Origin of the sequence: Variovorax paradoxus, from assembly GCF_009498455.1 — a bacterium.
Lineage (GTDB): Bacteria > Pseudomonadota > Gammaproteobacteria > Burkholderiales > Burkholderiaceae_C > Variovorax > Variovorax paradoxus_H.
Genome location: NZ_CP045644.1, coordinates 624,598 through 737,154 on the forward strand (window position 1 = coordinate 624,598; position 112,557 = coordinate 737,154).

103 protein-coding genes, 2 pseudogenes and 2 riboswitches (2 of these 107 cut by a window edge) are annotated in these 112,557 nt (G+C 66.4%); of the genes and pseudogenes, 58 read left to right on the plus strand and 47 right to left on the minus strand.

The features are described from left to right. From GFK26_RS02810 to GFK26_RS02820, 3 genes are all read left to right on the plus strand, one after another. Positions 1–560 carry the 3' end of a TRAP transporter large permease gene (locus GFK26_RS02810; protein WP_153280747.1) on the plus strand. 838 nt of this gene lie to the left of the window's left edge, so the window shows 560 of its 1,398 coding nt (coding positions 839–1,398); its start codon lies off the left edge, out of view; the stop codon is at positions 558–560. A 2-nt stretch (positions 561–562) separates the two neighbouring features. Further along, the gene (locus tag GFK26_RS02815) at positions 563–2,089 is read left to right on the plus strand and encodes a UxaA family hydrolase (RefSeq protein WP_153280748.1); all 1,527 of its coding nucleotides are present in this window, start codon (positions 563–565) and stop codon (positions 2,087–2,089) included. A gap of 72 nt (positions 2,090–2,161) precedes the next feature. Next, on the plus strand, positions 2,162–3,220 hold the full coding sequence (locus GFK26_RS02820) for a malate/lactate/ureidoglycolate dehydrogenase (RefSeq protein WP_153280749.1): 1,059 nt from the start codon (positions 2,162–2,164) through the stop codon (positions 3,218–3,220). Here the strand turns inward: GFK26_RS02820 and GFK26_RS02825 are convergent. From GFK26_RS02825 to GFK26_RS02840, 4 genes are all read right to left on the minus strand, one after another. Then, positions 3,217–4,104, minus strand: coding sequence for a DMT family transporter (locus tag GFK26_RS02825; RefSeq protein WP_153280750.1), 888 nt, complete (start codon positions 4,102–4,104; stop codon positions 3,217–3,219). The genes GFK26_RS02820 and GFK26_RS02825 overlap by 4 nt on opposite strands. A 206-nt stretch (positions 4,105–4,310) precedes the next feature. Further along, positions 4,311–4,961: a nucleoid occlusion factor SlmA gene (slmA, locus tag GFK26_RS02830; RefSeq protein ID WP_153280751.1), complete on the minus strand. Its 651-nt coding sequence runs from the start codon at positions 4,959–4,961 to the stop codon at positions 4,311–4,313. A gap of 97 nt (positions 4,962–5,058) precedes the next feature. Then, positions 5,059–5,952: an acetylglutamate kinase gene (gene argB / locus GFK26_RS02835; RefSeq protein ID WP_062471140.1), complete on the minus strand. Its 894-nt coding sequence runs from the start codon at positions 5,950–5,952 to the stop codon at positions 5,059–5,061. A gap of 67 nt (positions 5,953–6,019) precedes the next feature. After that, a complete protein-coding gene (locus tag GFK26_RS02840; protein WP_153280752.1) occupies positions 6,020–7,111 on the minus strand; it encodes a glycosyltransferase family 4 protein in 1,092 nt (363 codons plus the stop codon). 45 nt (positions 7,112–7,156) lie between these two features. Here GFK26_RS02840 and GFK26_RS02845 point away from each other — a divergent pair, with 45 nt between their 5' ends. Further along, positions 7,157–7,906 carry a glycosyltransferase family 2 protein gene (locus GFK26_RS02845; RefSeq protein WP_153280753.1) on the plus strand — a complete coding sequence of 250 codons (750 nt, stop codon included), beginning with the start codon at positions 7,157–7,159 and terminating at the stop codon, positions 7,904–7,906. Here GFK26_RS02845 and GFK26_RS02850 read toward each other — a convergent pair. Both GFK26_RS02850 and GFK26_RS02855 read right to left on the minus strand, forming a co-directional pair. Continuing rightward, positions 7,903–8,886, minus strand: coding sequence for a glycosyltransferase family 2 protein (locus GFK26_RS02850; protein ID WP_153280754.1), 984 nt, complete (start codon positions 8,884–8,886; stop codon positions 7,903–7,905). The genes GFK26_RS02845 and GFK26_RS02850 overlap by 4 nt on opposite strands. Positions 8,887–8,890: 4 nt before the next feature. Continuing rightward, entirely contained in the window at positions 8,891–10,525 is a 1,635-nt protein-coding gene (locus tag GFK26_RS02855) for a glycosyltransferase (protein WP_228122044.1), read from the minus strand. Positions 10,526–11,087: 562 nt separating this feature from the next. Between GFK26_RS02855 and GFK26_RS02860 the strand changes: the two genes are divergently transcribed. Together GFK26_RS02860 and GFK26_RS02865 are read left to right on the plus strand one after the other, a co-directional pair. Next, positions 11,088–11,891 (plus strand): ABC transporter permease, encoded by an 804-nt coding sequence (locus GFK26_RS02860; RefSeq protein ID WP_153280755.1) that lies wholly within the window; start codon positions 11,088–11,090, stop codon positions 11,889–11,891. A 6-nt stretch (positions 11,892–11,897) separates the two neighbouring features. Continuing rightward, positions 11,898–12,599, plus strand: coding sequence for an ABC transporter ATP-binding protein (locus GFK26_RS02865; protein ID WP_153280756.1), 702 nt, complete (start codon positions 11,898–11,900; stop codon positions 12,597–12,599). A gap of 48 nt (positions 12,600–12,647) precedes the next feature. Here the strand turns inward: GFK26_RS02865 and GFK26_RS02870 are convergent, their stop codons facing one another. From GFK26_RS02870 to rfbB, 12 genes are all read right to left on the minus strand, one after another. Beyond that, positions 12,648–13,823: a glycosyltransferase gene (locus tag GFK26_RS02870; protein WP_153280757.1), complete on the minus strand. Its 1,176-nt coding sequence runs from the start codon at positions 13,821–13,823 to the stop codon at positions 12,648–12,650. After that, the gene (locus GFK26_RS02875) at positions 13,823–15,154 is read right to left on the minus strand and encodes a hypothetical protein (protein ID WP_153280758.1); all 1,332 of its coding nucleotides are present in this window, start codon (positions 15,152–15,154) and stop codon (positions 13,823–13,825) included. The genes GFK26_RS02870 and GFK26_RS02875 overlap by 1 nt, the downstream gene beginning before the upstream one ends. Positions 15,155–15,670: 516 nt before the next feature. After that, positions 15,671–17,677 carry a rhamnan synthesis F family protein gene (locus tag GFK26_RS02880; protein ID WP_153280759.1) on the minus strand — a complete coding sequence of 669 codons (2,007 nt, stop codon included), beginning with the start codon at positions 17,675–17,677 and terminating at the stop codon, positions 15,671–15,673. Then, on the minus strand, positions 17,674–19,494 hold the full coding sequence (locus tag GFK26_RS02885) for a glycosyltransferase family 2 protein (protein ID WP_416222537.1): 1,821 nt from the start codon (positions 19,492–19,494) through the stop codon (positions 17,674–17,676). The genes GFK26_RS02880 and GFK26_RS02885 overlap by 4 nt, the downstream gene beginning before the upstream one ends. A gap of 142 nt (positions 19,495–19,636) precedes the next feature. After that, the gene (locus GFK26_RS02890) at positions 19,637–20,626 is read right to left on the minus strand and encodes a GHMP kinase (RefSeq protein ID WP_153280761.1); all 990 of its coding nucleotides are present in this window, start codon (positions 20,624–20,626) and stop codon (positions 19,637–19,639) included. After that, positions 20,623–22,536, minus strand: a complete 1,914-nt coding sequence (locus tag GFK26_RS02895; RefSeq protein WP_153280762.1) for an HAD-IIIA family hydrolase — start codon at positions 22,534–22,536, stop codon at positions 20,623–20,625. Before GFK26_RS02895 ends, GFK26_RS02890 begins: the two co-directional genes overlap by 4 nt. Next, positions 22,533–23,492, minus strand: coding sequence for an NAD-dependent epimerase/dehydratase family protein (locus tag GFK26_RS02900; protein ID WP_153280763.1), 960 nt, complete (start codon positions 23,490–23,492; stop codon positions 22,533–22,535). The genes GFK26_RS02895 and GFK26_RS02900 overlap by 4 nt, the downstream gene beginning before the upstream one ends. An 82-nt stretch (positions 23,493–23,574) precedes the next feature. Beyond that, positions 23,575–24,204 carry a D-sedoheptulose-7-phosphate isomerase gene (locus tag GFK26_RS02905; RefSeq protein ID WP_153280764.1) on the minus strand — a complete coding sequence of 210 codons (630 nt, stop codon included), beginning with the start codon at positions 24,202–24,204 and terminating at the stop codon, positions 23,575–23,577. Positions 24,205–24,311: 107 nt separating this feature from the next. Beyond that, a complete protein-coding gene (rfbC, locus tag GFK26_RS02910; protein ID WP_153280765.1) occupies positions 24,312–24,860 on the minus strand; it encodes a dTDP-4-dehydrorhamnose 3,5-epimerase in 549 nt (182 codons plus the stop codon). Then, positions 24,857–25,744, minus strand: coding sequence for a glucose-1-phosphate thymidylyltransferase RfbA (gene rfbA / locus GFK26_RS02915; protein WP_153280766.1), 888 nt, complete (start codon positions 25,742–25,744; stop codon positions 24,857–24,859). Before rfbA ends, rfbC begins: the two co-directional genes overlap by 4 nt. Positions 25,745–25,786: 42 nt before the next feature. After that, on the minus strand, positions 25,787–26,677 hold the full coding sequence (rfbD, locus tag GFK26_RS02920; protein ID WP_153280767.1) for a dTDP-4-dehydrorhamnose reductase: 891 nt from the start codon (positions 26,675–26,677) through the stop codon (positions 25,787–25,789). Next, positions 26,674–27,753: a dTDP-glucose 4,6-dehydratase gene (gene rfbB, locus GFK26_RS02925; RefSeq protein WP_153280768.1), complete on the minus strand. Its 1,080-nt coding sequence runs from the start codon at positions 27,751–27,753 to the stop codon at positions 26,674–26,676. Before rfbB ends, rfbD begins: the two co-directional genes overlap by 4 nt. 118 nt (positions 27,754–27,871) lie before the next feature. After that, positions 27,872–27,961, plus strand: a riboswitch (glycine riboswitch). 44 nt (positions 27,962–28,005) lie between these two features. Continuing rightward, positions 28,006–28,112: riboswitch (glycine riboswitch) on the plus strand. A gap of 91 nt (positions 28,113–28,203) precedes the next feature. Here rfbB and GFK26_RS02930 point away from each other — a divergent pair. Beyond that, entirely contained in the window at positions 28,204–29,505 is a 1,302-nt protein-coding gene (locus tag GFK26_RS02930) for a D-amino acid dehydrogenase (RefSeq protein ID WP_153280769.1), read from the plus strand. A gap of 19 nt (positions 29,506–29,524) precedes the next feature. Here the strand turns inward: GFK26_RS02930 and GFK26_RS02935 are convergent, their stop codons facing one another. The 3 genes from GFK26_RS02935 to GFK26_RS02945 form a co-directional block, all read right to left on the minus strand. Further along, complete coding sequence (locus GFK26_RS02935) at positions 29,525–30,805, minus strand: FIST signal transduction protein (RefSeq protein WP_101488545.1); 1,281 nt, start codon at positions 30,803–30,805, stop codon at positions 29,525–29,527. A gap of 49 nt (positions 30,806–30,854) precedes the next feature. Continuing rightward, positions 30,855–31,637, minus strand: coding sequence for a PhaM family polyhydroxyalkanoate granule multifunctional regulatory protein (locus GFK26_RS02940; RefSeq protein WP_153280770.1), 783 nt, complete (start codon positions 31,635–31,637; stop codon positions 30,855–30,857). Positions 31,638–31,701: 64 nt separating this feature from the next. Continuing rightward, positions 31,702–33,123 carry a PLP-dependent aminotransferase family protein gene (locus GFK26_RS02945; protein ID WP_153280771.1) on the minus strand — a complete coding sequence of 474 codons (1,422 nt, stop codon included), beginning with the start codon at positions 33,121–33,123 and terminating at the stop codon, positions 31,702–31,704. Between the two features lie 121 nt (positions 33,124–33,244). Here GFK26_RS02945 and GFK26_RS02950 point away from each other — a divergent pair, with 121 nt between their 5' ends. Genes GFK26_RS02950 through GFK26_RS03005 form a run of 12 tightly spaced genes read left to right on the plus strand, consistent with a single transcriptional unit; the run spans position 33,245 to position 42,552 of the window. Next, positions 33,245–33,844: a LysE family translocator gene (locus GFK26_RS02950; protein ID WP_101488543.1), complete on the plus strand. Its 600-nt coding sequence runs from the start codon at positions 33,245–33,247 to the stop codon at positions 33,842–33,844. Continuing rightward, a complete protein-coding gene (locus GFK26_RS02955) occupies positions 33,841–34,791 on the plus strand; it encodes a DMT family transporter (protein WP_153280772.1) in 951 nt (316 codons plus the stop codon). The genes GFK26_RS02950 and GFK26_RS02955 overlap by 4 nt, the downstream gene beginning before the upstream one ends. Positions 34,792–34,802: 11 nt before the next feature. Next, a complete protein-coding gene (locus GFK26_RS02960) occupies positions 34,803–35,210 on the plus strand; it encodes a VOC family protein (RefSeq protein WP_153285837.1) in 408 nt (135 codons plus the stop codon). 54 nt (positions 35,211–35,264) lie between these two features. Then, positions 35,265–36,458, plus strand: coding sequence for a PLP-dependent aminotransferase family protein (locus tag GFK26_RS02965; protein ID WP_153280773.1), 1,194 nt, complete (start codon positions 35,265–35,267; stop codon positions 36,456–36,458). Between the two features lie 14 nt (positions 36,459–36,472). Further along, entirely contained in the window at positions 36,473–37,096 is a 624-nt protein-coding gene (locus GFK26_RS02970; RefSeq protein ID WP_153280774.1) for a DJ-1/PfpI family protein, read from the plus strand. A gap of 25 nt (positions 37,097–37,121) precedes the next feature. Continuing rightward, a complete protein-coding gene (locus GFK26_RS02975) occupies positions 37,122–37,763 on the plus strand; it encodes a LysE family translocator (RefSeq protein ID WP_153280775.1) in 642 nt (213 codons plus the stop codon). Between the two features lie 14 nt (positions 37,764–37,777). Then, complete coding sequence (locus GFK26_RS02980; protein WP_153280776.1) at positions 37,778–38,611, plus strand: PhzF family phenazine biosynthesis protein; 834 nt, start codon at positions 37,778–37,780, stop codon at positions 38,609–38,611. Between the two features lie 35 nt (positions 38,612–38,646). Beyond that, the gene (locus GFK26_RS02985) at positions 38,647–39,288 is read left to right on the plus strand and encodes a glutathione S-transferase family protein (protein WP_153280777.1); all 642 of its coding nucleotides are present in this window, start codon (positions 38,647–38,649) and stop codon (positions 39,286–39,288) included. Positions 39,289–39,293: 5 nt separating this feature from the next. Then, positions 39,294–40,217, plus strand: coding sequence for a PhzF family phenazine biosynthesis protein (locus GFK26_RS02990; protein WP_194274011.1), 924 nt, complete (start codon positions 39,294–39,296; stop codon positions 40,215–40,217). A gap of 13 nt (positions 40,218–40,230) precedes the next feature. Further along, positions 40,231–40,926 carry a VOC family protein gene (locus tag GFK26_RS02995; protein ID WP_153280779.1) on the plus strand — a complete coding sequence of 232 codons (696 nt, stop codon included), beginning with the start codon at positions 40,231–40,233 and terminating at the stop codon, positions 40,924–40,926. A gap of 1 nt (position 40,927) precedes the next feature. Next, the gene (locus tag GFK26_RS03000) at positions 40,928–41,560 is read left to right on the plus strand and encodes a LysE family translocator (RefSeq protein WP_153280780.1); all 633 of its coding nucleotides are present in this window, start codon (positions 40,928–40,930) and stop codon (positions 41,558–41,560) included. Positions 41,561–41,580: 20 nt separating this feature from the next. Then, positions 41,581–42,552 carry a threonine dehydratase gene (locus GFK26_RS03005; RefSeq protein ID WP_153280781.1) on the plus strand — a complete coding sequence of 324 codons (972 nt, stop codon included), beginning with the start codon at positions 41,581–41,583 and terminating at the stop codon, positions 42,550–42,552. Positions 42,553–42,833: 281 nt separating this feature from the next. Here the strand turns inward: GFK26_RS03005 and GFK26_RS03010 are convergent, their stop codons facing one another. Further along, positions 42,834–43,661 (minus strand): creatininase family protein, encoded by an 828-nt coding sequence (locus GFK26_RS03010; RefSeq protein ID WP_153280782.1) that lies wholly within the window; start codon positions 43,659–43,661, stop codon positions 42,834–42,836. Between the two features lie 229 nt (positions 43,662–43,890). Between GFK26_RS03010 and pgaA the strand changes: the two genes are divergently transcribed. The 5 genes from pgaA to GFK26_RS03035 all read left to right on the plus strand — a co-directional run bounded on the left by pgaA (position 43,891) and on the right by GFK26_RS03035 (position 51,369). Further along, complete coding sequence (gene pgaA / locus GFK26_RS03015) at positions 43,891–46,527, plus strand: poly-beta-1,6 N-acetyl-D-glucosamine export porin PgaA (RefSeq protein ID WP_153280783.1); 2,637 nt, start codon at positions 43,891–43,893, stop codon at positions 46,525–46,527. Between the two features lie 8 nt (positions 46,528–46,535). Beyond that, positions 46,536–48,599, plus strand: coding sequence for a poly-beta-1,6-N-acetyl-D-glucosamine N-deacetylase PgaB (gene pgaB, locus GFK26_RS03020; RefSeq protein WP_153280784.1), 2,064 nt, complete (start codon positions 46,536–46,538; stop codon positions 48,597–48,599). Continuing rightward, positions 48,596–49,876 carry a poly-beta-1,6-N-acetyl-D-glucosamine synthase gene (gene pgaC / locus GFK26_RS03025; RefSeq protein ID WP_153280785.1) on the plus strand — a complete coding sequence of 427 codons (1,281 nt, stop codon included), beginning with the start codon at positions 48,596–48,598 and terminating at the stop codon, positions 49,874–49,876. The genes pgaB and pgaC overlap by 4 nt, the downstream gene beginning before the upstream one ends. A 70-nt stretch (positions 49,877–49,946) precedes the next feature. Continuing rightward, the gene (pgaD, locus tag GFK26_RS03030; RefSeq protein ID WP_228121881.1) at positions 49,947–50,438 is read left to right on the plus strand and encodes a poly-beta-1,6-N-acetyl-D-glucosamine biosynthesis protein PgaD; all 492 of its coding nucleotides are present in this window, start codon (positions 49,947–49,949) and stop codon (positions 50,436–50,438) included. A gap of 133 nt (positions 50,439–50,571) precedes the next feature. Beyond that, complete coding sequence (locus GFK26_RS03035; protein ID WP_153280787.1) at positions 50,572–51,369, plus strand: SDR family oxidoreductase; 798 nt, start codon at positions 50,572–50,574, stop codon at positions 51,367–51,369. 432 nt (positions 51,370–51,801) lie between these two features. On the opposite strand, the gene GFK26_RS03040 is transcribed toward GFK26_RS03035, so the two are convergent. Further along, a complete protein-coding gene (locus tag GFK26_RS03040; RefSeq protein ID WP_153280788.1) occupies positions 51,802–52,710 on the minus strand; it encodes a LysR family transcriptional regulator in 909 nt (302 codons plus the stop codon). An 85-nt stretch (positions 52,711–52,795) separates the two neighbouring features. On the opposite strand from GFK26_RS03040, the gene GFK26_RS03045 reads away from it, so the two are divergent. Together GFK26_RS03045 and GFK26_RS03050 are read left to right on the plus strand one after the other, a co-directional pair. Beyond that, positions 52,796–53,806 carry a zinc-binding alcohol dehydrogenase family protein gene (locus GFK26_RS03045; protein ID WP_153280789.1) on the plus strand — a complete coding sequence of 337 codons (1,011 nt, stop codon included), beginning with the start codon at positions 52,796–52,798 and terminating at the stop codon, positions 53,804–53,806. A 19-nt stretch (positions 53,807–53,825) separates the two neighbouring features. Beyond that, positions 53,826–54,425 (plus strand): GNAT family N-acetyltransferase, encoded by a 600-nt coding sequence (locus GFK26_RS03050; RefSeq protein ID WP_153280790.1) that lies wholly within the window; start codon positions 53,826–53,828, stop codon positions 54,423–54,425. Here the strand turns inward: GFK26_RS03050 and GFK26_RS03055 are convergent. From GFK26_RS03055 to GFK26_RS03065, 3 genes are read right to left on the minus strand one after another with little or no spacing between them, the layout of a single operon-like run. Then, a complete protein-coding gene (locus GFK26_RS03055) occupies positions 54,417–55,130 on the minus strand; it encodes a sulfite exporter TauE/SafE family protein (protein WP_099794898.1) in 714 nt (237 codons plus the stop codon). The two genes, GFK26_RS03050 and GFK26_RS03055, sit on opposite strands and share 9 nt — an antisense overlap. Further along, positions 55,127–56,539 carry an amidohydrolase family protein gene (locus GFK26_RS03060; RefSeq protein WP_153280791.1) on the minus strand — a complete coding sequence of 471 codons (1,413 nt, stop codon included), beginning with the start codon at positions 56,537–56,539 and terminating at the stop codon, positions 55,127–55,129. Before GFK26_RS03060 ends, GFK26_RS03055 begins: the two co-directional genes overlap by 4 nt. Positions 56,540–56,584: 45 nt before the next feature. Beyond that, positions 56,585–57,880: a uracil-xanthine permease family protein gene (locus tag GFK26_RS03065; protein ID WP_153285838.1), complete on the minus strand. Its 1,296-nt coding sequence runs from the start codon at positions 57,878–57,880 to the stop codon at positions 56,585–56,587. A 240-nt stretch (positions 57,881–58,120) separates the two neighbouring features. Between GFK26_RS03065 and GFK26_RS03070 the strand changes: the two genes are divergently transcribed. Then, on the plus strand, positions 58,121–59,161 hold the full coding sequence (locus tag GFK26_RS03070; RefSeq protein ID WP_153280792.1) for a LacI family DNA-binding transcriptional regulator: 1,041 nt from the start codon (positions 58,121–58,123) through the stop codon (positions 59,159–59,161). 7 nt (positions 59,162–59,168) lie between these two features. On the opposite strand, the gene GFK26_RS03075 is transcribed toward GFK26_RS03070, so the two are convergent. Further along, positions 59,169–60,527, minus strand: a complete 1,359-nt coding sequence (locus GFK26_RS03075) for a PQQ-dependent sugar dehydrogenase (protein WP_153280793.1) — start codon at positions 60,525–60,527, stop codon at positions 59,169–59,171. Positions 60,528–60,657: 130 nt separating this feature from the next. Between GFK26_RS03075 and GFK26_RS03080 the strand changes: the two genes are divergently transcribed. From GFK26_RS03080 to priA, 7 genes are all read left to right on the plus strand, one after another. Then, positions 60,658–61,434 carry an alanyl-tRNA editing protein gene (locus GFK26_RS03080; protein WP_153280794.1) on the plus strand — a complete coding sequence of 259 codons (777 nt, stop codon included), beginning with the start codon at positions 60,658–60,660 and terminating at the stop codon, positions 61,432–61,434. 62 nt (positions 61,435–61,496) lie between these two features. Then, on the plus strand, positions 61,497–63,716 hold the full coding sequence (locus tag GFK26_RS03085) for a thioredoxin family protein (protein WP_194274013.1): 2,220 nt from the start codon (positions 61,497–61,499) through the stop codon (positions 63,714–63,716). A 125-nt stretch (positions 63,717–63,841) separates the two neighbouring features. Further along, positions 63,842–64,534 (plus strand): thioredoxin family protein, encoded by a 693-nt coding sequence (locus GFK26_RS03090; RefSeq protein ID WP_180838825.1) that lies wholly within the window; start codon positions 63,842–63,844, stop codon positions 64,532–64,534. Between the two features lie 282 nt (positions 64,535–64,816). Further along, the gene (locus GFK26_RS03095) at positions 64,817–67,774 is read left to right on the plus strand and encodes a transglycosylase domain-containing protein (RefSeq protein ID WP_228121882.1); all 2,958 of its coding nucleotides are present in this window, start codon (positions 64,817–64,819) and stop codon (positions 67,772–67,774) included. Positions 67,775–67,871: 97 nt separating this feature from the next. Further along, complete coding sequence (locus tag GFK26_RS03100) at positions 67,872–69,179, plus strand: MFS transporter (protein ID WP_153280797.1); 1,308 nt, start codon at positions 67,872–67,874, stop codon at positions 69,177–69,179. Positions 69,180–69,221: 42 nt separating this feature from the next. Next, complete coding sequence (hemE, locus tag GFK26_RS03105; RefSeq protein ID WP_153280798.1) at positions 69,222–70,331, plus strand: uroporphyrinogen decarboxylase; 1,110 nt, start codon at positions 69,222–69,224, stop codon at positions 70,329–70,331. A gap of 475 nt (positions 70,332–70,806) precedes the next feature. Further along, a complete protein-coding gene (gene priA, locus GFK26_RS03110; RefSeq protein ID WP_153280799.1) occupies positions 70,807–72,882 on the plus strand; it encodes a replication restart helicase PriA in 2,076 nt (691 codons plus the stop codon). Positions 72,883–72,900: 18 nt separating this feature from the next. Here the strand turns inward: priA and GFK26_RS03115 are convergent, their stop codons facing one another. Both GFK26_RS03115 and GFK26_RS03120 read right to left on the minus strand, forming a co-directional pair. After that, positions 72,901–74,547 carry a S41 family peptidase gene (locus GFK26_RS03115; RefSeq protein WP_153280800.1) on the minus strand — a complete coding sequence of 549 codons (1,647 nt, stop codon included), beginning with the start codon at positions 74,545–74,547 and terminating at the stop codon, positions 72,901–72,903. 106 nt (positions 74,548–74,653) lie between these two features. Further along, complete coding sequence (locus tag GFK26_RS03120) at positions 74,654–74,863, minus strand: hypothetical protein (protein WP_153280801.1); 210 nt, start codon at positions 74,861–74,863, stop codon at positions 74,654–74,656. A gap of 256 nt (positions 74,864–75,119) precedes the next feature. Between GFK26_RS03120 and GFK26_RS03125 the strand changes: the two genes are divergently transcribed. After that, positions 75,120–75,797, plus strand: a complete 678-nt coding sequence (locus tag GFK26_RS03125; RefSeq protein ID WP_228121883.1) for a hypothetical protein — start codon at positions 75,120–75,122, stop codon at positions 75,795–75,797. Here the strand turns inward: GFK26_RS03125 and GFK26_RS03130 are convergent, their stop codons facing one another. Beyond that, entirely contained in the window at positions 75,798–76,817 is a 1,020-nt protein-coding gene (locus tag GFK26_RS03130) for an AEC family transporter (protein ID WP_153280802.1), read from the minus strand. It abuts the gene before it with no gap. Positions 76,818–76,965: 148 nt separating this feature from the next. Between GFK26_RS03130 and GFK26_RS03135 the strand changes: the two genes are divergently transcribed. The 7 genes from GFK26_RS03135 (at position 76,966) to GFK26_RS03165 (ending at position 86,423) form a co-directional block, all read left to right on the plus strand. Further along, the gene (locus GFK26_RS03135) at positions 76,966–79,062 is read left to right on the plus strand and encodes an ATP-dependent helicase (protein WP_153280803.1); all 2,097 of its coding nucleotides are present in this window, start codon (positions 76,966–76,968) and stop codon (positions 79,060–79,062) included. Then, positions 79,059–79,520 (plus strand): hypothetical protein, encoded by a 462-nt coding sequence (locus tag GFK26_RS03140; RefSeq protein ID WP_153280804.1) that lies wholly within the window; start codon positions 79,059–79,061, stop codon positions 79,518–79,520. The genes GFK26_RS03135 and GFK26_RS03140 overlap by 4 nt, the downstream gene beginning before the upstream one ends. Further along, positions 79,517–80,698 carry a phospholipase A gene (locus GFK26_RS03145; RefSeq protein ID WP_153280805.1) on the plus strand — a complete coding sequence of 394 codons (1,182 nt, stop codon included), beginning with the start codon at positions 79,517–79,519 and terminating at the stop codon, positions 80,696–80,698. The genes GFK26_RS03140 and GFK26_RS03145 overlap by 4 nt, the downstream gene beginning before the upstream one ends. A 26-nt stretch (positions 80,699–80,724) precedes the next feature. Continuing rightward, positions 80,725–81,570 (plus strand): ammonia-dependent NAD(+) synthetase, encoded by an 846-nt coding sequence (gene nadE / locus GFK26_RS03150; RefSeq protein ID WP_153280806.1) that lies wholly within the window; start codon positions 80,725–80,727, stop codon positions 81,568–81,570. Positions 81,571–81,735: 165 nt separating this feature from the next. Next, positions 81,736–82,473 (plus strand): response regulator, encoded by a 738-nt coding sequence (locus GFK26_RS03155; protein ID WP_153280807.1) that lies wholly within the window; start codon positions 81,736–81,738, stop codon positions 82,471–82,473. 25 nt (positions 82,474–82,498) lie between these two features. Continuing rightward, positions 82,499–85,114 (plus strand): ATP-binding protein, encoded by a 2,616-nt coding sequence (locus GFK26_RS03160; RefSeq protein ID WP_153280808.1) that lies wholly within the window; start codon positions 82,499–82,501, stop codon positions 85,112–85,114. Positions 85,115–85,385: 271 nt separating this feature from the next. Then, entirely contained in the window at positions 85,386–86,423 is a 1,038-nt protein-coding gene (locus GFK26_RS03165) for a helix-turn-helix domain-containing protein (RefSeq protein WP_228121884.1), read from the plus strand. Here the strand turns inward: GFK26_RS03165 and GFK26_RS03170 are convergent. Further along, entirely contained in the window at positions 86,414–86,626 is a 213-nt protein-coding gene (locus tag GFK26_RS03170; protein WP_153280809.1) for a hypothetical protein, read from the minus strand. The genes GFK26_RS03165 and GFK26_RS03170 overlap by 10 nt on opposite strands. A gap of 338 nt (positions 86,627–86,964) precedes the next feature. Here GFK26_RS03170 and GFK26_RS03175 point away from each other — a divergent pair, with 338 nt between their 5' ends. The 5 genes from GFK26_RS03175 (at position 86,965) to GFK26_RS03195 (ending at position 93,179) form a co-directional block, all read left to right on the plus strand. Further along, a complete protein-coding gene (locus tag GFK26_RS03175; protein ID WP_153280810.1) occupies positions 86,965–87,522 on the plus strand; it encodes a fimbrial protein in 558 nt (185 codons plus the stop codon). A gap of 214 nt (positions 87,523–87,736) precedes the next feature. Further along, on the plus strand, positions 87,737–88,534 hold the full coding sequence (locus GFK26_RS03180) for a molecular chaperone (protein WP_153280811.1): 798 nt from the start codon (positions 87,737–87,739) through the stop codon (positions 88,532–88,534). A gap of 23 nt (positions 88,535–88,557) precedes the next feature. After that, complete coding sequence (locus GFK26_RS03185) at positions 88,558–91,215, plus strand: fimbria/pilus outer membrane usher protein (RefSeq protein WP_153280812.1); 2,658 nt, start codon at positions 88,558–88,560, stop codon at positions 91,213–91,215. Continuing rightward, a complete protein-coding gene (locus GFK26_RS03190; RefSeq protein ID WP_153280813.1) occupies positions 91,212–92,207 on the plus strand; it encodes a fimbrial protein in 996 nt (331 codons plus the stop codon). Before GFK26_RS03185 ends, GFK26_RS03190 begins: the two co-directional genes overlap by 4 nt. Before the next feature lie 222 nt (positions 92,208–92,429). Then, positions 92,430–93,179: a winged helix-turn-helix domain-containing protein gene (locus tag GFK26_RS03195; RefSeq protein WP_194274014.1), complete on the plus strand. Its 750-nt coding sequence runs from the start codon at positions 92,430–92,432 to the stop codon at positions 93,177–93,179. A 112-nt stretch (positions 93,180–93,291) separates the two neighbouring features. Here the strand turns inward: GFK26_RS03195 and GFK26_RS03200 are convergent, their stop codons facing one another. Continuing rightward, positions 93,292–93,540, minus strand: a complete 249-nt coding sequence (locus GFK26_RS03200) for a hypothetical protein (protein WP_153280815.1) — start codon at positions 93,538–93,540, stop codon at positions 93,292–93,294. A 252-nt stretch (positions 93,541–93,792) separates the two neighbouring features. On the opposite strand from GFK26_RS03200, the gene GFK26_RS03205 reads away from it, so the two are divergent. Further along, positions 93,793–96,045: a hypothetical protein gene (locus GFK26_RS03205; protein ID WP_194274015.1), complete on the plus strand. Its 2,253-nt coding sequence runs from the start codon at positions 93,793–93,795 to the stop codon at positions 96,043–96,045. A gap of 8 nt (positions 96,046–96,053) precedes the next feature. Beyond that, positions 96,054–96,479 (plus strand): DUF1810 domain-containing protein, encoded by a 426-nt coding sequence (locus tag GFK26_RS03210; protein ID WP_153280816.1) that lies wholly within the window; start codon positions 96,054–96,056, stop codon positions 96,477–96,479. A 21-nt stretch (positions 96,480–96,500) separates the two neighbouring features. Here GFK26_RS03210 and GFK26_RS03215 read toward each other — a convergent pair whose 3' ends face one another. Together GFK26_RS03215 and GFK26_RS03220 are read right to left on the minus strand one after the other, a co-directional pair. Next, on the minus strand, positions 96,501–96,827 hold the full coding sequence (locus tag GFK26_RS03215; protein ID WP_228121885.1) for a hypothetical protein: 327 nt from the start codon (positions 96,825–96,827) through the stop codon (positions 96,501–96,503). 31 nt (positions 96,828–96,858) lie between these two features. After that, on the minus strand, positions 96,859–97,350 hold the full coding sequence (locus GFK26_RS03220; protein WP_153280817.1) for a ferritin-like domain-containing protein: 492 nt from the start codon (positions 97,348–97,350) through the stop codon (positions 96,859–96,861). A gap of 261 nt (positions 97,351–97,611) precedes the next feature. Between GFK26_RS03220 and GFK26_RS03225 the strand changes: the two genes are divergently transcribed. The 3 genes from GFK26_RS03225 (at position 97,612) to GFK26_RS03235 (ending at position 100,898) form a co-directional block, all read left to right on the plus strand. Continuing rightward, the gene (locus GFK26_RS03225; protein ID WP_153280818.1) at positions 97,612–98,040 is read left to right on the plus strand and encodes a low affinity iron permease family protein; all 429 of its coding nucleotides are present in this window, start codon (positions 97,612–97,614) and stop codon (positions 98,038–98,040) included. 302 nt (positions 98,041–98,342) lie between these two features. Then, entirely contained in the window at positions 98,343–99,701 is a 1,359-nt protein-coding gene (locus GFK26_RS03230; protein ID WP_093299162.1) for a tyrosine-type recombinase/integrase, read from the plus strand. A gap of 360 nt (positions 99,702–100,061) precedes the next feature. After that, on the plus strand, positions 100,062–100,898 hold the full coding sequence (locus GFK26_RS03235) for a hypothetical protein (RefSeq protein ID WP_093299160.1): 837 nt from the start codon (positions 100,062–100,064) through the stop codon (positions 100,896–100,898). A 317-nt stretch (positions 100,899–101,215) separates the two neighbouring features. On the opposite strand, the pseudogene GFK26_RS03240 reads toward GFK26_RS03235, so the two are convergent. Both GFK26_RS03240 and GFK26_RS03245 read right to left on the minus strand, forming a co-directional pair. After that, positions 101,216–101,329: pseudogene (locus tag GFK26_RS03240) on the minus strand (transposase domain-containing protein); the annotation flags it as partial. A gap of 80 nt (positions 101,330–101,409) precedes the next feature. Then, positions 101,410–101,962, minus strand: a pseudogene (locus tag GFK26_RS03245) (ATP-binding protein); the annotation flags it as partial. Between the two features lie 225 nt (positions 101,963–102,187). Between GFK26_RS03245 and GFK26_RS03250 the strand changes: the two are divergent. The 5 genes from GFK26_RS03250 (at position 102,188) to GFK26_RS03270 (ending at position 107,028) form a co-directional block, all read left to right on the plus strand. Beyond that, complete coding sequence (locus tag GFK26_RS03250; RefSeq protein WP_093299157.1) at positions 102,188–102,406, plus strand: DNA-binding protein; 219 nt, start codon at positions 102,188–102,190, stop codon at positions 102,404–102,406. Then, a complete protein-coding gene (locus GFK26_RS03255; protein WP_093299155.1) occupies positions 102,403–102,747 on the plus strand; it encodes a hypothetical protein in 345 nt (114 codons plus the stop codon). The genes GFK26_RS03250 and GFK26_RS03255 overlap by 4 nt, the downstream gene beginning before the upstream one ends. Further along, entirely contained in the window at positions 102,744–104,171 is a 1,428-nt protein-coding gene (locus GFK26_RS03260) for a YfjI family protein (protein ID WP_228121887.1), read from the plus strand. The genes GFK26_RS03255 and GFK26_RS03260 overlap by 4 nt, the downstream gene beginning before the upstream one ends. A gap of 1,023 nt (positions 104,172–105,194) precedes the next feature. Continuing rightward, positions 105,195–106,457 (plus strand): YagK/YfjJ domain-containing protein, encoded by a 1,263-nt coding sequence (locus tag GFK26_RS03265; RefSeq protein ID WP_093299152.1) that lies wholly within the window; start codon positions 105,195–105,197, stop codon positions 106,455–106,457. 133 nt (positions 106,458–106,590) lie between these two features. Next, entirely contained in the window at positions 106,591–107,028 is a 438-nt protein-coding gene (locus tag GFK26_RS03270) for a helix-turn-helix domain-containing protein (RefSeq protein WP_093299904.1), read from the plus strand. A 53-nt stretch (positions 107,029–107,081) separates the two neighbouring features. Here GFK26_RS03270 and GFK26_RS03275 read toward each other — a convergent pair whose 3' ends face one another. The 4 genes from GFK26_RS03275 to GFK26_RS03290 form a co-directional block, all read right to left on the minus strand. Then, positions 107,082–108,197 carry a J domain-containing protein gene (locus GFK26_RS03275; RefSeq protein WP_093299150.1) on the minus strand — a complete coding sequence of 372 codons (1,116 nt, stop codon included), beginning with the start codon at positions 108,195–108,197 and terminating at the stop codon, positions 107,082–107,084. A gap of 101 nt (positions 108,198–108,298) precedes the next feature. Next, the gene (locus tag GFK26_RS03280) at positions 108,299–108,637 is read right to left on the minus strand and encodes a hypothetical protein (RefSeq protein WP_093299148.1); all 339 of its coding nucleotides are present in this window, start codon (positions 108,635–108,637) and stop codon (positions 108,299–108,301) included. Between the two features lie 15 nt (positions 108,638–108,652). Continuing rightward, entirely contained in the window at positions 108,653–108,859 is a 207-nt protein-coding gene (locus tag GFK26_RS03285; RefSeq protein WP_093299146.1) for a hypothetical protein, read from the minus strand. Between the two features lie 61 nt (positions 108,860–108,920). Further along, positions 108,921–109,331, minus strand: a complete 411-nt coding sequence (locus GFK26_RS03290; RefSeq protein ID WP_093429387.1) for a hypothetical protein — start codon at positions 109,329–109,331, stop codon at positions 108,921–108,923. Between the two features lie 207 nt (positions 109,332–109,538). On the opposite strand from GFK26_RS03290, the gene GFK26_RS03295 reads away from it, so the two are divergent. Then, the gene (locus GFK26_RS03295) at positions 109,539–109,820 is read left to right on the plus strand and encodes a helix-turn-helix domain-containing protein (protein WP_093299141.1); all 282 of its coding nucleotides are present in this window, start codon (positions 109,539–109,541) and stop codon (positions 109,818–109,820) included. A 31-nt stretch (positions 109,821–109,851) separates the two neighbouring features. Here GFK26_RS03295 and GFK26_RS33945 read toward each other — a convergent pair whose 3' ends face one another. From GFK26_RS33945 to GFK26_RS03325, 7 genes are all read right to left on the minus strand, one after another. Continuing rightward, a complete protein-coding gene (locus tag GFK26_RS33945) occupies positions 109,852–109,989 on the minus strand; it encodes a hypothetical protein (protein WP_176947366.1) in 138 nt (45 codons plus the stop codon). 142 nt (positions 109,990–110,131) lie between these two features. Then, the gene (locus GFK26_RS03300) at positions 110,132–110,356 is read right to left on the minus strand and encodes a hypothetical protein (RefSeq protein WP_093299138.1); all 225 of its coding nucleotides are present in this window, start codon (positions 110,354–110,356) and stop codon (positions 110,132–110,134) included. Continuing rightward, positions 110,353–111,225 carry a hypothetical protein gene (locus GFK26_RS03305; protein WP_228121889.1) on the minus strand — a complete coding sequence of 291 codons (873 nt, stop codon included), beginning with the start codon at positions 111,223–111,225 and terminating at the stop codon, positions 110,353–110,355. The genes GFK26_RS03300 and GFK26_RS03305 overlap by 4 nt, the downstream gene beginning before the upstream one ends. Positions 111,226–111,359: 134 nt before the next feature. Beyond that, on the minus strand, positions 111,360–111,620 hold the full coding sequence (locus GFK26_RS03310) for a hypothetical protein (protein ID WP_153280819.1): 261 nt from the start codon (positions 111,618–111,620) through the stop codon (positions 111,360–111,362). Beyond that, complete coding sequence (locus GFK26_RS03315; protein WP_093299133.1) at positions 111,601–111,870, minus strand: hypothetical protein; 270 nt, start codon at positions 111,868–111,870, stop codon at positions 111,601–111,603. Before GFK26_RS03315 ends, GFK26_RS03310 begins: the two co-directional genes overlap by 20 nt. Continuing rightward, positions 111,867–112,178 carry a hypothetical protein gene (locus GFK26_RS03320; RefSeq protein WP_093299131.1) on the minus strand — a complete coding sequence of 104 codons (312 nt, stop codon included), beginning with the start codon at positions 112,176–112,178 and terminating at the stop codon, positions 111,867–111,869. Before GFK26_RS03320 ends, GFK26_RS03315 begins: the two co-directional genes overlap by 4 nt. Next, a protein-coding gene (locus GFK26_RS03325) for a hypothetical protein (protein WP_093299129.1) crosses the window boundary here: on the minus strand, positions 112,175–112,557 show its 3' portion. 142 nt of this gene lie beyond the right edge of the window; 383 of the gene's 525 nt are visible here — the last part of the coding sequence; its start codon lies beyond the right edge, outside the window; the stop codon is at positions 112,175–112,177. The genes GFK26_RS03320 and GFK26_RS03325 overlap by 4 nt, the downstream gene beginning before the upstream one ends.

A 112,557-nucleotide genomic window follows, 5' to 3' on the forward strand; every position in this document is an offset into this window, starting at 1 on the left:
GCGCCATTGCGGCCTGCGTGTGGGCCATGATCCTGGGCTTCGCGTGGTACCGCACGCTCTCGTGGAAGATGTTCATCAAGGTCTGCCTGGACACCATCGAGACCACGAGCACGGTGCTGTTCATCGTGGCGGCGGCCTCGATCTTCGGCTGGATGCTCACGGCCACGGGCGTCACCACCGACATCGCCGCGTGGGTGCTGAGCTTCACCAAGGAGGCGTGGGTGTTCCTGCTGCTGGCCAACCTGCTGATGCTGTTCGTGGGCTGTTTCCTGGAACCGACGGCGGCCATCACCATCCTCGTGCCGATCCTGCTGCCCATTGCGACGCAGCTCGGCGTGGACCCGATTCACTTCGGCCTCGTGATGGTGCTCAACCTCATGATCGGCCTGCTGCACCCACCGATGGGCATGGTGCTGTTCGTGCTGGCGCGCGTGGCGGGCCTGAGCTTCGAGCGCACGACGATGGCCATCCTGCCCTGGCTGGTGCCGCTGCTTCTGAGCCTGGGCCTCATCACCTACATGCCCAAGCTCGTGCTGTGGCTGCCCAAGATGTTCTATTGACCATGACCCCCTACATCCGACTCCATCCCGCCGACGACGTCGTCATCGCGCGCTCGCAACTGCTCGGCGGCACGCTCGTCGAGAACGTGGCCGTGCGCGGCCTGATTCCTCCGGGACACAAGGTCGCCATGCGCGCCATTGCGCAAGGCGAACCGGTGCGCCGCTACAACCAGATCATCGGCTTCGCGAGCAAGCCCATCGCCGCCGGCGAGCACGTGCACACGCAGAACCTGGACATGGGCCCGGACAAGGGCGACTTCGAGCGCGACTACGCCTTCGGTGCCGATGTGAAGCCTGCGCCCGCCAAGCGTGAAGCGACGTTCATGGGCATCAAACGCGCCGACGGCCGCGTGGCCACGCGCAACTACATCGGCGTGCTGACCAGCGTGAACTGCTCGGCCACGGCCGCACGCGCCATTGCCGATCACTTCTCGCGCAAGACCAATCCACAGGCGCTCGCGGCGTTCCCGAACGTCGACGGCATCGTCGCGCTGACGCACGGCACGGGCTGCGGCATGGACACGCAGGGCATCGGCATGCAGATCCTGGAGCGCACGCTCACGGGCTACGCCACGCACCCGAACTTCGCGGGCGTGCTCGTGGTCGGGCTCGGCTGCGAAGCCAACCAGATCAACGCGTGGCTCGCAACGGGACACCTGGCCGAAGGCGAGAACTTTCGCACCTTCAACATCCAGGACACGGGCGGCACGCGCAAGACGGTCGAGAAAGGCGTGGCGCTCATCAACGAGATGCTGCCGCGCGCCAACGCAGTGAAGCGCGAGCCGTGCAGCGCCGCGCACATCACCATCGGGCTGCAGTGCGGCGGCTCCGACGGCTATTCGGGCATCAGCGCGAACCCGGCGCTGGGCGCCGCGGTCGACCTGCTGGTGGCCCATGGCGGCACGGCCATCCTCAGCGAGACGCCCGAGGTGTACGGCGCCGAGCACTTGCTCACGCGCCGCGCGGTGAAGCGCGAGGTCGGCCAGAAGCTCGTGGACCGCATCAAGTGGTGGGAGCACTACACCGAGATCAACGAGGGCGAGATGAACAACAACCCCTCGCCGGGCAACAAGGCGGGCGGGCTCACGACCATCCTCGAAAAATCACTGGGCGCGGTCGCCAAGGGCGGCACCAGCAACCTCGAGGCGGTGTACGAGTACGCCGAGCCCGTCACCGCGCACGGCTTCGTCTACATGGACACGCCGGGCTACGACCCGGTGAGCGCCACGGGCCAGGTGGCGGGCGGCGCGAACCTGATCTGCTTCACGACCGGACGCGGTTCGGCCTATGGTTGCGCGCCCTCGCCTTCGCTCAAGCTCGCGACCAACTCGGCGCTGTGGCAGCGGCAGGAAGAAGACATGGACATCAACTGCGGCGAGATCGTGGACGGCACGGCCTCGATTGCGGAGATGGGCCAGCGCATCTTCGAGCTGGTGCTGGCCACCGCGTCGGGCGCGCAGTCGAAGAGCGAGCAGCACGGCTACGGGCAGAACGAGTTCGTGCCGTGGCAGGTCGGCGCGGTGATGTGAGGCCCGCGCAGCCCATGCCCGCCCCGCCCCTTCGGCTACGCCATCCCATTGAACGCACGAGGAGCCTGATCCATGTCCAGAACACTGCCGGCCGACGGCCTGCAAACCAATGTCGCCCGCATCCTCGAAGCGGCGGGCAGCAGCGCCGCCGAGGCACAGCAAGTGGCCGCCAACCTCGTGCTGGCCAACCTGAGCGGCCACGACTCGCACGGCGTGGGCATGCTGCCGCGCTACATCGACGCCGTGGCCGAGGGTGGACTGAAGCCCAACGCCTCAGTGAAGGTCAACCTCAACATCGGCACGCTGATGGGCCTGGACGGCCAGCACGGCTACGGGCAGATCGTCGGCGTGCAGGCGATGGAACTCGGCATTGCGCGCGCGAAGCAGCACGGCAGCTGCATCTTCACGCTCGCGAACGCGCACCACCTGGGGCGCATCGGGCATTTCGCCGAGATGGCGACGGCGCAGGGGCTGGTGGCGATGCACTTCGTCAACGTGCTCTCGCGGCCCGTGGTGGCGCCCTGGGGCGGCGGCGACGGGCGCTTCGGCACCAACCCGTGCTGCATCGGCATTCCGCTCGCGGGCGCCGAGCCCTTCGTGCTCGACTACGCCACCAGCCGCGTGGCGCAGGGCAAGATGCGCGTGGCCCACAACAAGGGCGAGCAGGTGCCCGACGGCTACCTCATCGACAAAAACGGCGCGCCCACCAACGACCCGGGCGTGGTCGTGGTGCCGCAGGGCAACGGCCTGTTCGGCGCGCTCATGACCTTCGGCGAGCACAAGGGCTACGGCATGGCCGTCGCCTGCGAGCTGCTGGGTGGTGCGCTCACGGGCGGCGGCACCTGGCACCGGCCTGCGGACACGGCACGCACGGTGCTCAACGGCATGCTGACGGTGCTGATCGACCCCGTGAAGCTCGGCACGCAGAAGGCTTTCGATGACGAGGCGCGCGAGTTCATCGACTGGCTGCGGCAAAGCCCGCCGGGCCAGGGCTTTGAGGCCGTGCAGATCGCGGGCGAGCCCGAGCGCCAGGCGCGCGCGGCACGCCGGCGCGACGGGGTGTGGATCGATGACGCGACCTGGGGCGAGATCGTCGCCGCCGGTGCGAAGGTGGGCGTGGCCGTCGCCTAAGCTCGCCGCGCGGCGTTGCGCGACTTCTGGCTCAGCACGAGTGCGATGCCGCCGAGGATCGCCACCGATGCAAGCGCCAGCCGCGGCGTGATCGCCTCCGACAGGAACAGCACGCCGCCGAACGCCGCCAGCAGCGGCACCGACAGCTGCACCGTGGCCGCACGCAACGCCGACAGGCGGCCCAGCGCCGCGTACCAGACGACGTAGCCGAGCCCCGACGTCAGCGCGCCGGAGGCCACGGCCAGCGCGATGGCGCGCGCATCGGCATGCGCGCGCGTGGCGAACACCAGGCTCAGTGCAAACGCCATCGGCACCGCGCGCAAAAAGTTGCGCGCGGTTGCGGCCAGCGGGTCGGCCACGCCCCGGCCGCGCAGCGAATACACGCCCCACGCCACGCCCGCCACCGCCATCAGCACGGCGCCCAGCAGCGGCGGCGCGGCAACACCCGGCGACACGAGGTAGACGAGTCCGGCCGCCGCAAGGACAAAGCCGAACCAAGCCAGCACCCCGAAGCGCTCGCCGCCACCCAGGCCCGCGCCCAGCATCGTGAGCTGCACCGCGCCGAAGAGGATCAGCGCGCCCGTGCCCGCGGACAGGCTCAGGTAGGCGAAGGAGAAGAACGCGACGTACGCGAACAGCATGACGGCGGGGAGCCAGCTGGTGCGTCCTAGCGCGGACGGCTGCGCCCGGAAGCGCACGACGAGCGCCAGCGTGATCGCGCCGGACGCGAGCCGGATGCTGCCGAAGCTGGCCGGGTCGATGCCGCCGTGTTGCAGCGCGAGTCGGCACAGCAGCGAGTTGGCCGCGAACGCGACCATGGCGATCGCGGTGAGCGCGACGACGTGCAGAAGAAGGGCCGGGCGGGCAGCGGCGGCGTCAGACATGGCGCGCCCCAGGCGGTCGACGGCCGCGGCTGCGCGGGCTGCGGGAAGGACAAGCGCTCATGCGAACCTCCGATCAGAGGTCATGCGAAACGGGCTTGTCACCGCGGCACCGCGTGGCGGCAAGGCAAGAATTCATCGTACGCGCCGCAAGAGGCTGCGTCGAGTTCGGCATGCGGTGGCGGACCGGCGGGGAGCCGGCCGATCCATCAAACGATCAGGGCGATCGTGGCGTCCAGGTGTTCGGAAGGCGCGCGGCGGAAACCCGAGCGCGCAAAGCGCTGCAGCTGCCCGACCACGAAGGCCGTGAGCGCCGCGGCGCGCACCTGGGCATCGACGCTGGGCGTGGCCGAGCCGTCGGCGGCGGCCGCGCCGCGCAGCACCTGGCGCAGCGTGGCTTCGATCTTGTCGAAGAACTGGTTCATGCGCTGCTGCAGGCGCTCGTTCTCGTAGACCAGCGCGTCGCCGACCATGACGCGCGTCATGCCGGGATTGCGCTCGGCGAACTGCACGAGCAGCGTGAGGATGCGGGCGGCCTGCTGGCCGCCGGTGGCGCCTTCGCGCTCGAGGATCTGGTTAACCAGCGTGAAGACGCTCTGCTCGATGAAATCGATGAGGCCCTCGAACATCTGGGCCTTGCTCGCGAAGTGGCGGTACAGGGCCGCCTCGCTCACCTCGAGCCGCGCGGCGAGCGCGGCGGTGGTGACCCGCTCGGCACCGGGCTGCTCCAGCATGGCGGCCAGCGCCTGCAGGATCTGCACGCGCCGCTCGCCCGGCTTGGGGCGCTTGCGCGTCGGTACGGCGGCGGGCGTTTCGGCCGGGGTCTCTACGCCGGGGGCAGCTGTCTCTTCGTTCTGCATGGGAGCGCGTGCAAAGATGTAATCAATTGATTCTCGCACAGCGCAGTGAGCGCGCGCCTTCGGGTCGCCGAAGGCGCGCGAGGGCGCGTCACGGCGCTCAACGCGCCCGGATCATCGTGCCGTAGGCCTGGTCGGTCAGGATCTCGAGCAGCATCGCGTGGGGCACGCGGCCGTCGATGATGTGCACCGCATTCACACCGCTCTTGGCCGCGTCGAGCGCGCCTTCGATCTTGGGCAGCATGCCGCCCGAGATGGTGCCGTCGGCGAAGAGGTCGTCGATTTCGCGCGCGCTCAGGTTGGTGAGCAGGTTGCCGTTCTTGTCGAGCACGCCGGGCGTGTTGGTGAGCAGCATGAGCTTCTCGGCCTTGAGCACCGTGGCGAGCTTGCCGGCGACGACGTCGGCGTTGATGTTGTAGCTCTCGTTCTCTTCGCCGAAGCCGATCGGGCTGACGACGGGAATGAAGGCGTCGTCCTGCAGCGCCTTGACCACGCTGGGGTCGATGGAAACGATGTCGCCGACCTGGCCCACGTCGTGGTGCACGTTGGGGTCGGTGCGGTCGGCCAGCTTGAGCTTCTGCGCCCGAATGAGGCCGCCGTCGCGCCCCGTGAGGCCCACGGCCTTGCCGCCGGCCTGGTTGATCAGGCCCACGATGTCCTGCTGCACCTCGCCGGCCAGCACCCATTCGACGACTTCCATGGTCTCGGCGTCGGTCACGCGCATGCCCTGCACGAAGCTGCCCTTCTTGCCGAGCTTGTTCAGCGCAGCCTCGATCTGCGGGCCGCCGCCGTGCACCACCACCGGGTTCATGCCGACCAGCTTGAGCAACACGACGTCTTCCGCGAAGTCGGCCTGCAGCGCCGGGTCGGTCATGGCGTTGCCGCCGTACTTGATGACGATGGTCTTGCCGTGGAACTTGCGGATGTACGGCAGCGCCTGGGCCAGGATCTCGGCCTTGTCGCGCGGAGGGATGTTGAGGACGGGATCGGTCATGGACAGTCAGGCTCCGAAGCGGTGGACGAAAGAAAGGATTCTCGCAACAACAAGGGGGCGCCGGCGGTCAGGGCCGCAGCCAGCGCGGGACCTTGAAGCGCACGATCATCAGGTACGCCCCGACATAGGTCGTGACGAACAGAAGGCAGAACAGCATCAGCACGAAGGTGTTGTTCCAGAACAGCACCGCGGGCACCACCGACAGCGCGGCAAACATCCACAGGTAGGGCGAGGTGCGGTTGTTGCGCGCCAGCAGCTGGCGCGCCTCGTCGTCCGCGAAGGCCACGCGCACGATGCGCCGGAAGATCAGCTGGTGAAAGTGCAGCGCGTCGGCCGTGCCCGGCGACTGGCCGCGCGCCAGCTTGCGGTAGATGGAGAACAGCGTCTCCCACACCGGGTAGATCAGGAGCAGCATCGGGAACCACGGCGACACCACGCGGTGGCGCTGCACCAGCGTCACGCAGGCCACGGCGATCACCATGCCCCAGACGTAGGCGCCGCCGTCGCCGGCGAAGATCTTGCCGCGCGGGTAGTTCCAGACCAGGAAACCGAAGGTGGCGCCGACCAGGCAGATCACCATCGCGGCCAGTTGCCGGTCGCCCAGCTGCAGCGCGACGTGCGAGATGGCCAGGCACACGAGCACGGCCACGGTGCCGGCCAGCCCGTTGTAGCCGTCGATGATGTTGAAGGCATGCGGCAGGCCGCCGATGGCCAGGGCCGCGAAGACCAACGAGGCATAGGGCAGCATCGCGAGCCAGCCGTCGAGCGTCTCGAAGCCCGTGCGCGCCACGCCCAGGCCCTGCACCCAGCACACCAGCAACGCCGAGCCGATGGTCAGGCCCAGCCGGTAGCGCACCTTGACCTGCTGGGTCACGTCTTCGACGATGCCGCCGAGCACGGCGGGCAGGATGCACACCAGCGTGAGGACCGAGGACTTGAGCGGCCAGGCAATGTTCAGCGGCTCGATGAGCCCTGCGCCCAGCCAGGCCGCGCTCATGCCGAGCATGATGCCGGCCCCGCCCAGACGCGGCACGTGGCCCTTGTGGAAACGCTGGGGCATGTCAGCGCCGTAGCGGCGCGCGTGTCTGCGCGCGCGGCGCATGAACAGCTGCACCGCGATGGCGGAGACGAAGAAACTGAGAATGATCAGGGCAATCATGAGTGGGGTTGGGGGAACCCTAGAATTCCCGAGCGAAATTAGACCATGCCCACGCCCCCTTCTTCACCCCAAGCCCCGGTCACCCTGTCGATCGTGAGTCACGGCCAGCTCGCGCTGGTGCTGCCGCTGCTCGAGCAGCTCGACCGCCACAGCCGAGGCTCGATTGCCAAGGTCGTGCTCACGCTGAACATTCCCGAGGCCGACCTGAGTGCAGGACGACACTGGGGCTTCGCCATCGAACGGATCGAGAACCCCACGCCCCTGGGCTTCGGCGCCAACCACAACCAGGCCTTCGCGCGCTGCGACACGCCCTGGTTCCTGGTGCTCAACCCCGACATCCGCTTCGACGCCGACGTGCTGGCCCCGATGCTCGCCCAGGCCGCGCCCGACGCCGGCCTCATGACGCCGCGCATCCTGGAGTCGGGCCGGCCCGTGCCCGAGCCGCACCGCGCCCTGCTGACCCCCTTCGAGATCCTGGGCCGCAAGAAGCCCGGCTACCAGCCGCCGGCCGTGCCGGCCTGGATTCCCGGCCTGTTCATGCTGTTCCGCAGCGAGGCCTACCACCAGATCGGCGGCTTCGACGAGCGCTTCTTCATGTACGGGGAAGACTTCGACATCTGCGCGCGCACCCGGCTGGCCGGCTGGAAGCTCCAGGTGACCGAAGACCTGCACGCGCGCCACGACGCCCAGCGCGCCAGCCACCGCAGCAAGAAGTACCTGTACTGGCACGTGACCAGCCTGCTCAAAGTGTGGCTGTCGGGGGCCTTTTGGCGCTACCGGCGGCTGCAGGACTAACCGCGCTCGAAAAGATCCTGCGCGACGGCGTGGCCGCCCCGCCCAAAACGCGCGTAGCGCCCTCGGGCGGCCTCGATGAGGATCGGCACCAGCCGCAGGAACCGCGCCGCCGGCAGCTGCGCCCTGAAGCGCTGGTGCGCCACCTTGGCGCGCTGCGATGCCACGTACCTCGCAGGCACCCGGTCACCGAGCTGCTGCAGTCGCTGCAGCAGCGCCTCTGCCCGGCGCAGGCGCCCCACGTGCTTGTCGCCGCGCTCGGCAAAGGCCTTGGCCATCTTGTCGGACAGCGTGAGACGCCGCGCACCGATCTGGTTGCTGGCGTGCTGCCGGTAGTCGATGGTGGGCTCCGGCAGGGCGTCCACGCGCCCGACGGCGGCGGCAACGGCCCCCAGCCACTCGTCGTGCACCCATTCCGGCGCGAATGGCAGGGCCGCGTCGAGCAGGGTCCTGCGGAACATGGTGGTCGCACCGGTCACCAGGTTGCGCCGCAAGAACACGTCGAAGGCCTCGCCCTGCGCAATGGCCGCCAACTCTCCGGGCTGCACCTCCAGGGCATGAAAGAGGGTCGAACCCAGCGAGGCCAACTGGTCGTCGACCAGGCGGGCGTCGGTGTGCAACAGCAGCAGGTCGGGGCGCGCTTCGAACTGCGCCACCATGCGCGCGAGCCGGCCGGGATGCCAGACATCGTCCTGGTCGCACAGCACGATGAGGTCATGCTGGCAGGCGCCCACGGCCTGTTCGAAATTGCGCGTGACGCCCAGAGCCGGCTTGTTGCTGAACACCCGCAGCGCCACGCGGTCCGCCACCCCGCATGCGGCGAGGGTGTCGCGCACGACCGCCAGCGTGTCGTCGCTGGAGTTGTCGTCGGACAGCACGATCTCCAGCGGCAACGGCACCTGCGTGCAGATGCTGCGGACCTGGTCGGGAAGATAGCGGGCGCCGTTGTAGGTACACAGCGCGACGGAAACACCGGGCGCCATCGCGTCAGGCCGGTGCCACGCGCGGCGGCCAGGCGTAGCTGAAATCTTCGCGTTCCAGCATGAGGTTGGGGCTGTAGGCGGGGTCGTTCTGCAGCCATGCGCCCCATCGGCGCTTCATGTAGGTCACATCGTCCTGGAACGGCCCGCTTGCCGGCTCGGTGCTCTTTCTGGCGCGCGCCGCAGGCTGGTGGTCGAGCAGCTCCGCGTAGGGGGTCCAGAGCGTGCGCAATCCGGCTTCGCCCAGTCTCAGGCAGAGGTCCACATCCGCAAACACCTCCTTCAGATGGGTCCCGTCGAGGCCCCCGACCTGAAGATAGCGGTCTTTGCGGATCACAAGACAGGCCGATGTCACGGCCGACAGCGATTGGATCAGCGCGGCACGGCCGCCATAGCCTTCGCGCCCTGCGGGCATGCCGCGGTGCGAGCAGCCGGCCACGCCATCGGGTCCGAGGCCCAGGATGATGCCGGCGTGCGTCAGGATCCGGCGCCGGTCCATCAGCCTTGCGCCCACCGCGCCGACACCGGGTTGCAGCGCCAGGCTCACCATTTCAGACAGCCATTCTGGCGTGAGGACCTCGAGGCTGTCGTCGAGCAATGCGATCACGTCGCCCGTCGCAGCCTCGACCGCCGCGTTGCGCAGCGCGGCGGCGCCCTGCTTCTGCGGATGACGCAGCACGCGCACGTTCGGGCGCCCGGCCACAGATTCCAGGCAGGCCAGCGCCGCGGCATCGTCCGAGGCGTTGTCGGCCACGATGATTTCGTAGTGCGGGTAGACGGTCTTTGCGACGATCGCGTCCACGCACCGGCGCAGCGACACCGCGGCATTGCGCGTCGAAATGACCAGCGACACCAACGGCGGCGTGTCGGGCAACGCGTAGTGCACCCGGTAGCCGAACCCGATGTGTTCTGCGGTCGCGCGCGTCTGCGTCCGTTCGAAATGCTCGTTGAGCGCGCGCTCGCCGGCCACCACGGCATAGGGCTTGGCGTCCATCGACTTCGCGGTGCTTTCGGCATGCACGCGCCAGTGGTAGAGCACCCGCGGGATGTGGCGCACCTGCCTTGGCTCGACACGCTCCATGCAGCGAAGCACGAGGTCCCAGTCCTGCGAACCTTCCAGGCCCAACCGGAAGCCGCCAACGGCACGCACCAGGTCGGCCGACAGCACGCCGAGGTGGCTGAACATGTTCTGCGAGCGGAAGAGATCGGCATTCCAGTCGCACTTGAAATACGGGCCGGAACGACTCAGGGCTTCGTCGACCTTGTCCTCGTCGGAATAGATCAACCGGACATCGGGATGGCTGGCAATGCAGTCGGCCACCCAGAACAGCGCATCCGCCGGCAGCAGGTCGTCATGGTCCATGAGCGCGATCCATGCGCCGGCGACCAGCTCGAGCGCACTGTTCGATGCGGCGGAGATGTGGCCGTTCTTCGGCCGGAGCACCACCTTGATGCGAGGGTCGCTGTCGGCATAGGACTGCAGGATCGACCGGACCTCCGCCGATGGCGACGCGTCGTCCGCGATGCACAGCTCCCAGTTCGGATAGATCTGTCCGCGCACCGACTCGATGGCCTCGCGCAGCCAGACCGGATTGGGGTTGTACGAGGGCATGAGCACCGAAATCAACGGCCGATCGGCCATGGCGGCCACGCGCTGCGCCAACCTGTCCGTGGCGGCGGGCGTGAGGGTGTCGTGGTCGCGGACCCAGCGCGCATAGTCGTTGAACCCCGTGACACGCCTCCCGAGTTCCCACTGAATGCCGCGCCAGCCCGCCTTGCGGAACATCCGCCACGCCCGTTGAAGCCGCCCCCCGACACCGGGGGTTCTCCAGAGCACGGTCAGGAAGAAGTCGAAGAGCCGAGATACAGATTTCATAGACGACCTGCCGGCTGAAACGGCAAGGAGGGAACTTTTTCGTGGAATACGCGCCGTACAGGCGGCTCGAAGGAGAAGCGAGGGCTCGATGTCCGTCGGCAGGCGATTATCTTCGCTTCGCCTTTCCGCCCGGGGCTGTACAGGCCGCCAGCCGTCGACACAGGCCGTTCACCTCGCCCGGTAAAATCGCGCGGTTCACACAAAGGATAGAAAATGAGGCCGCCCTCCGGCATCGCTGACGTGGCGACCCTTGCCCGCCACGACACAGCCCGGAGCTCTTCGGGCGAAGACACCACCGTCCATCCCCCGCAGACTCGTACAGACGCACATGAGCCAAGTTCACTCCAACCTCCACCGCAGCGCCTGGTCTGATTGGTGGGAGGGCACACGCCGCACGGACATCTGGTGGACCCTCGCCTGGTCCGACATCGTCCTGCGTTACAGGCGCTCCATGCTGGGCCCGCTGTGGCTCACGCTGAGCATGGGCGCCATGATCGGGGGCATGGGGCCGCTGTACAGCTCGCTGTTCGGCACCGAGCTGTCCAAGTTCTTCCCCCACCTGGCGCTCGGCATCATCTTCTGGGGCTTCTTCTCCAGCATGGTCACCGACTCATGCAACGCGTTCGTCAGCTCGGGCAACTACCTCAAGCAGAGCTATTTCCCGATCAGCCTCTTCGTGTGGCGCAGCATGGGGCGCAACATCATCCAGTTCGCGCATCAGATCGTGTTGTACGTCCCGGTGGCGCTCTGGGCGGGCATTTCGCTGTCGTGGTCTGCGCTGCTCATCGTGCCGGCATTCATCCTCCTGCTGATCAACGCCCACGCGCTGGGCCTCGCGCTGGGTCTTATCTGCACCCGATTCCGCGACGTCACCCAGATCGTCACCAGCGTGATGCAGATGCTGATGTTCCTGACGCCGGTCTTCTGGCTGCCCTCGAGCCTGCCGGGCCGCGCCCAGTACATCCTCTGGAACCCGTTTGCACAGATGCTCGACCTCCTGCGCACGCCGCTGATGGGCGAGGTGGCCCAAGCCCACAGCTGGTGGGGCATCCTCGGATGGACGGCGGGCTGCGTCGCCGTTTCGTGCCTGCTGTTCGCAAGGTACCGCCGTCGCGTCGTCTATTGGCTCTGAAGAAACATGGCTTTCATTTCACTCAAAGATGTCTCCGTCAACTTCCCCATCTACGGGGCAGGTGCCAACTCGCTGAAGAAGACCATCGCGGCCTCGGTCACCGGCGGTCGATTCGGCCAGGAGACCGGCGTCACCGTCGTTCAGGCGCTCAGCAACATCAACCTCGAATTGAAGAGCGGCGACCGGCTGGGGCTGGTCGGCCACAACGGCGCGGGCAAGTCCACGCTCCTGCGCACCCTGGCCGGGGTCTATGAGCCTTCGTCAGGTGAATTCACCCGCCAAGGCTCGGTCTCCAGCCTGATCGACCCTTCGCTGGGCATCGAAGCCGATGCCACGGGCATCGAGAACATCATGCTGCGCGGCCTGGTCATGGGCATGAGCAAGAAGCAGCTCGACAAGCTGACCCCCGAGATCTGCGAGTTCAGCGGCCTGGGCGAATACGTGCACATGCCCGTGCGCACCTATTCCACCGGCATGCTGATGCGGCTCGCGTTCTCCATTTCCACCAGCGTCGAGGCGGACATCCTGTTGATGGACGAGTGGCTGTCGGTCGGCGATGCCGCCTTCACCGAGAAGGCCGAACAGCGCATGAAGGACGTGGTCGCCAAGTCCGGCATCCTGATCCTCGCCTCGCATTCGCCGGAGTTGATCGCCAAGGAGTGCAACCGGGTCATTCACCTGGAGCACGGGCGAATCGTGGAGCGCTGAAAAGCGCGCCGGGGCGGGGGGCGGAACTCCCCGTGCGCCCCTGGGCCTCTAGGCGATCTGCAAAGCCGTCAGAATCGCCTCGGCCTGGTGTTGCCAACCGAACTTCGCCAGTGCGTCCTGCCGCGCCAACGCGGCCATCGTGCCGTAGTTCGCACTGCTGCGGTCCACGGCCTTCAATATCACTTCGGTCCATTCATGGGCCTTGGCGAGGTAACCGTTCTCGCCATCACGGATCGCATGCCGGTAGGTGAAGCCCGGGGATGCAATGCTCAGCGTCCCGACACTGGCGGCCTCGAAGTACTTCAACTCGGACTTGCAATCGGTGAAGGCGTTCGACTGCAGCGGCATGAGGTTGAACTCGACCGTTCCAAGCAGCCGTTGCAGGTTCACGTAGTCGTGAAACGGCTGTCGGCTGATGCGATGGGCGAACTTCTTCATCGCAGGGCCGTGGTCGATATAGCCGACGACCATGACCTCCACGTCCGGGCGCTCGGCCATCACCTCGATCAGTGCCGGCTCCACGATCGCATAGTCGAGGCGATGCGAAGGTGAGCCGCTGAAGTAGCCGAGGCAGACCTTGCCATCGCCGGTGAAGCGCATGCGCTCCTTGGCCGCATAGACCTTTTCCGCCAGCGCCAGCTGCTCCCTGTTCATGAAGTTCGGCACGACGGCGACCGGAAGGCCCGCGTAGTCTGCAAGCTTCTGGGCAAGAAAGTCGTTCGTGGTGATGGCGCCGTCGCAGAGTCTCAGCGTCTGGCCCATGCGCGCGATCATCGCGAACCAGTCGTCCCAGACCCCCGCTTGCGTCAGGTCGAGGCCCAAGGTGGCCATCACGAGGTGGGCATAGTCGGTATCGAAGACGAGGTCATCGACATCGAACAGCACCTGCTTGCGGCGCGAGCGGAACCTGGTGATGAGCCCGTTGATGCGATGGCAGTAGCGAGAACGGCAGATCACCAGCACGTCGGCCGCATCGGCGATTTCGTCGAATCGTTCGCTGTCCGACAGGAAGAAGTAGCTGGCCGAGACGTTCTCGACGCCGGACTCGTTGAGCACCTGCGCCATGTTGTACGCACGGTAGCGGAAGGTGCTGTTGTTCGGCTCTTCGTAAAAGTAGGCAACGCGCTTTGCACCGCGGCGCTGGTGCAGCATCGCCAGACGCGCCGAGACCGGCAAGAGCCATGGGTCGGCATAAGGAACCGCAGGAACGTCGAGGGAAAACATCAGCGCCCTGCCGTGAGCGCCCGAAGGACATCTGCGAACGCCAACGTCCAGTCCGTTCCCAACCCGTTCGTCGCAAAGTTGCGATGGCGAGTTTCCCTGTCGTTGGCGATCGCCACGCCCGAGCGAAGCGCGTCCAGCAAAGCCCGCGTCTCCAGCTCGGCGCAAATGATGTTGGGTGAATAGCCCGACAGGTCCTGCTTGTTGGTAAATCTGTTCGTCACGACCACCGCACCACTCGCGGCCAGGTCAAAAGGTGGATAGCTGGGATGCGGCGTGTACATCAAGCTGAGTCCCAGGTCGATGGTGCCCGCGAGATCGGCATAGGCCTCCCATCCGAGGCCCTCGCAGCGGTGCGGCGTGTAGCCCGCGCCGAACTTCACGTGGGGAATGTCCTTGCCGACGAGAAAAATCTCCCACTGTTCGAGGTCGAGAATGCCCTCGTTCACTGCGTGATCGATGATGCCGAGCCCGATCTGGAAAAGATTGCGTGGATTGTTCGGCCTTGCGTAGAAGAAGAACCGCTTCTTGCCGTTTGCCTCACGAGGGCGCGGATGGAACAGCGACTTCGGAAATGCCGGCTCGAACCAGAACCCGTTGCGCCCGAGGTGCGTCAGGCCCGTGGCCATCAGATGGTCGTAGAGCAATCGCGTGTTCACGACGAACCGGATGTCCTGGTTGCGCAAGACCCGCTCGCAATGCACGCGGTCCTCCCCGAACGGGTAGAACATGCGCTCATCTTCCTGGAGAAGATAGATGATCGACGCCGCCGGAACGCTGGGCAGCGTGGCAGCCGTGGTCCACCAGGAGGTCGTGACGAAAATCTCTTCGGGATGGATGTCCAAGCCGGGAACAGCCTCGGCAACGGGCGGCGTATCGATCTCGTCGCGCTTGAGCGGTGCGAAAGCGAACTGGATCTCCTGCTGAAGCTGAATCCCGTATGCATTCAGGATCTGCCACGCGTTGGCTGGTGACGGGACCTCGGTTCGCGTGACGACCCGCAGCGTCGCGTTCATCTGGTTCGCCAACTGCGCAGAAAACAGCAAGGCAGTCCCCACGCCGCCAAACAGGCTCTCGGAGCCGATGCTGTCCGTCACCAGGCTGATGCGCGGCACCGAGGGCCGGGGAATCGTGTAGACGTCCAGCGCCTGCTGGGAAATGAACCGGCGGGCCCGAAGCTGCGGCACCGATTCGGCATTGGACTCGTCATCCTCCTTGCTGAATACGGCGCGTCCTGCGATCGCGTCCCCCAGCTTCTCGCGAATCAATCTCGCAGCGGCCCGGGTTCCGTTCTCCTGCCAGAACTCTATGAAGCGTCGACCTCGCACACTCATTTTTGTTTCCTGTTTTATCCATCAAATCTCAACGCGAGAACCATTGAGAAATGAAAATCGTGAGTTGCAAATCAAACTGAAATGAATCTCGAAAGCCCGGCAATACCTCAACCCAAATCAACCCTGAGAATGAGCAATACAAGAGCCACTAAAAAATCAAGAGGCCTCATGTTGAGCAGTGATCTTCAGCAAATTATTGCAGTTTCCTTGATCATGAGAATGCCCACGGAAGTTGCATCACCGAGCAAGAACGGCGCCGTGGATGTTGATCGGGACATAGATGCCCATTGGACAACCGCACACAGCGCAGTGAGCGACGTGCATCGGGAATTCGTGACGATTCAGGAGGTCCGCCGAGCCACATGCGGCGAGGCATGCCAGCCGCAACCCGTAGGGGAACGGCCATGGACCCACAACTCAGCTTGGCGGCGCGCCGTCAGAAGCAGCGCGTTACCCATGCAAGCGACTCATGGGGCCGCTGCACTTCGTGGCCGAAGCCTTGACGCCACGCAGGCCTCATCGGCGCTGAAAAACGACGAGGAAGCAATCGCCTTCCTTCTCTTGGTAACTGTGCGCCGGACGGTAGTAAACGCTGGAATTGCCATTGCCCCGAGCGAAGTCCAGCGGCAGGAACGCGTCGGAATCCAGCACGTCAAAGCCGTGTTTCGCTGCCCGCTCCTGCCACCAAGGAAGCGGCTCCAACGTTTGATGCAAGGGGGTGCCATCTTCCGTGAAGCCACCATCCACCTGGGAGATCGAGCAGGCGAAGATGCTTCCCGGCCGGGTATGTCGCGCAAGGTTGGAAAACAGGCCTTCGACCCCATCGGCCGTCAGATGCTCCAGCACTTCCCAGGCTGAGATCACGTCGAACTTGAAAGTTTCGATCTCGCCGCGGCCCAGCGCAAAGGGGCGAGTCACATCGCACGTGAAAAGGGAATCGCGCAGGAGTCGCCATTCGGCACGTTGCTGCAGCCTGGAGATGTCGCTTCCCTCGAGGCCCACACCCACATGACCCCGCAGGACTGCATCGAGCACCATCCCGCCCGCCGAGCAGCCGAGGTCCAGGAAAGACAACGGCTTGCCAGAAGCAGCAAAGAAGTCCTCGCACGCGCGGATAAAGCGCGGATGCCGCGTGTGATCGAGAACGGTTCCCACCGGATGAATGTGATCCGGGCTGTCATAGGCCACGGGATAGTCTGTGACGCACTTGAAGCCCTGCAAGCTCTTGAGATCGATGTTCGACATCAGCGCAATCAGGATATCTCGTTGCACCCAATCCAAATGCCCATGCAGCTCCGCGACGGAGGTCTGCACATCACTCACACGGGTGACCGCGTTCGTCGAGTTCTGAGAGAGCGCTGTCACCTGAACCTGGAGCGCAGCAATTTGAGCAGCGGCGTCCCGCGACCCTCGAGCCAAGCCTGACACTTGCGCACGGACATCGACAAGGAAACTGGGCAAGCCATTGACCAAGCCGCCGACCGAGCCTCGCAGATCGCCGACAACACTGTCCATCTTGCCGGTCTTTTCCGTCAGATGACCGACGCGATGCTCGATGCCGGTCAGCTTGTGCTCGATGCCAACCAGCTTGTCGACCACCCTCAATTTAAAAGGTCGGTAGAGCGGCCACAGCATCCGCTTGATCACCGCGCGAACGGACAGCGCCGCCGCAGGCAGGGCCTCCTCTTGCGCCTGAAACTCCGCTGCGTCCTTCGCAAGCGCTTCCGACTCCCTTTGCGCGGCTTCCGGGCCGCCTTCGACCACCGGCTCTTCCAGTGCCGCAGGCGAGGCAATCCAGTCGAGTGGGTACTTCAGTTCTTCCAGCAGCGTCCGCGTCAGCGCGAGGTCTTCATTCGCAAAATTGCTCGATGAAAATACCTTGCGCTTCAGGAATGGTGAGCCCTTTTGAAGAAGCGTGTTCTGATAGGTCGAAATATCTGCGCCGAATGGAATTTCAAGAACGGACCTGTCGACGAAGGGCGCAAAGGAAAATCCGTTCTCGGCCAGCCGCCTGCTGAGTCCGATTTCGTATTTTTCACATATTGCCTGCTTTGATTCTTCGACCGCAATGGATTCAAAGAAATCACGAAAAACTGCGCTTCCGACAACAGGCTGATTCAGCGTCAGGAAATAGCTCTGCAGGTGACGGGTCTTGCCATAATTTTCAGTGATGCCCCAGGCATCCAAGCCAGCTGCATCCATGCGCTCGAAGATTTCCGTCAACTCCCGCACCGGGCCGTAATTGCTGTCATTCGCCAGAATGACGGCATCATATTTATCGACTTCCTGCCAGCCCAGTCGAAAAATCAGTTTCTGCCATGATCCGAAATCGTACTTTTCATGCACTTCCGCCCATCGTCCGCGGGTGACTGCATCTAGTTTTCGGAGCTCCTCTTCGTTGAGTTCATTTGCCGCCTGATAGTAGACATCAGCAAACTTGGAAAGCTCACGCAGATAGTGGACCACATAGTCATCAACCCGATTCTCGGGACTGTATCCGGCAAAAAGGCATAAACGCTTCATTCAATATCCTCTTTTTCCTTCTTCCAGATTGGAAGCACGCCGAGTGCGCGATATACGTGGTGCTGAGCATCCGTGGTTTTACTCATCAACGGCAATTTTCCGAAGACGTACAGCGTGGTACAGATGCTCTCGCCAGGAACAGTCAACAAATTAAGCAATGGCCAGCGCCCATTGAGAAAATATCCACGCAACTCGCCCACGCGGCGACGTCTAAAGGTATCGCTGAAGGTGCCCTGCAGCGCGGCTTTCTCCAACGCCGCCGCCTGCTCGGCATTTGCATCCGGAGCCACGCCTGTACCGTATTTTTTGTGAAGCTGTTCGGCACTCATCGTGCCGTTCCAATTGCTGCTTCCTTGATCCAGGCTGCGATAAAAAATCTCTTCGTCCGTCAGCTTCGCAAGATCCCGGTACCACGGCAAATGCCTTGCCTCATAGGGATAGCCCATGCGAAACGCCGAGAAAAAATCGGACGTGCGCCATTCTTTCCGCGGGCGATACAGCGCAAATGTCGTATCCACTGGCGCATCGTAAATCGCCAGTGAGCCGTGGTTCTTCAATTTTTCGTAGAACCGGCCTTCCCATTTGAGGACATTTTCCTTCAGTTCATAGTGATCAGGCAGATCATCCAGCTTGAGAGAAAATCCGATCTTGTTCTTGACTGGATGGCTCAGCAAGACATCGAGGAAGACATACAGAAAATCCAATGGACATTCTTCGACGGGCAGGACATCCGGGTCTGTCAACACGAAATATTTCGAATCGACAATCTCCTTGAATTTTAAGGAATCGAATAACACCGTATGTTTGTAATTGACCCCCATGTAGTGCACCTTATGCGGAGAGGTGCGCAGATATTCGACAAGCGGCGGATAGGATGACGCGTTGTCGATGACATGGATGTTCTTGAATCCCGCCTTTTCAAAGTAGGCAATGCTTGCCTGCAGATAAGTCAGATGGTTGAACGAGATGACGAAGATCGGGATCTCGCGAATGACGTCTCCGCACAGGCGAATGAAATCATCCTGGGCCAGTGGCTTGATCTGGTGGAACACGGAGGCCAGCTCGAGCGGTGAGCAAAGATCGGTGTGCTTGATGGAAGCCATCAATTTCGCCAACATCGCGAGCCGAGCGGCTTCGTCGATGGACTCGCCTCTCAACATCGCCGTGACCTGCGTCACATCGGCTGGCGACAGGTCACCCACGAGGTAACCGATCATCCGGACCTTGACACCGACATCCAGCATGTGCATCGCGTCCACATGGGCAATCGATACACTTTCAACGTGTCGGCGATAGCGAAGCAGGACCTCCTGGACATTTCCCAGTTTCGTGACGCGAATGGCACGCGTCCACAAATCGTAATCCTCACTGAAACGCATCGATTCGTCATAGAAAAGATCGTTTTCGGCGAACAGTTGGCGTCGCAGCATGGCCGTAGGATGACCGATGTAGCAGCCCATGAGCATGTCGGCGTAACGAACGTTTTCCATGTGATGGTGAATCGCATCACCGTCCATGAACTGCTGAAACTTCGTGCCGCAAACCCCTACGTCGAGGTGCTCATCGAGAAACGCCACCTGCTTGCCGAGTCTCGTCGCTTCCGCAATGTCATCCGCATCCATCCGCGCAATGAATTCGCCTCGAGCTTCACGGTAAGCGAAGTTCAACGCAGCAGCGAGGCCTTTGCCTGGCCCTTTCAACACCGTGATGCGGGAGTCCTCATAACCACGTATTAGGTCCAACGTGCCATCTGTCGAGTTGTCATCAACAATCAGCACCTCGAAATCCGTGAAGGTCTGCCCCAGGATGCTGTCCAATGCCTCCTTGAGGTATTTTTCTGAATTTCGTGTTGGAATAACGACTGATACGCGTACTGGATACATGAGCGGTTTTATTTTTTAATTCAAGGCGATAGTTTGCGCAAAATGAATGCAGGCGCAGAGCAGGTGCTCGTTAAAACTACAGATCAGTCGGGTTGTAGAAAATGATTCGGCTTCCCAAAGGCTCGAACCCGAAATGTATCCGGCGCAAGCCAAGCGCCCTCTCGATCGCGTCATGGCGTTCAGACGGTGCGTAGAACATCAAGAATCCGCCTGCGCCAGCGCCTAGCAACTTGCCACCGAGCGCACCATTGGCTTTAGCCTTTGCGTACCAGTCGTCAATTGCATCACTGGTAATACCCGAGGCCAGTTGCTTTTTCAGTCGCCAGTTTTCATCGAGAATTTCACCCATCGAATCCAGATGGCCGCTCTGCAACTCGTCGCGCAGTTCGTAAACCAACTCCACCATGCGGTTCAGCATTTTTTGCTTTCCCGCACTGTCAGCCACATTCGATGACTGCTCTTTCAGGATGCCCGAAGCGCTGCGCGTAATGCCCGTGTAAAAAACAAGAATATTGCTTTCAACGGCTTCTCGAATCTTTCGCTGCAACACCAGCGGCGTCACTAGGACGCTGTCATCCGGCTTGAATTCGATGAGGCTCAACCCACCGTACGCCGACGCGTACTGATCCTGTTTTCCGATTGGTTCACCGCAACGATCTATTTCAATTTCGCAGCTCAATTGCCCCAGTTGTTCCGCCGAGACATGCCGCCCCAGATAAGCCGAGAGGACATTGATCAAACCGACGGTGAAGGCGCTGGACGAGCCCAGCCCGGTGCCGCGCGATGGAATATCGGCCGTGCTCGTGACTTCAATCCCTCCCGGGATTTCCAGCATTTGAAGCGTCGCGCGAACCAAGCGGTGTTCGATCTTCTCGATGTGGTCGACTTCTTCGGTCTTGGAATACGCGATCCGGATTCCGCCGTCGAACTTCTTGTTGACGCTCACATAGACATATTTGTCCACGGCGGTCGAAAGCACCGCTCCGCCGTGCTGTCGGTAGTAGCTCGGCAGATCACTTCCGCCGCCAACAAAACTCATCCGCAACGGTGTCCGGCTAATGATCATGGGGTGTCATCAATGGAAAAAATGGAATCGAAGTCAAGCACGCCGTCAGCAGCAGTCCGCGCCGCGGCCACTGGCGGCGTTTCGTCTTGCTGTCGCTGCTCGTAGGCTTGCGCCGCCCCTTGTGCATCGGCCAGGCCACGTGCGATGAGGTCGGCCTCGACGCGAATGCGCCGCGATGCTTCATCCGCTTCGATGTGGAGGCGCCAGATCCGCCGCTCGCTCCGCCAATCGGCGAGCAGCGCGGGGACACCCTCCAGAATCAGAACCGCGTCTTGCGCCAGCACCGTGCGCTCGGGCAAGCCCCGATCGCGACGCATCCGGTCGTAGGACGGCAAGTCAGCGTCGACCGCGCCACCGTCGAGCCAGTCTTTGAGATCTTCTTGCGCTTCTTCCAACGCATAGCGCCCCATCACGCCGGCGCCTCGTTCGGTGGCGGGCCGTAACCAGCGATCGAGCGACAGCACGTGAGCACCCAGATGGCGAGCGACGAGTTCGGACTTCAGCACGCTGGCCATGGTCGACTTCCCACTGCGCGCCAAACCGCCAACCAGCACCAGATCGCCCGGTTGGATTTTGAGCGTCCATTCGTTGATGGCGGCAACCAGCAGTGGATACGTGTGAACGATGAAATGTGCTGCAGCGCCGATGTGTGCGAAACGAAAGTCCGGCGCCGCGGTGAACTTGCCATCGCGCCCGGCTTCTCCGGTTTCCACCAGAACCGAACGCAGCCCGGCTCGCCGCGCGGCCAGCATGTCGGCGGTGCTGTCACCGACCATCCAGGAGTCGGCGGCCTGGACGTTCATCGCCGTCATGGCCTCGTGCATCATGCCGGGCTGAGGCTTGCGGCAATTGCACGCGATTTTCAGCGTCGGCACTTCGCCGGCAAAACCAGCATCGGGGTGGTGCGGGCAGAAGAAGATCGCATCAACATAGGCTCCGGCATCGCCCAGCCGGCTTTCCAGCCGGTTGTGGATGCGTTGCAAGTCGTCGAAGCTGGCCTCTCCACGCGCAAGCACCGGCTGGTTCGTCACCACGACCACGCGATACTCCGCGTTGTTGAACGCACGCACCGCTTCGGCGGCATGCGGGAGAAGTTCGAAATCTGCGGGCCGGCGCACGTAGTCGCGAAGCACATTGAGGGTTCCGTCCCGGTCCAGGAACACAGCCTTTTGCAAGCACTGCCGGCTGGCCCGTTGGACAACGCCTGAACGCAGGTGCTTTTCCACCTTGTCGAGCCGCTTGGGCGTGCCCAGGTCCTTGATGTACTCGAAGCTGACATAGCCCGCGATGTGCGCGCCGGCGCGCACCATGGCCGGAAAGAGATCCTTGGCGAAGTCGCAGGGCACAGGAAAGTCACGCCACGCCAGGAGCGCCTTCTTTTCGACGATGTAGAAGGCCGCATTGACGAGATTGCGCAATTCGGCGCCGTCCGGGTGCGGATAGCCGTGAAACGCCTGCACCCGGCCGGAGGCATCGATCTCGACGAGGTCCGAATCCGCCGGATGATCATTCGGATGCAGCAGCAGGGTGGCATCCGCATCCGAAGCCTCGTGCGCGGCCAGCATGTGCCCGATATCGATGTCGAACAGCGTGTCGCCATAGATGACGATGAATCGATCATCCAAGTCGTCCAGGCATGCCAACAAGGCTCCCGCCGTCCCGCGCGGCTCGCCATCGTCGAAAAGGCGCACCCGGCTCGGAAACTGGCGCTGCTCGAAAAAGGCCTGGATCTGGTCTGCCGCGTGGTTGACCAGAACGACGACGTCATCGATTCCGTGATGCGCAAGCGTGCGGACCTGAAGCTCCAGCAATGGCGTGCCGTTGACATCCACGAGCGGCTTGGGCCGCCCGTTCAGGCGCTCTGCCAGCCGGGTGCCCTTGCCGCCCGCAAGAATGACCGCCTGTGTCACTCCGCCAGCTCCTCGCGTGCGATTTCGTCGACCGCGCGCACCATGGCTTGCGTGGAATCCAGCTGAGGGCTCCAGCCACTGGCAGCCAGGCGCTGGGTCGAATAGCGGAAGCGCGGCACATCGCCCACCCAGCCGCGGTTGCCCTCGCCAAAGACGATGTCGGCCTTCGGAGACACCCGGTCGCGCACCGTCTGCGCAATCATGCGCACCGTGACGCCGTCGTCCTTCGGCCCGATGTTGAACACCTTGTAGCGCCCCTCGAGCCGGCTCACGTGCAGCATGGCCTCGATCAGGTCGTCGACGTGCAGATAGGCCTTCTGCTGCGTGCCGTCCCCGAGCACCTGCAGTTGGTCGGGGGTGGCCTTCAGCTTGCGGATGAAATCGAAGATCACGCCGTGCGTCGCCGGCACGCCGATGACGTTCGGAAATCGGAAGATGTCTGCGCGCGGTAGGAAAGATTCAACGGCCGCCCGGATCTGCGCTTCCGACGCCAGCTTCATGGCCCCGTAGTTGGAGATGGGTTGCAGCGGGCCGATGTCTTCATGAATTTCACGTTCGCCGAGATCGCCGTAGATGGCCGAGCTCGATGCGAAGTGCAGTTCCGGAATGTCATGCCGGCGCATCGCTTCGAGCACGGCAAACGTGGTCAGGAACGTGCGATCGCGGTCAATGCGCGGATCGGCCACCCCTGCCGGGATGTCCGAATTGGCGGCCAGATGCCAGACATGGGCCACGGGTGAGCCGGCCTCCTGGATCGCCGCCGACATGGCGTCCAGGTCGGAGCAGTCCACCTGCCGAAAACTGAAATGAGGATGGCTGTCGAATTCCGCCACCAGCTCACGCCGTCCGCGTGACAAGTCATCCAGGGCCAGAACGGCGTCACCTTCTCCAAGCAGACGGCGCGTCAGGTTGACAGCGACAAAACCAGCGCCACCAGTGATCAGGTGCAATTTCATGGGGATCTCACAATAGGAAAGCTTTGGGTGACAGCAGACCTAAAGAGCTAGAAGTTGCTTGCCCAGGCCGGCATGTCGAATGCTAGAACTTGAGCGTTCCCAGCAGCGAAGGATCTGTCAGGTGGCTCTGGCGAAGGTATTGCGCCAGGATGTGCATGAGCGACTGGTGCACATCCTCGACGACACCATAATTCTCCGCATCCACGTGAAGACCGACGTCGGCCAGACGGGCGGCATCGCCACCCGCAAATCCGGTCATGGCAATCGTCGTCATCTTCATCTCGCGCGCAGTGTTGAGCGCCTTGATGATGTTTGGCGAGGCGCCAGACGAGCTGATGGCGATGAGGACGTCGCCTTCGGACGCCATCGACGTCAGCTGGAAAGAGAACATCTCCTCGGGTCCGATGTCATTGACGATCGCGGTGATCAGTTCGACGGCGGACGAGAGGCTGTTCACCTTGGGCTTCAGCCAGCCATTGCTGCGAACACCTTTCATGCAGTCGCAGACCAAGTGGTTGGAGATGGCTGCCGACCCCCCATTGCCACATGAAAAGATCATCTTTCCCTGGGCTGCACGTTCTGCAAGAAGGCGCCCGGCGGCGGCCAGCGCGCCACGGTCTACGGTCTTGGCTGCAGCCGTGATTCTTTCGAAATACGCGTCCGCGTACAGCCCAGCATCTGCTATCTGGTGATCTGGAAAGAATGAAGGCATAAAAATCTCGGGTGGGAGTTATAAAAATATGGAGTGGCGGGCAGATCCGACGGCCTTGACTGCCCCTGTGTCATCGCAGCGGCAACCCAATTCGCAGCACTCTTGTCTTATTCGAAAAATTCCGCCTGTTTCATCGACAGCCCGGCGCTGTCCTTGGCCGAAAGCGCAGGGGCCTGCCCCACATCCGGCCACGCAATATCGAGAGAAGCGTCATTCCACAAGATGCATCGCTCATGCGCAGGCGCGTAGTAATTGGTGGTCTTGTAGAGGAAATCGGCGCTGTCGCTGAGTACGAGAAAGCCATGCGCGAAGCCGGGAGGAACCCACAACTGCCTGTGGTTGTCCTCACTGAGTTCCACGCCGACCCATTTCCCGAAGGTCGCCGACGACTTTCGGATGTCCACGGCCACATCGAACACCGCGCCACGCACCGCACGCACCAACTTTCCTTGGGCTTGCTGGACCTGATAGTGCAAACCCCGCAGCACGCCCTTGGACGACCTTGAGTGGTTGTCTTGAACGAAGTCAACCTTCGACCCGACCGCTTCTTCGAAGGCACGCTGATTGAAGCTCTCGTAGAAAAACCCTCTGGCATCGCCGAAGACCTTCGGCTCGATGATCAAAACGTCAGGGATCTCGGTTTGGATGACATTCACGAGCGCACCTGTTCAGCCAGCAAGTGGTTCAGGTACTTGCCGTACCCGTTCTTCTGCAACGGCGCGGCCAGCTTTTCGAGCTGCTCACGATCGATGAAGCCATTGCGCCAAGCGATCTCTTCAGGACACGCAATCTTCAGCCCCTGCCGATGCTCCAGCGTCGCGATGAACTGCCCCGCTTCGAGCAGGCTTTCATGCGTGCCCGTATCCAGCCATGCATAGCCGCGCTGCATGATCTGCACATTGAGCTGGTTGAGGTCCAGATACGCCTGATTGACCGCCGTGATCTCCAGCTCGCCGCGCGCGCTCGGCTTCACGGCCTTGGCGATGTCGACGACCTGGTTGTCGTAGAAGTACAGGCCGGTCACCGCGTAGCTGCTCTTGGGTTTGACAGGCTTCTCTTCGATGCTGCTGGCCTTGCCGCTGGCATCGAAGGCCACCACGCCGTAGCGCTCGGGGTCGTGCACGTGGTACGCGAACACGGTCGCACCGCTCTGCTTCGTATCGGCGTCCGACAGCAGATGCACCAGGTCATGCCCATAGAAGATGTTGTCCCCCAACACCAGCGCGCTCGGCGAATTGCCCACGAACTTCTCACCGATGATGAAGGCCTGCGCCAGCCCATCGGGACTCGGTTGCACCGCGTACTGCAGGTTCATGCCCCACTGGCTGCCATCGCCCAGCAGCTGCTGGAAACGCGGCGTGTCCTGCGGCGTGCTGATGATCAGGATGTCGCGCATGCCGCCGAGCATCAGGGTGCTCAAGGGGTAATAGATCATCGGCTTGTCGTACACCGGCAGGAGCTGCTTGCTCATGGCGAGCGTGGCCGGATGCAGGCGGGTGCCGGAGCCACCGGCGAGGATGATGCCTTTGCGTTGCGTCATGGGGGTTTTCTTCTGTAGGGAGCCGGAAAAATCAGTCGGGCGTCAGAGCGTCTCGCGCAGCATGCGCGCAACGCCTTCCTGCCAGGGCGGCAGGCGCAGGCCGAAGGTGGTCTGCAGCTTGGTGGTGTCGAGCCGCGAGTTGTGCGGGCGCGCCGCGGGTGTCGGGAAGGCGCTGGTGGGCACGGCTTCCACGGCCTGCGGGCCGGCCTTGAGTTCGACGCCGGCTTGCTGCGCCATCTCGAGCACGAAGCGCGCGTAGCCGTGCCAGGTGGTCTCGCCGCCGGCGATGGCGTGGTACAGGCCGGCCTTGTTCGGGTCTTGCAGCGTGGCGCGGATGGCGTGCGCGGTGATGTCGGCCAGCAGCTCGGCACCGGTCGGTGCACCGAACTGGTCGTCGATGACGGTCAGCTTGTCGCGCTCCTTGGCCAGGCGCAGCATCGTCTTGGCGAAGTTGCCGCCGCGTGCGGCGTAGACCCAGCTGGTGCGAAAGATCAGGTGCTTCGCGCAGTGCGTGGCCACCAGTTGCTCGCCTTCGAGCTTGGTCTGGCCGTACACGCTGAGCGGGCCGGTCGCGTCGTCTTCTTTCCAGGGGCGGGTGCCGCTGCCGTCGAAGACGTAGTCGGTGGAGTAATGCACCATCAGCGCGCCAATCTGCTGCGCGGCTTCGGCCACCACGCCGGGCGAAGTGGCGTTGAGCTTGCGCGCAAAGTCGGGCTCGCTTTCGGCCTTGTCGACGGCGGTGTGCGCGGCGGCATTGACGATGACGTCGGGGCGCACGGCCCGCACCGTCTCGGCCAGCTGCTCGGGACGGCTGAAGTCGGCGTGGAAGTCGGTGCTGTCGAAATCCAGCGCGACCAGTTCGCCGAGCGGCGCGAGGCTGCGCTGCAGCTCCCAGCCGACCTGTCCGCCCTTGCCAAGCAGCAGCAGCTTCATGCGCCGGCCTTCGCCGTCGTGGCGTCGTACTGCTTCTCGACCCACTCGCGGTATGCGCCGCTTTGCACGTTGCGCACCCACTCGCCGTTCGCGAGGTACCACTCGACGGTCTTGCGGATGCCGGTGTCGAAGGTCTCGGCGGGCTTCCAGCCGAGTTCGGCCTCGAGCTTGCGCGCATCGATGGCGTAGCGGCGGTCGTGGCCCGGGCGGTCCGTGACGTAGGTGATCTGTTCCTTGTACGGCTTGCCGTCGGCGCGCGGGCTCAACTCGTCGAGCAGCGCGCACACGGTGTTGACGATCTCGATGTTGGGCTTCTCGTTCCAGCCGCCGACGTTGTAGGTTTCACCCAGGCGGCCGGCTTCGAGCACGCGGCGGATGGCGCTGCAGTGGTCCTTCACGTAGAGCCAGTCGCGCACCTGCATGCCGTCGCCGTACACGGGCAGGTTCTTGCCGGCCAGTGCGTTGACGATCATCAGCGGGATCAGCTTCTCGGGGAAGTGGAACGGGCCGTAGTTGTTCGAGCAGTTGGTGGTGACCACCGGCAGGCCGTAGGTGTGGTGCCAGGCGCGCACGAGGTGGTCGCTGGCGGCCTTGCTGGCCGAGTACGGGCTGTTGGGCTCGTACTTGTTCTCTTCGGTGAAGGCCGGGTCGGTCTTGGAAAGCGAGCCGTAGACCTCGTCGGTCGACACGTGGAGGAAGCGAAAGGCCGCCTTCTGGTCCGCCGGCAGGGCGTTCCAGTAGCCGCGCACCGACTCGAGCAGGCGGAAGGTGCCGAGCACGTTGGTCTGCACGAAGTCTTCAGGACCGTGGATCGAGCGATCGACGTGCGATTCCGCGGCAAAGTTCACGACTGCGCGGGGTTTGTGCTCGGCCAGCAGGCGATCGAGCAGTGCGCTGTCACCGATGTCGCCTTGCACGAAGGCGTGGTTCGCGTTGCCCTTGAGCGATGCGAGGGTCTCGAGGTTGCCTGCGTAGGTCAGCTTGTCGAGGTTCACGACGGGCTCGTCGCCCTGCGCGATCCAGTCGAGCACGAAATTGGCGCCAATGAAGCCTGCGCCGCCGGTAACCAGGATCATGAAGTCCCCCGCCTGTAGAAAAAAGTTTGCTTTACGCGAAATTAACAGTCAATTATCCCATCGGCGTGACGTGCCTATGTACAGGACTTGGCCCGGTCAGAGGCCCCGTCTACAATCCCCAACAATTGCAGGAGAGCGGGCCTCACGGAGGCCCTACCGAAGGCGCAAACTCCCATAAACGCTCAGGTCGGCCCGACGAAGTTCCAGGTGCAAACAAGGAACATCGGCAAGGGGTCAGTACTGCACTCATCGATACAGCCGTCTGGAGAGCCGCCACGCCATGTGGCGCACCGAAGGAGCAAACCCGCTGCGGGTGCAGCAGGGTGAATCTCTCAGGTACCGAGGACAGGGGGAGCGGCAACTTGGACAGCGGTCGTCCGGTTGCTTGCTATTCATTCAATAGCACTCCACGCCCGCCGTTCAAGCGCTGCAAACTCAAAGGTACTTGCAATGCGTGTGATCGTTCTCGGCGCCGGCCTGCTCGGCGTGACGTCGGCCTACTACCTCCAGCAACTCGGTCACGAGGTGACCGTGATCGACCGGCAAGCCACCCCGGCCGCCGAAACCAGCTTCGCCAACGGCGGCCAGATCTCGGTCAGCCATGCCGAACCGTGGGCCAATCCGAGCGCGCCGCTGAAGGTTCTGCAATGGCTCGGCAAGGAAGATGCGCCGCTGCTCTTTCGCATCCGCGCCGACATGCGCCAATGGCTCTGGGGCCTGCAGTTTTTGCGTGAATGCACCCCTGCGCGCACCCGCCATAACATCGAACAGATCGTGCGTCTCGGTACATACAGCCGGGAAATGTTGCAGCAATTGCGTCGAGACACCGGCCTGAGCTATGACCAGCGCACGCAAGGCATCCTGCACTTCTATACGACGCAGAAAGAATTCGACGGCGCCCTGAAGCCTTCCGAGCAGATGCGCGCCCTGGGCTGCGAGCGCCTGGTCATCTCGGCCGACGAGGCCGTCAAGATCGAACCCGCCCTCGCCCACATCCGCCCGCAACTCGCCGGCGCCACGTACACCGCCGAAGACGAGTCGGGCGACGCCAACCGCTTCGCGCGCGAGCTCGTGAAGCTGGCCGAAGCGGCCGGCGTGAAGTTCCTCATGAGTCACACCGTGACCGCGCTGCGCGAAGCCGGCGGCAGCATCGACCACATCGAGGCCACCGACAACGAAGGCCGCTTCCAACGCATCCGCGGCGATGCCTTCGTGCTCGCGATGGGTTCGCTGAGCCCGCTGTACGCCGCGCCGCTGGGCATCCGCCTGCCGATCTATCCGGCCAAGGGCTACTCGGTGACGCTGCCCGTGAAGGACGCGTCGAAGGCGCACCAGGTCTCGCTGACCGACGACGAATACAAGCTGGTGTTCTCGCGCTACACGTCGGAGTCGGGCGACCGCCTGCGCATCGCCGGCACGGCCGAACTCAACGGCTACGACCGCGACCTGAACCGCGTGCGCTGCGAAGCCATCGTGCGGCGCGTCGAAGAACTCTTCCCCGGCGCCGGCGACACCGAACGCGCGCAGTTCTGGACCGGCCTGCGCCCGGCCACGCCGAGCAACGTGCCGCTGATCGGCAAGACCAAGCTGCCGAACCTGTTCCTCAACACCGGCCACGGCACGCTCGGCTGGACGCACGCCTGCGGCTCGGGCAAGTCGATCGCGCGCATCGTGAGCGGGCTCGCGCCCGAGGTCGACTTCGCGTTCGCCGGCATGCCGGCGCCCGCACCGCGCGCACTGCAGCCGGCCTGAACGCGACCGGCGCCTGGCGTCAGTCCGGCGCGGTGAACACCGTCAGCACGCCGGTGTAGCCGTACAGGTGGTGGCGTGCGATTTCGCCAGCGGCGAAGAAGCCGACCAGCGGCACGTCGCCCAGCGCATGCCGCACGATCTGCAGCTCGGCGCCCGGTGCGCCGAAGTGCGGACCACCGCGCCCCGAACAGCTCACGTACACCGCGCCCGCGATGCGGCGCGCGGGATGCGGTGCGGCCTCGGCCTCGCCGGCTGCCACGGCGCGCGCGGTGGCCAGCGTCTGCTCTTCAGGCTCCAGCTCTTCACGGATCTCGGCGCAGATGCGCATCAGGTCGGCGCGTGCCGCCTGCGCGTTGCGGCGGCAGAAACTCAGCCGCATGCCGGCTTCGGCGTTGTCGGCAATGGCGATGCCGCGGCGTGTCGGATCGAGGCCGATGATGTGGCGCACCAGCACGTCGGCGCCCAGGTCGCCGGTGCGGCGCAGGCCGTCGCTGCCCGCGTCGGCCAGGCCGACCAGCGTGTTGCGCACCGCGTCGATGGCTTCCTGCGGCCGGTCGAGCGACACCTGCAGGTCGGCCAGCAGCACGTCGAGCGCCGGTTCGCCGTCGAGCGACAGCAGCAGGTTGCCGTCGGCCTCGGTGATCTCGCGCTCGCGCGCACCGCCCGTGCGCAGCGGCTGGCAGCCTTGCGTGACGCGCGACACCAGCCGCACGCCCTCGCCGAACACCACCCCCGACAGGCCGCCCGAGAACACACCGCCCGCCGCGCCGTGGCCGCGGATGTTGCCGTTGCCGCCGACCGCGAACTGCAGCGCCCCGCCGCGGCCGGACGAGAGCCCGCCGAACAGGTAGCCGGTGTCGGTGCGGCCCGCCATCTCGCCGATGAGCTCGCCCAGGTCGGGCGTGGCGGGGTCGGCGTGCACGAGCGCGGTGTGCGCCTCGAAGCCGCTCATTTCAGAGCTGCCCAGCGGCGCGACGCCCGAGAACACGCGGTACTGGTCGCTCGGCAACGCGCACAGCATCAGGCTCAGGCCGGGCTCGTCGAAGTACTCGGCGTTGTTGGCCGACACGCCGATGCCGACGGTGCCCGACCAGTCGGTCACCTCGGGCAGCTCGGCGCTCAGGTGATCAAGGATCTCCTGCGCCTCGGACGCGTAGTGGTCGGTGATGTAGAGCAGCCCGAGCGTCGGGTTCGACGCGTAGTCGGGCAGCGCCATCTGCGCGCGCAATTGGGCCAGCACAAGGCCGGCGGCCATGCGCCATTGCGGGTGGGTGGCATGGCCGGTGGGAAACAGTTTCATGGTGCGTACCGACCCGTGCGTCGTCGTCTGAGGAGGTGGCTGTAAGACGTCAGCGCCGGCCGGAGGTTCGCTTGCGCGCGGCGGCGGACGTGGTTTTCTTGCGCGCGGCGGGTGCCGGCGCGGCTTTCTTGGCGGCGGTTTTCTTCGGTGCAGCCTTGGCGGCCGGCTTGCGCGCCGCCGTCACCTTGCCGATGGCCTGCTCCACGGCGTCGGCCAGCGGCTGCGCCATGGCCGGCACCTTGAGCTGCGCCGCGTCCTGCAGCGCCGTGCTCGCGATCTGCTGGAACTGCTCGGTGAGCGAGCCCCACCATTGCATCGGGTCGACGCCGGCAGCGGCAGTGGCTGGCTTGGCGCGCGACTTCTTCTTCGGCGCCGGGGTTTCTTCTTCTGCTTCGTCTTCCTCGGCCTCGTCGAACTCTTCTTCCTCTTCTTCTTCGACGGGCTCCGGTTCAGGCCGGGGTGCCGGGGCGGGTGCGGCGGGAGCCGGTGCAGGCGCCATGGCCGCGGCCTGCTGGGTGAACGCGCTGGCGATGTCTTCCATTCGCACGTTCATGCCGCGCAGGGTGGACAGCGTCATCTTCTGCACCTCGAGCGCCTGGATGGTCGCCTTGAGCGCGTGGCCGTTCTGTTCGAGCCAGTACTGGACCGTCTTCAGTTCCTGGATGCGCTTGTCGACCTCTTCGACGCTCATGGTGGGCGCGACCCAGCTGGCGAGACTCGGGATGCCGGGCACCGCCCCGGCGCCCGCTGCGGCACCGCCGGCGAGGTTCTTCAGGAAGTCGAATCCGGGGACGAACTGGCTGAAGTCGAAGGGTTTGCTGGCGTTGCTCATGCGGGAGGTCTCCTGGCGGGGTTTTCTTGTGTTGCCAGCTTACTCCAAGCCCTTTGCCAGCGAATCAGAGCTCGTCCCTGACCCGGCTGAAAACTTTCCAGAACGCCGCGTCCTGCGAGGTCGCGAAGTTGATCCGCATCATCGTGCTCGGCGGGCGGCGCGCATGGAACAGCGAGCCCGGCGCGAGCAGGTAGCCCTGGTCGAGCATGCGCTGCGTGAGCGCGTCGGTGTCGACGCCCGTGTCGACCCAGCCGAACAGCCCCGCGGGCTCCGAGGCGAAGGTGCAGCCGTGCGACATGGCGAGCTTCACGGCGCGGCCGCGCGCACCGTCGAGCCGGATGCGCACGCGCTCCGAATGGCGGCGCAGCTGGCCCTGGTCGATGCACCACGACAGCGCCCGCTCGAACAGCGTGGGCGAGGTCAGCGTGGCCAGCAGCTTGGTCTCGAGCAGTCGCTCTTTCAGCGCAGGCGAAGCGGCCAGGAAGCCGATGCGCCAGTTGGGCGCCAGTATCTTCGCGAAGCCGCTGACGTAGATGGTGCGCTGCAGCCCGTCGAGCGCACTGAGCCGCGTGGCGTGCTCGGGCGCGAGGTGGCTGTAGGTGTCGTCCTCGACGATGTGGAAGTCGTGTTCGTTGGCCAGCTTGAGCACGCGGTGCGCGCTGCCCGGCGTTAGGCTGTAGCCGGTCGGGTTGTGCAGCACGCTCACGCTGACGAAGAGCTTGGGGCTGTGCAGCTTGCAGTACTGCGCCATCACGTCGAGGTCGGGCCCGTCGGCGCGGCGCGGCACCGGCAGGATGCGCATGCCCAGCGCCTCGAGCCGCGCAAACTCCAGCGCCCAGCCGGGTTCCTCGACCATCACCGGATCGCCCGCGCGCAGCAGCGTGCGGCTCACGACGTCGAGTGCGTGCGTGGCGCCGATGGTGGTGACGATCTGGTCCGGCCCCGCCGGCACGTTGATGCGCACCAGCTTCTGCGAGAGGCTGCGGCGCAGCGCGAGGTCGCCCGAAGGCTCGCCGTATTGAAGCGACAGTTCCTGCAACGCCGACGTGGTCGTCACGCGGCGCACCGCGGTCGCCAGGAAGGTCGAAGCCATCCAGTCGGGCGGGAACACGCCCATGCCCGGCTGCGGCTTGTCGCTCGGGCGGTGGAACATGCTGCGGATCAGCGAGCTGGCGTCGGCCGGTACACGCGAGGCCATCATCGGCGGGACCACGGGCGCGGCATGCGCCGGGTTGCGTGAGCTCTCGGGCACGGGTGCCGCATCGCGCACATAGAAGCCGCGCTGGCGGCGCGCTTCGACGAGGCCTTGTGCAAGCAGCTGGTCGTACGCGGCGACCACGGTGTACGGGCTCACGCCCTGCTGGCGCGCGCATTCGCGCACCGACGGCAGGCGCGCGCCGGGTGCCAGCAGCCGGTTGCGGATGCGCTCGGCGAGGCGATCGGCCAGTTGCCCGGTCAGGGACTGGGTGGAGGTTCGGGTCAGCATCGGGTCGGTCCGCATCGCACGAAGACTGCGGTGTGTGTCGAAGGAATGACCAATACAGATTTCAGATTTGTTCGATCATCTGTACCGGAACTGTAATGGTCCAAAGTTTAGAGTCTGTGACATGAACTGGCAAGAATTCACCGCGCTGCTGGTGTTGGCCACGGCGATGAGCTTCTCGCCCGGACCCAACACCACGCTCTCCACCGCCCTGGCGGCCAACGGCGGCCTGCCGCGCGCGATGCGCTTCGTGGTCGCGGTGCCGGTCGGCTGGACCTTGCTGCTCGCCATCTGCGCGGCCGGCCTCGGCGCGCTGGTGGTGGCGATGCCGCCGCTGCGCCTGGCGATCAAGGGGCTGGGCATCGCCTACCTGCTGTGGCTGGCGTACAAGCTCAGCGGCAGCGCAAAGCTCGGCAAGGCCGACAACGCCAGCCTCTCGGTTGGGTTCACGCAGGGCGTGATGCTGCAGTTCGTGAACATCAAGGCCTGGCTGCTCGCGCTCACGCTGGTGGCCGGCTGGATCGCCGGCCAGCCCGACGCGCTCGCGCGCTTCGCCATCGTCGCGCCCGTGATGCTGACCTATGCCTTCGCGAGCAACTTCGCCTATGCGCTGGTCGGCGCGCTGCTGCGCGAGTGGCTGGCCAAAGGCACGCGCCTGCTGTGGTTCAACCGCGCGATGGGCCTGATCCTCGTGCTCACGGCGTGGTGGATGGTGAGCGTATGAAGCTCGCCCTCAAGGACGAAACGCTGGGCATGTGGCTCGGGGTCGTCGGTGTCGCGCTGTTCGCCGTCACGCTGCCGATGACGCGGCTGGCCACGGGCACGCAAGACGCGCCGCAGCTGTCGCCGTGGTTCGTCACGCTCGGGCGCGCGGCGTTGGCGGGCGTGCTGTCGGTCGTCTTCCTGCTGGTGACGCGTTCGCCGCGCCCGGCAACGCACCAGTGGAAGCCGCTGGGCATGGCGGTGCTGGGCAACGCCATCGGCTATCCGCTGCTGCTGGGCTACGCGCTGCGCGTGGTCACGGCCAGCCACGCGGCGGTGGTGACGGCGCTGCTGCCGCTGGTCACGGCCGCGGTCGCGGCCTGGGTGCTGCACCAGCGCGCGCGGCTGGGCTTCTGGCTCTGCGCCGTCGCGGGCAGCCTGCTGGTGGTGGTGTTCTCGGTGCTGCGCGCGCAGCAGAGCGGGCACGGCTTCGGTTTCGAATGGGCCGACCTGCTGCTGGTCGGCGCGGTCATCGCGGCTTCGGTCGGCTACATCTACGGTGCGCAGGTCACGCCCGCGCTCGGTGCCGAGCGCGTGATCTGCTGGGTCTGCGTGATGGCGCTGCCCGTGTCGCTGCCCGCCACGATCGCCCTGTGGCCGCAGCAGCCCGTGGCCACCTCGGCCTGGGTCGGCTTCACCTACGTCGGCATGTTCTCGATGTGGATCGGCTTCTTCGCGTGGTACCGCGGGCTGGCCCTGGGCGGCGCGCTGCGCGTGAGCCAGACGCAGCTGCTGCAGCCCTTTTTGTCGATCCTCGCGTCGATCCCGCTGCTGGGCGAACCGCTCGACGTGGTCACGCTGGGCTTCGCCGCCGCCGTGGTCGCCACGGTGGTCGTGGGCAAGCGGCTGTCGCAACCGCAGGCCGCGCCCGCGGTGCCGCGCGGTGCCGAACCGCAGGCCAGGAGCTGACGACGATGACGCTGTTCAGCCATGTCACCGTCGGCTGCACCGACCTGTCGCGCGCCGCCGCCTTCTACGACGCGGTGCTCGCGCCGCTCGGCCTCATCCGTCGCCCCGTGACGCCCGACGGCGGCCCCGACGCCGCCTGCTGGATCGTGCCGGGCCAGACGCTGCCGCGCTTCTACGTGTACCTCCCGCTGGACGGCGAACCCGCCAGCGCCGGCAACGGCAACATGGTCGCGTTCTGCGCGCCCTCGCCGCAGGCCGTTCACGCCGCCCACGAGGCGGCCCTGCGTCACGGTGGCCGCGACGAAGGCGCGCCCGGTCCCCGCCCCCGCTATGGGCAGGGCTATTACGGCGCCTACCTGCGCGACCCGGACGGCAACAAAATCCATGTCGTGCACCGCGGCGACATTCCGCCGCCCTGACCCCACACTCAGACTCACCTCACCTCTCATCCGCCAGAAAGAAGAAAGCCTCCCATGAACTGGAAACTCGCCGCCCGCGCCGCCAAGATGAATCCTTCGGTGCTGCGTGAAATCCTCAAGGTCACCGAGCGCCCCGGCATCATCAGCCTGGCCGGCGGCCTGCCCTCGCCCAAGACCTTCCCCATTCAAGAATTCGCGGACGCCTGCGCCGAAGTGCTGCACAACGACGGCGCGGCCGCGTTGCAGTACGCCGCCAGCGAAGGCTACGCGCCGCTGCGCCAGGCCGTGGCCGACATGCTGCCCTGGGACGTCGATGCCTCGCAGGTGCTCATCACCACCGGCTCGCAGCAAGGCCTCGACCTCGTGGCCAAGGTGCTGATCGATCCGGGCAGCAAGGTGCTGGTCGAAACGCCCACCTACCTCGGCGCGCTGCAGGCCTTCGGCCCGATGGAGCCGCACCCCGTGGGCGTGGCCAGCGACGACGACGGCGTGATCGTCGACGACCTCGTGGCCAAGGCCGCCGACGCGCGCTTCGTCTACCTGCTGCCCAACTTCCAGAACCCCACCGGCCGCACCATGACCGAGGCGCGCCGCGCCGCCGTGTCGGCTGCCGCCGCTGCGGCCAACCTGCCGATCGTCGAAGACAACCCCTACGGCGAGCTCTGGTTCGACGAAGCCCCGCCGCTGCCGCTGGCCGCGCGCAACCCCGAGGGCGTGATCTACCTGGGCTCGTTCTCGAAGGTGCTGGCCCCGGGCCTGCGCCTGGGCTTCCTGGTGGCGCCGAAGGCCATCTTCCCCAAGCTGCTGCAGGCCAAGCAGGCGGTCGACCTGCACACGCCGATCTTCACGCAGCGCATGGTTTCGGCCGTGATGCGCGACGGTTTCCTCGACCGCCACGTGCCCACCATTCGCGCGCTGTACAAGCGCCAGCGCGACGCCATGATCGCCGCGCTCCACCGCGAGATGGCCGGCCTCGATGTGAAGTTCAACGCCCCCAAGGGCGGCATGTTCCTGTGGGCGCGCCTGCCCGAGGGCATCGACACCGTGACCCTGCTGCCCAAGGCCGTCGAACGCAACGTGGCCTTCGTGCCCGGCGCGCCGTTCTACGCGGGCGAAGGCGATCCGCGCACGCTGCGCCTGTCGTTCGTGACCGCCAGCGTCGAAGAGATCGACACCGCCATCGCCGCGCTCGCGCTCACGCTGCGCGAAGAGCTGGCGCTGCTCGCCCCTGCCCCTGCCCTCGCCTGAACCGGCCCACGACCATGCACATCGCCATCCTCACCTTCGACGGTTTCAACGAGCTCGACTCGCTGGTCGCGCTCGGTGTGCTCAACCGCGTGAAGAAGCCCGGCTGGCGCGTGACGCTGGCCTCGCCCAGCGCCACCGTGACCTCGATGAACGGCGTCACGGTGCACGCCACCGCGACGCTCGAGTCGGCGTGCGAGGCGGGCGCGGTGATCGTCGGCAGCGGCATCCGCACGCGCGAGATCGCCGCCGATGCGGGCCTCATGGGCGTGCTGCGCGGGCTCGACCCGTCGCGCCAGCTCATCGGCGCGCAATGCTCGGGCACCCTGCTGCTCGCCAAGCTCGGCCTGCTGGGCACCGTGCCGGCGTGCACCGACCTCACGACCAAGCCGTGGGTGCAGGAGGCCGGCATCGAGGTGCTCAACCAGCCCTTCTTCGCGCAGGGCAACGTGGCCACCGCGGGCGGCTGCTTCTCGGCGCCCTACCTTGCGGCGTGGCTCATCGCGCGCACCGAAGGCATCGACGCTGCGAAGAGCGCGCTGCATTACGTCGCGCCGGTCGGCGAGAAAGACGACTACGTGGCGCGCGCGATGCGCAACATCGAGCCGTACCTGCAGACGCAGCAACCGGCCACGGCCTGAATCCACTGATCCACGGAACACGGACATGATCGGACTCGCAACCCTCTCGCTCTTCCTGCTCGCGGTGCTGGCGCTGTTTCTGTCGCCCGGCCCGAACATGGCCTTCGTGATGTCGCACGGCGTGGCGCATGGCCCGCGCGGCGGCTTCGCGGCGGCCGTGGGCATCTCGGCGGCCGACCTGGTCCACACGCTGTTCGCGGCCACCGGCGTCACCGCATTGGTCGCGGCGTGGCCGCCCGCCTTCGACGTGCTGCGCTACGCGGGTGCGCTGTACCTGGTGTGGCTCGCCGTGCAGGCGCTGCGCAGCGGCGGCGGCGGCTTCCGCCCGGGCGCGCAGGCGCAGCCGGCCGGCTTCGGCCGCATCGTGCGCATGGCGTTGCTGAACAACCTCGTGAATCCGAAGGCGCTGCTGTTCTTCATGGTCTTCCTGCCGCAGTTCGTCGATCCGTCGCACGGCAGCGTGCCGCTGCAGCTGGTGCAGCTCGGCGTGGTGCTGTCGCTGGCCGCGCTCGCATTCAACACGCTGCTGGGCGCCTGCAGCGGGCAGGTCGGCCGCTGGCTGGAGCAACGCCCGGGCGCCGAAAAATTCCAGCGCGGCCTGCTCGCCGCCGTGATGCTGGGGCTGGCCGTGCGCCTGCTGTTCCTCGACCGGCCGGCACCACGCTGAAAGCGAGTTCCCTCATGAACATCTTGAAGATCGCAGCCTTCTCGGAGGGACAGACGGGCGGCAACCCCGCCGGCGTCGTCATCGGCGATACGCTGCCATCCACCGCGCAAATGCAGGCGGTGGCCGCGGACGTCGGTTTCTCCGAGACCGCCTTCGCGGCGCCCATCGACGGCGGCTGGCGCGTGCGCTACTTCTCACCGCAGTCCGAAGTGCCGTTCTGCGGCCACGCGACCATCGCGCTGGGTGCCGCGCTCGCACTGCGCCACGGCGACGGCGTGTTCGCGCTCACGCTCAACCAGGCCAAGATCACGGTCGAGGGCCGGCGCGAAGGCAACGTGATTGCCGCCGCCTTGCAATCGCCGCCCACGCGCAGCGCGCCTGCAGCGCCCGCGCTGGTCGCCGAGGCATTGGCCCTTTTCGGCCACACGCCCAGCGACCTCGACGCACGCATTCCGCCCGCCGTGGCCCACGCGGGCGCGAACCACCTGGTGCTGGCACTCCACAGCCGCCAGGCCCTGTCTGCGATGCGCTACGCGCTGGAAACCGGCCGCGCGCTCATGCAGCGCGCCGAGCTGACGACCATCGTGCTGGTCCACGCAGAAAGCGCTCAACGCTTTCACACACGCAATCCGTTTGCCTCGGGCGGCGTCTACGAAGACCCAGCCACCGGCGCCGCGACGGCCGCGCTCGCAGGCTACCTGCGCGACCTCGGGTGGCCCCACGGGGGTGCCATCGACGTGGTGCAGGGCGAAGACATGGGCATGCTGTCGCGCCTGCATGCCGACATCTCACCGGTGGCGGGCAGCTCGGTCCGCGTGTCCGGCACGGCGCGCGTCATGGCGGCCTGAGCCCCCTCGACAAACACACACAAGGAACCTCACCCATGCTCAACATCTGGGGCCGCATCAGCTCGATCAACGTGCGCAAGGTCGTGTGGTGCGCGCAGGAACTCGGGCTCGACTTCCAGCGCACCGAGGCCGGCGGCAAGTTCGGCGTGGTGCAGACGCCCGAATACCGCGCGCTCAACCCGAACGCCATGGTGCCCACCATCGACGACGGCGAAGGCGCCGAACGCGTCACGCTGTGGGAGTCGAACGTCATCGTGCGCTACCTCTGCGCCCGGTACGCGCACGGCACGCTCTACCCGAGCGAGCTGCCCGCGCGCTTCGACGCCGAGCGCTGGATGGACTGGCAGCAGACCACGCTCAACCGCGCCAGCCGCGACGCCTTCGTGCAATGGGTGCGCACGGCGCCGTCGGAGCGCCAGCCCGCGCTGATCGCCGCATCGGTGCGCGAGAGCGAGGCGCTGTTCGCCATGCTCGACGCGCACCTCGCGCAGCGCCCCTACATGGCCGGCGATCGCTTCACCATGGCCGACATCCCGATCGGCTGCGAAGCGCACCGCTGGTTCGGCCTGCCCGGCGCCGAGTACCGCCGGCCCGTCTGGCCGAACGTCGAGCGCTGGTACGCCGATTTGCTTTCCCGACCGGGCACGCGCGGCGTGCTCGATTTATCCCTCGAATGACCCTGATGAAATCCCGCCCCTTCAAGCAAGTCGATGTCTTCACCGCCACCGCCTATTTCGGCAATCCGCTCGCGGTGGTGCTCGACGGCCAGGACCTCGACGACGCCGCCATGCAGCGCTTCGCGCGGTGGACGAACCTGTCCGAGACCACCTTCCTGCTGCCGCCGACCGATGCGACTGCCGACTACCGCGTGCGCATCTTCACGCCCGGCGGCGAGCTGCCCTTTGCGGGCCATCCGACCATCGGCAGTTGCCATGCGTGGCTGCAGGCCGGCGGCAAGCCCAAGGCGGCGGGCCGCGTGGTGCAGCAGTGCGGCGCCGGCCTCGTGCCGCTGCGGCACGACGGCGGGCGCCTGGCCTTTGCAGCGCCGCCGCTCAAGCGCAGCGCCCCGAGCCCTGCGCTGCTGGCCAAGGTGGCCGGCGCGCTGGGGTTGAAGGCGCAGCAGATCGTCGCGGCGCAGATGCTCGTCAACGGCCCGGCCTGGCTCGGCCTGCTGCTGGACGATGCCGACGCTGTGCTGCGGCTCACGCCCGATCACCGCCTGCTCAAGGAACTCGGCGTCGAAGCCGGCGTGGCAGGCGTGCCTGCTGCGCGCGACGACTCGCTGCTCATCGGCCGCTCGAACCGCGAAGCGCGCGCCTTCGGCCATCGCCCGGCCGCCGCGCCCGACGACGGCGAGAAGATCGATCTCGAAGTGCGTGCCTTTGCGGCAGCCGTCGGCGTGGAGGAAGACCCCGTCACCGGCAGCCTCAACGCGGGCCTGGCCGAGTGGCTCATCGCGGACGGCCACATGCCCGAGCGCTACGTGGCCGCGCAAGGCCAGTGCCTGGGCCGCGCGGGCCGCGTGTACATCGAGCGCGACAGCGACGGCACGGTCTGGGTCGGCGGCGACGCCGTGACCTGCATCGACGGCCACGTCACGCTCTGAACGAAAGCACACCATGGCCCCCGCCGAAGTCGACCACCTCGTGATCGCCGCCGCTTCGCTGGCAGAGGGTGTGGCGTGGTGCGAGGCCACGCTCGGCGTGACACCCGCGCCGGGCGGCGCGCATCCGCTGATGGGCACGCACAACCGGCTGCTGAACATCGCGAGCGACGCGTTCCCGCGCGCCTATGCCGAGATCATCGCGATCGAGCCCGGCAAGGCGCCGTCGCGGCCGAAGACCCGCCGCTGGTTCGACCTGGACGACGCAGCGCTGCAGGCCGCGCTCGTGCGGCGCGGCCCGCGGCTGATCCACTTCGTGGCGCGCGTGCCTGATGCACACGCCGCCACGCAGGCGCTCGCGCGTGAAGAGCATGCGCACATCGACCGCGGCCAGCTGCTCGAAGCCGCGCGCGACACGCCGGCCGGCCGGCTCGAATGGCAGATCACGGTGCGCGACGACGGCCAGCGCCTGTTCTACGGCGCACTGCCCACGCTGATCCAGTGGGGCGCCGTGCATCCGACCGACGCCATGCCCGCCTCGGGCCTCACGCTGCGGTCGCTGCGCGTGGCGCATCCGCGCGCGCCGGCGCTGTCGGCCGCGCTCTCGGCCATCGGCATGGTCCGCCTGCCGGTCGATGCCGGACCGCCCAACCTCGTCGCCGTGTTCGACACGCCGCGTGGCCCCGTCACGCTTGAATCGAAGGGACTCTGACATGCTGACCCTCACCGAAATCGCCTGGTTCGCCCTCGCCTCTTTGCTGCTGGCGCTCACGCCGGGGCCGAACATGATCTATTGCGTGTCGCGCACGCTGATCCAGGGCCGCCGCGCGGGAATGATTTCGCTGGGCGGCGTGCTGATGGCCTTCCTGGTGCACCTGTTCGCCGCGGCGCTGGGCCTCACGGCGCTGCTGCTGGCGGTGCCGGTCGCGTTCGACGCGATCCGCTTTGCCGGTGCAGCCTACCTGCTGTGGCTCGCGTGGCAGGCGGTCAAGCCCGGCGGCAACGCGCCCTTCGAAGCGCGCGCGCTGCCGGCCGATCCGCCGGCCAAGCTGTTCCGCATGGGCTTTCTCACGAACCTGCTGAACCCGAAGGTGGCGATGTTCTACCTGTCGTTCTTTCCGCAGTTCATCCACCCCGAACGCGGCTCGGTGCTGCTGCAGAGTCTGCAGCTGGGCCTGGCGCAGATGGCGAGCAGCGCGCTGGTCAACGCCGTGGTGATCGCCGGCGCCGCGAGCATCACGGCTGTGCTGTCGCAAAGCGCCGGCTGGCTGCGTGCGCAGCGCTACATCATGGGCAGCGTGCTGGCCGCACTGGCCGTGCGCGTGGCGCTCACCGAACGCAAGTAAGCAAGAACGAAAGACGCCTGATGCGATTCACCCGCGAAGAGATCGACGCTGCGTTGCGCACCGTGCATGCAGCCATGCCGCCCACGCCGCAGTACACGTGGCCGCTGCTGTCGCAGCGCCTGGGCGCCACGGTCTGGGCCAAGCACGAGAACCACACGCCGGTCGGCGCCTTCAAGATCCGCGGCGGCCTGACCTACTTCGAGACCCTGGCGCGCGAACAGCCCGAGGCGCGCCACGTGATCAGCGCCACGCGCGGCAACCATGGCCAGTCGGTCGGCTTCGCGGCGCAGCGCCACCAACTGGCCGCGACCATCGTGGTGCCGCACGGCAATTCGCGCGAGAAGAACGCGGCGATGCGGGCGCTCGGCGTCACGCTGGTCGAGCATGGCGACGATTTCCAGGCCGCCTCCGAACATGCGGCCGTGCTGGCCGAGCGCGACGCACTGCACCGCGTGCCCTCGTTCCATCGCGAGCTGGTGCGGGGCGTGTCGACCGCGTATGTCGAGTTCTTCAGTGCTTTGAAAGACTCGCCCCCCGACGTGCTGTTCGTGCCCATCGGCCTGGGCTCCGGCTTTGCCGGCGCGGCGGCGGCGCGCGCGCATTGCGGCGTGTCGACGAAGCTCATCGGCGTGGTGTCGGCGCACGCGACGGCCTACCGCGACTCGTTTCGCGCGCGCCGTGCCATCGAATCGCCCGCGACCACATTGCTGGCCGATGGCATGGCCTGCCGCACGCCGGTGCCTGAATCTCTGGACGTGATCCTGCAGGAAGCCGATGACGTGATCACCGTGACCGACGACGAGGTGGCGGAAGCGATGCGCGTTCTGTTCACCGACACGCACAACGTGGCGGAAGGGGCGGGTGCGGCTGCGTTGGCGGGGGCGCTTCAGCAGCAGGAGCGCTGGCGCGGCAAGTCCGTGGGCATTGCGCTGAGCGGTGGCAATGTCGATGCGGACATGTTCGCGGGGGTGTTGGCGCGCAGCGCTTCCTGAGCGGGTTGCTGCTGTTCAGGGCGCGTGCCCAGGCCACCGGGTACTTCCCTCCGCGAATGTCCCCCGGGCTTCGCCCTCCTCCTTGATTTCGCTGCGGGAAGCACCCGGTGTCCTGCGCCCGCTGGGCGCTGTCGTTGTGCCGGTCGATCAATCACCGCACTGCCCAGCGCTCACGTCGATGCGGTGCCTTGCGCAGCGAAATTAAGGGGGAGCCCGAAGGGCGGAGGACATTCGCGGAGCAAGGTACCGCGTCGGCGGGAGCGCCGCCCTGAACCACAGCCTTACGGCAGCGGCCCCGTATTCGCCGTGCTCAACGGCAGCCGCGACACCTCGGCCAACAGCAACGCCAACTGCTGCGCAGCGGCATTGACCACCGCCTGACCCTTCTCTGCAGTGGCCGCCGCCGCATTCCCGGCCGCGCCCTGCGCGTTGTAGTCCTCCATCGCCCAGCCGAGCTTGGCGCTCTTGCCGTTGCCGAGGATCGCGTAGTCGGCTGCGCGCTGCTCTGAGGTGGAACTGAAATCCTTCGCCTCGCCCATGCGCACGAACTCGGGCGTCAGCGCCAGCATCATCGAGGTCTCGACCTCGCCCGCGTGCACGCCGAAGCGGTGCTCCTGCGCGCTGAACTGCGCGTTGGCATCGCCCAGCGGCAGGTTGAACCAGCTCACGCTGTAGACGATGAGGCCGTGCGCGGCGCGCAGCTCGCGCGCCACGATGTCCATCGCACCCACATGGCCGCCGTGGGCGTTGAACAGCACCAGCTTCTTCACGCCGGCGCGCGCCACGCCCGCGCCGATCTCCTTCCACATCCGGATCAGCGTCTCGGCCGACAGCGAGAGCGTGCCCGCGAAACGCGCGTGCTCGGGGCTCAGGCCGATCTGCTGGGTGGGCAGGAAAAGCGCCGGCAGTTCCGGCGGCAGCAGCGGCAGCGCGGCCGCCACGATGCCGTCGGCCAGCACGGTGTCCACGCCCAGCGGCAGGTGCGGGCCATGCTGTTCGGTCGCGCCCAGCGGCAGCACCGCCACCGTGGTCGCCGCATCGAGCGCGGCGAAGTCGCGCGTCGTCAATTGAGACCAGAAACGGGGCAAGGGGACCGGAAGTGCGTTCATGCGGCGATCTTAGGGCGGGGCCATGGGCGGCGCGCGGAGCAACACTTTGCGCACAACCGCACACAACCTCCTGACATCAGACGAATCGATCGCGAATCTGTTCACGATTAGTTCTCATCTTTGGTCATTTTCAATCCAATTGTTAACAAAATGACCTAGAGTCCTTTTCACGAACTTTCCGCCACGGCTTGTCACGGCCCAGGAAAGTTCAAGCAAAAAAGGGAGTTGCGTGTCCATCCATACACAAAGAAATGGAGGCACCGTCGTTGCCGGGCGCAAGGTCGCGCCCTTCAAGGCATTGCCTCATCGCCTCGCACGCGCCGTGCGGGGTTTGCCGCCGATCGTGTGCGTGCTGGTCTTCGGTACCAGCACCGCCTTCGCGGATTCCACTGTCGCGCCCTCGCCTGTCGCCCCCCATGGCGGCGCGGTGGCGTATGACGCCTCGCAGCACGACGCACTGATCGTCGCGCGCCGCGCCGGTCGCATCGCGCCGGCCCCAGCCCTGCAGCAGCTGCGCCAATGGCTGGCTGCCCCGCTGGCCGACGATCAGCGCCGCCGCGTGGCGTCCGACGCCATCGCGATCGCGGTCGCCGACGGTCGGTTCGCCGAGGCGGTGGCCGTGGGCCGCCAGGTGCCGCCCGCCGGGCTGAGCGACTACGCGCTCGGCCCCCTGGCCGGCGCCGCACGGCGCACGGGCGACATCGCCTTGCAGGGCGACACGGTCAAGGTCTGGCGCGCGCGCCAGCCGACGGCCCGCGAGCCGCGCCTCCACGAAGCTTTCTGGCGACTGGCCAGCGGCGACACGGCGGGCGCACACGCCATCTACCGCGCGCTGGCCCAGCCCGCGCCCACAGCGGTCGCCGACCGCGTCGCGCTGCTCGACCTGCGCGCCGCGCTGGCGCGTGCGCAAGGCCAGCCGTTCCAGGCGCTGTCGGCTTACAGCGAGATCACTTCGCTGCAGCCCGATCGCCGCGATGCGCAGCGCGATGCCGACTTCCTGCTGGCCGAGTACGGCGGCGCCACCGCCGCGTTCGAAGACGCGCAAGCCGCCGAGCGCAAGCAGCCCGGCAGCATCGCCCCGCTCACGCTTGCGATGCTCGAACAACAGGCGCTGGCGCAGCAGCTGCGATGGGCCGTGAAGGCGCGCGACCAGCGCGTGGGCGCGGCCCGCGTCACCGACCTCGACAAGGTGCTGACCGCGCAGCCCGCCGCGTTGGCCCGCGTCGATGCGGCGCTCGCGCAGCCCGCCACGCCAGACGCCGATGCATGGCGCACGCTGCGCACGCGGCTGCAGTCGGACCGCATGATGGCGCTGCTGGAGCGTGGCCGCCCGGCCGACACGATCGCGCTGTACGACAGCCTGCGTGCCGACGCCACCGTGCTACCGCCCTACGCACTCGGCACCGCCGCCCGTGCGCTGGCGCAGGAGCGCCGCTCGGTCGATGCCGTGCCGCTGTTCGAACAAGCGGTCGTCGATCTGCCGATGCCCGACCCCCTGCATTTCGGCCTGGTCTACGCCTACCTCGATACGGGCCGCTTCGACGACGCCGAAGCCCTGCTCCAACGCATCGAAGGCGCCACGCCGGTCCTGATGCGGCTGGCCCCGGAAGCCGGCCGCCCCAACGACCAGTTCTCGGAAGTGAGCGGCCTGAGCGCGCTGCTGCAGCTCTATGGCGATCGCCCGAAGATCGCGCAGCCGCGCTTCGACGCGCTCACCTACGAAGCCCCGCTCAATGCGGGCTACGCCTACGGCGCCGCGCTCACCGAGCGGTTGCGCGAGCACCCCGAGGCGGCCGTGGCGCGCTTCGAGGCGCTGAGCGCCGACCACCCCGACGACCTCAGCGTGCGCACCGGCCATGTCGAAGCGCTGCTCGACGCCGACGAATTCCGCGCGGCCCGGCTGCGCGCCGAGTCGCTCGAGGCCGACGCGCCCGACGCCGCCGAGGTGCGCGAGATGGCACGCAAGCGCCGCTCGCTGGTCGGCCCGCATCTCGAGATCGACGCCGAAGGTTCGCGCGGCGGCGGCACGCTGGCCAGCCGCGAATGGCGCGTCGACAGCCGGCTCAGCGCCGGCCTCATCGGCGATGCGTGGCGCGTGTTTTATGCGCAGACGCTGGGCCGCGGCTACACCTCCGAAGGCACCGCCAAGTGGGCCCGCAGCGGCCTCGGCGCAAGCTGGCAGCAGGGCCGATGGCTGGCCGAAGGCGTGCTGCAGCATGCGAACAACGGCCGCTACCGGAGCAGCGTGGCCGGCCGCGTCGACTACCGCGCGGGCGATGCCTGGCAGCTGTCGGCGACCTACGACGGCGACAGCAAGGAGCTGCCCTGGAAAGCCCGGGCCGTGCCCTTCGGCGCGCAGGCCATCGGCGCGCGCGAGTTCGGCGCCAGCGTGGCTCACATCGTCAACGAGTCGCGCCGCTTCGACCTGCAATGGCGCCGGCTCGACTTCAGCGACGGCAACCTGCGCGACGGCCTCGACTTCGGCTGGCGCGAGCGCTGGGTCAGCACGCCGCGCTTCCAGCTCGAGACGCGGCTGGGCGTCGATGCCAGCCGCAGCCGCCTGCAGGACGTGCGCTATTTCAGCCCCTCGCGCGATGCCAGCGCGCAGCTGTCGGTGCGCGGCCAGTGGCTCACCTGGAAAAGCGACGACCGCCAGTTCTTCCAGGTGCTGGAGCTTGGCGGCGGCAGCTACCGTCAGGCCGGCTTCGGCAGCGGCCCGCTGTGGAACCTGCGCTACGAGCACCGCTGGGCCCTGGGCCAGAAGCTCACGCTGCGCTACGGCCTGACCTACGGCAGCCACCCCTACGACGGCGTGCGCGAAAAACAGCGCGGCGTGTTCCTGAACCTTTCGATGCCCCTGCAGTGATGTCCGTGATGCAAGCCCCTACCTTCTTCTCCTGGTTGCGCACGGCCCTGCTGGGGCTGCTGCTGGCGGCGGCACTGCCGGCGCTTTCGGCGCCGGTGCTGCCTGCCGACCCCGACAACGGCGTCGACTTCCGCGTGATCTCGTTCCACGACGTGCGCCCCAACGTGCGCGCCAGCTTCGAAACCTCGCCCGACGAAACCGCCATCGACGAACGCACGCTCGCCGAAGTGTTCGCCTGGCTGCAGCACAGCGGCTACCACCCGGTCAGCCTGCAGCAGATCATCGATGCGCGCAACGGCGGCAAGCCGCTGCCGTCGCAGCCCGTGCTGCTGACCTTCGACGACGGCTACCGCAGCGCCTACACCCACGTGTTCCCGCTGCTCAAGCGCTTCAACTACCCGGCGCTGTTCGCGCTCGTGACGAGCTGGCTCGAAGTGCCCGAAGGCCAGCCCGTGCACTGGGGCGACAAGCCCGCGCCGCGCGAGAACTTCCTGCTGTGGCGCGAGGCCGCCGAGATGGCGCGTTCGCCGCTGGTCGAGTTCGCGAGCCACACCCATGCGATGCACACCGGCATCCAGGCCAACCCGCAAGGCAACCTGCTGCCCGCCGCGGCCACGCACCGCTACGACCCGGTCACCGGTCGCTACGAAGACGACGCGGCCTACCTGCGCCGCATCGAGACCGACCTGCGCCGCAGCCGCGAACTCATCGAGCAGCGCACCGGCGCCAAGGTGCGCGCCACCGTGTGGCCCTACGGCGCGTACAACACGCCCGCGCTGGAAGCCTCGGCGCGCGTGGGCATGCCGATCACCTTCACGCTCGACGACGGCGCGAACACGAAGGAGATTCCGCTCACGCGCATCCGCCGCGCGCTGGCCGCCTACGACAACGAGGCGCCCGACTACGTGCAGATGCTGCGCAGCCCCGTGGGCGGCGAGGTGCGGCCGATCAACCGCGTGATGCACGTCGACCTCGACTACGTGTACGACCCCGACCCGGCCCAGCAGGAGCGCAACCTCTCAGCGCTCATCGAGCGTGTGGCCGCCGTGCGCCCGCGCTCGGTGTTCCTGCAGGCCTATGCCGACCCCGACGGCGACGGCGTGGCCGACGCGCTGTACTTTCCCAACCGCCACCTGCCGATGCGCGCCGACCTGTTCGCCCGCGCCGCCTGGCAGCTGCGCAGCCGCACCGGTGTGAAGGTCTACGCGTGGATGCCCGTCACGGCCTACCGGCTGCCGGTGTCGAACCCGCTCGCCACGCACACGGTGCGCACGCTGAAAGGCGACGCGCCGGCCGACCGCTACCACCGGCTCTCGCCCTTCGACCCCGCCGTGCGCACGCTGGTCGGCGACCTGTACGAAGACCTGGGCCGCCACACCTTCTTCGAGGGCCTGCTGTTCCACGACGACGCCATGCTCTCGGACGACGAAGATGCCAGCCCCGCCGCGCTCGACACTTACCGCCGCTGGGGCCTGCCGGCCGACGTGGCCGCGCTGCGCGCCGACCCCGCGCTCATGGCACGCTGGACCACGGCCAAGACCCGCCACCTGATCGAATTCACGCAGGAACTCGCGGCGCGCGTGGGCACCTGGCGCCCTGCGCTGGAAACCGCGCGCAACCTCTACGCGCGGCCGGTGCTGGAGCCGCAGGCCGAGCAGTGGTTCGCGCAGAACTACGAAGCCTCGCTCGCCGCCTACGACTACGTCGGCCTGATGGCCATGCCGCGCATGGAGCAGGAGGCCCGCACCCCGGCCGACAGCGACGCGTGGCTGGCCCGCCTCGCGCAGCGCGCAGCCGCCACGCCGCATGGCCTGGACCGCACCGTGTTCGAACTGCAGGCGCGCGACTGGCGCACCGGCAAGCCCGTGCCCGACGCCGAGCTCACGCGCCAGTGGACCTTGCTGCAGCGTGCCGGCGTGCGCCACCTGGGCTACTACCCCGACGATTTCCTGAACAACCAGCCCTCGCTGGAGACCGTGCGCCGCGCGATCTCGGTGCGCTCGCTGCTGTCGCGCGCACCTCTTCGTGCCGGCACCGCCGCGACCCTGCCATCTGAAGGAAAGCCCCGATGAACACGCTCCAGATGCTGGTGGACCTGATTCCGCCGGTGCTCTTCGGCTTCGTCTTCTACTACCCGTTCTTCATGGCGTGGGTGTGGATTGCCGGCGGCCTTTCGCATGCGTGGTCGTTCGAGCGCAAGCGCGACGTCGAGATCGACCCGCTGCCGCTGCTGCCCTCGCAGCCGCTCGTGACCGTGGTCGTGCCCTGCTTCAACGAAGCGCCGCACCTGCGCGAAGTGATCGAGCAGCTCATGCGCACGCACTACCCGAACTACGAGGTGATCGCCGTCAACGACGGCAGCACCGACGGCACCGGCGAGCTGCTCGACCAGATGACGCAAGAGTTCAGCCGCCTGCGCGTGATCCACAACGCCAGCAACCAGGGCAAGGCCGTGGGCCTGAACACCGCCTGCCAGCTGGCGCGCGGCGAGTACATCCTGGGCATCGACGGCGATGCGCTGGTCGACCCGAACGCCATTGCGTGGATGCTCAAGCGCATGCTGGCCTCGGACCGCATCGGCGCCGTCACCGGCAACCCGCGCATCCGCACGCGCACCACGCTGCTGGGGCGCATGCAGGTGGGCGAGTTCTCGTCGATCATCGGCCTCATCAAGCGTTCGCAGCAGCTCATCGGCACGCTGTTCACGGTGTCGGGCGTGCTCGCCATGTTCCGCCGCCGCGCCGTGCTCGAGGTGGGCTTCTGGAGCCCCGACGTGCTCACCGAGGACATCGACATGAGCTGGAAGCTCCAGCTCGCCGGCTGGCACCTGCGCTTCGAGCCGCGCGCGCTGTGCTGGATCCTCATGCCCGAAACGCTGCGCGGCCTGTGGAAGCAGCGCCTGCGCTGGGCCGTCGGCGGCATCCAGACCATGCTGCGCATCACGCCGTCCATCCTGCGCCTGCGCAGCTGGCGCCTGTGGCTCATCTACAGCGAGTACATGGTGAGCGTGGTGTGGGCCTATGCGATGGCGCTCGTGCTGTTGATCAGCTTCATCCGCCCCTTCCTGCCGCAGGAATCGGCCTGGCATTCGGCATTGCTGCCGCACTGGCAGGGCACGCTGCTGGCCATGACCTGCATCCTGCAGATGCTGCTGAGCCTGTGGATCGACCGTCGCTACGACCGCGACCTCCTGCGCTATTTCGCCGGAACGATCTGGTACCCGATCGCGTTCTGGACGATCACGATGGCCACCACGGTGGTCGCCCTTCCCCAAGCCCTGATACGCCGACGCGGCAAGCGCGCGGTGTGGACGAGCCCTGACCGAGGAGTTTCTTCCGATGCATCCTGAGAACCCGCTTTCTTCGCCGGCGCTCCACGAAGCCCCGCCGCCCCGCACCCGTTCGTGGGGCCAACCCGCGATGGACGAACCCATCATCGACGCCGCGCGCATCCCGCTGCACGCCTTCGGCAACGGCCGCTCGCCGGCGCGCACCCTGGCCATGTACCTGTGGCTGCGCGTGCTGCGCCCCGCGATCACCGTCGCGATCTGGTTCTGCGCCATCTGGTACGCCTGGCCCTACGTGATGGGCGCGCGCTCCCAGCCCGAGGTGCTGCACCTGCTGGGCCTGTACGCCATCGTCATCGGCGTGATCCTCGCCTCGATGCTGGTCATGGGCCCGCTGCGCCGCCGCCAGCACGGGCGCGAAACCCCGCCGGAAAAAGAGCAGTCGTCGCTGTTCGCGCTGGCCTCTTACATCGAAGTCGCGCCCGCGCGCCTGTCGACCTGGCAACGCACGCGCCAGCTGCTGGCGCACCACGACACCCACGGCCAACTGCGCGACGCCACCGACACCGCGCCGGCCGCGCTGGAAGAAGAAGTAACAGCACCGGCGAAGCGCCGCAAGGCCTGAAGCGCAGGGCGAGGGAAACCGACGCGGCCTTTCGGCCGTGTCGCTGCAGAAATTTCGGGGCGGTGATTCAATTGCGGCGGTGGCGACAGCAGCGCCGCGATCGAATCCCCTTCTTCCCTCAAGGAACCCCGACATGGACCTCCAGCTCCAGGACCAGCACGTTCTCATCACCGGCGGCAGCAAGGGCATCGGCCTGGCCTGCGCGCTGGGCTTCCTGCGCGAAGGCGCGCGCGTGAGCCTGGTCTCGCGCGATCTGCAGAACCTGCAACAGGGCCAGCAGTCGCTCATCGCCGCGTTCCCGCAGGCCGAAGGCCGCGTCTCCCTGCATGCCGCCGACCTGAAAGACCCCGCCAGTGCCGTCGCCGCACTCGACGCCGCCGAACAAACCTTCGGCCCCGTCGACGTGCTCGTCAATTCGGCCGGCGCCGCGCGCCGCACCCCGCCCGACGAGCTCACGCCTGCCGCGTGGCACGACGCGATGGATGCCAAGTACTTCACCTACATCCACATGATCGACCCGGTCGTGAAGCGCATGGGCACGCGCGGCCGCGGCGCGATCGTCAACGTGATCGGCCAGGGCGGCAAGGTCGCGAGCCCGGTGCACATGGCGGGCGGCGCGGCCAATGCGGCGCTGATGCTGGTGAGTGCGGGCATGGCTGCGGCCTATGCGGCGAAGGGCGTGCGCGTGAACGCGGTGAACCCTGGGCTCACGCTGACCGCGCGGCTGCAGGAAGGGATGAAGGCCGATGCGAAGCTGGCAGGGATCGGCACGGATGAGGCGCTGGAACGTGCGACGGCGCGCTTGCCGCTGGGGCGCATTGCGACGCCGGAGGAAGTGGCGAACACCGTGCTGTTCCTGGCGTCGGCGAAGGCGAGTTATGTGACGGGGGCGATCGTGGCGATGGATGGGGCGGTGACGCCGATGATTTGAGATGACGGTAGCTAGGGCAATGGCGGTTTCGAACGCTGCTGCCCTCACCCCAACCCTCTCCCAGAGGGAGAGGGAGTAAATCCGGGGAGCGGGTCCGGAGAACAAGTATGGGAAGCCAATCGGCAACGCGAATCCGGAAAGTAAATCCGTGGGAGCGAACGCAGTGATGCGATCTCCCAGGCCGAGCGAAGCGATGGCCCGAATACTCCCCTCCCCTCTGGCCGCGCCGAGGAGCGGAGCGTTTCGCGGATCAGGGCTTGCAGCTGTTTGAGCCGCAGGCGAGTTCTGCAAGACCCCGCGAAACGTGAGCACCGCAGGTTGCCCGCAGCGAAGCGGAGGGACGCGGACAGTGGGGTCGCCTTTCTTTGCTTACTTTCTTTGGCGAAGCAAAGAAAGTGAGTCGCCCGCCGGGGCGAGTCCCGGCCAGCCGCCTCAAACCTCAGCCAACAACCCCTCGAACTTCAAAGCCAAAAAATCCACAAATCCACGAACCCGAGCCGGCACAAACCTCCCACTAGGCAGCAACGCATGCAGCGGATAAGGCTCCGTCTCCCAATCCGCCATCAGATGCACCAGCCGCCCGCTGCGAATGTCATCCCGCACATCCAGCGCCGACTTCAACGTGACGCCATACCCCGCCACCGCCCACTCCCTCGCCAGCGACGCATCGTCCACACTGCGATTCCCATTCACCCGCACTTCCGTCCACTGCCCGTGCTGCGCAAATCGCCAGACGCGATGCCGCCGCCCGCCGCGGTTGAAAGTCAGGCAGTTGTGATGCACCAGGTCTTGCGGCACCTTCGGCGCAGGATGCCGCCGCAGATAGTCGGGCGATGCCGTCAGCAGCGGATTCGTCATCGCAAACGCCCGCGCCACCAACCGCGAATCGGCGAGTGCCCCATAACGCAGCGCCACATCGACCTCGTCACGCATCACGTCCAGCGGACGATCCCCGACAGAGAGCGACAGCTGCACCCCGCCATGCAGCGCCAGGAATTCATCGAACCAAGGCAGCAGCGTGCTGCGCGTCAGGTCCGACGGCGCAGCCACGCGCAAGGTGCCGACCAACTCGCCGCGATCCGCAGTGACCAGCGACTCGCCCTCATCCAGCAGTTCGAAAGCCCGCACCGCGTAGTCGAGCAGCGTCTGCCCCTGCGGCGTCAGGCGCATCGCCCGCGTCGACCGCTCGAACAGCCGCGCGCCAAGCTGCGTCTCCAGCCGTTTGAGCGTGGCACTGGCTGCCGCCGGCGTGATGCCCAGCGCGTGCGCCGCCGCCGTGAGCGTGCCCCCACGCGCCGTCTGCACGAGCACGCGCAGGTCCGAGGTATTTTCAATTTTCATTTGAAGGTGTTGCTGTTCCGCGCCGGCTTATCAAATGGCCGTTGCCATCCTACAGTCGAGCCATCGTTCCAGAAAGGTCCCTCCCATGAAAGCCATCGGCTACTACCAGCCTCTTCCCATCGACCACGCTGAGTCGCTGCAGGACATCGAACTCCCCGCCCCCGTGCCCGGCGCGCGCGACCTGCTGGTGCGCGTGAAGGCCGTGTCGGTCAACCCCGTCGACACCAAGGTCCGCAAGAACGCCGCCCCCGAAGCCGGCCAGGCCAAGGTGCTGGGCTGGGACGCGGTCGGCACCGTCGAGGCCATCGGCAGCGGCGTGCAGAACTTCAAGGTCGGCGACCGCGTGTACTACGCCGGCTCGATCATTCGCCCCGGCGCCAATTCGGAGCTGCACGCGGTCGACGAGCGCATCGCCGCGCTCGCACCCAAGACCCTCGACGACGCCCAGGCCGCCGCACTGCCGCTGACCACCATCACCGCCTACGAACTGCTGTTCGACCGCCTGCAAGTGCCCAAGGACGGCGGCGAAGGCCAGACCTTGCTGATCACCGGCGGCGCGGGCGGCGTGGGCTCCATCCTCATCCAGCTCGCACGCCAACTCACGAAGCTGCGTGTCGTCGCCACCGCCTCGCGCCCCGAAACGCGCGCATGGTGCCTGGCACTGGGCGCGCACGTCGTCATCGACCACTCGAAGCCGCTCACCGCCGAACTCACGGCCGCGGGCATCGACGAGGTCGACATGGTCGCCAGCCTCACGCAGACCGACCAGCACTACGCGCAGATCATCGAGAGCCTCAAGCCCCAGGGCCAGCTCGCGGTGATCGACGACATGAAGGTGCTCGACGCGATGCCGCTGAAGACCAAGTGCATTTCGCTGCACTGGGAAATGATGTTCGCGCGCTCGCGCTTCACCACGCCCGACATCGCCGAGCAGGGCAAGCTGCTCGCCGAAGTGGCCGCGCTGGTCGACGCGGGCCGCATCCGCACGACGGCGAATGCGAGCTTCGGCACCATCAACGCCGCGAACCTCAAGAAGGCGCATGCGCTCATCGAAAGCGGCAAGGCGCAGGGCAAGGTGGTGCTGGCCGGGTTCTGATCTGCGCACAATCGGTCGCATGACCGACGAAAGCACACCCACCCCGCCCCACCTCATCGAATTCGACACCCCGCGCCTGCGGGTGCGCCAATGGCGCGAGAGCGATCTCGCGCCATTTTTCGCGCTGGCCTGCGACCCGCAGGTGATGGAGTTCCTGCTGCCCTTGCCCACGCGCGCCGAGAGCGACGCAGCGGCCAACCGTGCCCGGGCGCTCGTCGCTCAGAACGGCTGGGGCTTCTGGGCCGTCGAGCGCAAGGACACGGGCGAGTTCATCGGCTTCACCGGCCTGAACGTGCCGATGGCCACGCTGCCTTTCTCGCCCTGCGTCGAGATCGGCTGGCGCCTTGCGCGCGCCAGCTGGGGCCAGGGCTTCGCGACCGAGGCGGCGCGCGGTGCGCTGCAGGTCGGGTTCGCACAACTCGGGCTCAACGAGATCGTGGCGTTCACTGCCGAAGGCAACGTGCGCTCCGCCGCGGTGATGACGCGCCTCGGCATGCACGAGGACGTGGCCGGCGCCTTCGACCACCCTGCGGTGCCCGAAGGCCATGTGCTGCGCGGCCACCGGCTGTTCCGCATCGGCCGCGCGGCATGGCAGGCCACGCGCAGCGCTTCAGAATGAATGCAACAGCAGCGCGGCGCCCGAGACGATCGCAAAGACCTGCACGAAGATCCGAAGCACGCGACCGTTGATGCGGCGATGCACCACGCGGCTGAGCACCGCGCCCACGACGAGCGCGGGCAACAGCAAGGCCGCGGCATAGAGCTGTGAACCGTCGATGCGCCCCGCCACCATCAGCGTGGCCAGGGACACCAGCTCGCCCACCAGGAAGCACAGCGCAATCGTCGAGCGCATGGTGGGCGCCGGCTGGTGCTGGTAGACCAGCGCCAGCGGCGGCCCGCCGATGCCGGTCGCGGTTTCGGTGACGCCGGTGACGAGCCCCGCCGCCACGAAGGCGGTGCGGCCCGGCGAGAAGGCCGGCATCATCAACGTGACGAGCGCCGCCGCGATGGTCGATGCGCCGACGAACAGCGACAGGTGGCTCGCACTCAGCGCCGCCAGCACCCAGAGGCCGCCGACGGTGCCGAGCAGGCGCCCGCCGGTGATCCAGCTGGCGCCGGTGCGGTCGATGGCGCCACGCTCGCGCCACATCACGTAGAAGTTCAGCGGCAGCATCAGCACCAGCACACACACGGGCAGCAGGTCGGGGCGCACGATGCCGATCACCGGCGCGGCGATGAGCGCAAAGCCGACGCCGGTCGCGCCCTGCACGAAGGCGGCGATCAGCACGGCGATGGAGACGAGAAAGAGGTGCTGCGCGCTCACTGCGAATGCCGCTCCGTGGCCAGGCGGCGGTGCGCGGCCGCAGGCGGATGCAGCCGCACGATGGGCGCGCGGTCCATCGCCGCGTGGGCGACGTGTGCGAGCTGCCGCTGCAGCGCGCGTGCGTCCCAGTCGGGCGGCCAGCCTTCCCACAGGCGCAGGCGTCCGTCGACGAACACGGCCACGATCTGGTCGCGGTTGCCCAGGCGCACGAGGTCCCACGTGAGATCGACCGAGGTGCACATCTCGGGTGTGTCGACATCGACGATGAGGAAATCGGCCGCCTTGCCCACGGCGATCTCGCCCGTGAGGTGGCCCAGGCCCACGGCACGCGCGCCTTCGTGCGTCGCGTGGTCGAACCAGGTCCAGCCGCCGCCGCTCGACGCATCGCCGATGGCCATGCCGAAGGCCAGCTTCTGCGCGGCTTCGGCCGCGTCCATCAGGCGGAAGGCGTCGCTGCGCGTGGCGTCGGTGCCCAGACCGAAGCGGATGCCCAGCGCGGCCATCAGGTTCGCGGGCGCCACGGCGTTGCCCTTCCACTGGCTGGCGACGGGGTTGTAGCTCACGGCGGTGTCGGTGTCGCGCAGCACCATGAGTTCCGACGGCGTGACCAGCGTGCCGTGCGCAATGAGCACCTGCGGACCCAGCGCGCCCAGGTGCGCCAGCAGCTCCAGCGGCCGCTTGCCGCGCTGCACCACCGAGCGCTCGACCGAGGCGAGGTGCTCGTTGACGTGCGTCTGGAACACGGTGCGCGCTTCGGCGCACAAGGCCGACACGGCAACCAGCATCTCGTCGGAGGCCGCTTCGGGCACCGAGATGGCGAGCGAGGGATGCACCAGTTCCGCACCCGACCACTGCTGCAGGAACTGCGCGGCGTGCGACTGGATGGCCTGGCGCTCAGCGGCGGTGCTGTCGTTGCCGCCGTCGTTGCAGATCAGGCCCAGCACGCAGCGCAGCCCGGCTTCCTTCACGGCCGCGGCCACGGCGCCGATGTCGCCCGGCGCGCGCGTGCCCGCGTCGCACACGGTGGTGAAGCCGCCGCGCAGCGATTCGAGCGCCGCGAGCTTGGAGGCCATGTAGACGAACTCGTCGTCCAGGCTCGACTCGAGCGGCACCCACACGCGCCGGAAGATTTCCGACGGCTCGCCATAGGCCAGCGACTTGCCGAAAGACTGCGTGAGGTGGTGGTGCGCATCGATCATGCCGGGCATCAGCAGCTTGCCGGGCAGGTGCCGCGGCGTGAGATGCGGGTGGCGGGCGATGAGCGCGTCGGCGGGGCCGACATCGCGAAAGCGGCCGCCTTCGATGCGCACGGCATGGCCGGTGGCGGGGCCGTCGCGCAGCATCAGGTGGTCGGGAACGAGCAGCAGCTCGTCGGCCGCGAAGAGCGCGGCATCGAGTTCAGGAGACATGGTGAAAAGAGAGAGCAGGAAAGGAAAGGGAGAGGCGCGCGGCGCTCATTGCGGCGCAGGTGCGATGGCCGGGCTGTCGGCCTGCACGCGGTTGAACACCAGGTTGAGCACCACCGCGGTGAGCGAGCCCATGGCCAGGCCGTTGCCCAGCACCAGCTGCAGCGTGTCGGGAAAGCGGCTGTACAGGCCCGGCACGACGATGGGCAGCAGGCCCATGGTCAGTGCGCCGGCCAGCACGAACATGTTGCCGCGCTCGTGCAGGTCGACCTTGCGCAGCATGTCGATGCCCATGGTGCCGATGATCGCGAACACCACCATCGCGGTGCCGCCGACCACGGCCGAAGGAATGGCGCTGGCCAGCCGGCCCAGCGGCGCCGACAGCGCGATGAGGACCAGGATCACGCCCGCGGCCGCCGTCACGTAGCGCGAGCGCACGTTGGTGGCGCGCACGATGCCGATGTTCTCACCGCTGGTGATGATCATCGAGGTGCCGAAGAAGCCGCCTGCCAGCGACACCAGCGCGTCGCCGCGGATGGTGCGCGGCACCACGTCGCGCGGGTCGATCTTGCGGCCCACCACGTCGGCCACCGCCACGGTCTGCCCCGTGGCCTCGACCATCGAGATGATGCTGAAGATCAGGAGCGGCACGGCCGCCACCAGGTCGAAGCGCGGCATGCCGAAGGGCAGCAGCGTCGGCGCGCTCCAGAAGGGCCCGGCCGCCACGCCGCTGAAGTCCATCAGCCCGCACGCCGCGGCCAGCACCGTGCCGGCCAGCAGGCCCAGCAGCACCGCGAGCTGGCCGAGCGTGCCCTTGAACACACGCGCGAACAGCACGGTGAAGCCGATGGTCGCGAGTGCCAGCCCGATGTTCACCGGGTCGGCAAACGTGGACGTGCCGGCCTTGCCCGCGATGATGCCGCCGTACACCTTCACGAGGTTGATCGACACCAGCAGCAGCAAGGTGCCGATGACGATCTTCGGAAAGAAGCGCAGGCAGCGCGCGAACACCGGCAGCACCAGAAAGTAGAACAGCGCCGTGAGGATCACCGCGCCCGAGGCGGTCTGCAGGTCGCGCTGCTGGGCGATGGTCACGAACATCACGATGGGCGCACCGCCCGGCACCATCACGAACGGCAGGCGCGCGCCGAACTTCCACGGCCCGAACGACTGCAGCAAGGTGCCCACGCCGCACAGCAAAAAGGTGGCGCTGATCAGGTTGACCGTGAGCGCGGAGTCCAGCCCCAGCGCCTTGGCCACGAGGAACACGGACGTGATGGGCACGGCCGCCATCACCAGCACGTGCTGCAGGCCGAACAGGAGCAGTTGCGACAAGGGCAGCATCGCGTCGACTGGGGCAATCGTGGCGGTGGTTGCGGAGGGCGTGCCGACAGGCACGACAGAAGGCACAGCAGAGGCATCGGGAACACGGGACATCATGGAATCCTTGAACCGGGACCGCGCCCAAATCGATTTGGGCGCGCTGGCAAAAAAAGCCGCCGAAGCGGGTGAAGTACATTCCGTGGCAGCGAGCCCCAAAACGATTTGGGAATTGAATCACCGCTTTTCGAAAAGGTCAACGGGATGAGCACCAATCCATCGCCGCGGGCAAACATCAAGGACGTGGCGCGCGAAGCGGGCGTGTCGCCGACCACCGTCTCGCACGCACTCAACGCCCGGGGCCAGGTCGATGCCGAAACGCGCGCGCGCGTCGAGCAGGCGGCGCTGAAGCTGGGCTACCGGCCCAACCGCAATGCGCAGCGGCTGCGCACGGGCGAGGCGCACATGATCGTGCTGCTGTCGTCGATGCCGTTCGCCGTGGCCGGCGGCCCGTCGCGCCTCGGCTTCCTGATGGAAGTGGCGGCCGTAGCGGCAGCGGCGGCGCTCGACCGCCGCCTGGCGCTGGTGCTGGCGCCGCCCATGGAAACCGGGCGCGTGCCGATGGAGCTGCTCGACGTCGATGGCGCACTGGTCATCGAGCCCTCGGCGGGCGACCCCAACCTGGCGTACCTGCTGCGGCGCGGTCTGCCGGTGGTGGCCATCGGCAAGCCCGCCGAAGAAGCGGCCGACGGGCCGGCGATGCCGCCCTATGTCGACATTCACTCGGGCCAGACCACGCGCCTGCTGCTCGACCACCTGCACGACCAGGGCGCGCGCAAGGTCGCGATGATCCTCGGCTCGGCCGCGCGCAACTCGTATGTGGAAGGCCAGGCGGCCTACCAGGCCTTCGCCGCCGCACACGGGCAGGCGCCGCTGCTGTCGCTGGTCGACGAGGCCGAGGGCGAAAACGGCGGCCGGCAGGCCGCGCTGGCGCTGCTGGCGGCGCACCCCGACATCGACGCCTTCTGCGTGCCGGTCGACGCCTTCGCCTCGGGCGCGGTGGCAGCGGTTGTCGAATCGGGCCGGCGCATTCCCGACGACGTGATGGTCGTCACGCGCTACGACGGCCTGCGCGCCCGCACCTGCGTGCCGCCGCTCACGGCCGTCGACCTGCACCTGGACGAGGTCGCGCAGCAGGCGATTGCGCTGCTGTTCGACCACCTGCGCGGCGACACCAGCCGGCGCCGCGTCGAGGGGCCGGCGGCCCAGTTGGTGCCGCGCTTGTCGTCGGCACGCCAGCGCTGATCGCGCCTCAGTTGGGCTTGCTGCGCGACACGCGCCACACCGCGTTGCCCACGTCGTCCGCCACCAGCAGCGCGCCGCTCTTGTCGAGCGCCACCCCGACCGGCCGGCCGTGCGCCTTTTCGTCGGCGCTCAAAAAGCCCGTGAGGATGTCGACCGGCGGCCCGCTCGGCTTGCCGCCGATGAAGGGCACGAACACGACCTTGTAGCCCGACTTGGGCTTGCGGTTCCACGAGCCGTGCTCGCCGATGAAGGCGCCGCTCGCGAACTCGGGCGGCATGCCGCGCGGGTTCGAGAACACCAGGCCCAGCGGCGCGACGTGCGAGCCCAGCGCGTAGTCGGGCGCCAGCGCCTTCGCCACGAGCTCGGGCTTTTGCGGCGTGACGCGCGCATCGACCACGCCGCCCCAGTAGCTCCAGGGCCAGCCGTAGAAGGCGCCGTCTTTCACCGAGGTGAGGTAGTCGGGTACGAGGTCGCTGCCGATTTCGTCGCGCTCGTTCACCACGGTCCACAGCGTGTTGGTCTCGGGCTCCCAGCCCAGGCCGTTGGGGTTGCGCAGGCCGCTCGCGAACAGGCGCTTCTCGCCGCTCTTCGCATCGACCTCCCAGATCGCTGCGCGCCCCTCTTCGGCCGCCATGCCGTTCTCGCCGATGTTGCTGTTGGAGCCGACCGTGACGTAGAGCTTGCTGCCGTCGGCATTGGCGATGACGTTCTTGGTCCAGTGGTGGTTGATGCCCGCGGGCAGCGCCGTCACGACCACCGGCTTGGCGCGGGCCGACGTGTCGCCTTCGGTGTAGGGCACCTTCACGAGCGCATCGGCATTGGCGATGAAGAGCTCGTTGCCGACCAGCGCCATGCCATAGGGCGAGACGAGGTCCGACAGGAACACCTGCTTCACCTCGGCCAGGCCGTCGCCGTCGGCATCGCGCAGCAGGGTGATGCGGTTGGCGCTGGGCACGCCGGCGCCGGCGCGGCCCATCACCTTGCCCATGACCCAGTTGCGCACCTTCGCGACCGGGCCGCCAGTGTCGCTGCCTTCGGGCTTGGGCGGCTTGTTGCTTTCGGCCACCAGCACGTCGCCGTTGGGCAGCGTGTAGACCCAGCGCGGATGGTCCAGCCCGCGCGCCAGCGCCGTCACGCGCAGGCCTTCGGCGGGCGTGGGCGCGGCGGTGTCGGTCCACCCGACGGCGGGCGCCACGTTGACGGTGGGAATCAGCGTCTTGTTCGGATCGACGAGCTGTGGCCGGGGGCCGGTCGTGAGTTCGGGCGAGAGCTTGGCGGTCTCGCCGCAGCCGGCGACGAGCAGCACGGCGGCCATGGCCGCTGCGGAAAGAGCGAGGGGAGCGGGACGGTGCGGCGATGCGTTCATGCAGATTCCTTGCGCGGCGGACGGCCGCAGACCGCCGGATCATGCGCAATCGCATGGCGCGGGCGTGTCGGTCGTGGGCGCTTTCCGGCGTGCGCGCACCTCCTTCGCGCATCGTCGCTACCATCGCCGCATGACCGACGACCTGTTCCGCGCCGACGCCTACCTGCGCACCTGTGAAGCCCGCATCCTGCGCCTCGACGACACCGGCATCGTGCTGGACCGCACCGTGTTCTATCCGCTGGGCGGCGGGCAGGCCGGCGACGCCGGCGTGCTGGTGCTCGCCGACGGCCGCGAAATCGCCATCGTCGACACCCGCAAGGCCAAGGATGCCGAGGGCCAGCCGACTGCCGAGTTCGTTCACGTGCCCGCGCCCGACCAGGCCGAGCTGCTGGCCGCGCTGGCGCCCGGCGACACCGTCACCGCCCGCCTCGACTGGGAGCGCCGCCATCGGCTGATGCGCTTCCACACCGCCAGCCACCTGCTGTGCCACCTCGTGCCGGTGCCGGTGAACGGCTGCTCGATCACGCCCGAATACGCGCGCATCGACTTCCACATCACCGACCCGCTCGACAAGGAAACGCTCACCGCCGGCCTCGCGAAGCTGGTCGAAGCCGCCCATCCGCTGACCGTGGGCGCCATCACCGACGCCGAGCTCGACGCCAACCCTGCGCTGGTCAAGAGCATGAGCGTGCAACCGCCGCGCGGCACGGGCACGGTGCGCACCATCCGCATCGGCGGCACGGGCGAGGACGGCAGCACGCCCTCGATCGACTTCCAGCCCTGCGGCGGCACGCACGTGGCCAACACGGCGGAAATCGGCGCCATGGTCGTCACCAAGATCGAGAAGAAGAGCGCGACCACCCGGCGCGTGGTCCTGGGCTGGCCCGCGGCAGTACCCGCGGCCTGAGTCCCCCGGAAAGACCCGGCCTCCAGGAACTTCGCCCCGCCCTCTGGCTCCGACTGTCCGGCATGATCCTTTCGCGCATCACTCTCGCTCCCTTTCTGATAGCTATTGCCGCAGCCTGCATGCCGGCTGCGGCCCAGCTGGCCCCGAAGACCAGGGCCGTGGTCACCACCCCCCATGTGCGCGCCGAGCTGGTCGCCCATGCGCCCGACGGTGTGGCGCCCGGCGCGCCGGTCTGGATCGGGCTGCAGATCACCCACCAGCCCGAGTGGCACACCTACTGGAAGAACGCCGGCGATTCGGGTCTTCCGACGGAATTGAAGTGGACGCTGCCCGCCGGCGTCTCGACCGGCGAGATCGCCTGGCCGGTGCCCAAGAAGATCCCGGTCGGCACGCTCGCCAACTACGGCTACGAGAACACCGTGCTGCTGCCGGTGCCGCTCGAGGTTTCGACACTCTACAAACCCGACGTGGCGCTCACCGGCGGATCGCCCGCGATGGACATCAAGCTGCAGGCCTCCTGGCTGGTCTGCCGCAAGGAATGCATTCCTGAAGAGGGCGAGTTCACGCTCTCGCTGCCCACGCGCGGTTCCACCGCGCTGAACAAGGCGGCCTTCGACACCGCGCAGGCCGCGCAACCGCAGCCGCTGGGCGCGCCCGGCGCCATCGCCGTCGACGGCCAGCAACTGAAGGTGCGCCTCGACGGCCTGCCCGCCGCAGTGCGCGGCAAGACGCTCGAGTTCTTCCCCGAAACGCCCGAGGTGATCCGCACCGCCGCCGTGTCGGGCAAGGACTGGACGCAGGCCTGGGACGGCGCGACCTGGACCGCCACCATGCCGCTGGCCGACCAGCGCAGCGAAAGCCCCACCGTCATGCCCGTCGTGGTGGTGCTGGCCGAGGCCGATCGCCAGTCGGGCCAGCCCGTGGCATGGCGCGCCGAAGCGCCGGTGTCGGGCACCTGGCCCACCGCTGCGGCCGCGCCGCGCGCCGCCGCGGTGTCGCCCGCGCTGCAGGCGGCGCTGGCGGCCAACGCGGCGCAAGCGGCGGCCCCCGCTGCTGCCCAAGCCCAGCCCGCCGGCGCCTTCATGGTCGCCCTGCTCGGTGCGCTGCTCGGCGGCCTGCTGCTCAACCTCATGCCCTGCGTGTTCCCGATCCTCGCGATCAAGGTGCTGGGCTTCGCGCGGCAGGCGGGCAACGCCAGCGCGCACCGCAAGGCGGGCCTGGCCTACACGGGCGGCGTGATGCTGTCGTTCCTCGCGCTGGGCGGCGCCATGCTCGCGCTGCGCGCGGCCGGTGCGCAACTCGGCTGGGGTTTCCAGCTGCAGTCGCCCGCCGTGGTGGCGGCTCTGGCAGCGCTCTTCACCTTGCTCGGCCTGAACCTGGCGGGCGTGTTCGAGTTCGGCCGCGCGGCGCCGCAGTCGGTGTGCAGCGCGCAGGCCAAGCACCCGCTGGCCAACGACTTCCTCTCCGGCGTGCTCGCCGTGGTGATCGCCTCGCCCTGCACCGCGCCGTTCATGGGCGCCTCGCTGGGCTTTGCCATCGGCCTGCCGGCCACGCAGGCGCTGATGCTGTTCGCGGCACTGGGCCTCGGCCTCGCCCTGCCCTACCTGGTGGCGGGCTTCGTGCCGGCCGTGGCGCGCCTGCTGCCCAAGCCGGGCCCGTGGATGCACACGCTGCGCCGCCTGCTCGCCTTCCCGATGTTCGCGACCGTGGCCTGGCTGGTCTGGGTGCTGGGCCAGCAAAGCGGCATCGACGGCGCGGGCACGCTGCTCGCGCTGCTGGTGTGCCTGGCCGCCGTGGTCTGGGCGTTCACGCTGCGCGGACGCACGCGGGTCGTCATCGCCACCGTGATGATCGCCTTCACTGCCGTGCTGGCCGGCGCCATCGGCCGCAACATCGTGCAAGTGCCCGAACCGGCCAAGCTGGCCGCGGCGCCGAACGACGGCGAGCGCTGGCAGCCGTGGTCGGCCCAGCGCGTGAGCGACATGGCGAACGCCGGCCGCCCCGTCTTCATCGACTTCACCGCCGCCTGGTGCGTGACCTGCCAGTACAACAAGAAGAGCACGCTGGCCGACGCCGAGGTGCTCGCCGACTTCGATGCCAAGCAGGTCGCCATGCTGCGCGCCGACTGGACCCGCCGCGACCCCGCCATCACCGCCGCGCTCACCGCGCTGGGCCGCAGCGGCGTGCCGGTGTATGTGCTGCAGGCGCCAGGCAAGGCGCCCGTGGTGCTGACCGAAATCCTCAGCAAGGACGAGGTGCGCGCCGCGTTGGCAGCGCTTTGAGAGCCGATGCAGTGAAATGAATTGAGATGACAACGCCGCTGTCATGGGTTGTCACACGCACTTGAAGAAACCGTTCTAAGCTGCAGTTGTTGTTTGGAATTTTGTTTTTGGAGTTCAAGCTGGCCATGACGCTTTCGCCCACTGTCGACTCACGCTCCCTTCGCGCCGCGCGCCAGGCGCGCGCCGCCCTCAGCCGCGCTTCCCGCCGCGCCGTCGTTGCCGCCGCCGTGGCGCTGGGCGCCACCTTCCTCATGGGCACCAACGCCTTTGCCGCGCCGGCCGTGGGCCAGCAGGCGCCCGATTTCGTCGCCGTCGACACCAGCGGCGCCAAGCACAAGCTGTCCGATTTCGCGGGCAAGTTCGTGGTGCTCGAATGGACCAACCCTGGCTGCCCCTTCGTGCGCAAGCACTACGGCAGCGGCAACATGCCCGCCACGCAGAAAGCGGCCACCGACAAGGGCGTGGTCTGGCTCGCGATCAACTCCACCGAACGCGCCGCCAGCGACTACCTGAAGGCCGACGCGCTCGACGCCTGGATGAAGTCGCAAAAGGCCGCGCCCACCGCCGTGCTCATGGACGAAGACGGCGTCATCGGCCAGGTCTACGGCGCGCGCACCACGCCCCACATCTTCATCATCGATCCCAAGGGCATGCTGGTGTATGCCGGCGGCATCGACAGCATCGCCTCGGCGCGCGCCGACGACATCAAGACCGCCACCAACTACGTGAACCAGGCGCTGGGCGAAGTGCTCGGCGGAAAACCGGTGTCGACCGCGAGCACGCGGCCGTACGGGTGTTCGATCAAGTACAAGAGTTGATCGGGCGGGGGCTGCGCCCGCGGGGTTCTCGCGCAAGCTGACGCGCAGGCCTCTTCGTCTCGCATCCTCGATGACACGGACACGCTGTGTCCAGGCCTGAAACGGGCACGCCCATGCCCGGCCCCTCCCGCTTCGAACCCGTCGGCCGGTTCGTTCGGGCAGAAGCCAAATCGCCGCAAAAAGCGCATCATCGTCACTGACGAACCCACGGTGCGGACTGTTCGCGAGGCGAGCATGACAAGAAGGTTCAAGACGCTTTTCTGGGTCGGCGCTGGACTCGCCGTGGGGGGAACGCTTGCCGCGCTCGTGGCGAACGAGTTGAAGACCTCCCGGCTGCAATCGGCCCTGTGGCGCGACCTTGCCAGCGGTGCCAACTTCAGCGTCGACGCCGGTGCCAGCGATGCCATCCGCTTTCCCCGCAACGGACCCTACGACGAGCGGCTGGGCTACCACCAGCTTCCCGGCTACATCGAACGCCTGAAACCACAGGGCTATGTCGTCACCCGCCAGGCGCGCATGTCGCCGCGGCTGATCGAGCTGCAGGACCACGGGCTCTTTGCGCCCTACCGCGAGAAAAACCAGGCCGGCCTGACGGTGCGCGACTGCCGCCATGCGGCGCTGCTGCACACGCGTGTGCCGAAGCGCGCCTACGAGCGCTTCGAGGACGTGCCACCGCTGCTGGTGAGCGCCCTGCTGTTCGTCGAAGACCGCCACCTGCTGGACGCGCAGCCGCTGCAGCGCAACCCCGCGATCGATCCGGAACGCTTCGCGAAGGCGGCGCTCGAGCAGGCGCTGCGCGCGGTCGGCCTGGGCCAGTCGGCGACGGGCGGCAGCACGCTGGCCACCCAGCTCGAGAAATACCGCCATTCGCCGCAAGGCCGCACCGGGTCGGTCGGCGAGAAGCTGCGCCAGATGGCATCGGCCTCGCTGCGCGCCTACCAGGACGGCGACGACACGCTGGCGCGGCGGCGCCAGATCGTCGTCGACTACCTCGACACCGTGCCCCTGGCCGCGCGCCCGGGCCTGGGCGAGGTGCACGGCCTGGGCGATGGCCTGTGGGCCTGGTACGGACGCGACTTCGGCGAAGTCAACCGCCTGCTCGCCGACCACGCGGAAGAAGCCTCAGCGCCCTCGGACGAAGCGCTCCGGCAGCAGGCCGAGGCCTTCAAGCAGGCGCTGTCGCTGATGATCGCGCAGCGCCGCCCGTCGCAGCACCTGCTCGGCGACGGCGCCGGCCTGGCCCGGCTGACCGACAGCTACCTGCGGCTGATGGCCGAGGCAGGCCTGATCACGCCCGCGCTGCGCGATGCGGCGCTGCCGCTGCCCTTGCACCTGCAGCCCCCGCTGCCGCCCACGCCCCGGCCCGACTTCGTGCAGCGCAAGGCCGCGAGCGCGCTGCGCACCCACATCGCCACGCTGCTCGACGTGCCGCGTGCCTACGACCTGGAGCGCCTCGACCTCGAGGCCGAAACCAGCCTGGACGGCGAAGCGCAGGCGCTCGTGGCGCAGGTGCTGGCGGGCCTGCGGACGCCCGCCGCGGCGAAGGCGGCAGGGCTGTACGGCGCCCACCTGCTCGACCCGGGCGCCGACCCGAGCCCGCTGGTCTACAGCTTCACGCTGTTCGAGCGCAGTGCCGGGGCGAACCTGCTGCGCGTTCAGGCCGACAACATCGACCAGCCCTTCGACGTGAACCAGGGCGCGCGGCTGGACCTGGGCTCGACCGCCAAGCTGCGCACGCTGGTGAGCTACCTCGAGCTGGTGGCCGAGCTGCACGCGGGCTGGGCCGACTTGAGCACGGCCCAGTTGTCGGCGCTGGCGACCAGTCCGCGCGACCCGCTGGGCGCGTGGGCGCGGCAGTACCTCCTGCGCGCCAAGGATCGCAGCCTCACGCCGATGCTCGAGGCGGCCATGGAGCGGAAGTATTCGGCGAACCCCGGCGAGTCCTTTTTCACCGGCGGCGGCCTGCACCAGTTCGAGAACTTCGAGCGCTCGCGCAACAGCAGTTCGATGACGGTGCGGGAGGGCTTCAAGCATTCGGTCAACCTGGTGTTCATTCGCCTGATGCGCGACCTGGTGCGCCACCGCATGTTCGGCGGCGCATCGGACGCCGAGCGCCTGCTGAAGGACCCTGCCGACCCGCGCCGGCGCGAAATGCTCGCGCGCTTTGCCGACCGCGAAGGCTCCGCCTTCCTCGTCCGCTTCCATCGCAAGTACCAGCGCCTGTCGGCCGCGGATGCCGAAGCGCTGCTGCTGCGCGGCCTGAGGCCGTCGGCGCCGCGCCTGGCGAGCGTGCTGTTCACGATCGAGCCCGAGGCCGGCGAAGAGCGGCTCGACGAACTGCTCACGCAGCGGCTGGGCAAGGGCGCCGGATCGCCGCGCGCACTGGGGGCGCTGCGCAACACCTACGCCGGCCTGTCGCTCGCCGATCGCGGCTACGTCGCGCGCGTGCATCCGCTGGAGCTCTGGCTGGTCGGCTTCCTGCGGACGCACCCCGGCGCCTCGCTGACCGAGGTGCTGGATGCCAGTGCGAGCGAACGTCAGGAGGTCTACGCCTGGCTCTTCAAGACGCGCCACAAGGGCGCGCAGGACAAGCGCGTGCGCGAGCTGATCGAGCTCGACGCCTTCGCGCAGATTCATCGTTCGTGGCAGCGCGTGGGCTACCCCTTCGCATCGCTGACGCCGTCGTATGCGAGCGCGATCGGCGCGTCGGGCGACCGGCCGGCCGCGCTGGCGGAGCTGATGGGCATCATCGCGAACGACGGCGTGCGGCTGCCCACGCAACGGGTCGGCGCACTGCACTTCGGGCGCGACACGCCCTACGAGACACGGCTGGAGCCGCACAACGCGAGCGCCGAAAGAGTGCTGCCCACCGAGGTGACCGCGACGCTGCAGCGCGCGCTGGTCGGGGTGGTGAACGACGGCACGGCACGGCGCTTGAAGGGCGCGCTCACGGACGAGAACGGCCGGGCCCTCGAGATCGGCGGCAAGACCGGCACCGGCGACCATCGCTACGAGCAAACCGGCCGCGGCGGACGGGTGATCTCGCAGCGCAAGATCGACCGCTCGGCCACCTTCGTGTTCATGATCGGCGACCGCTACTTCGGCACCGTCATGGCCTACGTGCACGAGCCCTATGCCGCTCGCTACCGCTTCACGAGTGCGCTGCCGACCCAGCTGCTGAAGTCGCTGGGGCCGCAGTTGCTGCCCGTGCTTCAGCGCAGCGGGTGCGGGGGAGATTGACAGGGCGCATTGACAGCTACCTGACTCCTCTCGTCAGGTCCCGGTCGGGAACCCCGGCCTACCCTTGGGCCCACAACATCGCCCCAGGGGACACACCATGACTTCCGCGCCCGCCCACGCGCAGACCTCCTCGAAATTCGCCACCGTCCTGCGCGTGACCGGCGGCAACTTCATGGAGATGTTCGACTTCTTCCTGTTCGGCTTCTACGCCACGCAGATCTCGAAGGCCTTCTTCCCCGCGGGCAACGAGTTCGCGTCGCTGATGCTGACCTTCATGACCTTCGGCGCAGGCTTCCTGATGCGACCGCTGGGCGCCATCTTTCTCGGCGCGTACGTCGACCGCGTGGGCCGCCGCCAGGGCCTGATCGTCACGCTCGCGCTGATGGCCGTCGGCACCTTGCTGATCGCCTGCGTGCCGAGCTACGCGACCCTCGGCGTCATCGCGCCGCTGCTGGTGCTGGTCGGCCGGCTGCTGCAGGGCTTCTCGGCCGGCGTGGAACTGGGCGGCGTGTCGGTGTACCTCTCGGAGATGGCCACGCCGGGCCGCAAGGGCTTCTACGTGAGCTGGCAGTCGGCCAGCCAGCAAGTCGCCATCGTCGTGGCGGCCGCGCTCGGCTACTGGCTCAATGTGACCTTCACCTCGCAGGAGATCGGCGACTTCTACTGGCGTGTGCCTTTCTTCGTCGGCTGCCTGATCGTGCCGGTGCTGTTCGTCATTCGCCGCTCGCTGCAGGAGACCGAGGCGTTCATGGCGCGCAAGCACCGCCCCGACGCGCCCGAGATCTTCCGCTCGATGGTCGCCAACTGGGGCCTCGTCGTCGCCGGGATGATGCTGGTGTCGATGACCACCGTGTCGTTCTACCTGATCACCGTCTACACGCCCACCTTCGGCAAGGCCGTGCTGCACCTGAGCACGACCGACGCGCTCATCGTCACGCTGTGCGTGGCCATCTCGAACTTCATCTGGCTGCCGATCATGGGCTCGCTGTCGGACCGCGTGGGGCGCAAGCCGCTGCTGGTTCTGTTCACCGTGCTGACCATCCTCACGGCCTATCCGTCGCTCAAGTGGCTGGTCGGTGCGCCGAGCTTCGCGCGCATGCTCGAGGTCGAGCTGTGGCTGTCGTTCCTGTACGCCAGCTACAACGGCGCGATGGTGGTGGCGCTCACCGAGGTGATGCCGGTCAGCGTGCGCACAGCAGGCTTCTCGCTGGCCTACAGCCTTGCGACGGCGCTGTTCGGCGGCTTCACGCCGGCCATTGCCACGGGCCTGATCGAGATGACCGGCGACAAGGGCGCGCCCGGCCTGTGGATGACGGCCGCCGCAGCCTGCGGCCTGATCGCCACGCTGGTGCTGTACCGCCGCAACGTCGATCCGGCCGACGCGGGCCGCGTGCCCGCCGTCTGAACCGCCGCCGCCAGCCCGCGGGGGCCCTGCGACAATCGGGCCATGCCTTTCGCCCCTTTGCAAAACGACACCTTCCTGCGGGCCTGCTGGCGCCAGGCCACCGATCACACGCCCGTCTGGCTCATGCGCCAGGCCGGCCGCTACCTCCCTGAATACGTTGCCACGCGCGCCAAGGCCGGCAGCTTCATGGGGCTGGCCACCAACACCGACTACGCCACCGAGGTCACGCTGCAGCCGCTGGCGCGCTACCCGCTCGACGCGGCCATCCTGTTCTCGGACATCCTCACGGTGCCCGACGCGATGGGCCTGGGCCTGTCGTTCGAGGCCGGCGAAGGCCCGCGCTTTGCGCGCCCGGTGCGCGACGAAGCGGCCGTGGCCGCGCTCGAAGTGCCCGACCTGAACAAGCTGCGCTACGTGTTCGACGCCGTGGGCTCGATCCGCAAGGCGCTCAACGGCCGCGTGCCGCTGATCGGCTTCTCGGGCAGCCCGTGGACGCTGGCCTGCTATATGGTCGAAGGCGCGGGCTCGAGCGACTACCGCCTCGTCAAAAGCATGCTGTACGGCCGCCCCGACCTGATGCACCGCATCCTCGCGGTCAATGCCGATTCGGTGGCCGCGTACCTCAACGCGCAGATCGACGCCGGCGCGCAGGCCGTGATGATCTTCGACAGCTGGGGCGGCGTGCTCGCCGACGGCGCCTTCCACGAATTCAGCCTGGCCTACACCGCACGCGTGCTCGCCGGCCTGAAGCGCAACGGCCCCGACGGCCAGCCGGTGCCGCGCATCGTCTTCACCAAGGGCGGCGGCCTGTGGCTCGGCGCCATGCGCGCGCTCGACTGCGAAGTGCTTGGCGTCGACTGGACCGTGAACCTCGCGGCCGCGCGCCGCCTCGTGGCCGAAGGTGCCGAGGACAAGGCCAAGGCGATCCAGGGCAACATCGATCCGAACGTGCTGTTCGCTCCGCCCGCGGCCATCGAGGCCGAGGTCGGCAAGGTGCTGCAGGCGTTCGGCAAGCCCCACACCGACCGCACCACCACGGGCCCGACGCACATCTTCAACCTGGGCCACGGCATCAGCCAGTTCACGCCGCCCGACCACGTGTCGGCGCTGGTTCAGGCCGTGCACGACCAGTCGCGCGCACTGCGCGCCTGAGTTCACAAGTGTGATCTGCCGACCGCCCGGTTGGCAGACTCAGCGTCCCCAAAAGCCAGGCGACCGGCGTTTGTCAAGCCCTAAAACGGCCCCGGACGCCCGACTTATGCACAAAACGCGTGTTGCACTGCGCAAGATTATCTGAGGGGGCGTTCGTTCTGCTCCTAAACCAATAGCGACGCTAAGTGGTTGATTTATATAGAGTTTGATTTTTGCTTTTTTTCCGGGCATTCCAGCGGAAGCCTTGAAAATCAAGGCTTCGGCGACCATCCAGCCGTCTTGTCAACAAAGTTATCCACAGAAACTCTGGATGACCGCCAAAGCGCTGTGAAATCAACAACTTAAGCGGTCTTGCTCCAAAACGCATTAACAAACCTTGCCAAAAAGGACGCCCAGCCCCTCCGCCGAATCGCCGTCCGCAGACGGCGCGCCGCCGGCCCCACACGCTTGTTTCCCCTGGCGGCTCGACATCGCGGTGCAGACGCCCGCGCATGCCGCTTTGGGTGACCTGCTGAGCTACGCCGGCGCCGAGCCCCTGGTGCCGGGCACGCTGGTGCGGGTGCCGCTGGGCAAGCGCGAAGTGCTGGGCGTGGTCTGGAACGAGCCGACCTCGCTGGAAGGCGCCGAGCCCGACATGGCGCTCAAACCCGTCGGCGCCGCGCTCGACGCGCTGGCGCCGCTGGGCGAGGCCTGGCGCGACCTCGTGGCCTTTGCCGGGCGCTACTACCAGCGCTCTATCGGCGAGATCGCGCTGGCCGCCCTGCCGCCGCAGCTGCGCGACCTGAGCACGACGCAGCTGGCGCGCCGCCTCAAGCGCAAGACCACGGCGGGGCCGGTGGCCGAGACCGCCGAGTCCGCGAACCTGATCGCCCTCTCCGAAGAGCAGGCGGCCGCGCTGGCCCGCATCGGGGCCGAGACCGGCACCTTCCTGCTGGTCGGCAGCACCGGCAGCGGCAAGACCGAGGTCTACCTGCGCTGCGTGGCCGACCTGCTCGCGCGCGACCCCGAGGCGCAGGCGCTGGTGATGGTGCCCGAGATCAACCTCACGCCGCAGCTCGAAGCCCGCTTCAAGGCCCGCTTCGGCGACGAGGCCGTGGTGTCGCTGCACAGCGGCATGACGAATCCGCAGCGGCTCGCGAGCTGGCTGGCGGCGCACGGCGGCGCGGCGCGCATCGTGCTGGGCACGCGCATGGCGGTGTTCGCGTCGATCCCGGGGCTGAAGCTCATCGTGGTCGACGAAGAGCACGACCCCAGCTACAAGCAGCAGGAAGGCGCGCGCTACTCGGCGCGCGACCTCGCCGTGTGGCGCGGCCAGCGCGAAAAAGCCAAGGTGATCCTCGGCTCGGCCACGCCCTCGCTCGAAAGCTGGCACCAGAGCCGGCCGCCCGAGGGCGACGACCCGGGCGGGCGCTACGTGCGGCTGGCCATGCCTTCGCGCATCGGCGCGGGCGCGCTGCCGGCCGTGCGGCTGGTCGACATGAACCTGCAGCCGCCGAAGACGGTGATCTCGGGCGCGCTGCTCGACGCCATCGGCCAGCGCATCGCGCGCGGCGAGCAGAGCATGATCTTCCTGAACCGGCGCGGCTATGCGCCGGTGCTGGCCTGCGGCGACTGCGGCTGGAAGAGCGAATGCCCGCACTGCAGCGCCTACCGCGTGTTCCACAAGATCGACCGCACGCTGCGCTGCCACCACTGCGGCTTCACCGAGCGCGTGCCGCGCGCCTGCCCGGCCTGCGGCAACCCCGACATCGCGCCCGTGGGCCGCGGCACCGAACGGCTCGAAGAACACCTGGCCGAGCTGTTCGCCGCCGTGAAGCACGCCGACGGCAGCGCGGTGCGCATCGCGCGCATCGACGCCGACAGCACCAAGAAACAGGGCGCGCTCGAATCGCAGCTCGCGGCCGTGCATGCGGGCGAGGTCGACGTGCTCGTCGGCACGCAGATGATCGCCAAGGGCCACGACTTCCGCCGCATCACGCTGGTGGCCGCAGTGAACCCCGATGGCGCGCTGTTCTCCAGCGACTTCCGCGCGCCCGAGCGCTTGTTCAGCCTGTTGATGCAATCAGCGGGCCGTGCGGGCCGCGATGCCGCCTACCTCGCGGCGCAGGGCACCAAGGCCGAGATGTGGATCCAGACGCACCATGCGCCGCACCCGCTGTTCGCGGCGCTGCGCCGGCACGACTACGAGGCCTTCGCCAAGCAGCAGTTGGAAGAACGCCAGGCCGCCGCCATGCCGCCCTTCGCGTTCCAGGCGCTGCTGCGCGCCGACGCGCGCGAGCAGTCGGTGGCGCAGGGCTTTCTGAACCTTGCGGCCGACAAGGCCGAGGCGCTGCCCGGCGCCGACCTCGTCACGCGCTACCCGGCGGTGCCGCTGGCGATCCAGCGCGTGGCGAACGTGGAGCGCGCGCAGATGCTCATCGAAAGCCCGTCACGCGCGGCGCTGCAACGCCTGCTGGCCGCCTGGCAGCCGCTGCTGCATGAGCTGCGGCGCACGCCCGAGGGCAAGGGCGTGATCCGCTGGCTGGTGGACGTGGACCCGCACAGCATCTGAGCGACGCGCGAAGGCGCCTCAGCGCGGACGCAGGATGCGGTTGCGCAGGCCTTCGGGTTTGCGCAGCAAGGGCGCGTCGGGGCCGGAGGCAGCGCTCTTGGCCAGGCGACCGCCGGGCACGGCAGGGCAGACGCCCGTGACCTGGTGCGAGAGCGCGGCGGCCAGGCGCGCCTCCGCCGGATCGCCGAGCGCATGGCCGAAATCGTCGGGGATGGCGCAGGTGGGTGCGAGACCGTCCGGGTAGTCGCCGAACCCCTTGGCGTTCACGCTCTGGAACTGCACGCTGAAGTAGGTGGTGCCGCAGTTGTCCTGGGGATAGAAGCCGTAGGGCTTGCCGCAGGTGGTGCCGCCGATCTGGACCACGTCGATGTCGATGCCGCGCAGGCCGTTGATGAACGCCTCGCTGGCCGAGCAGGTGTCGGGCCCCGTGAGCACGTAGACGCGCCGCAGGTCGAGGCTGGGCAGCGGCTGGGGCGGGTCGATGGGAGCAAGGAAGCCCAGGGTCGTGGCCCAGAACGGCGTGGGCAGGAGCGGCTCACCAAACACCGGATCGCGTTCGGTGTGCTTGTTGTTGTAGCGCAGGGACTCGAAGGCTTTGTCGCGCGTCTTCGCCTCGCCGGCGACCATGAAAGCCAGTTGGCTGGCCATGTCCAGATAGCCGCCGCCGTTGTAGCGCAGGTCGACGACCAACTCGGTGGGCTGCGCCGCGCGCAGTTGCTCGAAGGCTGTCTTCAGTGGCAGCTCCGCCGTCCCGATGTGGTCGTTGAACTGCAGGTAGCCGACCTTGCGGCCCTCGTTCGGGAGGATCTTGACGTTCTGGACAGGCATCGAGGTCACGGCGGCGGCCGTCAGCGCGACCTCGCGCTCGATGCCGCTGACGACGTCGCGAACGGTAAAAAGCGTGCGCGTCCCCGGCGCGGCGGGAGCAAGCCCCGCGTTGAGGATCTCGATGCCTGCGACCGTGTTGTCGTTCACGAAATCGATGCCGTTGATCTTGAGCACCTGATCGCCGCGCCGCAAACCGGCATCCGGCACGGCTGCGGGGGAGCCGGGCTCCACATAGGCCACCAGCAGATCGCGTGGCGGGCGGTCGGCGAAAAACGCCCACTTTGCCCCATAGTCGACGGACGTGCCGCCGTGCAAGAGCCCTTCCCACCGATCGGTGGCGTAGGCGAAATGGAACAGGTCCTTGCGCGCGCCCGAAGGCGTTGCGCGATGGGTCTTGAGCAGGTCGAAATAGTCGGACGTGGCGTACAGCGCGGGGTCCAGATCCGGGACTTCGTCGTACCAGAGGTAGGTGTCGTTGGTCCACGCGCGCAGCCAGTTGTTCTCATCGACCGTGCGGCCGGCCTTGTCGGCGAACGGCTTGCCGTCGTAGCCCGTGCCGGTGCGTGGTGCCGCGCAGCGGTCCTTGTAGAGACTCGCGGCGCGGAACACGCCTTCGACCCAGGGCGCATTGCGCAAGGCATCGCCGTCGTCGGGCGCATCGGGCGGTGCCGTGGGTGGGGTGGTGGTGGTGGGTGGCGTGATGCCCGTGCCGCTGTTCGGCAGGAAGCTGGCACCAGAGCCCCCGTCTCCCCCGCCACCGCAGGCGACGAGCACGGCCATCGGAACGGACAGCAGCAGAAGACGGGCGAAACGAAAACGCAGGGGGAAAAGAGGCACGGCGAAGTTCCTGGAAGGCGGTAAGGCGCCACCATCCTAGGAAGCTCTGCGCAGGCGCGCATTGGACCAAAGTCCTAGATGCAGACCGAACGCGCCGCGTCGGTCGTCAGTGGTAGCCGGTGGGCTCCTTGCCCATGTCGACGTAGCGCAGCTCGTTGTGCCGTCGCCGCGCAACGCTGTTCGGCCAGGCGAACACGACGAGGCTCAGCGCGGCCAGCGCGAGCGCGGCGCCCGTGCCGAGCGTGCCGACATGCCAGAACCAGCCCACCGCAGCGAGCCAGGCCAACCACATCAGGATGCGAACCAGTATTGCCATCGCGTCCCCCACTTGGACCTCACATTTGCACCATTCACACCTTGGACTCGGAACCACTGTAGCAGCGCAACTGCATACGCAAGCATTCATCTGAAGAGATAACGCCCGCTATGCCTTAAGGCATGCCCCGGGATTACCCCGAAATAATCTGCAAAAGGAGTTGACGGTACCCCCCGCCTTGCACAAGCTGTGCCTGTGCGGTTCCATCGCTGGGGCTGCGTGTGTTCGTGCCCGCTCGCTTGATGCAAAGGTCGCCGTGAACTCGTCGTCTCTTCTGGCTGGGGTCGGTGTTGTCGCCGTCTCGCTCGCGTGCCTTGCAGGGTCCGCAGGGGCGGCGGAGCTCGAACTGCAGGGTCGGCGACTGGTGGTCTCGGGCACGCTCGACGGCAGCAAGGTCAAGGCCTTCACCGAGCATTTGGGCAGCGGCACGGTGCGCACCGTGGTGTTCGAAGACTCGTTCGGCGGCACCGCCGAAGCCGCCGGCGCGTATGCCGACGCGATCCGCGAGAGCGGCGTGCAGACCGAGGTGCGCGGCCACTGCATGGCGGCCTGCGCGTATGCGTTCCTGGCTGGCAAGACGCACCGATTCGCAGACGGCCTGCAGGTCAACGGCATTCTGTTGCCGGTGGCCGCCCGCCCCACCGCAGCCGAGCTGGCGGTGCGCTGGCGCGGCGAGGAAGCCCGCAAGACGCTGGCCGACTTCACACCCGCCCCGGGCGCCGCCGCAGCAGCAGCGCACCCGATCGAAACCACCGCGCCCACACCCAAGGACAACTGGCAGCCCGACCACGGCGTGCTCTTCACGGCCAGCCCGACGCTGTTCGGCCGTGTCTACAACACCTACTACTGCGACGGCACGCAGGGCCGCGATTTCTCGAAGTGCGAAAGGCTCTCCGACGCCGACCCGTACAAGCTGGGGGTGCTGACCGAGTGATCAGCGCAGCGCGCCGACCGCCACCGGGAAGGTGAAGAACGCCGCCACCGTCGTCCACAGGATGATGCGTGCGATGCGGCCGTTGTCGGCGCCGAAGCGCTCGGCCAGCATCGACACGTTGCTCGCGCTCGGCAGCGCGGCGACGAGCACGATCACCGCGAGCGCCGACGGTGCCAGCGGCAGCCCGAGCGCGATGGCGCCGCGCCCCAGCGCCCAGACGGCCAGCGGATGCAGCACCAGCTTCACGAGCACCACAGGCAGTACATCGGCCAGCGGGGCCTTCGGCGCGGGCCCGGCGCCGGTGCCCATCGCCGCCGCCACCATGGCGCTGGCGCCGTGCTCGCGCGCCACCAGCGCCGAGCGCGCGAGCACCGCGCCGATGGTGAAGAGCGCCACGGGCGAGGCCGCGTCGGCCAGCATGGCGATGGTGCGCTCGACCGGCCCGGGCAGCTGCCAGCGCATCGCCGACAGCAGCACGCCCAGCAGGATCGACCAGGGCATCGGGTTCACGAGGATGCCGCGCAGCGCCTTGCGCGCGGCCTGCGTGGCGCCCTGGCGGCCTGCGCTGCCGGCACCGTCGAGCCGCGACAGCGCGATGCACAGCGACGAGGTCACGACGAGGTCGAACGCGATGGTGATGATGATCGGCCCGGCCGCCTGCGCGCCCAGCAGCGCCACCAGCAGCGGCACGCCCATGAAGCCGGTGTTCGGAAAGGCCGCCACCAGCGCGCCGAAAGCCGCGTCGTTCCAGCCGATGCGCGCATTGCGCGTGAACAGCACCACGCCCGCCACCACGGCCAGCGCGCAGATGCCCCAGATCAGTGCCACGCTGCCGTCCAGCAGCTGCGCGATGGGCGTGCTGGCGCCGAAGCGCAGCAGCATGCAGGGCAGCGCGAAATACAGCACGAAGGTGTTGAGCCCCGGAATCGCCTCCAGCGGCAGGATGCGGGTGCGGGCGGCGGCATAGCCGGCCGCGATCAGGGCGAAGAAAGGAAAAGTAACAAGGAAAACAGGCAGCACACCGGCATTGTCGTCCTCCTTGGCCGCGCGATGCCCGCTGACACAGGGGGCCGGAGCCGGCCCCGTATCATTGCCCGCTTTGCGACGGTCGCGCCCTGCGGCCTCTCCTGCTTTCCCGTCTTTTCGCTTTCCCGGTTCCCCCTCCCCCATGTCCCACGGTCTCAATCTCGCCCAGCAAGAAGCGGTCAACTACATGCACGGTCCCTGTCTGGTGCTCGCAGGCGCGGGCTCGGGCAAGACGCGCGTGATCACGCACAAGATCGGCCGGTTGATCCAGTCGGGCCTGAAGCCCGAGCGCATCGCGGCCATCACCTTCACGAACAAGGCGGCCGCCGAAATGCGCGAGCGCGCCAAGGACCTGATCGGGCGCGACGCGCGCAAGGTGGTGGTGTGCACCTTCCACGCACTGGGCGTGCGCATGATGCGGGAAGACGGCCACGTGCTGGGCCTGAAGAAGGCCTTCAGCATCCTGGACAGCGACGACGTCACCAAGATATTGAAAGACTGCGGCGGCACCGTCGACGTCGCCACCGCCCGCATCTGGCAGTGGACGATCAGCAAGTGGAAGAACATGGGCCTGAACGCCACGCAGGCCGCGGCGGCGGCGGTGGACGACAACGAGCGCATCACGGCCGAGATCATGGGCCAGTACGAAGAGCGGCTGCAGGCCTACCAGAGCGTGGACTTCGACGACCTCATCGGCATGCCGCTGAAGCTGCTGTACGAGTTCCCCGAGGTGCGCGCCAAGTGGCAGGCGGCGCTGGGCCACATCCTCGTCGACGAATACCAGGACACCAACGCCACGCAGTACGAAGTGCTCAAGGCCTTGGCGGGCGAGCGCGGCCAGTTCACTGCCGTGGGCGACGACGACCAGTCGATCTACGGCTGGCGCGGCGCCACGCTGGACAACCTGAAGAAGCTGCCGGTCGACTACCCGACGCTCAAGGTCATCAAGCTGGAGCAGAACTACCGCTCCACCAGCGCCATTCTTCGCGCGGCCAACAACGTGATCGGCCCCAACCCCAAGCTGTTTCCGAAGACGCTGTTCTCGGAACTCGGCGAAGGCGAGCCGGTGCGCATCGTCGATGCCGACACCGAACTGCACGAGGCCGAGCGCACGGTGGCGCGCATCATCAGCCTGCGCGCGGGCGATGTGGTTTCGCAGGGCAAGCAGTACAAGGAGTTCCGCGACTTCGCGATCCTGTACCGCGCCAACCACCAGGCCCGCATCTTCGAGCAGGCACTGCGCAAGGCGCAGATTCCGTACAAGGTGTCGGGCGGCCAGAGCTTCTTCGACCGCGCCGAAATCAAGGACCTGTGCGGCTGGTTTCGCCTGTGGGTCAACAACGACGACGACCCGGCGTTCCTGCGCGCCATCACCACGCCCAAGCGCGGCATCGGCCACACGACGCTGGCCAGCCTGGGCAGCTTCGCGAGCCAGTACAAGCTGAGCCTGTTCGCAGCGCTGTTCAGCCCGTCGCTGCCGAGCGTGATCCCGAAGCGCACGCTCGATGGCGTGCACGAGTTCGGTCGCTACATCAACGACCTGGAATACCGCGCGCGCCGCACCATGGGCGCCGAAGCCTCGCGGGCCTTCATGCTCGAGTGGCTCAAGGAAATTGATTACGAGCGCCATCTCTACGAAGGCGAAGACAGCGAGGCCGCGGCCGCCACGCGCTGGACCAACGTACTGGAGTTCGTCGACTGGATGTCGCAACGCGCCGGCGGTTCGCTCGACGACGCCTCGGGCGCCGACGACACCAATCCGAACGAGCACAAGAGCCTGCTCGAAGTGGCGCAGACCATCTCGCTGCTGTCGACCATCAGCGAGCGCGAACAGGACCAGAACGTGGTCACGCTCTCGACGCTGCATGCGTCCAAGGGCCTCGAATGGCCGCATGTGATGCTCATCGGCGTGACCGAAGGCCTGCTGCCTTTCAAGCTCGACGACGACAACGGCCGCCAGAAGGTGGTGAGCGACGAAACCACGCAGCGCCTGCAGGAAGAGCGCCGCCTGATGTACGTGGGCATCACCCGCGCGCAGCGCAGCCTGGCCGTGAGCTGGACCAAGAAGCGCAAGCAGGGCCGCGACATGGTGCCCTGCATGCCGAGCCGCTTCATTGCCGAGATGGGCCTGGACAAGGCCACGACCAAGGAAGACCCGCGCGAGAAACTGAAGGCGCTGCGCGCCGAGTTCGCACGCAAGGCGCTGGACAGCGCGGCCAAGGCCGCCGCCACGCCATGAGGATGACGGCGACGGTGGCGATCGCGTTGCTCACCGCGGTTCTCGCGGCCGGATGCGCGGCCCCGCGCCACGACCCCAACTGCCCCGCCGACGCACGCGAGCTGCCGCTGCAGGCGCTGTACGGCCAGTGGGAAGCCCGCTTCGACGACCTGCCCGGCGCGGCCGTCGTGCAGCTGGGCAAGCACCCCGAATACGCCGGCGTGCGCGGCACCATCACGCGCCGCGCCGATGCCTCGACGAAGTCCACCGTCGCGCAGCTCGCGGGCGATGTCGACGACGAGGGCGCGCTGTCCATCGACGAATCGCTGGACGGCCGCGCCATCAGCGGCGTCTGGTCGGGCACGCTGCAACCGGGCGCCTGCGGCCGCGAGTTCCGCGGCACGTGGCGCGATGCCGCGACCGAGCGCACGCACCCGTTCGTGCTGCGCAAGACCGTCGCACAGGAAGGAAAGCCATGAAGACCACACGACGACACCCTGCCTCCTTGTTCAATCTGCGCACCGTCGCCGCCGTGGCCGCGTGCCTCGGCGCCGCATCTGCCGCGCAAGCACAGGCCGTCGAGAAGCCGGCCAGTCCGCTGGCCGACGCGCAGCTCACCTGGCAGCAGTGCGCCGCGCTCGGCGCGAACAACGAAGCGCGCCTGGCCTGCTACGACCGCTGGTCGCAACAGCAGACACTGCCCTCGGTGTCGGTGCCCGTCGCGCCGCCCGTGCTCGCGAGCACGCAGCCGCCGGTGGACGGCACGATCCCGGCCACGCGCGTGGTGTCGGTCGCCACCACCGAAGGTTGCCGCGACCGCCAGTACTCGTCGCTGTCGCGCTTCTGGGAACTCGAGAACGCCACCGACTGCGGCACCTTCGGCTTCCGCGGCTACCGTCCGCTCACGGTGTCGGCCTCGGCCGCCACCGACAAGCCCCAGCCGCCGACCTCACCGTCGGCCGGCCACACGGCCGAGCCCGTGGCCTACCAGGCGAATGAAATGCGCATCGGCCTGTCGGTGCGCACCAAGCTCGCGCAGGGCATGCTCACGCAGAACGACCCGGTCAAGAAAGATTCGCTGTGGTTCGCGTACTCGCAGCTGTCGACGTGGCAGCTGTTCAACGGCGACATCTCGCGGCCGTTTCGCACCACCGACCACGAGCCGGAGCTGATGTATGTCTACCCGACCGACTTCAAGCTGCCCGGCGGCTGGCGCTGGCGCTACACGGGCGTGGGCATCGTGCACCAGTCGAACGGCCAGAGCCTGCCGCTGTCGCGCAGCTGGAACCGCGTGTACCTGATGGGCGGCGCCGAGCTCGACGACCGCTTCACCATCACGGGCCGCGTCTGGCAGCGCATGTCGGAAAGCGCCGCGAAGGACGACAACCCCGACATCTCCGAGTACATCGGCCGCGCCGAGGTCACGGGCCGCTGGAACCTCAACCGCGACAACCAGCTGGGCATCACGGTGCGCAACAACCTGCGCGACAGCGGCCGCGGATCGGTGCGCCTCGAATGGCTGAAGGCCATCGGCGATCCGACCAAGAGCAACCTGCGTTTCCACACACAGCTGTTCCACGGCTACGGCGACACGCTGGTGGACTACAACCGCAAGCGCACCGTGCTGAGCATCGGCCTCAGCTTGGTGGACTTCTGATCTTCCTCACATCCAGGGCCCTTCAGATGACTGCAGACCTTTCTCCCGTCGATGCCACGCAGCGCGAGATCATCGCGGCCCTGCATGTGGCGCCCGTCTTCGATGCCGCCGCCGAACTCGCGCGGCGCACCGACTTCCTCGCCGACTACCTGCGCAGCACCGGCCTGAAGGCGCTGGTGCTAGGCATCAGCGGCGGCGTCGATTCGCTGACCGCCGGCTGCCTCGCGCAACGCGCGGTCGAGAAGCTGCGCGCCGAAGGCCGCGACGCCACCTTCATCGCGATGCGCCTGCCCTACGGCGTGCAGCGCGACGAGGCCGAGGCGCAGGCAGGGCTGGCGGTGATCCGCCCCGACCGCCTGCTGACGGTGGACATCCGCCCCGCCGCCGATGCGATGCTGGCCGCGCTGCGCGCCGGCGAACTGGTCTTTCGCGACGCAGCGCACGAAGACTTCGTGCTCGGCAACATCAAGGCGCGCCAGCGCATGATTGCGCAGTTCGCAGTGGCCGGCGCGCACGACGGCCTCGTGATCGGCACCGACCACGCGGCCGAAGCGCTCATGGGTTTCTTTACCAAGTTCGGCGACGGCGCGGCCGACGTGACGCCGCTCACCGGCCTCAACAAACGCCGCGTGCGCGCCCTGGCGGCGCTGCTCGGCGCGCCCGATGCGCTGGTCTACAAGGTGCCCACCGCCGACCTCGAATCGCTCGTGCCGGGCAAGCCCGACGAAGATGCCTTCGGCGTGAGCTACGAGCAGATCGACGACTTCCTCGAAGGCAAGCCGGTGTCGGCCGCGGCGCGCGCGGTGATCCTGTCGACACACCGCAAAAGCGCCCACAAGCGGGCGCTGCCGGTCGAGCCGCCAACGCCCTGACAGCGGCGGGAGGGGGCGCCGCCGATGCAAGTGTGAATCGGCGATGGGATTAAGTCTCAGAACGACGTCAACAAACGTTGCGTGTCACCCTTTAGTATCAATTGGTGCGGATACGTCTGTAAAAATTCTGAATGGCTGGCACAACGCCCAGCCCTTTGGAATTCCATGCTTGATGTAGTGAAACCCGAAATCCTCGTGGTCGACGACGACCCCGAGGTCTGCGAAACGCTGGTCGACCTGCTCGAGTCATCGGGCTTCCGGGCACAGGCGGTGCCGGACGGCCTGGCCATGGCGGCGCGCCTCGACCAGCGCGCGTTCTCGCTCGTGATCATCGACCTGCGCCTGAAGAAGGAAGACGGCATCGAGCTCGCGCGCCAGCTGCGCACGCATTCGCGCATTCCGATCATCATCCTCACGGGCCAGGGCACGGCAGCCGATCGCGTGCTGGGCCTGGAAACCGCGGTCGACGACTTCGTCGCCAAGCCCTTCGACAACCGCGAGCTCATTGCGCGCATCCGCGCGCTGCTGCGCCGCTCGGCCGGCACCGGCATGCCGCGCTCGCTGCGCGCCGACCGGCTGAGCCACGAACGTTATTTGTTCGGCGACTGGACCCTCAACATCACCGCCCGCGAGCTGCTGCGCAGCGACGGCTCGCCCTGCGACCTGACCCATGGCGAGTTCGCCTTGCTCGAGGTCTTCGTGCTGCATGCGAACCGGGTCATCGACCGCGAGCAGTTGCTGCTCAAGACGCGCAGCGCCCAGTCGGATGCCGTGAGCCGCACGATCGACGTGCTGGTGTCGCGGCTGCGCCGCAAGATCGAGGACGACCCGGACAACCCGCGCTTCATCTGCACGGAGCGCGGCGCGGGCTACCGCTTTGCGGCGAACGTGGTTCGCTGCTGAGGCGGCCACCGCCAGGCACTGCCCCATGAGCGCTCGCTTCTTCTCCTCTCTGGCGCCCCAGGGCTTGCGATCGCGCAGCCTGCGCGATCGCTGGATCCTGACCTTCGGCGTCCTGGCCATCACCACGGTGGTTCTGGCCGCAGTGGCCATGGTGGCGCTGTTCAACGCCAAGGCCGCGATCCAGGGCTTCGACGAGCGCATCCTGCCGTCCGTGGTGAAGTCGCTCGCGCTGTCGGAACGGGTCACGCACCTTGCGGCGGCGGCGCCCTACGTGGCGGAAATGTCGATCTCGGCGCGGCTCAACCAGGAGAAGGCCGAGTTGCTGAAACGCCAGGACGAAGCGCGGGCGCTTGCGGCGCAGTTGCCAGCGGCCAGCGGAGCGGCCACCGGCATCCCGAAGGTGCTGAATTCGATGCAGGTGGTGCTGGACGACCTGATCGAATTCAAGCGGCGGGACCTCGCGCTGCGCGAAGAAGGCCGCGGACGCATTCATGCGCTGAGCCAGCTGGAACACCACATCGCCGACATGCCCGAGCGTCCCAGGTACGCGGCCGGCCATTCGCTGCTGCTGCTGCGCGTCGCCTTGTACGCCCACAACACGCTCGACCTGGATGAAGCCGAGCGGGTGTACCTGGCCGACGCCCGTTCGGGCAACGCCTTGCGCGTCGATCCGGCCGTTCGCGCGCAGATCGCCGAACTCGCCGACAGCATCTTCGCGCTGCGCAGGCAGCACCTTGCCTTGCGCGACCGCAAGACCCTGCTGCTCACCTCGACGCGCATGTTGTCGGACGAACTCACGCGCTCGGTCGATCGCCACGTGGCAATGCTCAGCGCCGAGGTGTCGTCGCGCGAGCACTCGGTGAGCCTGATCGTCCGTTCGGGGCTCATTGCCGTCACCTTCGCGTTGCTGGTGGCCGCCGCCGCGCTGTTGCTCGGGTTCTGGAACCTGCGGGATTCGCTGCGCGACCTGACCCGTGTCACCTCCGCCATCACGGAGCTGTCGCACGGCAATGCGAGCGCGCAGCCCGATGTGTCGAAGCGCGACGACGAGGTCGGTGCGCTCATCGGTGCGTTCAACGTGTTCCGCGAGAACACGCTGTCGATGCGCCGGATGGGCGCCGACATCGCCGAACAGCGGCGACTGCTGCGCACGGTGCTCGACAGCATCGACGACGGCCTGGGGGCCTTCGACGCCGAAGGCCGTCTCGTGGCCTGGAACCCGCGCTTTGCTGCCCTGCTTCACCTTCCCTCGCAGGCAGTGCATACCGGCGCAACGCTCGACGCGTTGCGCAGCGCGCTGCCGCCCCTGGCCGACGGCCGCCCCGCCGTCGACCTGCTGGGACCGCCCGATGCGCAGCGATGGCGCGAAGACCACCTGCTCGACAACGGCCAGGTGCTGGCCGTGCGCAACCATTCCATGCCGGCCGGCGGCTTCGTCACGCTGTACAGCGACCAGAGCGAGAGCCGCGCCCTCGAACACCAGGTGCGGCAGACGCAGAAGATGGAAGTGCTGGGCCAGCTCACGGGCGGTGTCGCGCACGACTTCAACAACCTGCTCGCGGCCGTCTTCAGCAACCTGCAGCTGCTGCAAGCGCGCGAGGACCTGTCGCCTGACATGCGCCGCATCGTGGACCGCGCGTTCCGTGCCTCGGAGCGCGGTGCCGTGCTCACGACGCGCCTGCTGGCTTTTGCCCGCCGGCAGACGCTGCGCGTCGAGGTACTCGATGTCGACCAGATGCTTGCAGGACTCCAGGACCTCGTCGCCTACTCGCTGGGGCAGGACATCCGCGTCGAACTCGATCTGCAGGCCGACGGGGCCTGTGTGCTGGTCGACGGCGGGCAGCTCGAGAATGCGATCCTCAACCTCGCACTGAACGGCGGTGCCGCCATGCCGCGGGGCGGTGTGCTCACCCTGCACAGCGCACTGCGCCCTGCCGTGCAAGGCGTGGCAGTCAACGCCCCCGGGAGCACGACGGTCGAAATCCGCATCAGCGACACGGGCAGCGGCATGCCGCCCCATGTGCTGGAGCGCATCTTCGAGCCGTTCTTCTCGACCAAGCGGAACGAGGGCAGCGGCCTCGGCCTGAGCATCGTGTACGGCTTCGTCAAGCAGTCCGGCGGCGACATCCGCGTGCAGAGCGTGGTCGGCCAGGGCACGACCTTCACGCTGGCCCTGCCCGAAGCCCCGCCGAATTCCGCGCCGGCGTGCGCACCGCCGCCGCCCGCGTTGTCGCTCGCGCAGATGTGCGTGCTGCTGGTGGACGACGACGCCGATGTGCGCGACGCCACCTTCGAATTCCTGAAGGAGCGCGGTGCGCGGGTGCAGGCGGTGGCGTCCTCGACGGACGCGTCTGCGGCGCTCCAGGCCCAGGCCTTCGACCTGGTGCTGTCCGACGTCAGCCTGGGGCCCGGCGGCGACGGCCTGCAGCTGATGCGCGACGTGCACCGCCTCCATCCCCACATCCCCGTGGTGCTGATCTCGGGCCTCCCCTCCGATCTCCTCGCGCGCCGCCACGGCGTGCCGCCGAACACGCGCATCCTGCGCAAGCCGTTCCTCAACGGCGAACTGATGCAGGCCATTGCGCAGGCGCTGGCGCAGCACCGCGCCGACGCGTCGTCTCCCGCCGCACTCTCCGCCTGAGCCGCTGCCAGAGCTGTTCGAGCCGCCGCCTGCCGCAACGGCGGTCGGCACGCGCGCGCCCACAGTTGTTTGCATTGCGAGTGTTTCGTCATCTCTTTTGATTGTTTACTTTTTATTTACGAAGCTCCGCCCCAATAGCGTCTTGAAGGTCACCTGCTCGCCCCCGCGATGCCGAGGGCCCGCTGCCCATCACAAGACATGCGAAGGAGGAGCGTCCGATGCCAGGACTCGAGACAACAACCGCACCGCGCGCTGCCGCGCCGCGTTCGCCATGAGGACCGCCATGCCGCAAGGCGTGCGCCGCAATCCCGCGCCGGAAGTCGAGCACAGTTTCGTGCGCTCACTGCAGAGCGGCCCCGCGCCCTCGGGCCCGCGCGGCTTTCTGCATTGCCTGCAGCACGGCAGCCCGTCGCCGCTGGAACGCTGGCACTGCCACGACGAATACGAACTGCACCTGATCGCGGACACCCGGGGCTGGGCCTTCGTCGGAGACCATGTCGGGCGCTTCGAGCCCGGGCACCTCGTGCTCACCGGTCCGCGGCTGCCGCACAACTGGGTTTCGCACAACCTCCCCTCCGAGGGTGTCGAACTGCGCAGCCAGGCCCTTCAATTTGCAGACGCGCCGCTGCGCAAGGGCATGGAGGTGTTCAACGAACTCCAGGAAGCCGCCCCGCTGCTGGAGAAGGCACGCTACGGTGTCGAGTTCCTCGGCATCAGCGACTGCGTGCGAGAGCACTTCGACCGCATGCAGGCCTGCGAGGGGCCGGAGCGGTTCGCCGAGTTCCTTCGGCTGCTGAGCCGGCTCGTGCGGTGCAAGAGCCAGCGCGTGCTCTCTTCAGGCTGGCTGCCGGTCAGGGGCCGTGCGGAAACGGTCGATGCCATCGCCAGGGCCGTCGCCTACATCCGCCTGCACCTGGACCAACCGCTGTCGGCGCCGAGTGTTTGCGACCACGCGGGCATCAGCCAGGGCAGCTTCTCGCGCCTGTTCGGTCAATGCACCGAGGTCTCGTTCACCGATTTCGTGAACCGGCTGCGCGTCGGCAAGGCCTGCCAGTTGCTCATGGAAAGCGACCAGCAGATCTCGAGCATCTGCTACGCCGCGGGGTTCAACAACATCGCCAACTTCAACCGGCGCTTCCTGAAGATCAAGGGCATGACGCCCAAGGAATTCCGCCTGCAAGTGGCCATGCGCCACAGCCAGAGCCAGACGCTGCCGATCTCACGCTTCGACATGGAGAACGTCGGCGTGGACGCAATGGCGGCAGCCGGCGCCTTCCGCGAAGGCGCTGCCCTGTACCGTCAGTCGTAGGCGACGGTCACCAGCGCGGCCGACGGCCCGCCGGCCAGCGGGGCCGCGGACGCCAGCAGCGTCAACGTGCCACCTTGCTGGCCGATTGCATGCCATTGCGTGGCATCGATGGCCTGCGCCCGCCCCTGGCCGTCCATGAAGCGTGCGGACACCGCCTGCGTGGGGGCCGCGTCAACCTTCACCCGCGCGCTGGGGCGATCCACAGCCTCACGGGAAAGGACCAGATCGGCCTGCCGTCCGCGCATCCACACCGCCGATTAACAATTGCAATTCAAATTCATTGCCTTGCCCGAGGAAAAAAGGCCTCGACGATCAAGAAGCAATCAATTTCATACGCTTTCTTTCTGCGATATACGAAATATGCGCAAACGCGTATCACACATAAAATATGTCACCATTTATTCACAAGAAAAAGCAACCAACAACAACCAGAGTTAATCACTGCAAATTCTTTATTTCACCCCAAACATTTAAGAAATAGACTCCGCCCGCCCTACAAAAGGCAATGCGTTATTCATTCTTAAAGATTCAGGGAAATCAGATGCAAAAGGGTAGTTTCTTCAAGGCAGCGGCAGTCGCGGCCACCATGGTTCTCTCGCAAGGCGCTCTGGCCGCCGATGGCACCGTCAACTTCACCGGTGAAATCGTCGACACGCTGTGCTCGATCGCACCGGGCAGCCAGAACCTGACCGTGGCGCTGGGCAAGGTCTCGCGCACCGTGTTCGACGGTGCCACCGCCGGCACCGCAGTCGCTGGCAAGAAGTCCACACCGGCCAAGTTCAGTATCGACCTGCTGGGTTGCGGTGCCAGCGCCAAGGGCGCGACCGTGACCTTCACCGGCACCGCCGACCTCGACGACGCAAGCAATCTGCGTTTGGCCAACGCCGGGCAAGTCGGCGTCGGCGCCGCGAGCGGCGTGGCGATCGAGCTCGGCGACTCCGCCGGCACCAAGATCCCGCTCGGCTCGCCGTCGGCTGTCTACACGTTGGGCCAGGGTGACAACGCACTCAAGTTCCAGGCAGCGTATGTGGCAACCCGCTCGGCCGTGACGGTCGGTCCGGCCAACTCGGTCGCGCAGTTCACCATCGCCTACAAGTAATCGGCGCAGGCGCGGCCTTCGCCGCCGGCCGAAATCATTCGCTTCGGCCGACGCGGCGCCTCACCCAGGCGCCACCACTTGCGCAACGCGCCACGGTGGGCGTCACCCCCACTTTCTTTCGCCCACGCCTCGATTGCACTTGATCGTGCGCCGGCGCGACGGGATGCGCGCGTTTTGCGCACCTGAGACCTGAATGCGCCAAGGAATTTCGTCTATGTGCAGCAAGACCTGCCTCCGGTGGTCCTTTGCCCTCCTGCTGACGTTCGGCCTCCAATGGCCGGCCAGTGCGGGCATCACGCTCAGCGGCACGCGCGTGATCCTGGGCGAGAAGGACCGCGAAGCCTCCATTCCGGTGAAGAACACCAGCACCTCGCCCTACGTGGTCCAGACCTGGATCGACGCGGGCGAAGGCCACAACAAGACCCCGCTGCTCGTCACACCGCCGCTGTCGCGACTCGATCCGGGCATGGAGAACATCCTGCGCATCATGCGCGTGGCCGGCGAGTTGCCGGCCGATCGCGAGTCGGTGTTCTGGCTCAACGTGAAGGAGATTCCCGAGCGGTCGAAGGACGAGAACGTCCTTCAGATCGCGGTTCGCAGCCGCATCAAGCTGTTCTACCGGCCGGCGCGGCTTCCGGGCAAACCCGAGGAAGCGCGCACGCAGTTGCGGTGGGTCGTCAGCCCCGCGTCGCAGGGCCAGGGCGCGGTGCTCCGGGTCGCCAATCCGTCGGCGTACCACGTCACGTTCACGGCGCTGAACATCAACGATGGCCAGCAGAGGATCAATGCCGACATGGTGCCGCCGCTCGGCGAAGTCAGCTATCCGTTGAACGCAGTGAAGGCGCCTGAAGCGATCCGGGTGAATTTCACCACGCTCAACGACTACGGTGGCGAAACACCTGAAGAGCAGGTCCAGGTGCCTTCGGGCACCGCACCCGTGGCCGTGGCCGTGAAGGCCGAGTTGCTGCCGCCGGCCGCACCGTCCGAGTCATCTGCCGACCACAAGCGCTGAGCCCGCACCGAGGACGACCCGCCATGCCTCGCTCTTGCGTCTTTCGCTGGCCAACACGATCGGCGCTCCATGCCGCGGTGCTGGGCACGCTCGGTGTGCTGAGCGTGCCTGCGCTCGCGCAGCAACAAACGCCATCGGACCGCGTCGACTTCAATGCGGAATTTCTCAGCATCGGCGGCAACCAGCCGCACGCCGATCTTTCGTTGTTTTCCACCGGCAACCGCGTGTTCGCCGGGACATACCTGGTCGACGTCTCGCTCAACGAGCGCAGCACCGGTCAGACCGACATCCGCTTCGCCGCGGTCGAAGGCAAGGTCAACGCCAGCCCGTGCCTTACGCGCGGCATGCTCGGCGCCTGGGGCGTCAACGTGCGGGTGTTTCCCAGTCTGGCGACCCTTGCGGACGATGCCTGCGTCGACCTGGTCTCGACCATTCCCGAGTCTGCCGCCACCTACGACGGCAGCAAGCAGCGCTTGACGCTCAGCATTCCCCAAGCGGCCTTGAAGCGGTCGGCGCGCGGGGCCGTCGGCCCGGAGAAATGGGACAAGGGCATCACCGCCGCGATGCTCGACTACCAGCTGAACTTCGCACGCTACAGCGGCAGCAGCACGCGCAATGCCACGCAGTTTCCGGCACCGCAACAGAACATCTTCGACGGCAACCCGTTCGTCGACAACACGCGCAAGCCGCAACGCAACACGCTCTTCGCCGGCCTGCGCACGGGCTTCAACATCGGCGACTGGCGCCTGCGCCATTTCTCGACCTACAACCGCGGCCTCGACGGCCGAAGCCGCTGGCAGGGCGTCAGCACGTATGCACAGCGCGACCTGGCGTCGATGAACGCCTACCTGCGCATCGGCGACGGCAACACGCCCGGCAATTTCTTCGACAGCCTGCCATTCCGCGGCGTCCAGATGGCCTCCGACGACGCGATGCTGCCCGACAGCCAGCAGGGCTACGCGCCCACCATTCGAGGCGTCGCCCAGACCAACGCGCGGGTGACGGTGAGGCAGAACGGCTACATCATCCACAGCACCTACGTCGCGCCTGGCCCGTTCGTGATCGACGATCTCTATCCCACCTCGTCGAGCGGCGACCTGGAGGTGAGCATTGCCGAGGCCGACGGCCGGCAGATGCGCTACATGCAGGCCTTCTCGGCCGTGCCCACGCTGCTGCGCGACGGCACCTGGCGCTTCTCGGCTGCTGTCGGCAAGTACCGCCTCGGAGAAGGCGCGGAAACATCGCCGACCGAGCCTTCGATGACGCGGCCTGCCTTCGTGCAAGCCACGCTGGCGCGCGGGCTGGGCAACGAACTCTCACTGTACGGCGGCCTGATGGCAGCCAACATGTACCAGTCGCTGCTCGTGGGCGCCGGCAAGAACCTGCGCAATTTCGGTGCCGTCTCGGTCGACCTGGCCCACGCATGGACCACCGATCGCACCCCCTTGAACGGCACGTCGGTCTACAGCGGGCAGTCGCTGCGCTTCCTGTATTCGAAATCGTTCCTGGACACCGGCACGAGCTTTCGCGTGGCGGGCTACCGCTATTCGACGAGCGGCTACCGCACCTTCCAGGAAGCGGTGCAGATGCAGGACCTGCCGCCGATGGAGTCGTTCCACAGCCGGCGCAACGAGCTGCGCTTCGAGTTGTCGCAACAGCTCGGAGACCGGGGCTCGGTGTACGCCTCGGCACGCCAGCAGAGCTACTGGGGCACCTCGGCCCAGGACCGGCTGGTGCAGATCGGCTACTCGGGCAACCACAAGCAGCTCGGCTACAGCATCTTCTACAACCACAGCACCAGCCTGAACCGCGCGCCGAACCGGCAGATCATGGTCACGCTGACCATTCCCTTCGGCGACACGCACGCCCATGCGCAATACGCCGCCACGCGGGACCACGGCGGCCGGATCGTGCAGCAGGCGAGCGTCTACGGCGCGGCGCTCGACGACAGCCGCCTGACCTACAACCTGACTGCTGCGCATGCCAACCAGGACGGCGACGGCAACACGAGTGCCAGCGCCAGCTACCTCTCGCCGGTGGGCCGCTTCGATCTCGGCCATTCGCGTGGTCCCGGCTACGGCCAGACCACGGTCGGCGTGGCCGGTGGATTGCTGGCACATGCCGACGGCGTGACGCTGTCGCAACCCTTGGGTGAAACCGTGGCACTGGTGCAGGCGCCCAAGGCGCAAGGTGTAGGCCTCGAATCGCGATCAGGCGTGCGCACCGACTGGGCGGGCAATGCGGTCATTCCCAACCTGAGTCCGTACCGGCTCAACCGCGTCGCCCTTCGCACCGGCGATCTGGGCGACACCGTGGAAGTCAAGAACGCAGCGATGGACGTGGTGCCCACACGAGGCGCCGTGGTGGCGGCACGGTTCGAAACCTCGGTGGGCTACCGGCTGTTGATCACGCTGACCAATGGCAAGGGGCGCGCACTGCCACTGGGTGCACGCATCGAGAACGAGAGCGGGCAGGAAGTTGGCGTCGTGGGGCCGGACGGCCAGGCCTTCGTCACGGGGGCGGCCGACAGCGGGCGGCTCACCGTGCGCTGGGGCCAGGAGACAGCAGACCAATGCGAAGCACCGTACGACCTGCCCGTCGAGAGCAGTCCCCCACCCATTCGTGAACTGGCTGCGCAATGCCAGGCGACAGACGGCGCCCCACCTAAGGAAGCGAAATGAGCAAGCGCACTGCACTGGGCATCTGGATGATCGCCTCGACCCTGGGGCTGCTGCTCGGTACCTCGCCGGCTCGGGCCGCCTGCTACATGACCAAGGGCTACGTGGAAAAAGTCGTCAACATGGCCATCGGCCGCGTCGTCATTCCCCACGATGCCGCCGTAGGCACGGTGTTCAAGCAGCAGCTCTTTCCGTTGTCGCTCTCCGGCGCGACCAACAAGCCATGGACCTGCACGAACGGAGGCGTCGTGAAAGGCGTGATGCTGCAGGGCACCCCCGTGTCGGGCTACGACCATGTGTACACCACCGCCGTTCCCGGCGTGGGTATCCGCTTGTCTCGCTATTTCGACAACACCGCAGTCAACTACTACCCGCACGAACGCTCGACCACCACCGACTTCACCGAATTCACTGCAGCGTCGCGCTTTCAGGTGGAGCTGTTCAAGACGGCGCCCGTCACCGGCAACGGCCCGCTCGCGCAGGGCACCTACACCCAGTACTACAGCGTGGCCGACACGCGGTCGGTTCTTACGACCAACTTGCTGGGCGAAGGCATCACCATCATCACGCCGTCGTGCTCGGTCGACGTCGGCTCGCGCAACATCATGGTGCAGTTCGGCAAGGTGCCCAAGGACGGCTTCAAGGGTCGCGGCAGCACCACCGCCGAGCGCAAGTTCAGCATCAAGCTCAACTGCAAGGCGGGGCAGAACGCGCAGAACACGGTGTACCTGCGCATGGATGCGACACAGGATCCGTCCAATGCACAAGGCGTGTTGCAACCTGCGCGCGGCGTGCCGAACCTGGCGACGGGCGTGGGCATCCAGGTGATCGACGAGAAGAGCGTGCCCGTGAAGTTCGGAGAAGAAGCGCTGGTCGGCGTCTCGAGAAACGGCGACTACGTGCTGAACTACACGGCCCGCTACTTCCAGACCGGCAACCAGGTGACACCTGGCCGGGCAGACGGCACCGCGACATTCAACATCGAATACAAGTAGCGGCCTGCGCAAAAGGAACAAGAAACCAGGTGCGGCCCGTACCGGAAGCTGGTCAAGGGAGCATCACCCGGTGGCAGGATCGGATCGAGAAATCGTCCACCCCTGACCAGAATGAAAGCTCTTCGCGCACCGCGAAAGCAGCCCCGGTTCCTTGCGAGCAGTTTCACGATCACGGGCCTGCTCCGCTGTGACTCATCACTGCCGTTTGAAATCGATCATCCCATGACCCTCGAGGGCAAACTCTCCCTGGCCCTGCTGGACAACAGCAGTTCGCGCAGCATCTTGCTTCAGGAGCGCCTGCGCACCATGGGCCACCGGCCCATCACGTTCAGCAGCATCGGTGAGTTGCTGTCCACCCTGAGTCGTGGCACCCGCTTCGACCTGCTGCTGGCCGCTCCAGATGCGATGGGCAGCGAAAGCCTTCTCACCGTGTGCTGGGTGTTGGGAATGCCGGCCCTTCCCATCACCGCGCAGGGCGAACCGGACGTGGTCGCACTGCCTTCCTACTTCGAAGAAATTCCCCTGCCGAGCGGAGGCATCAGCTTCGACCTGCGCCGGATCTCGAACGAAGCGCTGGTGCAGCACATGCACACGCTCTACATGGAACAAGACACCGGCACGGTCGCTCGCCAGAGTGCACCGGACCGCTGGACCTGGGGCGAATACCGCTTCGTCGACGGCAACAACACCGTGCTGCACCGCGACCGCGAGATCTCGCTGCAGCCGCGGCAGTTCTCCTTTGCGCTCGAGCTGTTCCGCAACCTGGGCAACGTGCTGACGCGCTCCTGGCTCATGAGTTCGGTGTGGAAGCTGCCGCCCGAACGCCCCGTGACGCGCTCGCTCGACGCTTGCGCCACGAACGTGCGGCGCAAGTTACTGCTGCAGCGCGAAAACGGCTTCGTGCTGCGCGCGGTCTATGGCCAGGGCTACCAGCTGGTTCCCGTCAGCTCGCCCGCGGGGTACCGGATGTGAGGATGTGAATTGAGAGGGCGACGCCGCCCCTTGCCGGCCCAAAGAAAAGAAAAAGCGACCTCTTCGGAAGGTCGCTTTTTCATGGGGCTGTCACTTCTTGCTTCGGCAGGGCTCAAGACCGCGGCGCCCCGTCTTCCCCCTGCCGCATGCGCCACTCCCCGACGAAATAATCAGCGCGAAACTTCAGGCGTTCGATCACTGCTTCGCGGTTCGGCTGTTGCGCAATGATCAGCACGCATCGCGGCTCGTGCCCCTCGCGAAGTTCCGCCTTGCCCGAGCAAGTCCCCTCGGAGGACTGCTGGAGTTCGAGCCAGCAACTCCACCCTGCGGGCAGACCGAGATCGATGTGTGCGGCGTCCATGGCGATCGAGGATAAGCCGCTCTGAAGCATCCGGCCTCACTAAGTCCTGCATTGACCCTTTCACCCGTGGGACGAGTGCGATGTCGGCGCAGGACGACATCGCCGCGCGCCGTCTGTCCTCAAGGCATGCACGTCGCGCGATCTAGGCTGATGCCTTGCGACGAAGACGACGACGAACGAAGACGTGCGAGCCGCGCGCGCATCGGGAGTTCACCCGCGTCGCCACGCATTCATCCGAAGGAAACCCGTCCGTTGACGACCGCCACCGCCCCTGCGCCCGCCGGCACACCCGGCACCGACACGCCACGCCAAGCACCGCACCGCTGGCAGTTCTTCCGCGCGGGCGGCGTGGACCAGGTGGTGTTCCGCAACGGCGAGGACATCGCCCGCCTCGCTGAACTCGACCAGAAGCTGTGGGTCGCACTCGCCTGCCCCACGCGCGGCATCGACTTCGATGCGCGCACGCTCGACCTCATCGACACCGACGGCGACGGCCGCGTGCGCCCGCCGGAAGTCATCGCGGCCTGCCAATGGGCCTGCGAACGGCTGCGCAGCGCCGATGTGCTGCTCGCGGGCGGCGGCACGCTGTCGCTTCAAGACCTCGACGACACGCGCGCACCGGGTGCCGACCTCGCAAAGGAAGGCCGGCGCATCCTCGACCTGCTCGGCAAGCAGGACACGCACACGCTGACGCTCGCCGACATCGCCGACCGCGGCGAATGGCTGGCGGCCATGCGCTTCAACGGCGACGGCGTGGTCACGCCAGCCACCGCCACCGATGACATGCTGCGCGCCACCATCGAGGAAGCGATGCGCACCCACGGCAGCACGCCCGACCGCCACGAACACACACCCGGCCTCGACCGCGCACGCGCCGAGGCCTTCATGGCCGACGCGCTCGCGCTGCGCGACTGGTACGCGCGGGGCGACGAAGAGGGCTTGCTGCCGCTGGGCGCGCGCACGCTGACCGCGGCCGAGGCCCTGCGCGCGGTCGCGGCCAAGGTCGACGACTTCTTCGCGCGCTGCCGCGTGGCCGCCTACGACCTGCAGGCGGTGGTGGCGCTCAACCCCTCGCCCGACGCCTACGACGCGCTCGCGGGGCACACACTCGACGCGAACGTGCAGCCGGTGGCCGAGTTGCCGCTGGCACCGGTGACGCCGCATCGCGCGCTGCCGCTCAGTGGTGCGAGCCTCAACCCCGCCTGGGCCGAAGCCATGGCCACCTTTGCGCGCGATGCCGTCGCGCCGCTGCTGGGTGAACGCGACACGCTGGACGAAGACGCGTGGCAATCGCTGCGCCGTCAGCTCGCGCCTTGCGACGCATGGATCGCCGCGCGCCCCGACAACGCGCTCGCCGGTCTGCCGCGCGAGCGCATCGACGCGCTGCTCGCCACGCGCGACGCCCTGCTCGCGCTCATCGCCGAAGACGAAGCGGCCGAGCACCACAACCGCCTGCTGACCGACCTCGAGAAGCTGCTGCGGCTGCAGCGCGACCTGCGTGTGCTGCTGCACAACTTCGTGTCGTTCAAGGCCTTTTACCGGCGCGAGGGCGCGATCTTCCAGGCCGGCACGCTCTATCTGGACGGGCGCAGCTGCGAGCTCACGGTGCAGGTGCAGGACACCGCCCGGCACGCCACGTTGGCCGGCCTGGCGAAGACCTGCCTTGCGTACTGCGACTGCACGCGCCAGGGAGAGAAGATGAGCATCGTCGCCGCCTTCACGGCGGGCGACGTCGACTTCCTTTTCGTCGGCCGCAACGGCGTGTTCTACGACCGCCAGGGCCGCGACTGGGACGCCACCATCACCAAGCTGATCGAGAACCCCACCAGCGTCGCACAGGCCTTCTTCGCGCCGTACAAGAAGTTCGTGCGGCTGATCGAGGAGCAGGTGGCGAAGCGTGCGGCGGCCAGCGAGGCCGGCTCACAGGCCGCGCTGCAAACGCTGGCCGGCAAGGTCGCCACCGCGGACCGGCCGGTCGACGCCGGTGCGCCGGCGAAGTCGCCGGCCAAGCCGGGGCCGATCCTGCCGACCGGCAGCCGCATCGACGTCGGCACTGTCGCCGCCATCGGCGTGGCGCTGGGCAGCATCAGCGCGGTGCTGGTCGGCATCTTCGGCAAGTTCGTCGACCTCGGGCAGTGGATCCCGGTGGCGCTCGTCGGCATCGTGATCGCGATCTCGGGCCCGAGCATGCTGATCGCGTGGCTGAAGCTGCGCCAGCGCAGCCTGGGCCCGATCCTCGACGCGAGCGGATGGGCCATCAACGGCCGCATGAAAGTCAACGTGCGCCTGGGCGGCATGCTGTCGCAGACGGCGCGCGTGCCGCCGGGCGCCAAGCGCATCGCGCCCGATCCGTACCGCCAGCGACACGGCCTTGCAGGCGCGCTGGCCGTCACCTGCGTGGTCGGTGCGGTGTTGCTGCTGGCATGGCGCATGGACTGGCTCGACCATCGGTTGCCACCGCGGCTGCAGCATGATCCGGCGGCTTCGTCGGCACCGGGCGCGTGAGAAAGAACATGGCAACCGACTGGCACCTCGAACGCTTCGTGGCGGCGCAAGAGCCCGTGTATGCGCAGGTCTGCGAGGAACTCACGGCGGGGCGCAAGCGCACGCACTGGATGTGGTTCGTCTTTCCGCAATTGAAGGCCGTGGGCCGCAGTGCGACCGCGCAGTTCTTCGGCCTAGACGGGGCCGACGAGGCGGCGGCGTACTGGGAGCACCCGTTGCTCGGCGCACGGCTGCGTCAGTGCGCGGAACTGGTGCTCCGGGTTCCCGGCACGGACGCGCATGCCATCTTCGGCTCGCCGGACACCCTCAAGCTGCGCTCCTGCATGACGCTGTTCGAGATCGTGGCACCCGAAGCGCAGGTCTTCGGCGACGTGCTGGTGCGGTACTTCGGAGGGATGCGGGACGACGCGACAATCGCGTTCATCCGAGCCTGACAGCGCACCCCGACTGGGAAATCAGAACTGCCCCTGCCCGTCGCCCGATCGGTCGTGCGCCCACCGAATGGCCTGCTGCTCCGCGTGCCGCAGCGCCTCGGCTTCGCTGCCGTACGCGACGTTGTCGGTGTCGGGCGGCAAGCGGTGTTCGGGGCCTTCGACGTCGCCGCCGCCATAGGCGCGGCAGAAGACCACCGGTCGGAAGGTATGGTCGTCGACTTGCTGCGCAGCGCACGAAAACCACCAGCCGAGGTAGCTGAAGGTGAGAAGGCGATCGCCGACGCCGTCCGCAGTCTCGGTCGCGGACGGCGCACTGGGCATGGCGGGCACGTGGCTGTCACCGGTCATGGTGAAAGACAAGCTCGCGGGTGCAAACCGGTCAGCCCTTGGCGGCGCGGAACTGGTCGCGCAGACCCTTGATCTGGTCGTGGTTGGCCTGGGCGCCGTCGGCCTGGCGTTGCACCACCATGCGCACCTCGGGCGGCAGGTTTTCCTTCAGCGCCTTGCGGTAGCGTGCCACCGCTGCGTCTTCGCCGCGCTCGCATTCCTCGAGCATCGACAGTGGGCTGTTGGCGCCGACCGTGCCCTTTACGTGCACCCAGCCGCGGTGCATTGCACCGCTGACCGTGCCGCCCTCGTCGGCCTTGCCGCCGAGCTGGCGGATGAGCGAGACGAGTTCAGATGCCGCGCTCGCGCACTGCGACGCGCGGCTTTCGAATACCGGCTTCAACTGTGGCGAATCCACTTCCTTCGCGCAGGCGCGGAAACCGTATTCGCCGTCACGTGTGTTCTCCAGAAGATCGTTCAGGACGTCGATCACCTGATCGTTCGAAACCGCGTCCGCGGTGGTTGCCTGGATATCGTTGGCCATGTGTGGTTGCTCCTTGAAGGGCCGATCGCCGGGGCGAGGACCGGGTTGAGAAAACTGCAATGAGCCTTCATGGTCGGCACGGTGCGGCGCGCGTCCTGTCGTCTCTGCCCGACGACCCGTGTAAGCCTTGTCCGAGGCCGACGACGTCGCTGATTTCCACCGACAGCGTCAGGGGAATTGCGATGCCACGCGCGGCGGGCCTTCGCTGACGCGCTCGTGCGCGCCGCCGCGCCAGCATCGCCTCCGACTGGGGGACTCGCCATGGAACGACTCTTTGACTCCTTTGCCAACACCGTCGCCCGCTGGACAGGCAGCCCGCCGGCCTTCCTGATTTGCGTGGTGGTGGTCGTGACCTGGGCCGCTGCAGGTCCGTTCTTCGGTTTTTCCGAAACGTGGCAGCTGGTGATCAACACGGGCACCACCATCGTCACCTTCCTCATGGTGTTCCTGATCCAGAACACGCAGAACCGCGACAGCACCGCCCTGCAGACCAAGATCGACGAACTCATCCGCACCTCCGACGCAGAGGACGAATTCATCGGCATCGAGAAGCTCACCGACAAGGAACTCATCGCGCTGCATGCACGCTGCGAGGCTGCGGCGAAACAAAGCCAAGCGACGCTGAAGAGGATGCAGACCGAGCGCAAGCGCCGGGGGCATGAGGACATCGACGGGGAGCGGGCCGAATAACAGGGAACGGAATTCCCTCGGCATGGCGCCTGTGCGGCGCCAGAAAGCAAAAAGCCCAACCTCGGAAGGTCGGGCTTTTTGCTGAATTTGGTGGCCTGGGGCGGAATCGAACCACCGACACGCGGATTTTCAATCTGCACAAGTAGGCATTTCCTTTGTGATGACTTAAGTTGATACATGCGACAATTTCTTTTAAAATCAAACACTTACTTGATAATTGAAAGATTTTCATGCGGATTGTCGTTGACCCAGATTGCTCTAGAATGCCTACATGGTGCCTACACGGCACTGTGTAGGCACCTATGACGACAAAACTGACTCTGACCACTGCACGGGTAGAGAACCTGCCCTGCGAGCCCGGTAAACAACAAACCATCCATTGGGACGCCAAGACCCCCGGCTTCGGCTTGCGGGTCACTGCGGCCGGCGCTCGCTCCTACATCTTCGAGTCCCGCCTGTTCAGCAAGACGCTGCGTATCACGATCGGTGATGCACGCGCCTGGGAGTTGGGCAGAGCGCGCACGGAAGCCTGCCGCCTCAAGATGCTCGTGGACGAGGGCAAGGACCCCAGGGAAGTGAAGGCCGAGCAGCGCCAGGCTTTGGAGGCTCGCCGAGAAGAGGCCGCACGCCAAGACGTGCTCTTTGGCCAGGCGTGGGACGCCTACATCCAAGAGCGCAAACTGTTTTGGAGCGAACGCCACTCCCGCGACCACGTGCAGCACGCCTCGGAAGGCGGGGTAGCGAGGAAGCGGGGGCAAGGCCTCACCCAGGCTGGTCCGCTGGCCGCACTGCGCGCGCTCCGGCTACCCGACCTCACGGGACCACGCATCGCACAATGGCTCACGGCCGAGACCGCCACCCGTCCGACGATGACCGCACTGTCGTTTCGGCTGCTGCGAGGCTTCATCCGCTGGGCGCAAGACATGCCGGCCTACAAGGGGCTCATTCCCGCCGATAGTTACCAAACGCGTGGGGTGAAAGACGCTGTCCCGCGCGTGAGGGCAAAAGAGGGCGACTGCCTGCAACGGGAACAGTTGGTCTCCTGGTTCACCAGCGTGCGCGGGATCCACAACCCGGTCATTAGCGCGTACCTCCAAGGCCTACTCATCACTGGCGCACGGCGGGAAGAGTTGGCGGCGCTGCGCTGGGAAGACGTGGATTTTCGCTGGCGCAGCCTGACGCTTAACGACAAAGTGGAAGGTGCGGGAGGGCGGACCGTCCCACTCACCCCCTATCTGTCCAGCCTACTGCTCGAACTCAAGCGGCTGAACGAAGTATCGCCGCCTCGGCGACAACTCAAACGCCTCGAAGCACGAGGCCTCACCTGGAGCCCTTCACCTTGGGTCTTTCCAAGCCCCGCCTCGGCAACTGGCAGGCTCGCAGAGCCGCGCAGTGCCCACAGCAGGGCACTCGAGCAAGCTGGCTTGCCGCACATCACGCTGCACGGCTTGCGCCGATCGTTTGGCACCTTGTCCGAATGGTGTGAGACCCCAGCCGGTGTCATCGCCCAGATCCAGGGGCATAAACCCAGCGCGATCGCCGAGAAGCACTACCGCCGCCGTCCACTAGACCTACTGCGCAAATGGCACGATCAGATTGAGGCATGGGTATTAAAAGAGGGGAAAGTCGAGTTCCCCTTCGCTACCCGAGCGGCCCTATGAGCGGTCCCACTATTGCCTGTTTTGCCTGGAACTTACCGTAACAAGAACAGTAAGCTTAGCCGGTGCTTCGAGGCACCGCGCGACGCAATCGACGATTTCACTATCATCGCCAGCGGGGCTCGACGCAGGGCTATGTCAGCCCGACGCAAGCTGAAGGGCTTGACTCGCTGCGCAGGAAAAGGTGAGACGCATAATGACCTCGGCTATGGGAGCCGAGAGTCGAGGGCAAGGTCACGATCTTGACGGTGCTCGATCCCTTTGCTTTCCGGTGAAAACCTTTACCCTGAATCTGGTCTCGGCGCAAGAGCGGCCGGAACGAGAAGCGACAAGCCCAAAAAATTACTCATAGTGCGAAAGAACATGGACTCGATAGATCTCACCGTAGAAGAGCTGAAAAAACTCGACCGCGTCAACGCCACAATCATTGAGTTCTTGCAACGCCCTACGTGGACCATTGCGGTCGGCGCAATGCTCATTAGCGGAGTACAACCTGCTGCTTACGCCACGAAGATCCCTGACGAAGGTAGCCAGCTACTGAATCCAGCCGTTGCCGCCTCGTTAAATCAACTGCGTAGCGCTTGTTCTGTGATGGAAGAATGGGCTGAAAGCTATGAGGACGATGACGGCTCCAGGTCCGACGTACCGACGGAGCAGGCGCCCATCGACTTCCTACTCTGGTGCGAAGAGGCTTATAGGGGAGCAATTGCTCCTCCTGAACTTCTCCACTACTTCTTTCGCCTCGCAGGGTTCCAAAAAGCAGGCCCTGCACCGCAAGACGTGGTGGCACGCCTCCTTGAGTTGGAACAGCATGCCGCCGTTGAACGCAGCAGGCAACCCCCGCTCGAGATCGAAACCTCGCTTCCAAACGCCCAGCAACCAAGTCCTGGGCATTTTTTCAAGCGCATGGAGGTCCTAGTCGAGAACCGCAAGATCATCTTGCCCATTGCAATGGAAATCGCCGAGGCCCTAGACAAGACCTGGCCTACTGGAATTCGACAGCCAAGGCTCGTGTGGAACCATTTACTAGAAATGGCTAAGAGCGGAAATCACTTCTCGCTCAGATTCACGGACCCTGACATTTTGGAGGTTCCGTGTGGGACGCATATCTGGGCACCCTACACTCGTGACGCTCTAGATCAGTTCCTTCGTCGCAACAGGGTGCACTTGCTGGGCGCAAATGGCGGCAACTCGCAATAGATCAGCGACGTTAGCTCGCCCAGGCCCTTGCGCGGAAAATCGTTGATTTCGTTGGCAATCGCATAAAGCTTTCCTGGATGGTCTGCACGATTGGCGCTGGCACTCACGTACCAGACCGTCGAGGTTCTTCTTGCCACACCGCTGCCAAGGGCGGACCAAATCAGCGAGATATACCGCAATGCCCATGTTGGCTGCCAACTCTTTGTGGCGCGTGATCTCCTGCCCCAAAAATCGTCGGCCAGTGTCCTGCGCGTTGCGCTGTAAGCGCGTGGCGATCCCATCTTGACGGCAGTCGCAGATCAGGCTGCCGACGACACTCAGCGATGCGGCAGCAGTTCGATGACGCGATTGGCGGGCTGGGTGGGCAGGCGCTCGAGAACGTCGCTGAGGTACGCGTGCGGCTCGTGTCCGTTGAGCTTCGCTGACTGGATCCCGGATCGACACTTCAAACTCCCCCACCAGTGGACACCAAAATTCCTCCAGGCAGGACGAGGGTTTCGTTATTGATCGCTCACGCGTCGGGGGCGATCGCCAGGCGTGCAACGGCCTCCTTCAGCCGATAGCTCCTGCCCTCGAATTCGAGCATGACGGCACGATGCATGAGCCGATCGAGGATCGGTGGTTCCCGTGGTCGCGTCGCCAAGGTATTTGCGCCCGTCCTGCACGACGCGGTTGGAGGTCACGACGATGCTGCCGCAGCTTTTGTAGCGCTGATGCACGATGGCCTGGAGCAACTTGGCGGCGTCGGCGATTCACCGCGCAAGGAAGAGATCGTCCAAGACAAGCAGATCAGATTCGACGTACGCACGCATCAGCGCCGTCTGCACCTTGGGTGCTTGCCAGTGTGAAGCTGGCAACTCGATGTCGGCCTCGACGTAGCGAACTTCATGCCCTTGCAGGGTGGCTTGGTAGGCGGCGGCCTTGGCAACATGCGACTTCACGGCGCCTGGCTTGCCGATGATCAGGGTGTTGGCCCCGTCAGCGATGAACTTCAGCGTGTGCAGCTCGAAGTACGCCTGACGGGGCAGCTTCGGATTGAAGCGCCAGTCGAAGTCGGTGAGCGTGGGCTGCTAAACGAATCGCGAGCAAGCTTCGCACTTCAGAACCGAGCCCGCCTTCATTGGCATTCATTTCCGGTCTCGGGCATTCACCCCGTCCTCCTGCACAACGCTCCATTTGACACTGGCTCCACGCATCGGCATGGAGCCACGGCGACGGACGTGAAACATCGTTGACGACGTGGCTCCTTCCGGCGCGAAGTTTCTTCAACCTGTTCAGAAGGAGCCATCATGGCACTTGATATCCGCGCTCTGCCCCATCCGGCGGATCGCTTCCGGCTCACCACCACTGAGTTTGCAACGCAGCAACTCGTCAATGCACAAACCGTTCGGAAGCGCCTGAGCCTCCACGGCTCCTATTTCGGTGTCAAACCGCTGCGTCTGCTGAACCGCCGACTCTTGTGGCCCGCCGATTCGATCAAGACGCTGATCGAGGAGAGCCAGCAATGAGCGACATGGCCACCACCCTCGAATTCGAAGGCCGCGATGCGCTGATGAAGTCGCTCGACGCGCTCCAGCCCACGGGCGAGCGCAGCACCGCCACCAAGTTCACCGCGCTGTATGCCAACATCGAGCAGGCGCTCACCCGCGGCGTGACGCAGCGTGCTGTCTTGGAAGCGCTCGGGCGCGACGGCCTGAAGCTGCATCCGGCGAAATTCAAGAAGCTGCTCGAGGAAGCTCGTGCTCAGCGCAACGAAAACGGGGAAGGCCTCCGCTGCTCGTCCTGCGGTGGAGTGCAAATGACGCCGCCCGCGACGGAAGCCCAACTCGAAGAAGGGAGCGAAAAGTGAACCCTCCCATCATCACACCTCCCTACCCTGTCGATGCGCTGCCCCCCGAACTGGCGCGTCTTGTCGGGGAGATCCAAGCCAAGGTGCAGGCTCCCGATGCTTTGATTTGTATGGCCATCTTGTCCGCCATCTCGGCGGCGAGTCAGAGCCTCGTCGACGTCCTGCTGCCCACTGGCCAGCTCCGTCCTGTCTCGACCAACTTCTTGACCATCGCAGAGTCTGGCGAACGCAAGTCGGCAGTCGACGGCATCGTGTCGGCCCCCATTCACGCTCATGACGAGGCTCGCTCGGTCAAGTACCAAAAGGATCTCTCGCAGTACATGTGCGACATGAAAGTGTGGCAAGCAAAAGACCAGGTACTCCGGGGCAAGCTCAAGAAGGCCGCGCACCAAGACGAGCCGACCGATGAGATCCAACAGCAGTGGGAGGCGCACGAGAAGAAGAAGCCGATTACACCCCGTCTGCGGCAACTCCATCGTCAGGACATCTCCGAACGCGCGCTCATCGAGGCACTCGAGGGTGACTGCGAATCCATCGCGCTCATGTCGGACGAAGGTGAGGCCGTCCTCAAAGGCAGTGCGATGACGACGTTCAGTGTGCACAACCGGGTCTGGGATGGCGCCAAAATGCTGTCGCTTGATCGCGGACGCGGTGTGCACATCGTCGCCCGCCATCCGCGAGGCACCATGAGCATCATGGTCCAGCCCGCCGTGCTCAAGAACTACCTGCACCGTCACGGCGACCTCGCTCGCGGTTCTGGCTTCTGGGCGCGTGTGCTGGTGGGAGCTCCGCCCTCCACGCAGGGCTTCCGCTTTGTGTACTGGTACAACGAGCAATGGGTCTATCTCCCTGGCTTTCACAGCAGCATCAAGGAGTTGCTCGAAGAATACGACCGACGGCTCGCCGAAGGTCCGATCAAACGCAAAGTGCTGGAGTTCTCGCCCGAGGCGGTGACACGCTGGATCGCGTTAACGAACCAGGTGGAAGCGATGTTGCAGCCGTTCGGCTATTTGAACGACATCAAGGATTTCGCATCGAAGTCGATGGAAATGACGGGTCGCCTCGCGGCGCTACTGCACTTTTTCACCAAGCAGCAGGGGCAGATCAGTCTCAACGCCTTGGAATGCGCATTCTTGATCATTTGCTGGCATATCGATGAATTCAAGCGCCTGTTCGGGCATCAAAGCGGCGTGACGCAACTTCAAGCCGATGCCAAGGCGTTGGAGCACTACATCCAGACGCTCTTTTACGGGAACGGCAATCAGCCGCTTCCCCGCAATGAGATTCTGCGAAATGGCCCGATCCGCCCTGCTTCGCGCTACGACGAGGTCTTAGACTACCTAACCGCTGGCAGCAAAGTGTGGATCGGCCGGCTCGGTCGCCGCCGCTTCATCTATCGCGGTCCCAACTTCGGCGCGCTCTGAGCGCTCCCGCGGGAGGCGGCTTCGGCCGCTTCGACTTCCGAAACAATGCGATTCCATGCGATTTGTCGCATGGAATCGCATTGTTTTATGACTCAGTGAACCTGACGTCCCTTGAAGGTGTTTCAGGCCAAGCGGCTTGTAGCTCGACCGGACCGACGAGCAGCCAGCGGCCACGCTGCCGCAGCGTCGACGGGACCCGCATGAACAGCACGTTGCCCCGAGCAGGGCTCGATCTGGCTGGAGGCATACCGCCCCGCGCAACTACTCCAACGCCTTCTACTCGAGTCGCATTCGGACACGATAGCCATGGTCGCCTCCAACATGCGCAAGCATCGCGCGAGCGACGACAGCCAAGCGCATCGTGCTTTTGCATCGATAGCTTTTTGAATGCAGGCGCACTTCGCCGCTACGCTCACGAAATACGTCGCCGCTCATCCGAAAAGTACGCGACGTCTGCACGCGTACTAGCTCGGCACGCAGCTGGAGAATCGCCGTCTGCTCGATGCTCGGCGGCTTGCTCTCAACGTTGGCGAACTTGTTCCGGCACTGGCCTTGGTCCAGTCGAAAAGGTCTGTTCGAGCACCGCCGATGTGTGCACCACCGACCCGATTTCTTGGCAGCGCTCAATCAACGCCTGTCGCTCAAATTCCAGCTGTAGTGCGCCCCCTCATCGCTTGCGTCATCCACGCGCTCCTGACCTCGATTGAAGTGCACAGCAGCGGATGCGTGCGGGAAAGGCGAAGCCAACTTTGCACCAGCGCCGCGCTTTCGGAATCGTTGCTCACTACCTCGAAAACACACCCGTCGAGCGTGATAACTTTTTATCGACCTGATGTCATATCTATGGCAATAGATACGTGATTCCCCTGGACATCTTCGCTTCATTGGGGAGAAGAGGTTTCGGATTATCTCTTTATCTCATTCGAAATTATCTACCCCGTCCCAGGACCCTCTTTCCGTCGAGATTATCGATCTCATTCGGATCTGTATCTAGTTGCCATCAGACGCGTGGACTTTCCCACTATGACATTCACCCAAATGACCAACTTCATAGCAACACCATCATCTTGTCCGCCTTCGTCACCATCGTTTAGTGACAAGCGTGCCTTGTGCATCAGCATGATCTACCACGATACCTTCAATGGGAAGGAATGCCTTCGCATACCGTCTGGCTTTCAGACGGCCAAGCACATTGAAGACATTGTCGGCCTCACCCGCGATCTGCTCGCAGAGGGGCCCTCTCAGTGCGCACCAAGCAAGTCCCCCGTTCAGCGCTTCGGATCAAAGCTAGACCAGCGAGTTCAACGTGCACTCTGGTTGACACCACAACAACTGCAGGAGAACCTTCCAAAGCATCGCCTTCACCCCTACGTCGAGCTCTTCATCCAGTGCGCTGCCAGAGAGCGCCTGTTTAACTGGAGGGCCTTGGGCAAAGCACTAAGCAAGGCGGAGCACAAGCAGTACGCTGAAGCTCGACAGCGAATGCTTGCGGCATTGCGCTCAGGAGCGCGTGAGCCGGCCTTTCGCAAGACAGTCAAACTTCATCAAGATAAGGTGCGGCGCAACCTTACCTGCATCCGGCGCTACACCGATGCTCAATTCCGTCGTCACTCGCGTCTCCTGGTGATTCGAGTCGATTGCATGTTCATCGAAGGGTTTGCCCCGGCGCATGACTGGACCCAAGCACGCGCCTACCGCGAGACACTGATCAAGTTCCTCAATCGTGTTCTTCCCAAGGTGATTCAGTCGCAGAAGGATCGAGATGCAAAGAAGAAGCCCCAGCCGATTGCCGGGTACATCATCGGCACCGAATACGGAATCGAGACCGGCTGGCACTTTCACGTCACGCTGTTCTTGAACGGTGACGATCATCAAAACGACGTTGGCATTGCAACGGCGATCGGTTTGAATTGGCTGAAGGAGATCACGGGTGACAACGGTCGCTACCACAATTGCAATCTCGACGCGAAGCAAGGCAAGCACAAAGCGGTAGGCGTCGGGATGGTTCACCGACACGACTTGGCCAAGCGCAAGATTCTGAGCAGCGTGGTGACGCGCTACGCCGGGAAGGGTTGCTACTACGCCGAGGCCCAGACAGGGACGAAGGATCGCCTGTTGAACAAGGGAGGCTGGCCTAAGGCAAAGGACCCGAAAAAGGGTGGCCGTCCTGAGAAACTGCTACCGCTGCAGCGAGAACTGTTGACGCACATGTTTTCCGAGAAGAAGAAGCGCTTCTTCCCGATCTGGAGGCCGAGTGAACCGTCTCAGCCGTCAGTGAGTTACTGACCCCAAGACGATGCACAATCGCCCGACAGCGCGGTGGCGGGAGCTTTCCGCGGGAATCATGTGTGCGCAGAAGCGTTCACTCTAAGGAAATCCGCCTGCTGGCAAGGCGGCAATGCAACGACACAATCCCTTCATGCCAAATATCGCCTCTATCCTCAAATCCGAAATCTCTCGCGTCGCCCGCAAGGAAGTACGAGCTGAAATCGAAACGCTCAAAAAAGCCTCGGTCGCACATCGCGCCTCGATCGCCGAACTGCGCCGCCAGGTAAGCGCCCTGGAGAAAGAACTTCGTCGTGTTGCGAAGGGCGCGACGCGCTCCGACACAGTCAAAAGTTTGGAGGATGAAGAAGCCGGCACGAAGCGCCGATTCAGTGCGACGAGGTTGGTGGCACACCGTTCAAAGCTTGAACTGTCCGCCGCAAGCTATGGGCAACTGGTGGGTGTCTCGGGGCAGACCATCTACCACTGGGAGCAAGGTAAAGCACGTCCGCGAGCGACGCAACTCGAAAGTCTCGCGGCGGTGCGAAGCCTGGGCGCACGCGAAATCGCGGAGCGCCTGTCCACGCAATAGAACCGCAGAAACTCGGGCGGCAGGAGCACCGCCTCCACCTCTATGCCTGTGACCTATCTTTCAAAGAACCGATTGGCCCGCTCCTTCTCGCGCTCCTCGTGGATCATTGAAAAAAGGTTCTTCAGCACCGAACGCAGATCTCGAATCGCAACGGGCTCATCCCAGTTTCCCTGGAACAGGTCCTGGTCGATTGACCTCCCTCCCTGATTCAAAGAAGTGACCGCAGCTTCGCAAAGACGTCCAACCTCCAGGACCCACCGATAGGCCAATTTCGCCTTTCTGGGGTCGCCCAGCGCTTCACCAGACAACTCAAAGAGGTTCGCCAGCGCCTGCCGGTCCAGCCACTCCTCTCCCACTTCCTGCTCGACTGGTTCCAGCAGATCAGACAGTTCGATGAGGCGCTGCTTCGCCGCCACATAAACCTCGTGGCTCAGGACCGGATCGGTCCATGGGGCTGGATTGGAGGCCGCATGCGAAGCTTCACTTGCGGCGCCCGAAGCGCCGTTCGGGCTTGGCTCCCTTAGAAACTCCCGGACGACCGCGAAAAGTCGCTCCAGTTCAGGCTTGTCGACCATCGGACAGTCGGCGACCTGATGGCCGTTGACCCAGATGGCCGTCCCGCGGATGTCGAGAGAGCGGATGTCGGTCCACGGCAAGTCAACAGCCGCAGACATCAGCTCCTTGACCCGCACCCCTTCCTGCGTCAGAACAATGCCTTCTTTGGCCCCGCCAAATACCGTGGTGTCGATGAGCGCGACAACATCTTCTTCCTTAAGGTCAACAGCGTAGTTGCCGCGAGCGGCACTGAGCTTCTTGACCGGGATGCGAGGAGCGAAGTAAATCCGCGAGAAGCCGACATAGGGAGCCAGCCGCGTGCTAAGAAGTTCCTGAAGGCTAGTGCGAACTGGACGTTTTTCAGTCGCGCGTGGCTGTCTCGGGCCCTCATCCGCTTGGGGGCGCGAGTCGAATGCCTTTCGCCCGACAGGATCCGACAGCGCCGCATAGGCGGCATTGACCTCCTGCATTTTGTTGGTTGCCCACTTCACCGTGTCGACATCGGCAGTGGCGTACTTGTCAGGGTGGTACTGGGTGCGCCGGCCCCTGTAGGCGAGTTCGATCTCCTGCTGGGAGGCGCTGGGACGTATGCCCAGCACTTCGTAATGATTCATGGCTTTGAAGAAGCAGTTGCTTGAGGAATGCCGGGGTGGACTCCCCAAAAAAAGAAGGCATACCGACCACGCCCAACCGGAAGATTGGGCATGGCCGGAGGCTATTGGTAGAGCTTCTGGCAAGTGCCAGACTCGTAGATGTCGCTGATCTTCTCGGCTTGGCCGCGGGGGCTGAGCTTGTAGAGCGCCATGTCGTCCGTGAACTTGTCCCGTAAACCCATCATGTATTGGCCCGGGTTACCCGTCTTCTGATCCAGAAGCGGTTTGACTTTCATGACGGCAGCGCCGGCCTGCTCGTGGCGCCCGAGGATCTGCGCGACGTTGGCGCATTTGTAGGCGTCATAGATGCGGCTTTCGTCGCCGGAGCAGGCCGTCATCCCGGCGCACGCGAATACAGAAAGCATGACGAAGCGCGGTAGCCGCGAGGAACTCTGTGGCATGTTGGGCCCCGTTCCTCAAGCGAGGTAGATGGCTACCAAAATCGCGATCAGGAGGATGGCTCCGATGAATCCGCCCAGCGCCGGGAAGATCACGGCCGGCCAGACCAATGCCTTGCCGAACGCTACGCCGAAGCTCGCGCCCGAGACGAAGACCCACTGGTAGAGCAGAACGAGGACGCCGACACCGCCGTAACCTGCGATCAGTTTTGCTTTGAGAGTCATTGTTGAGATGGAATGAAAAGTTAAAAGAGGGTTGGAGATCTGACGGCGCGGCCGACACCTGTCAGCAGCGATGCTTCTTGTTCACCGGCCGTCGGGGATCGGTGCCGAGCACGGCACCTTCCTTGGTCATGCACACGCCATCGGCGCAGGCATAGCCAGGCGCCTTGAGCACAGCGCGGTCGGCATCGCCGATCTCGCAGCGCAGTTCGTCGAAGTCGAATTCTTTGTAGACCTTCACGCGTTCGGTGGTCGTGTAGTACACGCCGCTGCCGCCCGCCTGCACCTGGATCGGATAGACCGGGTACTTGAGGTCGCGACTCCAGCCCTGCAGCTGAATCTCCATGGCCGATCGGTCGATCTGGTGCCTCACGGCATCGGGGTTGATGAGCGGATCGATGCCCTTGGCAAGCGCCAAGGGCGTCAAGACGATCGCGATGAGCGCGGCGAAGACGGTGCCGAGCATGGTTTTCATGAAAAGCCTTGAAGGAAGTGAACTTGAAGCGAAGTCGGCCGATGAACGCGGCGCGAGGTCGTGGTGGAGATCGACCTTGCATACCCGGGCGCGCCAATACCGAAAAATTCTACGTTAAACGTAGAGACGAGGTCGCCTCTTGTTACGAATATCGTAATAGTGCCTTCTCTCAGTCCTGCCCGCTCTGTTTTTGGAGTACGCCTTCGCATGGCGAGGGTAGCTGCCGGGTTGCCGCAGGATCGGCTCGGTGTGAAGGCCGGGTTGGACGAAGGGACCGCGAGCGCGCGCATCTCCCGCTACGAGAGCGGCATTCATGAGCCCAACATGGCATTCGCTCAGCGATTGGCCTCCGAGCTCAATGTGCCAGTGGCATATTTCTATGCCCCGGATGACGACTTGGCCAAGCTCATCTTGTGGTTTGGGCAGTTGAACCTGAAGCAACGAAAGTCGCTCGTCGAGTGTGCGAGCAAGCTCTCGCAGGCGCAGTGAACAGCTCCATTCCGGAAGGAGCCACTCGGCTTCAGCGATAAGCGTGCGACGCGCGCCAGCGGAAGTACTGGCAGAAATGCCACCCCAGCCCGAAGCCGAAGAAGATCCCGGTGGCTAGCACCAGCGCAAAGGCCCTCAAGTACTCGATCGGCCCGTAGAAAATTCCCATGGCAATGTCCTTTCTCTTTCTACATGGTTGGTAGTTCAGGTTTTTGAGCCCCCAAAGAACAAGCCCGGTGGGAGCCGGGGCTTGTGCCGTCGGGAAAAGGCCGTGAGAGCGAGAGGAGCCCTTGCGGTGGGCGGATCGCCATTCAGCGCCGCTCGCTCCGAACAGGGTCCTCATGCTGCAGCCGGAGTCGTTTCACCCGCACTTCCTCTTCGGTGGCGCGCCAGGCCGCTTCCCGTTGGAACGGGTCGGTTTGCTTGCGCTGCAGCATCACGCGATCCACTCGCTGAAGAAACGCCTCGTCGAGCACGAAGATCTCGTTCTGGTTACTCGTGACCGACGCTGCGGCCCCGTTCAGCAGTCTTCTCATGAGGGCCTGCCTTCGAAGAAAATCGCCTGCACGCGCTGTGCGCCTGCGCCGTGGGCCGGGAAGCCCACGATGGCGGCGCGATCGCGCTGCTGGCAGATGCCGCAGTTCAGGCAATCGGAATTTCCGGTGCTGGCGGGGCAGACAATCACCTGGCGCCCGGCTGGCGTACGGATGGGCTTGGTGAGCCTCTGAGGCAGGACGACCACCACGGGCGCGATACCGAGGTCCGCATACGCATCGGCTTGAACCAAGGTCTCGGCACTGAGGTTGACCGTGAAGCCAAGCCGGTTCGCATTGAGGATTGCCACTTGGTTGACGGATGTCGGCGGATAGTGGGTGTAGGTGAATCCACGGCGCCCCCGGTTCGCCATGGCCAGCCGTGTGAGCATTCGGGCATCGATGACACCGGGCGCTTCAGGCGTCAGGTCTCCCGCCTGGTTGTGGCGCCACAGGGCGTGGCGGCGCAAGGTAGCGATCTCCTGCAGCAACTCATCGAACGTGTGACCTCGTAGCCCCTTGGACACGTGGCGCCAATGGATGGCCAGGGGGCCGCTTTCGGCGTAGCAGCCATTGCCTTTGAAGCTGCAGTTCGGCGGACACGAGTTCGCACTCGTGGTTGTCACCGGGATCGGACCGGTCTTGCGGTTGCGACTGACACGCACCAGGTGATAGGTGCGGGTGTCCTGCTCGGAAGAAGCTCCGGCAGAGTGATTCGACCGCTTTTGTGGCGGCGAATTGGCGGATGGGCGAGCCTGTGCCCGCGCCATTGTTGGAATGGACAAAGTTGATCCTCTATTTGTGAGCGCAGCCGTTGACGGCAGCGCCATGAAGTGCCGGCCCCCACGGGCGATCCAGATCCGCGCGCGCATCCACCACGCTTCAGGCCAGAGAGGCCGGGGCGTGGTGGGTGCGTGTGTGGGGAATGAAGGCGGACCGAGAGGTCCGATGCGGCGCAGGGCGCCCTTTTTTTGTGTGCAGCTAAAGCGAGTCAGCTGCTGCTGCCTCAGCGCTTTTGGGCGGACGAAGGTGCTGGCGGTCCTGCTTCATTGCGACCCAGCCGTCTGGCCAGCTTGTTTCGCACCTCCACAGCGCAACCGTGCCAGGCACGGCCGCTGACCATGGGTGTGTCCAGTGCTTCGGGATCCATCGCAGCCACGCACCTGGCGTACTGCTCCAGCGCCTGCATCACAAAGGCCTGGATGAGCGCGCCGTGGACGCTGAACTCCATCAACTCGGTGACGAACTCAACGTTGGTCGATGGCATGCTCGCTCACCTCGCTCACTTCACATATCGACTGAAGGATCTCAAAGCCCGCATCGGCAATGAGGCCAGGATCCAGCAGCATGACCAGGTCATCGGTCATGCCCGAGCGCATGGATGCCCACACCTCGTCGCTCAAGCCGTCCTCGCGCGCGCGAGCCCTGGCCGCACGCTCCAGTGCCTCCTCATCGAAGACGGCAAGCTCGACGCTGAACACCAGCACCGTGCGCGGCGTGGACGATGCGCCGCTCATGCGCCCTCCCCTGCATCGACGCGCGAGATCTCCGCACCGAAGGCCAATGCCGCGTTGTCGAGGCTGGGCAGTCCGTTCTGCCGGATCCACCAGTCGGGCGGGCTGTACGGCACGGTCATCACGCCCAGATAGACGCCTTGCGACGCGTAGCCCACCACCTTGGCGCGGCCGATGCCGTTGATACGGATGAGCACGTCCTCGCCGATCGAGGGAACGTCGAACTGGGCCGACCACTTGAGCATGTCCTGGGCGAAGGGGTCGCGGGTGTGGGGCGGCACCGTGGTGTACCGCTGGAATCGGGTTGTCATGGATGTTTCTCCTGAGAAGGCAACACCGTCGCGTTGCCGAGTTGTCGGGATTTCATGCGCAAGGGAAGTTCGTCGCTCTCGCGCTCGACATCCCAGCCGCGGCGTCCGAGGCGCCGGCGCAGCACGTAGACGTGAGCGCCATAGGCGACGCGTGCGCCCGGGCGGATAGCTGCACGCTTGGCCGCCCGGTTGCTGTGAAAGGCGCGCACCTTCTCGCGCCAAGGGCCCGCATACGGCCCCACGGGTGCATCGGCTTGGGCGAGGAATGAGAGCGGGCAGTCGTAGTAGCAAGGTCCGCAGGACTCATCCAGGCACTTGACGGCGGCTTCGCCGTTTATGCAGTCGATCAGCGTCAGGCCAACCCACTTGCGCCCGATAC

What these genes read in the sequence shown, in the direction of transcription:
- GFK26_RS02815 (WP_153280748.1), top strand. Translation starts at nt 563, where the DNA reads ATGACCCCCTACATCCGACTCCATCCCGCCGACGACGTCGTCATCGCG.
- GFK26_RS02820 (WP_153280749.1), top strand. Translation starts at nt 2,162, where the DNA reads ATGTCCAGAACACTGCCGGCCGACGGCCTGCAAACCAATGTCGCCCGC.
- GFK26_RS02825 (WP_153280750.1), bottom strand. Translation starts at nt 4,104, where the DNA reads ATGTCTGACGCCGCCGCTGCCCGCCCGGCCCTTCTTCTGCACGTCGTC.
- slmA (WP_153280751.1), bottom strand. Translation starts at nt 4,961, where the DNA reads ATGCAGAACGAAGAGACAGCTGCCCCCGGCGTAGAGACCCCGGCCGAA.
- argB (WP_062471140.1), bottom strand. Translation starts at nt 5,952, where the DNA reads ATGACCGATCCCGTCCTCAACATCCCTCCGCGCGACAAGGCCGAGATC.
- GFK26_RS02840 (WP_153280752.1), bottom strand. Translation starts at nt 7,111, where the DNA reads ATGATTGCCCTGATCATTCTCAGTTTCTTCGTCTCCGCCATCGCGGTG.
- GFK26_RS02845 (WP_153280753.1), top strand. Translation starts at nt 7,157, where the DNA reads ATGCCCACGCCCCCTTCTTCACCCCAAGCCCCGGTCACCCTGTCGATC.
- GFK26_RS02850 (WP_153280754.1), bottom strand. Translation starts at nt 8,886, where the DNA reads ATGGCGCCCGGTGTTTCCGTCGCGCTGTGTACCTACAACGGCGCCCGC.
- GFK26_RS02855 (WP_228122044.1), bottom strand. Translation starts at nt 10,525, where the DNA reads ATGGCCGATCGGCCGTTGATTTCGGTGCTCATGCCCTCGTACAACCCC.
- GFK26_RS02860 (WP_153280755.1), top strand. Translation starts at nt 11,088, where the DNA reads ATGAGCCAAGTTCACTCCAACCTCCACCGCAGCGCCTGGTCTGATTGG.
- GFK26_RS02865 (WP_153280756.1), top strand. Translation starts at nt 11,898, where the DNA reads ATGGCTTTCATTTCACTCAAAGATGTCTCCGTCAACTTCCCCATCTAC.
- GFK26_RS02870 (WP_153280757.1), bottom strand. Translation starts at nt 13,823, where the DNA reads ATGTTTTCCCTCGACGTTCCTGCGGTTCCTTATGCCGACCCATGGCTC.
- GFK26_RS02875 (WP_153280758.1), bottom strand. Translation starts at nt 15,154, where the DNA reads ATGAGTGTGCGAGGTCGACGCTTCATAGAGTTCTGGCAGGAGAACGGA.
- GFK26_RS02880 (WP_153280759.1), bottom strand. Translation starts at nt 17,677, where the DNA reads ATGAAGCGTTTATGCCTTTTTGCCGGATACAGTCCCGAGAATCGGGTT.
- GFK26_RS02890 (WP_153280761.1), bottom strand. Translation starts at nt 20,626, where the DNA reads ATGATCATTAGCCGGACACCGTTGCGGATGAGTTTTGTTGGCGGCGGA.
- GFK26_RS02900 (WP_153280763.1), bottom strand. Translation starts at nt 23,492, where the DNA reads ATGAAATTGCACCTGATCACTGGTGGCGCTGGTTTTGTCGCTGTCAAC.
- GFK26_RS02905 (WP_153280764.1), bottom strand. Translation starts at nt 24,204, where the DNA reads ATGCCTTCATTCTTTCCAGATCACCAGATAGCAGATGCTGGGCTGTAC.
- rfbA (WP_153280766.1), bottom strand. Translation starts at nt 25,744, where the DNA reads ATGACGCAACGCAAAGGCATCATCCTCGCCGGTGGCTCCGGCACCCGC.
- rfbD (WP_153280767.1), bottom strand. Translation starts at nt 26,677, where the DNA reads ATGAAGCTGCTGCTGCTTGGCAAGGGCGGACAGGTCGGCTGGGAGCTG.
- rfbB (WP_153280768.1), bottom strand. Translation starts at nt 27,753, where the DNA reads ATGATCCTGGTTACCGGCGGCGCAGGCTTCATTGGCGCCAATTTCGTG.
- GFK26_RS02930 (WP_153280769.1), top strand. Translation starts at nt 28,204, where the DNA reads ATGCGTGTGATCGTTCTCGGCGCCGGCCTGCTCGGCGTGACGTCGGCC.
- GFK26_RS02935 (WP_101488545.1), bottom strand. Translation starts at nt 30,805, where the DNA reads ATGAAACTGTTTCCCACCGGCCATGCCACCCACCCGCAATGGCGCATG.
- GFK26_RS02940 (WP_153280770.1), bottom strand. Translation starts at nt 31,637, where the DNA reads ATGAGCAACGCCAGCAAACCCTTCGACTTCAGCCAGTTCGTCCCCGGA.
- GFK26_RS02945 (WP_153280771.1), bottom strand. Translation starts at nt 33,123, where the DNA reads ATGCTGACCCGAACCTCCACCCAGTCCCTGACCGGGCAACTGGCCGAT.
- GFK26_RS02950 (WP_101488543.1), top strand. Translation starts at nt 33,245, where the DNA reads ATGAACTGGCAAGAATTCACCGCGCTGCTGGTGTTGGCCACGGCGATG.
- GFK26_RS02955 (WP_153280772.1), top strand. Translation starts at nt 33,841, where the DNA reads ATGAAGCTCGCCCTCAAGGACGAAACGCTGGGCATGTGGCTCGGGGTC.
- GFK26_RS02965 (WP_153280773.1), top strand. Translation starts at nt 35,265, where the DNA reads ATGAACTGGAAACTCGCCGCCCGCGCCGCCAAGATGAATCCTTCGGTG.
- GFK26_RS02970 (WP_153280774.1), top strand. Translation starts at nt 36,473, where the DNA reads ATGCACATCGCCATCCTCACCTTCGACGGTTTCAACGAGCTCGACTCG.
- GFK26_RS02975 (WP_153280775.1), top strand. Translation starts at nt 37,122, where the DNA reads ATGATCGGACTCGCAACCCTCTCGCTCTTCCTGCTCGCGGTGCTGGCG.
- GFK26_RS02980 (WP_153280776.1), top strand. Translation starts at nt 37,778, where the DNA reads ATGAACATCTTGAAGATCGCAGCCTTCTCGGAGGGACAGACGGGCGGC.
- GFK26_RS02985 (WP_153280777.1), top strand. Translation starts at nt 38,647, where the DNA reads ATGCTCAACATCTGGGGCCGCATCAGCTCGATCAACGTGCGCAAGGTC.
- GFK26_RS02990 (WP_194274011.1), top strand. Translation starts at nt 39,294, where the DNA reads ATGAAATCCCGCCCCTTCAAGCAAGTCGATGTCTTCACCGCCACCGCC.
- GFK26_RS02995 (WP_153280779.1), top strand. Translation starts at nt 40,231, where the DNA reads ATGGCCCCCGCCGAAGTCGACCACCTCGTGATCGCCGCCGCTTCGCTG.
- GFK26_RS03000 (WP_153280780.1), top strand. Translation starts at nt 40,928, where the DNA reads ATGCTGACCCTCACCGAAATCGCCTGGTTCGCCCTCGCCTCTTTGCTG.
- GFK26_RS03005 (WP_153280781.1), top strand. Translation starts at nt 41,581, where the DNA reads ATGCGATTCACCCGCGAAGAGATCGACGCTGCGTTGCGCACCGTGCAT.
- GFK26_RS03010 (WP_153280782.1), bottom strand. Translation starts at nt 43,661, where the DNA reads ATGAACGCACTTCCGGTCCCCTTGCCCCGTTTCTGGTCTCAATTGACG.
- pgaB (WP_153280784.1), top strand. Translation starts at nt 46,536, where the DNA reads ATGCAAGCCCCTACCTTCTTCTCCTGGTTGCGCACGGCCCTGCTGGGG.
- pgaC (WP_153280785.1), top strand. Translation starts at nt 48,596, where the DNA reads ATGAACACGCTCCAGATGCTGGTGGACCTGATTCCGCCGGTGCTCTTC.
- pgaD (WP_228121881.1), top strand. Translation starts at nt 49,947, where the DNA reads ATGGACGAACCCATCATCGACGCCGCGCGCATCCCGCTGCACGCCTTC.
- GFK26_RS03035 (WP_153280787.1), top strand. Translation starts at nt 50,572, where the DNA reads ATGGACCTCCAGCTCCAGGACCAGCACGTTCTCATCACCGGCGGCAGC.
- GFK26_RS03040 (WP_153280788.1), bottom strand. Translation starts at nt 52,710, where the DNA reads ATGAAAATTGAAAATACCTCGGACCTGCGCGTGCTCGTGCAGACGGCG.
- GFK26_RS03045 (WP_153280789.1), top strand. Translation starts at nt 52,796, where the DNA reads ATGAAAGCCATCGGCTACTACCAGCCTCTTCCCATCGACCACGCTGAG.
- GFK26_RS03050 (WP_153280790.1), top strand. Translation starts at nt 53,826, where the DNA reads ATGACCGACGAAAGCACACCCACCCCGCCCCACCTCATCGAATTCGAC.
- GFK26_RS03060 (WP_153280791.1), bottom strand. Translation starts at nt 56,539, where the DNA reads ATGTCTCCTGAACTCGATGCCGCGCTCTTCGCGGCCGACGAGCTGCTG.
- GFK26_RS03065 (WP_153285838.1), bottom strand. Translation starts at nt 57,880, where the DNA reads ATGCTGCCCTTGTCGCAACTGCTCCTGTTCGGCCTGCAGCACGTGCTG.
- GFK26_RS03070 (WP_153280792.1), top strand. Translation starts at nt 58,121, where the DNA reads ATGAGCACCAATCCATCGCCGCGGGCAAACATCAAGGACGTGGCGCGC.
- GFK26_RS03075 (WP_153280793.1), bottom strand. Translation starts at nt 60,527, where the DNA reads ATGAACGCATCGCCGCACCGTCCCGCTCCCCTCGCTCTTTCCGCAGCG.
- GFK26_RS03080 (WP_153280794.1), top strand. Translation starts at nt 60,658, where the DNA reads ATGACCGACGACCTGTTCCGCGCCGACGCCTACCTGCGCACCTGTGAA.
- GFK26_RS03085 (WP_194274013.1), top strand. Translation starts at nt 61,497, where the DNA reads ATGATCCTTTCGCGCATCACTCTCGCTCCCTTTCTGATAGCTATTGCC.
- GFK26_RS03090 (WP_180838825.1), top strand. Translation starts at nt 63,842, where the DNA reads ATGACGCTTTCGCCCACTGTCGACTCACGCTCCCTTCGCGCCGCGCGC.
- GFK26_RS03100 (WP_153280797.1), top strand. Translation starts at nt 67,872, where the DNA reads ATGACTTCCGCGCCCGCCCACGCGCAGACCTCCTCGAAATTCGCCACC.
- hemE (WP_153280798.1), top strand. Translation starts at nt 69,222, where the DNA reads ATGCCTTTCGCCCCTTTGCAAAACGACACCTTCCTGCGGGCCTGCTGG.
- GFK26_RS03120 (WP_153280801.1), bottom strand. Translation starts at nt 74,863, where the DNA reads ATGGCAATACTGGTTCGCATCCTGATGTGGTTGGCCTGGCTCGCTGCG.
- GFK26_RS03135 (WP_153280803.1), top strand. Translation starts at nt 76,966, where the DNA reads ATGTCCCACGGTCTCAATCTCGCCCAGCAAGAAGCGGTCAACTACATG.
- GFK26_RS03140 (WP_153280804.1), top strand. Translation starts at nt 79,059, where the DNA reads ATGAGGATGACGGCGACGGTGGCGATCGCGTTGCTCACCGCGGTTCTC.
- GFK26_RS03145 (WP_153280805.1), top strand. Translation starts at nt 79,517, where the DNA reads ATGAAGACCACACGACGACACCCTGCCTCCTTGTTCAATCTGCGCACC.
- nadE (WP_153280806.1), top strand. Translation starts at nt 80,725, where the DNA reads ATGACTGCAGACCTTTCTCCCGTCGATGCCACGCAGCGCGAGATCATC.
- GFK26_RS03155 (WP_153280807.1), top strand. Translation starts at nt 81,736, where the DNA reads ATGCTTGATGTAGTGAAACCCGAAATCCTCGTGGTCGACGACGACCCC.
- GFK26_RS03160 (WP_153280808.1), top strand. Translation starts at nt 82,499, where the DNA reads ATGAGCGCTCGCTTCTTCTCCTCTCTGGCGCCCCAGGGCTTGCGATCG.
- GFK26_RS03165 (WP_228121884.1), top strand. Translation starts at nt 85,386, where the DNA reads ATGAGGACCGCCATGCCGCAAGGCGTGCGCCGCAATCCCGCGCCGGAA.
- GFK26_RS03175 (WP_153280810.1), top strand. Translation starts at nt 86,965, where the DNA reads ATGCAAAAGGGTAGTTTCTTCAAGGCAGCGGCAGTCGCGGCCACCATG.
- GFK26_RS03180 (WP_153280811.1), top strand. Translation starts at nt 87,737, where the DNA reads ATGTGCAGCAAGACCTGCCTCCGGTGGTCCTTTGCCCTCCTGCTGACG.
- GFK26_RS03185 (WP_153280812.1), top strand. Translation starts at nt 88,558, where the DNA reads ATGCCTCGCTCTTGCGTCTTTCGCTGGCCAACACGATCGGCGCTCCAT.
- GFK26_RS03190 (WP_153280813.1), top strand. Translation starts at nt 91,212, where the DNA reads ATGAGCAAGCGCACTGCACTGGGCATCTGGATGATCGCCTCGACCCTG.
- GFK26_RS03195 (WP_194274014.1), top strand. Translation starts at nt 92,430, where the DNA reads ATGACCCTCGAGGGCAAACTCTCCCTGGCCCTGCTGGACAACAGCAGT.
- GFK26_RS03200 (WP_153280815.1), bottom strand. Translation starts at nt 93,540, where the DNA reads ATGGACGCCGCACACATCGATCTCGGTCTGCCCGCAGGGTGGAGTTGC.
- GFK26_RS03210 (WP_153280816.1), top strand. Translation starts at nt 96,054, where the DNA reads ATGGCAACCGACTGGCACCTCGAACGCTTCGTGGCGGCGCAAGAGCCC.
- GFK26_RS03215 (WP_228121885.1), bottom strand. Translation starts at nt 96,827, where the DNA reads ATGACCGGTGACAGCCACGTGCCCGCCATGCCCAGTGCGCCGTCCGCG.
- GFK26_RS03220 (WP_153280817.1), bottom strand. Translation starts at nt 97,350, where the DNA reads ATGGCCAACGATATCCAGGCAACCACCGCGGACGCGGTTTCGAACGAT.
- GFK26_RS03225 (WP_153280818.1), top strand. Translation starts at nt 97,612, where the DNA reads ATGGAACGACTCTTTGACTCCTTTGCCAACACCGTCGCCCGCTGGACA.
- GFK26_RS03230 (WP_093299162.1), top strand. Translation starts at nt 98,343, where the DNA reads ATGACGACAAAACTGACTCTGACCACTGCACGGGTAGAGAACCTGCCC.
- GFK26_RS03235 (WP_093299160.1), top strand. Translation starts at nt 100,062, where the DNA reads ATGGACTCGATAGATCTCACCGTAGAAGAGCTGAAAAAACTCGACCGC.
- GFK26_RS03250 (WP_093299157.1), top strand. Translation starts at nt 102,188, where the DNA reads ATGGCACTTGATATCCGCGCTCTGCCCCATCCGGCGGATCGCTTCCGG.
- GFK26_RS03255 (WP_093299155.1), top strand. Translation starts at nt 102,403, where the DNA reads ATGAGCGACATGGCCACCACCCTCGAATTCGAAGGCCGCGATGCGCTG.
- GFK26_RS03265 (WP_093299152.1), top strand. Translation starts at nt 105,195, where the DNA reads ATGACATTCACCCAAATGACCAACTTCATAGCAACACCATCATCTTGT.
- GFK26_RS03270 (WP_093299904.1), top strand. Translation starts at nt 106,591, where the DNA reads ATGCCAAATATCGCCTCTATCCTCAAATCCGAAATCTCTCGCGTCGCC.
- GFK26_RS03275 (WP_093299150.1), bottom strand. Translation starts at nt 108,197, where the DNA reads ATGAATCATTACGAAGTGCTGGGCATACGTCCCAGCGCCTCCCAGCAG.
- GFK26_RS03280 (WP_093299148.1), bottom strand. Translation starts at nt 108,637, where the DNA reads ATGCCACAGAGTTCCTCGCGGCTACCGCGCTTCGTCATGCTTTCTGTA.
- GFK26_RS03285 (WP_093299146.1), bottom strand. Translation starts at nt 108,859, where the DNA reads ATGACTCTCAAAGCAAAACTGATCGCAGGTTACGGCGGTGTCGGCGTC.
- GFK26_RS03290 (WP_093429387.1), bottom strand. Translation starts at nt 109,331, where the DNA reads ATGAAAACCATGCTCGGCACCGTCTTCGCCGCGCTCATCGCGATCGTC.
- GFK26_RS03295 (WP_093299141.1), top strand. Translation starts at nt 109,539, where the DNA reads ATGGCGAGGGTAGCTGCCGGGTTGCCGCAGGATCGGCTCGGTGTGAAG.
- GFK26_RS33945 (WP_176947366.1), bottom strand. Translation starts at nt 109,989, where the DNA reads ATGGGAATTTTCTACGGGCCGATCGAGTACTTGAGGGCCTTTGCGCTG.
- GFK26_RS03300 (WP_093299138.1), bottom strand. Translation starts at nt 110,356, where the DNA reads ATGAGAAGACTGCTGAACGGGGCCGCAGCGTCGGTCACGAGTAACCAG.
- GFK26_RS03305 (WP_228121889.1), bottom strand. Translation starts at nt 111,225, where the DNA reads ATGCGCGCGCGGATCTGGATCGCCCGTGGGGGCCGGCACTTCATGGCG.
- GFK26_RS03310 (WP_153280819.1), bottom strand. Translation starts at nt 111,620, where the DNA reads ATGCCATCGACCAACGTTGAGTTCGTCACCGAGTTGATGGAGTTCAGC.
- GFK26_RS03315 (WP_093299133.1), bottom strand. Translation starts at nt 111,870, where the DNA reads ATGAGCGGCGCATCGTCCACGCCGCGCACGGTGCTGGTGTTCAGCGTC.
- GFK26_RS03320 (WP_093299131.1), bottom strand. Translation starts at nt 112,178, where the DNA reads ATGACAACCCGATTCCAGCGGTACACCACGGTGCCGCCCCACACCCGC.